Source organism: Streptomyces sp. NPDC007875, assembly GCF_042868035.1.
GTDB lineage: Bacteria > Actinomycetota > Actinomycetes > Streptomycetales > Streptomycetaceae > Streptomyces > Streptomyces antimycoticus.
In genome coordinates this window covers 57,672-172,011 of the sequence record NZ_JBIADZ010000019.1, presented here as the reverse complement: position 1 = coordinate 172,011, position 114,340 = coordinate 57,672, and the positions used below count along the sequence as shown (strand labels likewise).

Here is a 114,340-nt window from a genome sequence, read left to right as displayed (position 1 = left end):
CAGTCGACGGGGACGCCCGCGCAGTGCAGCGCGGCCAGATGGGTCCGGAAGGTGGCCGGCTCGTCCTCCTCACGGCGGAGGGTGGGCAGGACGACGGGGTCCTCCACCAGACCGGCAAGACCGCGCAGGACGGGGTGGGTGATGACCGGGTGGGGGGATATCTCGACGTACACCAGGTGGCGGTCGGCCGCGGCGGCGGCGACGGCCGCGGAGAACCGGACCGGGTGGCGCAGATTGGCGCACCAGTAGTCGGCGTCGAAGGCGGGCGGGGTGTGCGGATCGTCGAGGACGGTGGTGTAGAAGGGCACGTCCGGGCGGCGGGGGGTGAGGTCGGCGAGGGCGGTGCGCAGACCGGCCAGGAGCGGGTCCACCTGGGGTGAGTGCGAGGCGACGTCCACGGCGATCAGCGCGGCGGGCACGGAGCGGGCCTGCCAGCCGGCCACGAGCCGTTCGACCTGGGCGGTGTCCCCGGCCACCACGGTGGAGCCGGGTGCGGCCATGACGGCGACGGTGACCGCTGCCGCGGCGCCGCCGGTGTCGAGTTCGGCCTGCACCTCGTCGGCGCCGAGGCCCACCGTGGCCATGGCGCCGCTCCCGGCGACGCGGGTGAGCAGCCTGGAGCGGCGGCAGACCACCTTGGCCCCGTCGGCCGGGGAGAGCGCCCCGGCCACCACGGCGGCGGCGACCTCGCCCATGGAGTGGCCGATGACCCCGGCGGGCTCCACGCCGTGGGCGCGCCAGGTGGCGGCGAGCGCGGTCTGCAGGGCGAACAGCACGGGCTGCACCCGGTCGCAGCCGGTCACCGGAGCGCCGGAGCGGATGATGTCGAGCACCGAGAATCCGGACTCGGCGGCGATGAGGGCGTCGGCTTCGGCGAGCGCCTCGGCGAAGGCCGGTTCGCTCTCCAGCAGCCGCCGTCCCATGCCGGGCCACTGGGAACCCTGTCCGGAGAACACCCAGATCGGCCGGCGGGAGACCTCGGCGCCCACGGCGCCGGTGACCACGGCGGGGTGGGCCTGACCGGTGGCGAACGCCCGCAGGGCGCCGACGAGTTCGGCGCGGGAGGCGGTGGTGACGCCGAGCCGTCCGCGGCCGGCGCCGCGGCGCATCGCCAGGGTGTGGGCGATGTCGCGCAGCGGGGTGTCCGCGCCGTCGCCCTCCAGCCAGTCCGCCATCCGCCGCGCGGCGCCGGGCAGCGCGGCCGGGGAGCCGGCGGGGACGAGGAACACCTGCGGTACGGCGCGGGTGGCGGGCCGGGTGCGCGGTGCGGTGCGGGAGGCGGGTGCGGGGGCGGCGGGGGGTTGTTCCAGCACCACATGGGCGTTGGTCCCGGAGAAGCCGAAGGAGGACACGGCGGCCAGCCGCGGGCCGGTGCGCACCGGCCAGGGGGTGAGTTCGCGGGGGATGAAGAGGCGGGTGCCGTCGGCGTCGATGGTGGGATTCCACCGGGTGAAGTGCAAATTGGGCGGGATGAGTCCACGGCCCAGGCACAGCACGGCCTTGATCAGGCCGGTGACCCCGGCTGCGGGCTCCAGATGGCCCAGGTTGGTCTTGACCGAGGCGAGGGCGCAGCGGTCGCGGCCGGTTCCGTAGACCTGGGCGAGGCTGGCGAATTCGACCGGGTCGCCGACGGGGGTGCCGGTGCCGTGGGCCTCGACCATCCCGACGTCGGCGGGGTCGACCCCGGCGCGGCCGAGCGCCTCCTCGTACAGGGCGCGCTGGGCGGTGGCCGAGGGCGCGGCGAGCCCGTCGGAGTGGCCGTCCTGGTTGACGGCCGAGCCACGCAGCACGGCCAGGATCCGGTCCCCGTCGCGCACGGCGTCGGTGAGGCGTTTGAGGACGACGATGCCGCAGCCCTCGCCGCGGACGAATCCGTCGGCGGCGGCGTCGAAGGCGTGGCAGTGGCCGGTGTGCGAGAGCATGCCCATCCGGTCGAAGGAGCGGGTGATCCGCGGCTCGAACATCAGGGTGACCCCGCCGGCCAGGGCCAGATCGCATTCCCCGGCGCGCAGCGCCTGGACCGCCAGGTGGACGGCGACCAGGGAGGACGAGCACGCGGTGTCCAGGGCCATGGAGGGGCCGTGGAGGCCGAGGAGGTAGGAGATCCGGCCGGTGGCGACGCAGTGCCCGTTGGCGAGGGCTGAGCCCTCCAGCTCGCGGGGGTGCCGGTCGAGCCGGTTCATGTAGTCGTTGTAGCTGAGCCCGGCGAAGACGCCGGTGGCGGTGGAGCCGAGCCGGTCGGGCGGCATTCCGGCATGTTCCAGGGCCTCCCAGGCCACTTCGAGCAGTAACCGGTGCTGGGGGTCTAGGATGTCGGCCTCGCGTCCGGAGACGCCGAAGAAGTCGGCGTCGAAACCGGACACATCGCGCAGGTATCCGCCGCGGACGGGCGGCGCGGACTCGGGCCGGGCGGTCGTGATGGGGTCGGCCGCCCAGAGCGCGGCGCGCTCGGCGGGCGGTTCGGCGACGGCGTCGCGTCCCTCGGCCAGCAGCCGCCACAGGGCGGCGGGCGAGTCGATGTCACCGGGAAGCCGGCAGCCCATGCCGACGATGGCGATGCGGCCGGGGGAACGGCTGGGAGCGGGGGTGTGCTGACTCATCGGGGTCTCCGTGGGTGGTGCTCGGCCCGGGGTGGGGGCCGTGGGGGGCCGTGGGGTGGAGATCGCCGCGGGGGTGTACGGACTCAGGTGGCGTCCGGGCCGCCCAGCAGCATCGCGTGCTTCACGCCACCGATCTGGTAGTTGAAGCTGAGCGCGTGGTCGAAGTCGAGGGGACGGGTGCGGGTGCCGGGGACGGGGTCGAACGAGAGCCCGTCCGCGGGCTGTTCGCAGTTGGCCGTGGGGCACACCTCGCCGAACTCCATCATCATCAGGGTCAGGCCGAGGCCCACGCAGCCGGAGGCCGCTCCGTGGTGGCCGAAGCAACCTTCCTGGGAGGACAGCAGCACGGTGGAGTCGGGGCCGTACAGCTCGCGGACGGCGTTGGCCTCCATGGCGGTGACGACCGCGTCGCCGTCACTCGAGCCGTTGATGTACGGCACCTGCCCGATCCGCCAGCGGTCACCCAGGCACAGGCGGACGGCCCTGACCAGCTGGGCACCGGAGTCGTCGGCCGAGAGCGGGTTGGCCAGGCCGTCGCGGGTCATGGCGGCGGCGAGCACCTGGCCGTAGAGGTGGGCGCCGCGCCGTTCGGCGTGTTCCCGGCTCTCCAGGATCACGGTGGCGGATCCCTCACCGTGGTTGATGCAGTCCGCACGCCGGTCGTAAGGGCGCATCAGGGAGTCGAAGGACGGCATCGGTTCGGGCATTCCTACGGCGCCCATCGCTTCGTAGGCGTGCTTGGCGCCGTGCAGCAGCCGCTGGCCCTTTTCGATCAGGCCGACGTTGAAGACATCAACGCCGGTCACCACCGCGAGGTCGGTCTCGCCGGACGCGATGAGCCGACGGGCGTTGCCGATCTGCACGGCGCCGGACGAGCAGCCGCAGGAGACGGTGAAGCAGGGGCCGACGGTCCGGGTCAGCGCGCCCTGGACGACGGCGACATCGGAGGGTGACGCGGCCTGTTCGGCCGCGACGAGCATCTCCAGGATGTCGATGGGGTCGGCGGAGTCGGGGTCGACGCCGAGCAGGGCGATATAGCTGTCCACATTGGCGTCCACGCTGCCACGGCCGACGAGCACGGCTGCCTCGCCCAGATCACCGGCGGCCACGTCCAGGTCGGCGTCGGCGCACGCCTCGACGAGGGAGACCAGACCGAACCGATGGGCGTTGGTGTAGTGGCGGGAGAAGAACTCGGGGATGCCGGGGAGGCGTTCCTCGAACCGCTCGGCACCGAGGTGGACCGCGCCGAAGTGGACGCCGTGCCGGCCGAGGACGGTGCGGCCCTGGGAGGCGATGTCCCACACCTGGGCCGCGGTGAAGACGGGTTCGGCGCCGCCCGGAAGGCAGAAGCCGAGGCCCGTGACGACGGCGTCCCGGGCGTTCCCGGTGCCGCCCGGAGCCGGGCGGGAGGGGTGGCGGCGGGGGCTCACGACGCCCTGCCGGATCTGGAAAGAGTCATGACGGTGGTCCCTTTCGCTCACACCGGAGTACGGACCCGCCGGTACGGCGCGTCGCCGAAAGCGCGGTGGCGCCGTCGGTGGGCCGGAATCGGTTCACCGGCGAATTCGGAGCGTACGGCGCGGCGTTTGGGCGTACTCGAAGCCTTTCCCCGTTGGATGGTGAGTCGTCTCCGTTCGGGAGTCGCTCATCTTTCGGAAAGGACGGGTGGAATAGATGACGGTACGCCCGCAGGGACATGGGCCGGTAGGTGGTATCCGCATCACCGAGGTGGATTCGGCAGGTCCGGCGCACCGCTGTTGTACCCCCGGAGCCCGTGCCGCGCGACCCCTGGAAAGAAGGGGCTCGCGCCCCGGTTCACGCCCCCCTGTTGTGGAATCTTTCTGAAAGAGCGTACAGAAAAAGGCGCCTCAGGCATTCATGAGTATGGGGCGGTTTGAAAGCACGGAAGAGCCCTTTACCTATGGGGCAAAAACCGTAAAGGACGACAAAAGATGACGTACCCGTCCCCACTGTTCGACGATCTGGACCGCAAGATCGTCGCGGCACTGGTCGACAACGCCAGGACCAGCTTCACCGAGATCGGCGCCGCGATCGGGCTCTCCGCCTCGGCGGTCAAACGCCGGGTCGACCGGATGCGCGAGACCGATGTGATCACCGGCTTCACCACCACCGTGCGCCCGGCCGCCCTCGGCTGGCGGACCGAGGCGTATGTCGAGGTGTACTGCGACAGCGCCGCACCACCCCGGCGCCTCGCGGAGGTCGTGCGCAACTATCCGGAGATCATCGCGGCCATGACGGTGACCGGCGGCGCGGACGCCCTGCTGCATGTCATGGCCACCGACGTGGAGCACTTCGAGGAGGTGCTGGAGCGCATCCGGGCCGAACCGTTCGTCCGCCAGACGATCAGCTACATGGTGCTGTCCCACCTGCTCACAGGCAGTCCGGAGGCCGGTTCGGCGCCTCCCGCGACCGCGACGCAATGAACCGCCGCCAGACGGCCTCAGCACGCAGCATCGGTGCGCCTACACGCAGTTTTCCTTTCTTGTCTCCCCTCTCCTCCGTTTTCTACCGTTGATTCATCCCCCCGGTCGCCCGCGGAAGCGAGAGGAATCCTCCGTGTCCCTTACGCGTGTGCCGCGCCCCAGGCGCTTCTTGACCTGTGCCCCCAGATTTTTCGATGTGCGGTATGCCATCAATCCCTGGATGCGTGAGGACACCGAGGTCGATACCGATCTCGCCCGGGCGCAATGGGAGACGCTGATCCGCGCCTACCGCGACCACGGCCATCGGGTCGAATTCATCGAGCCGGTGGCGGGGCTGCCGGACATGGTGTTCGCGGCGAACTCGGCCCTCGTCCTGGAGGGCCGGGTCTTCGGCTCGCGATTCCACGCACCGCAGCGCCGACCGGAACAGCTGGCCTACGAACGGTGGTTCAAGGCCAACGGTTTTGACGTCCATCCGCCGGAGTCGGTGTGCGAGGGCGAGGGCGACCTGGTGCCGACCGGGCCCTTCGTCCTGGCGGGCACGGGCTTTCGCACCACCCGGGCGGCCCACCAGGAGGTGCAGGAGTTCTTCGGGGTGCCGACCATCAGCCTGCTGCTGGTGGACCCGTACTTCTACCACCTGGACACGGCGCTGTTCGTCCTCGACGACCAGAACATCGCCTACTACCCGGAGGCGTTCTCCCCCGGCAGCCGGGAGGTGCTGGAGCGGCTCTACCCCGACGCGCTGATCGCCACCCGCGACGACGCCATGGCCTTCGGGCTCAACTCCGTCTCCGACGGCCGCCATGTCTTCGTCGCGCCCCGGGCCACCGGCCTCATCGACCAGCTCACCGACCGCGGTTACGTCCCCGTCCCCGTCGACCTGTCGGAACTGCACAAGGCCGGCGGGGGCATCAAGTGCTGCACACAGGAGATCCGCTGATGACCGCCACCACCCCCACCGCCTCCGGTTCCCCCGCCGCCGCGGCGGACGGTGCCCGCGCCGCCCGCTCGTCGCGGGAGCTGATCCGCGCCGAGGAGTCCTCGCTCGCGCACAACTACCATCCGCTGCCCGTGGTCGTCGCCCGCGCCGAGGGCACCTGGGTCTGGGACGTCGAGGGGCGCCGCTATCTGGACATGCTGGCCGGCTACTCGGCGCTCAACTTCGGCCATCGACACCCGGCCCTCATCGAGGCGGCCCACCGCCAGCTCGACCAGCTCACGCTGACCTCGCGGGCCTTCCACAACGACCGGCTGGCCGGGTTCGCCGAGGGGGTGGCCGAGCTCACCGGACTCTCCATGGTGCTGCCGATGAACACCGGCGCGGAGGCGGTGGAGAGCGGCATCAAGGTCGCCCGCAAGTGGGCGTACGAGGTGAAGGGCGTCGCCCCTGACCAGGCCACCATCGTGGTGGCGGCCGACAACTTCCACGGCCGTACGACGACGATCGTCGGCTTCTCCAGCGACCCCGTCGCCCGCGACGGCTTCGGCCCGTTCGCCCCGGGCTTCCGCGTGGTGCCGTACAACGACCTCGCGGCGCTGGAGGCCGCCGTCGACGAGACCACGGCGGCGGTCCTCATCGAGCCCATCCAGGGCGAGGCGGGCGTCGTCATCCCCGACGACGGCTATCTGCGGGGGGTGCGCGAGCTGACCCGGCGCACCGGGACCCTGTTCATCGCCGATGAGATCCAGTCCGGTCTGGGCCGCACCGGCACCACCCTGGCCGTCGAGCACGAGTCGGTGACGCCGGATGTGCTGCTGCTCGGCAAGGCGCTGGGCGGCGGCATCGTGCCGGTGTCGGCGGTCGTGGCCGACCGCGCGGTGCTCGGAGTGCTGGGCCCCGGCGAGCACGGCTCCACCTTCGGCGGCAATCCGCTGGCCGCGGCGGTCGGCTCGGCCGTGGTCGACCTGCTGCGCACCGGCGAATTCCAGCGCCGCGCCACCGAGTTGGGCGAGGTGCTGCGGGCCGGGCTGGCCACGCTGACCGGCAAGGGCGTCGTGGGCTACCGCTGTCGCGGGCTGTGGGCGGGCGTCGATGTGGACCCCGCCCTCGGTACCGGGCGCGAGGTGAGCGAGCGGCTGATGGCCGAGGGGATCCTGGTCAAGGACACCCATGGGTCGACGATCCGGCTGGCACCGCCGCTGACCATCACCCGTGAGGAGCTGGAGGGGGCGCTGGCGGCACTGGAGAAGGTCCTCGGCTGAGCGAGTGATCGAAAGCGACGAGGAGCGCCGGGCCGCATTACGTTTCATACGGCCCGGCGCTTCGTCATGTTCAATCCGCGCACAGATTGTTTTTCAGCGCCCCTGTCGCATGCCGCGAGAACGTCGGATCGCAGATAACGCCCAGGTCACGGCGGACTTTTCGAGTTTTTATGTACGTTGTTGAGCATTCCACTGTTCCTGATCGCACGGTGTGGAACACTTCGTGTCGTCTCGCCGGGTGGACCTGACGGGAAGTTGGCAGTTCTCGCAGGTCGGCGCGGTGGAGAAGGCAAACGTCATGGTGCGGAAAGGAGTTGCGGCTGGAGTGGACGGTGAGCCGGTCACGGTGACTGCCGCATACCGGGTGGACCCCGGCCGCGAAAGCGAGTTCTATGCCTGGGCGATCGAGATGCTCAATGCCGCGGCAAGTCTTCCGGGATATCTCGGAGGCGGGGTCATGGGATCCGGTTCGGCCTCCTCGGAGTGGCATGTCCTCTACCGGTTCGAGGCGGAATGCCCGGCACGGGCATGGGATTCCTCGCTGGAACGTGCGCGATTGGCATCCCGGACCGGGCCCTTCGTCCAGGAAAAGGGAACACAGCGCACCTCGGGACTGGAGAACTGGTTCAAGGGGCCGGTGCGGCCGCTGCCGCCACCGCCCAAATGGAAGCTGTGGCTGGTGAATCTGAGCGCGGTCTTCCCTCCGGTCCTCATCTTCAATGTGCTGGTGATCCCGTTCATCAAGGACACCAATTTCCTGCTGCGGACCCTGGCTCTGTGCCTTGGGGTGACCGCGATGGTGACCTGGCTGGTCATGCCACGGCTGCAGCGGATTCTGAAGAAGTGGCTCTACCCGCCGCTTCAGTCGATACGAGGACGTCACAGGCGGATGGCGGCCGACGGTCCGCGCGCTCGCCGGTAGGTGAGCGACGCGCCGCGGCCCGACGACCGGGGCGGGTGATCCCCGGCCGGTTTTCTCATCGCAAGGAGGCAAATCCGGATGGAATCGCTGAGGACACTCCTCGTCGATCATCACGACTCGTACACGTACAACCTCTTTCATCTGCTGACCGAGGTCAACGGCGAGGAACCGGAGGTGCTTCTCCATGACGCGCCGGAATGCGCGGACATCGATCTGACCGCGTTCGACAACATCGTGCTCTCCCCCGGCCCCGGGCATCCGGCCGATCCGCGGGACTTCGGCGCCACCGCCCGGCTGATCGAGCGGTCGACCATTCCGGTGCTGGGGGTGTGCCTGGGGTACCAGGGGATCGCGCTCGGCGCCCAGGCGCGGGTGGTGCCCGCGCCCGAACCGAAGCACGGGCATCTGTCCCGGATCAAACACGGCGGGCGCGGGCTGTTCCGGGGTCTGCCGCAGGACTTCACGGCCGTTCGCTATCACTCGCTGTGCGTGGCCGAGCCGCTGCCGCTGGGGCTGCAGGGCATCGCGTGGTCCGAGGACGGTGTGCTGATGGGGGTGCGGCACCGGGCCCGTCCGCTGTGGGGCGTCCAGTTCCACCCGGAGTCGGTGCTGACCGGATACGGCCACCGGATGCTCAGCAACTTCCGCGATCTGACCGTCGAGCACGCCAACGGCGAGTCGGTGACCTCGACCGTGACCCCCGCCTCCGCCGAGGAGCCGCGCCGCACCCGTACCGCCGCCGAACCGGCCGCGGGGCCTTCCGGCTCCCCGCAGGCCCCTCGGGCCCCCGAGGCGGACCCCCGGGCGGAACTGGCGCGGCTCGACCCCGAGGACGGCGCCCCGGCGCAGTCGCCCCCGGAAGGGCCCGCCTACCGGCTGCACGCCCGGTGGCTGGCCGATGCCACCGACACCGAGGCGGCCTTCACCCGGCTGTACGCGAAGGCGCCGCACGCGTTCTGGCTCGACAGCTCGCGCGCCGAGTCCGGCGAGGCGCGCTTCTCCTTCCTCGGGGACGGCACGGGTCCGCTCGCCGAGTTCGTCCGCTACGACACCGACACGGGCGTCTGCGAGGTCGAGCGGACGGGACGGCCCGCCGTCCGGATCGAGGGCAGCGTCTTCGACTACCTCAAACGGGAGCTGGTCCGCCGCCGGGTGACCGCCCCCGGTCTCCCCTTCGACTTCACCGGCGGCTATGTGGGCTACTTCGGCTACGAGCTCAAGGCCGACTGCGGCTCCCCGGGCCGTCACCGGTCCGCCACCCCGGACGCCTGCTGGCTCTTCGCCGACCGGTTCGTCGCGGTCGACCACCAGGAGGGCGTCACCTACATCTGCTGCCTCACCGAGGACACCCCCGACGGCCACCGGGAGGCGAAGGACTGGCTGGACACCACCGTGACCGTGCTCAGCGGGGTGCCGACGCTCACCGGCCCCGCCCCGCAGCCGTCCGCCCTCGCCACCACGGCCGCCGTGGAGCCCTGGCTGGTGCGGGACCGGGAGCGGTATCTGGCATCGATCGAGGCGTGTCTGCGGGAGCTGCGCGCCGGGGTGAGCTATGAGATCTGCCTGACCAACGCCGCCTGGCTGCCCGCCCCGAGCGACAGCTACGCCTTCTACCGGGCCCTGCGGCGGTTCAACCCGGCGCCGTACGCCGCCTATCTGCGGTTCGGCGGCACCGATGTGGCCTGTGCCTCGCCCGAGCGCTTTCTGCGCATCACCCCCGACGGCACCGCCGAGGCCAAGCCGATCAAGGGCACCGCCCCGCGCGGCAAGGACCCGGAACAGGACGCGCGGGCACTCGCCGCCCTCGCCTCCAGCCCCAAGGCCCGCGCCGAGAACCTGATGATCGTGGACCTGCTCCGCAACGATCTGGGGCGGGCGTGCGCACCGGGCAGCGTGTATGTGCCGCGCCTGATGAACACCGAGACCTACGCCACCGTCCACCAGCTGGTCTCCACCGTGCGCGGCCGGCTGCGCCAGGAGACGACCGCCGTCGACTGCGTCCGGGCCTGCTTCCCCGGCGGCTCCATGACCGGCGCCCCCAAGCTGCGCACGCTGGAGATCATCGACTCGCTGGAGACCGAGGCCCGCGGTGTCTACTCCGGGGCGCTCGGCTACCTCAGCTGCAACGGCGCGGCCGACCTCAACATCGTCATCCGTACGGCCGTGTTCACCGGCGGCCGGATGCACATCGGCGCGGGCGGGGCCATCGTGCTCGATTCCGATCCGGCCGAGGAGTACGAGGAAATGCTGCTGAAGACCGCTGCCACCATGCGTGCCTACGAGGCCGTGGAGCCCGTGCCCGGCAGGGAGCCCGCCGGGGAGATCGACGAACTGCTCGTGGCCGCCGCCACGGCGCCACCGGCCCCGGCGGCGAAGGAGCCCGGCCGGTGACCGCCCTGTCGGTGTTCGCCGTTTCGGTGTCCGCCCCGCCCATGCCCACCGGGCCCACGGTCTCCGCCAATGTGGCCGCGCATCTCGCGGCGCTCGCCGACCGCCGCGGCTGGTCCGGCCGGGCCGCCTTCTTCGAGGGCCACCGGGCCTGGACCCACGGCGAGGTCCACGACCGCGCCGAGCGCGCCGCCACCGTGCTGGCGGGCCGGGGCGTGGCGGCCGGTGACCGGGTGCTGCTGGCGTTACCCGACGGCATCATGTGGGTGACCACGTTTCTGGCCGCCGCCCGGCTGGGCGCGACGGCGGTGCTGGTCAATCCCGCGCTCACCGCCGACGACCACCGCTTCATGGCCGAGGACTCGCGCGCCGCGCTGGCCGTCTCGGGCCCCGATCTCCAGGACCACTTCGACGGCGTGTCCTGGCTCGGCGCCGACCAGCTGTCGGCCCTGACCGGTCCGCCCGCCACCCTGGGCGCGGCGGCTCCGGCCCCGGCGGCGGAACCGGTGACGGCCACCACCCCGCTGTACATCCAGTACACCTCCGGGACCACCGGCCGCCCCAAGGCGGTGACCCACAGCCACGGCGATGTGGCCGCCTATCACGATCTGGTCGGGCAGGAGGTGCTCGACATCGGCCCGGCGGACGTGTCGTTCTCGGTGTCCAAGCTGTTCTACGCCTACGGCTTCGGGAACGCCTTCGTCTTCCCCCTCTTCTCGGGGTCGGCGGCGGTGCTGACCGCGGACCGCCCCGGACCGGCCCTCGTCGACGACCTCGTGGCCCGGCACCGGGTGACCCTGCTGTACTCGGTGCCGTCCTCGTACGCCGCCCTGGTGGACGAGCGCGGCACCGGCCATACGGCCTGCTTCGCCTCCGTCCGCGCGGCGGTCAGCGCGGGCGAGGGGCTGCCGCCCGCCCTGGGCGAGCGGGTCGGTGAGCTGCTCGGCGCGCCGGTGCTGGAGCAGATCGGCTCCACCGAGGCGGGCCACGCCTTCTGCGCCAACACGGTGTGGGACAACGTGCCCGGCACCCTCGGCCGTCCGGTGCCCCGCTTCGAGCTGGAGTTACGGGACCCCGAGGGCGCCGTGGTGACGGACGGGACCGACGGCACAGCCGAGGGCGAGCTGTGGGTGCGGGGCCCGACGGTGGCCACCGGCCGCCCGGGGGACGGCGGTTGGCTCGCCACCCGGGACCGGGCCCGGCGCGAGCGCGACGGGACCTATCGCCATCTGGACCGGGTCGACGACCTGGAGATGGTCGGCGGGATCACCGTGTCGCCGCTGGAGGTCGAGGAGGTGCTGCGGCAGCACCCGGCGGTGCGGGAGGTGGCGGTGGCGGCCGTCCCCGACGAGCGGGGCGCGACCCGGCTGCGCGCCTATGTCGTACCGGCGGCCGACCCGGGCGGCCGGGCGGCCGACGAGGAGGCGCTGACGGCCGATCTGATCGCGCTGGCCCGGCGGCGACTCGCCGCCTACAAGGCACCGCGCACCGTGCGCCTGGTGGCCTCGCTGCCGCGCACCCCGACGGGAAAGCTGCGGCGCCATGTCGTCCGCACGGGCCGCTGGTGACGCGCCGCGGGCCCAACAGCCGCGCCCGAGCGCACGGCCTCCCGACCGACTTCGAACGATGAGGACCTCGATATGTTGCAGCGGCTGATCCCCGAGCGCGGGTTCTATCTGGGGCTGATGTTCCAGGAGGCCGCGGCCCGCCACGGCAGGGTCAGGGTGACCCTGGACCGGCCATTGGACGTCGCCCCCGACGCCGGAACCGACCTCGGGTACACCGAACTGGCCGATCTGGTCGACGACCTGGCCGCCCGCCTGTGGTCGGCGGGGGTCCGCCCGAGCGAGCATGTGGCGATCCTCAAGGGCGACAACGTCGACATCGTGTTGCTCACCTGTGCGGTCTCCCGGATCGGCGCGGTCCCGGCGCTGCTGTCGCCCTCGCTGGACGGACAGGTGGCCGCGGTGCTGCTGGACCGGCTGCACGCCCCCTGGCTGATCACCGACCGGGCGACGCTGGGGTCCACGCTCAGCACGGTGGACACCACCCTGGCCCGGGGCGTGCTGACGGTGGACGAGGCGCCCGGGCACACCACCGCGCTGCCCGCGCTCGCCGGAGTGCCGCGCCGCCCGGCCATCCGGCTCCATCCCGGTGAGCCCTCGCTGATCACCCACAGCTCGGGGACCACCGGCATCCCGAAGCTGGCCGTGCACTGCCCGCACACCATGTGGAACCGGCTGGTGCCCCAGCAGGCGCTGGGCCGGGCCACCCGCCGTGAACCGGCCGCTCTCCACATGTCGTTCGCGCACTCCCGCTTCTACCATCTGCTGGGCGTGCTGATGCACTTCGGCAGCCCGCTGCTGCTGCTCGTCGACCCCGACCCGGCCCACGCCGGCCCGCTGCTGGCCGCGCACCGCCCCGGCATCGTCGAGACGCATCCCAACACCTATGTGCTGTGGGAGGACCTGGCCGACGCGCCGGACGGACCGCTGTCCAACGTCCGGGCGTACGGCTCCACCTTCGACGCCATCCACCCCCGTACGGTGCGGCGGCTGCTCGCCGCCTCCCGGCGCCGCGACCCCCGGCTGATGCAGTTGTACGGGCAGAGCGAGACCGGGCCCATCGCCTTCTGCTGGTACACCCGGCGGGGCGCGGACCGGGTGCAGGCACGGCGGATGGGCACCGGCATCCCCGGCTTCACCCGGATCCGGGTGGTGGACGAGCGGGGCCGCACCTGCCCGCCGGGGGCGACGGGGGCCATCGAGGCCCGCACCCGCGGCCGGATCCTCACCTACCTCGGCGCGCCGGAGAGTTACGCCCGGCAGGTGGACCGCGGCTGGTGGCGAATGGGCGACATGGGCTACCGCGACCGGTGGGGCGCGCTGTATCTGCTGGACCGCGAGGTGGACCAGATCTCCACCGTGGACAGCAATCTGGAGGTGGAGGACGAGCTGCTGTCGCGGATCGCCGACCTCCGGGAAGTGGTCATCGTCCACGGTCCGGAGCGGGAGCCGGTGCCGGTGGTGTGCACCCGGGGGGACCAGCCGCTGGACCCCGCCCGCTGGCGGCAAGCGACCGGGGATCTTCCGGCGCTGGCCGAGCCGGTGCAGTGCCGCTTCGAGGATCTGCCGCGCACCGGCACCTGGAAGATCAAGCGGCTGGAGATCGCCCGGCTGCTCGCCGCGGGTGAGCTGCCCACCCTGTCCACCGCACCGGTCGGTGGCTGACATGGCGGCGCGGAAGGAGAGCGGGCGGGTTCTGGTGGTGGGCGCCGGTCCGGTCGGGATGACGGCGGCGCTCACCCTGCGCGCCGCCGGGCTGCCGGTCACGGTGCTGGAGGCCGGGGCACGGGACCGGGTGCGGGCCGGGAGCCGCGCGCTGTTCGTCCACCGCCGGTCACTGCGGCTGCTGGAGCGGGCCCGCCCGGGGCTGGGCGCGCGGATCGCGGCGTACGGGACGACCTGGCACACCCGGCGCACCCTCTACCGCGGCCGTGAGGTGTTCGCGCGGACCCTTCCGCGGGTCGCCGGAGACGGGGGCCGCGGAGACGGGATTTCCTCAGACGGGGTGTCCGGAGACGCGTCCGCGGCACTGCCCGCGTTCACCAGCCTGCGTCAGGTGGACACCGAGCGGTTCCTCTTCGAGGCGTGCACGGAGGCGGGCGTTAAGTTCCGCTTCGACGCCGAGGTGCGCGGGGTGCGCTCGGGAGGCGATGAGGTGACGGTGACCGCGAAGGGCGGCGCGAGCTGGACGGCCGGCCATGTGATCGCTGCCGACGGGGCCCGATCGGGGGTGCGCGGGGCGCTCGACATCCCGCTGGAGGGCACCCGGTCCGAGGGGTACCACGTGGTCGTGGACGTGGCGGATCCGGCCGGCGGGGACCTGCCGGCCGAGCGGGTCTTCCACTACGAGCACCCCGGTACCGGCGGCCGCACCGTGCTGCGGGTGCCGTTCACCGGGGGCTTCCAGATCGATCTGCAGTGCCGCGCGGACGATCCGCCGGAGTCCTTCGGCACCGAGAAGGCGGTCCGCCGCTGGCTGCCCCGGCTGGTGGGCGAGGACTGCGCCCACCGGGTGCTGTGGGTGTCGCGCTACCACTTCCTGCGCAAGGTCGCCGCGTCGTTCGCCGATCCGTCGGGCCGGGTGCTGCTGGCCGGTGAGGCCGCGCATCTGTTCCCGCCCTTCGGCGCCCGCGGGATGAACAGCGGCATCGCGGACGCCGTCGCGGCGGCCGAGGCGGTGTCGGCGGCATGCTCCGAGCCGTCGCGGGGACCCGCGGCGGTGGCCGGGTACGCCGCCGCCCGCCGAAGCGCCGCCCTGCACAACAGCGAGGCCGCCGGGGCGGCCCTGGACCATCTGCGGCCCCGGCCGTGGAGGCGGGCGGCCCAGCGGGCGGCGGCGGCTCTGGCCCCCGTGGTCCCCCGCTGCGGGGAGTGGCTGGAACGCGCTCCTTACGGCCCCCGGGGCGGCCCGGCGCGCGGCTATTGACCGGCAATCCAGCGAGCGCGGCTAGGAATCCGGCCGGACATCCGCACACCGGACACCGGGCCAGGCACAGGCAACCCGGGGCAGCACGCATCGGACATCGGAAACACCGGAAGCTTCGGACAAATCGGGACGGAGACGTGGAAGCGGACATGGTCGCTGCACAGAACATCGGTCACGCCGACGCGTCGGACCAGAAGCAGTGGACGCTGATGTGGCGCGAGGACGGCGGGCTGATGCCCTCCCGGGCGGTGCCGGACGCCGCCTTGCTGGCCGCCGATTCCTGGCTGGTCGACGACGGGCGGGTGCGGGGGTTGGACCACCACCGCCGCCGGTTCGTCGCCGCGTGCGTCGAGGCGTCCGGCGACTCCCCCGCCCGGATCGAGAGCTTCTGGAGCGAGGCGATCGCCGCCCTGCCCCGTACCGAGCGCTGGTTCCCACGGGTCGAGCTGGCCGGTCCGGAGCCGGCCCGGCTGTTTCTGCGGATACGCCCGGCGCCGCCGCGGACGGTCAATGTGAACGTATGTCTGACCGAGGAGTTCGATCCGCGGTCGCATCCTCGCCGTAAGGGCCCCGACCTCCCCCTTCTGGCGCATCTGCGCGAGCGGGCCGCCGCCCGGGGCGCGCAGGAACTGATGCTCACCACCCCCTCCGGGCTGGTGCTGGAGGGGACGACGGCGAGCGTTCTGTGGTGGGAGGACGACGTCCTGTGTCTGCCGCCCCCGGGGCTTCCGCTGCTGGCGGGCGTGACCTCGGCGCTGATCCAGGACCGGGCGGCCGAGCTGGGTGTCCGCACCGAGCACCGCAACCGCACCGTGCAGGAGCTGGACGGCCGTGAGGTGTGGCTGGTCAACGCGGTGCACGGAATCCGTCCGGTGACCGCGTGGCTGGGCCGCCCGCTGCGGGCGGGCCCGGCGCTGCGCGCCGCCTCCTGGCAGTCCTGGCTCGACGGCGCTGCCGATCCCCTGGTTTCGACGAACGGAGTTCACCGATGACGGCGACCACCCCGGCCCGCACCACCGCCCGGCTGGATCTGAAGGGCCTCGCTCCCGAGGTCTCCGCCGCGATGGGCGAGCTGCACCGGGCGGCGGTGCGGGCGGGCCAGGCGGCGGGGGTCGAGCCCGAGCTGCTGGAGCTGGTGCGCATCCGCGCCTCGCAGCTCAACGGCTGCGCCTTCTGCCTGGACATGCACACCAAGGACGCCCGCGCCCAGGGCGAGACCGAGCAGCGGATCCACACCCTCGGCGCCTGGCGGGAGACCCCGTTCTTCACCGAGCGGGAGCGGGCCGCGCTCGCGCTGGCCGAGGCGGTGACCTCGCTCCAGGACGGCCAGGTGCCGGACGAGGTCTACGCGGCGGTCCGCGAGGTGTTCGACGAACCGCAGGTGACAGCGGTGATCTGGGCCGCCGTCGTGATCAACGCCTACAACCGCACGGCGATCAGCGCACGGATGGTGCCCGGCGCCTATCAGCCCGCCCCGCGCTCCTGACCCCGACGCCGGCGCGAGAGCACGCCGGCGTCAGCACTCGCTGGAGGCCAGACCATGAACACCCACGGACCGCGACGCGTCTTCCGCCCGCGTCCGCCCCTGCCCGGGCGTCCGGCCAGGGGTCCCAATCCGCTGCGCCGCCGGACGGACCGGATCCAGACCTGGTGCACCGTGCTGTTCGTGCTGATCCTCGCGGTCGGGCTGCCGGCCGCCGCGATCAGCGCGGGGTACGCGGCGCACGCCTCCCAGATGCGCGTCGTGGCCGCCGAGACCTCGGCGCGGCACCAGATCACCGCGCGGCTCGCCGAGCCCCCGCCCGGGCCGGACCACACCGATGTGCGGGAGCCGCGGCAGGCGCGGGTGCGCTGGGTCGCCGATGACGGTGAGCGCCATACGGGCACCGCCACGGTGTCGGGCGGCGGCTCGGGGGGCGAGGTACGGGTCTGGGTGAACCGCGAGGGCGCCCTGGCGCAGGCGCCCTCCTCCCCGGCGACCGCACGGACCATGGGCTGGTTCACCGGCTGTGTCACCGCCGCGGCGGTGGCCGCGGTCGCGTTCACGGGGCGGTCCCGGGTCCGGCGGGCCCTGGACCGCAGGCGGTACGCGCGATGGGAGGCAGAGTGGAAGGTGGTGGAACCCGCGTGGTCCGGCAGGAACCGTCGCTGAGCGGCTCCGGCCGCCTGCGCGGGGTCCGCGGCCGCCGGAAAGCAGCCACAGCCACCAGAGGCGGCCGCCAGAAGATGAGGAGCAGGCCATGTCGCACACAGTGGAGTGGAGGGTCCATCTCTACCTCTCCGAGGACGAGGGGCGGACCACGGCGCGCGTCGAGCTGGACACCGGGGCCGCGGCGCTCACCGGCCGGGGACTGGCCCGGTGCAACCCGGACGACGAGGACGTGCCCGTGATCGGCGATGAGCTCGCCGCCGCGCGGGCGCTCAGCGACCTGGGGCAGCAGCTCGTGCACGCCGCCGAGCGGGACCTGGAGAGCGTGGGCGCGCCCCCGGCCTCGCGCAGGCCGCGGCCCGGCTACGGCTGGATCGCCTGAGGAGCCGGACACGACCGTAGTACGGACCTCAAGGGGCGAGGTCCGGCAGGCGCTGACGGCCTCAGCGCCGGGCGGGTCCCGGTTCCGGATGGCGCGCCATGGGGTTTTCTCCTCGTGGGAAGGCTGGAGAGACAGGGCGGAAATCCCACCGCACCAGCGCTGGCCATTATTTATGAATACATCTTGACAGCCCGTTTGGTGCCCCCGGACGATGAACCGGTCTCTCAACGCCGAGCCGCCGACCGCGGGGAGCCCCCTTGACGCTGTCGCCGCATCTGCCGGACAAACTGACCATCTCGCTGTGGGACTTCAGCTGGTACACCCGCACCGGCCCGGGCGAGCCCTTCGCCGACCTCGACCGCGCCTTCGAGGACGCCGTGGCGCGCGGTTACAACACCGTGCGCATCTGTGCCATGCCGTTCCTGCTCTTCGGCTCCCGGCTCGACACGAGCAAGCTGCGGCTGTCAGGGCTGGGCGGCGCGTACGGGCAGCGGATGCGCTGGTACGACGTGGGCGGCGGGGGCGAGATCGACGGACGGGCCTGGCTGCGCGAGCTCTTCGCGGCGGCCCTGCGCCATGACTGCTTCGTCATCCTCTCCAGCTGGGAGTACCAGCAGAGCCCGTCGTTCGGCGAGGACCGCGCCTGGTTCGACGCGCTGATGGCCGTCGATCCCGAGCGCCGCCCCGAGGCGCTCGCGGACGCGCTGGCCGATCTGATCGACTTCCTGGTGATCCACGGTCTGGACGACCGGATCGCCTTCACCGAGCTGCACAACGAGGTCCAGGGCAGCCGGCTCACCGAGGGGCTGGCGGGCCAGGACAAGGTCGTCGCCCTGCGGCCGCGGCTGGAGCGGGGCATCGCGCGCTTCAAGGAGCGCCACCCCAACCGTCCCGTCACGGTCAACTACGCCAAGGTGCCGATCGGTTCGCTGCGCGGGGTCCCCCGCGAGGTGGATGTGGCGGTCTTCCACCCCTACGTCTACGGGGTGCTGGACGAGCTCCTGGCCACCTTCGCCATCCGCGACCGGGGCCGCCCCTTCGCCCAGGAGCAGGTCCGCCGGGAGCTGCTGCGCCCCGGCGCCCCCGACCTGGCCGACTGGGCTCCTCCGCCCGGCGATCTCTGGCGGCTGGAGGCCACCACGGTCGGCCGCCGGGAGATCTACGTCCACGACTGGTGCGACCCCGACCGCTGGGACGCCTGGCTGTACGACCGCTATGCCATGCACCGTCTGGCGATGGAGCAGCGGCTGGTCACCTGGATCGAGGCGGCCGCGGACTGGGCGGCCGGGAGCGGGGTCCCGCTGGTCTTCGGCGAGGGCTGGATCGGCTACACCCCGCTGCACGGGACCTTCGAGGAGGGCCCGGTGGGGGCCGCGTTCTGCCGCCGCGCCGTCGAGGAGTCGGCGCGGGTGGGCGCGTGGGGCGCGGTGGTGTGCTCCAACGCGGCGCCCCAGCACCCGATGTGGCAGGACATCGCGCTGCAGCGGGAGTGCAACGCGCTGCTGCGCGGCTGACGGGCCCGGCCGTCGGCGGCTCCGGTGACGATGACGCACTTCACGGGGGCAGGCGTTCAGCCAGGCACTCGCGCGCCACTGGAGCCGCGCTCGCACCGGTAACCGCCGTCCCCAACGGGTACGCACATCACGTTCCCCTTGGCGGTGACGGCGAAAGGGCCCGAATGTGACGACGTCCCCAGCGGATCCCAGAGAGCGTGCCGCCGGGCGGGCCCCGCGCCGTGCGCTGGTGGCCGGTTCGGTCGGCAACTTCATCGAGTGGTACGAATTCGGTGTCTACGGCTTCTTCGCGACGATCATCGCGGCGAACTTCTTCACCCCGCACGGCGGCACCGAGCTCGAGGGCCTGGTCAAGACCTATGCCTCCTTCGGGATCGCGTTCTTCTTCCGCCCCATCGGCGCCGCCGTCTTCGGCCGGGTCGGCGACCGGATCGGCCGAAGGCCCACGCTGATCCTGGTGCTGCTGCTGATGACCGGCGCCACGACGCTCATCGGAGTGCTGCCCACGTACGACACGCTGGGCGCGGCCGCGCCCTGGCTGCTCACCCTGTTGCGGATCCTCCAGGGGCTGTCCGCGGGCGGGGAGTTCGGCGGTGCGGTGTCGATCATGACGGAGTTCGCGCCACCGGGCCGGCGCGGGCTCTACGGGGCATGGCAGTCGTTCACCGTGGCGCTGGGGCTGCTGGCCGGGGCCGGTGTGGCGGCGCTGCTGGCCACGGTGATGAGCGAGGAGTCGCTGGGCGACTGGGGATGGCGGTTGCCGTTCCTGGCGACCCTGCCGATCGGGCTGGTCGCCCTGTGGCTGCGGCTGAGGCTGGAGGAGACCCCGTTCTTCCGCGCGGCGGCGGACGGGGAGACCGGCACCGCGCCGGGCCCCGGCGCGCCGTCCGCCGGACCGGAGCGGGTGGCGGACCCTCGTGAGATGGCCGGGGCCATCGTCATGGGGGCCGCGCGCATCATGGGCTGGGCCGCGGCCGGTTACACCTTCCTGGTCGTCATGCCGTCGTATCTGCAGGCCACCTTGAACGCCACCTTCCAGCAGGCGCTGGTCGCCACCGTGGTGGCCAACGCGGGCTTCGCGCTCTCCATCCTGCCGGCGGGCCTGCTCAGCGACCGGATCGGGCGGCGGCCGGTGATGCTGACCGGGGCCGCGCTGGTGGCGGTGCTGGCCTTCCCGCTGCTCAATGTGTTGCAGGAGCCGGACAGTTCGGCATGGGTCCAGGGAGCGGCGGTCTTCGTCGCGGGCGTGGTGGTGGGCCTGATGGCGGGGCCGGGCCCGGCCATGCTCGCCGAGATGTTCCCGACCCGGGTCCGCTACACGGGCCTTGGGCTGGCCTACGCGCTGTCCAACGCGGTGTTCTCCGGATGCGCGGGCCTCATCATCACCGAGGTGATCAAGCGCACCGGCGAAGTCGACATCCCGGCCTACTACGTGACGGTGACCTGCGCCATCAGCGTGCTCGCGCTGTTCACCCTGCGCGGGGAGGACCACCGCGGCGCACTGCCCGAGATGGCGCGGGCGGGGAAGGCCGCCGAGACGGAGGAGGAGACACCATGCGCGTGATCGGCCTGATGTCGGGCACGTCCCATGACGCGGTCGACGCCGCGGCAGCCGATCTGGTGCTCGACGGCGACACCGTGGTGCTGGCCCCGCTGGGGCTGGTCGGCGAGGCGTATCCGCAGGCGCTGCGGTCGGCGCTGAGCGCCGCGCTGCCCCCGGCGGCCACCACCATGAAGGAGGTGTGCGCGCTCGACACCCGTATCGGCCAGGCGTTCGCCGCGCTCGCGGCCCGCGCCGACCGGGAGCTGTGCGAGGGCCGCGCGGACCTCATCGGCTCCCACGGTCAGACGGTGTACCACTGGGCCGAGGGCGGGCGGGTGCACGGAACGCTGCAGCTCGGCCAGCCCGCCTGGATCGCCGAGGCCACCGGCTGCCCGGTCGTCTCCGATCTGCGCACCCGCGATGTGGCCGCGGGCGGCCAGGGCGCTCCCCTGGTCAGCCTGGTGGACGCCCTGTGGCTGCGCGGGCGGCCCGGTGTGTGCGCCGCCCTGAACCTGGGCGGGATCGCCAACATCACGGTGGTGTCGAGCGCCGGCGATCCGCTGGCCTTCGACACCGGCCCGGCGAACGCGCTCATCGACGCGGCGGTCGGCGATCTGACGGACGGCCGCCTCGACCATGACGCGGACGGCGCCATGGCGGCGCGCGGCACCGTCCACGAGCCGCTGCTGGAGCGGCTGCTGGCCGAGCCGTACTATGCGCTGCCCGCGCCCAAGACGACCGGCAAGGAGCTGTTCCACGGGTCCTATCTGCGGGCGGCGCTGGCCGCCGCGGGCCCGGTGCCCGACGATGACGTGGTCGCCACCGTCACCGAGCTGACGGCCCGTACCGTCGCCGACGCGGTGCGGTCGGTGCACGCCACCGAGGTGATCGCCTCGGGCGGCGGCACCCGCAACCCCACCCTGATGGGGGCGTTGCGCCGGGCGCTGGGCACGATCGCGCTGCGGACCTCCGATGAACTCGGCCTTCCGGCGGCGGCGAAGGAGGCGTACGCCTTCGCCGTGCTCGCCTTTCTGACCGCCCACGGGCTGGCCGGTACGGCACCGAGCTGCACCGGCGCCCGCCATGCCAGCGTGCTGGGGTCGATCACCCCGGGGAGCCGCGGCCTCACCCTGCCCGCACCGGGCCGGCCGGCGCCCACCCGGCTGGAGATCTTCCGCCGCTGAGCGGACGGCGCCGCGTGGCCGGTAAAGGGGATGTCGGCATCGGCCGTACCCGGGGTACGTTGGGAGCGGTCGGCTATAGAAGGGGCGAACGTGGGTAAAGACCCCCCGAGTTGCCGACGGGGGACCGACGGGGGGACGGGGGCACGTGGCGGAATCCGGAATGGGTGTGGGCTTAAGAGGCCGCAGCGGGATCATCAGTCTGGTCGGAGAATGTCTCAGGCTGGGGCCCACGGACGAGCGGCCGGTGATCATGCTGCTCGGGCCGCGCGGCAGCGGGGCCAGCGAGTCCCATGGCGCGCTGATGGAGAAGTTCGGGCCCGAGACACCGTTCGCGTATATCAATCTCGGCGGTGAGCAGTCCCTGCTGCCGCGGTACGCGCTGGCGCTGCTCGCCCGCCAGCTGGAGCGCAAGCTTCCGCGCTACCGCCGCTCCCACTTCCCGCGGCTCACCCTCGGTCTGCTCGCCTCGGACCACCAGCTGCGGATGACGAGCCTGGCGGAGGGGCGGCGCAACATCCGGCGGGAGCTGGACGCGTTCCAGGAGCGGGCGGAGGCACGCTACGGCGACTATCTCGCCGCTTTCTTCGAGGTGGCCGGAGGCGCCGTGGGCGCCCCCGACGGCGCCTCCACGGCGGCGCTCACGCTGCTGCGGGACGCGCTCCGGCGCGGCCGGAGGCGGCTGCCGGGCCGCAAGTTCACCAGCAGCGCCGCCTGGTACGGCGGCCATCCGCTGCTGCAGAGCCGGGATCCGTGGGAGGCGCTGGTCGAGCTCAACCTGTGGCGCCACGACGGGGACGAGGACGATCAGGAGCGGCTGGACCGGGTGCTGTTCTCGGCCCTGCTGGAGGACATGCGCGGCAATGTACGCCACTCGTTCATGCCCCGCTCCTATCTGCTGCTGCTCGACAACTCCCACACGGAGTACGGCCGTCGCTTCCTCGATCTGCTGATCCGGGCCCGCCATGACGACGCCGTGGTGGCGGGCACCGACTGCGATCCGCTCACCGTCGTGGCCAGCTCCAACCGGTGGCTGCCCCGCTGGGGCCCGGCCACCGGCGATCAGTGGCCCTGGCGGCTGCGCGGCCCGGACCGGGCCTCCCTCACGGACTGGACGGAGCACCGCCCGGGCCGGGACAGCGATGACACCTGGTGGTATCCGCTGCGGCTGCGCGATCTCAATCTGGACGAGGTGCGCATCCGGATCGAGCTGGAGCTGCGCCACCATCCCGACCTCGCGCCGTTCGCCCGGCTCGCGCCCTTCATCCACCGGCTGACCGCGGGGCTCCCCCGGGCGGTCAGCCAGGTCCTGGAGCTGTTCCGGCATTCGACCGTGCCCACCGAGGACGGCGCCGAGCAGGACCGCTGGCTGCGCACCCTGCCGGACCGTACGCCGCGGGAGGGCGAGGACACCCGGACGCTGGCGGAGGCCGCCCTGGACCATCTGCTGCGCGGTTTCGACCCCATGCAGCGGGCGGCGCTGGAGGAGTGCGCGGCGGCGCGCGATCTGTCCATCGGCACCCGGCTGCTGGGCTCGGGCGACTCGCTGTTCGGCGAGGTCCGCGGCCGCTGGCTGCTGCACAGCCCAGGCACGGTGACCCCGGCCCTCCACCCCTGGCCGCGGCGGCTGCTGCTGTGGCGGCTGGCCGCGCGTCCGGACGACTGGGACGCGGTGCACGAGCTGCTGGCCGAGCACTTCAGGTCCGAGGGCCGCACCGTCCAGGAGATGTACCACCGGCTCGCGGCGGAGCGGATCGACGAGGTGACCGGGTATCTGGTGGCGCGCTTCCCGGCGGTGCCCGCGGCGCAGTGGATCAGCGAGTTCAACACGATCACGGCCGCCCCCAACCGGCTGGGCCAGGCCGGCGGACCGCTGGAGCTGCTCGCCGGCCTCGCCCCGGAGGAGCCCCCGGAGGCGGTCACCACCGCCTCGGTGATCCGGGAGCTGATCACGGTGCGCTGGGTGTGGAGCGATCCGCTGGCCGACCCCGGGATGCGGCTCAACGACATGATCGCCGACGGGTTCAACCAGCTCTCACGACTGCGGAGGAACGACATCGTGGCCCTGTTCAACGAGGCGGAGCGGTACCGCCACTGGCGCCATCCGCTGACGTCCACGAGCGAGGGGTGAGCCCGGTGCCGAGACTGGAATGGCCACTGCACATCGTGCGCCGGGTGGTGATCGGCGTGATCGCCGTCGCCCTGCTCGCGGTGGCGGTCCCCCTCACCGTGAACTGGATCGAGGAGAAGCGGGCACGGTGCGGCGACGGCGTCGTCAAGATGGGCGACGACCGCGAGTGCGTGGGCGTCACCGACGGCTCGTACACCTTCGCCGACCATCTGGAGCCCGTGGAGAAGAGGATCAAGGCGGAGAACGACCAGGTGGACAAGGACGGTGACAAGTACGTCAGCGTCGCCTATATGACCTCGTTCACGCTGACCGAAGACGACAGCAACTCCGAGGAATCGGTCCGGCATGAGCTCGAGGGCGCGTATCTGGCGCAGTACCGGCACAACCGCGGCGATCTCTCCTCCTCCCCCAAGATCAAGCTGTTGATCGCCAATATGGGCAGCAGTGCGGCCCACTGGGAGCGCACCGTCGATGAGCTGATCGACCGCAAGACCTCCGACGACAAGCTGGTCGCGGTCACCGGGCTCGGCCCCAGCGACAGCCAGAACCTCGACGCGCTGAGGCGGCTGTCCGACAACGGTCTCGCCCTGGTCGCCAGCACCATGACGGCCACCAACATAGAGGGCATCAAGGGGCTCGTCCGGGTCTCCCCGACCAATGTGGACGAGGCGTACGCCGCCGCCGCGTATCTCAAGAAGGAGAAGGTCCACCGCGCGGTGGTGGTCCAGGACGACGCGCGGGACAACTACTACGCCAAGACGCTGGGTGACGCCTTCACCAAGGTCTTCCAGGAGATCAAGGGCGCCCAGCTGGTGGCGGACAGGATGACCTATGACTCCTCGGTGCGCGGCGCCTGGGAGAACGAGCTGCGCTATATGCCCGGGCAGTTGTGCGACCAGAAGCCGGAGGCGGTCTTCTTCGCGGGCCGCGGCAAGCACCTCACCCGGTTTCTGGACGCGATCGCCAACCGTCCGTGCCAGGATCGGGAGTTCATGGTGATCACCGGCGACGACACGACCAACCTCACCGCCGATGACCTGGCCCACGCCGCCGAGAGCAAGGTGCGGGTGCTCTACACGGGCCTGGCGCACCCCGATATGTGGAAGGAGGACCCCCAATCCGTCTCCCGTCCATCGGCCCGCCACTTCCAGCCGGGCGGGGCACTGGCCAAGTGGTTCCCCGACGACCAGCACCAGGACGGCCAGGCGATCATGGCGCATGACGCGGTGCTCACCGCCGCCCAGGGCGTCCAGATGGCGGCGCTGGGCGATGTGACCGGGGAGTCGGTGGCGCGGATGTTCCACCAGATGAACAGCCGTCAGCAGGTACCGGGGGCGAGTGGGTTCATCTCGTTCCAGAACGATGGCAATCCACGGAACAAGGCCATCCCGATCCTGCATCTCAACGCGAAGGGGCGCTCGGAGCTCGTGGAGGTATCGGCACGACGGGGTGAGCCGGCCAGGAAGCAGTGACGCTCGGGCCGCGGGTGAGGCGATGGCGGCCGGCCGCCGAGGAGGCGGTGCCGGTCAGCCCGTGCCTCCCTTGGGCTCGTCCCCGGTCTTCTCGTCGTCGATGATCTCCGCGTCCACGACCTCCTCGTCGGACGCGTGGGCCCGGCCCCCGCCGTCACCGGAGGAGCCGGCCGCCGAGCCGCTCGCTCCGCCGTCGGACGGGGCGGACTGCTGGGCCTGGGCGTAGAGGGCGGTGCCGATCTTCTGTCCGACGGTGGCGGTCCGCTCGGTGGCCTCGCGGATCGCGTTGGTGTCCTCGCCCTCGAGCGTCCCCTTCAGCTCCGCGACCGCCGCCTCGGCCTCCTGCCGGACGTCCTGCGGCACCTTGTCGGCCTGGTCCCGCAGCAGCTTCTCGGTCTGGTAGACCAGCGCCTCGGCCTGGTTGCGGGTCTCGGCGGCCTCGCGGCGCTTGTGGTCCTCCTCCGCGTAGCTCTCGGCCTCCCGCATCATGCGGTCGATGTCGTCCTTCGGCAGCGCGGAGCCACCGGTGACGGTCATCCGCTGCTCCCGCCCGGTGCCGAGGTCCTTGGCGGAGACGTGCATGATGCCGTTGGCGTCGATGTCGAAGGCGACCTCGATCTGCGGCACCCCGCGCGGGGCCGGCGGAAGACCGGTCAGCTCGAACATCCCGAGCTTCTTGTTGTACGCGGCCATCTCGCGCTCGCCCTGGAAGACCTGGATCTGCACCGACGGCTGGTTGTCCTCGGCCGTGGTGAAGACCTCCGAGCGCTTGGTCGGAATGGTCGTGTTGCGCTCGATCAGCTTGGTCATGATGCCGCCCTTGGTCTCGATACCGAGGGACAGCGGGGTGACGTCCAGCAGCAGGACGTCCTTGACCTCGCCCTTGAGGACACCGGCCTGCAGGGAGGCTCCGATCGCCACGACCTCGTCGGGGTTGACGCCCTTGTGCGGCTCCTTGCCTGTCAGCTCCTTGACCAGGCCGGTCACGGCGGGCATCCGGGTGGAGCCGCCGACCAGGATCACATGGTCGATATCGGAGGTCTTGATCCCGGTGTCCTTGATCGCCTGGTGGAAGGGGGCCTTGCAGCGCTCCAGGAGGTCCTCGGTCAGCTGCTGGAACTGCGAGCGGGTGAGCTTCTCGTCCAGATGCAGCGGACCCGCGTCGGACGCGGTGATGTACGGCAGGTTGATCGTGGTCTCACTGGCCGCGGAGAGCTCGATCTTGGCCTTCTCGGACGCCTCGCGCAGCCGCTGGACCGCCATCTTGTCCTTGGCCAGATCGACGCCATAGCCGCCTTTGAAGCGGGTCACCAGGTGGTCCACGATCCGCTGGTCCCAGTCGTCGCCGCCGAGGTGGGTGTCGCCGTTGGTGGCCTTGACCTCCACCACCCCCTCGCCGATCTCCAGCAGCGAGACATCGAAGGTGCCGCCGCCGAGGTCGAAGACCAGGATGGTCTGGTCGTTCTCCTTGTCCAGCCCGTACGCCAGGGCGGCGGCCGTCGGCTCGTTGATGATCCGCAGTACCGTCAGCCCGGCGATCTCGCCCGCCTCCTTGGTGGCGGTGCGCTGGGAGTCGTTGAAATACGCGGGGACGGTGATCACGGCGTCCGTGACGTCCTCGCCGAGATACGCCTCGGCGTCGCGCTTGAGCTTCTGCAGCACCCGCGCGGAGATCTCCTGCGCGGTGTAGCGCTTGCCGTCGACGTCGCCGGTGGCCGGGAACCGCCACCGGTCCTCGCCCATGTGGCGCTTGACCGATCGCGCGGTGCGCTCGACGTTCGTCACCGCCTGGCGCTTGGCGACCTCGCCCACCAGCACTTCGCCGTTCTTGGCGAAGGCCACCACCGAGGGGGTGGTCCGGGTCCCCTCGGTGTTGGTGATGACGGTCGGCTCGCCGCCCTCCAGGACGGATACGACCGAGTTCGTCGTACCCAGGTCAATACCGACTGCGCGGGTCATCTGAGCCCTCCTCCCGATCTGCCTCCCAGTATCCCAAAAAGGGATATTCGGGGCGGCGCGGAGGCGGGCCGGGGCTCAGTCCCGCAGGTGGTCGATCTCGCGCATCTTGTTCGTGGCGTCGAGCGCGGCGACCTTGTACGACTCGGCGAAGGTCGGATAGTTGAACACAGCGTCCACCAGATAGTCGACGGTGCCGCCGCAGCCCATCACGGCCTGCCCGATATGGATCAGCTCGGTGGCGCCGGTGCCGAAGCAGTGCACCCCGAGCAGCCGCCGGTCCTCCGGGGAGACCAGCAGCTTCAGCATGCCGTGCGCATCGCCGACGATCTGGCCCCGGGCCAGCTCGCGATAGCGCGACACCCCGACCTCGAAGGGCACCTTCTCGTCCGTGAGCTGGTCCTCGGTGCGGCCGATGAAGCTGATCTCCGGGATGCTGTAGATCCCGATCGGCTGCAGATGGTGGATCGGGTTCACCGGCTCCTCGCAGGCGTGGTACGCCGCGCTGCGCCCCTGTTCCATGGAGGTCGCGGCAAGAGCCGGGAAGCCGATGACATCACCGACCGCGTAGATGTGCGGTACGGCGGTGCGGTAGTGCTCGTCCACCGCTATCCGGCCCCGCCGGTCGGCAGTGAGCCCCGCCTTGCCGAGGTCCAGCCCATCGGTGAGCCCCTGGCGCCCCGCGGAGTACATCACCGCGTCGGCGGGGATCTTCTTACCGCTCTCCAGGACGGCCAGGGCACCCCGCGCATGGCGCTCGACGGCCGCCACGGTCTCGCCGAAGCGGAAGGTGACGGCCAGGTCGCGCAGCCGGTACTTCAGCGCCTCGACGATCTCGACATCGCAGAAGTCCAGCATCCCCTGGCGCTGCTCGACCACGGTGACCTTGCTGCCCAGGGCGGCGAACATCGAGGCGTACTCGATGCCGATCACCCCGGCGCCCACGATGACCATGGAGCGCGGCACCCGCTCCATGTTGAGGACCCCGTCGGAGTCCATGATCGTCCGCTCGTCGAACTCCACGCTCGCGGGGCGAGCCGGGCGGGTGCCGGTGGCGATCACGATATGCCGCGCGGTCAGCAGCTCTTCCTGGCCGGTCGCGTCCGTGACGGCCACGGTGTGGTCGTCCACGAACCGCCCGGTGCCCGGGAACATCGCGACCCGGTTGCGGGACAGCTGGTTGCGGACGACGTCCATCTCACGGCCGACCACATGCTGGGTCCGGGCCGTCAGGTCGGCGACGGTGATGTCCTCCTTGAGCCGGTAGCTCTGGCCGTACAGATCCCGCTGGGTCAGTCCGGTGAGATAGAGCACCGCCTCGCGCAGGGTCTTCGACGGAACGGTTCCGGTGTGCAGGGAGACCCCGCCCACCATCTCCTTCCGGTCGACGACGGCCACCCGGCGACCGAGTTTGGCGGCTGCGATGGCAGCTTTCTGGCCGCCCGGTCCGGACCCAATCACAAGCATGTCAAAGTCGGTCACGGACCGAGTCTGGCATCGGATGACGCCCCGCTGGAAGAGCGAATCGACGGTCAACCGCCCCGGGCGTCACCAGACTTGGGGCGCCCTATCCGGCGTGCGGCCACAGACGGCCATCGGCGTCCCGGGCCAGAGAGGTCAGGGAGGCCAGCAGCACGAGGGCGACCAGCCCGGTCGGCAGGGCGGGCGCGGCCCGCGCGGCATGCGCCACCAGCAGCCCGCCCGCCGCGGCACCCACCACCAGGGCCCCCAGCAGCGCCATGCTGAGCCGGCCCACCCTTCCGCTGCGCGCCGCGTCGACCAGCAGCCCGGTCAGGACGCCGGTGAGATAGGTGGTGGAGAAGCCGGGCGGCCCGACGGCCCGCACCAGACCGCTCTGCCCTCCCATGGCGAGCGCGGCCACGGCCAGCAGCCCCAGCTGCCGGCCGCCGGAGGGGTGGCCGCCGGCGGCCGCCCACACCGCCCAGAGCCCGCCGAGCGCGAGCAGTTCGACACTGAGCGCGCAGCGGGCGCGCCAGGCGGGCCGGGGGCCGCGGACGATCCGGCCGCTGAGCAGCGCACCCACGATGTATCCGGCCATGGCGACCGCGGTGTCCCGGGCCAGCGTCGCGTCCAGGGCGGCGGTCGACATGCCGAGCAGGGAGAGGTTGGCGGTCATGACGCTGGTGAAGACCCCGCCCAGCGCCAGAAAGCTGATCGCGTCCATCGCCCCGGTGGCCACGGTCAGCACGACGGCGGCCGCCACTCCCCCGGAACCGGCGGCCCGGCCCTGGCGCCGCCGCTTCGGCGCGGGGTCGGTGTCGCTCTCATCGGCCATCGGCACTCCTCCGGCCACCTCGGGTGCCCCGGGCGGCGCACCGGAAACAACGGCCCTGGGGAGCGCCGGGGCGTCAGGAGCGGGCCGGGGCGGCCGCTGCCCGCCGCTCGCGGTGTTTCGCGGCCTTGGCACTGTTGCCGCACAGCCGCATGGAGCACCACCGGCGCCTTCCGCCCGGTGTGTGGTCGAGGTAGACCATGGTGCACAGCGAGGCGTCGCACGCCCGCAGCGCCCCGCGCCGCTCCGGGTCGCCGAGCACCGCGATGAGGTCGCGGACGACGACCGACTGCAGCTCCCGCCCGGACAGGGGGCGATCGGCGCCGTCGACCCCGACGCCGGTGCCGGTGGCTATCAGCAGCGGCTGCGGCGGGGCGGGGCGCGCCCGGTCATTGAGCAGCGCCACGGACACGTCCGACGGGGGCCGGCCGTGGACGACCGCCGCCACCGCGTCGTACGCCGCCTCGCGCAGCGTCCACAGCTCGGTGAGGAGCTCATCGGTGACGGCCTCGTCGTGGAGCCGCAGCCCGACGCCGTCGCACCACTCCCGCAGCCGGTCGAGGGTGCCGAGGCGCTCGATCGGGGTGCTGCCGCGCCGCCCGAGGGTCGCGACGAGATTCAGGGCGAGGCTGCCGGCGTCGAAGCGCAGGGCCCGCAGCCGGGCGGTCACCCGTGGCCGCGGGGCTGGCTCCGTCGAGGAATCCATCCGCATATAGTAACCGCCTGAAGGGTTACCAAGCGGCTGGGGATGAGGACACACCATGCGGATCGCGGTCATCGGCGCGGGTGGCGTCGGCGGATACTTCGGCGCGCGGCTCGCCGCCGCGGGTGACGATGTCACCTTCGTGGCACGGGGCCGCCATCTCGCGGCGATCCAGGAGAAGGGGCTGACGGTGCGCAGCCCGCTGGGCGAGCTGCGGGTGCCGTCCGAGGCGGTGGTGCCGGCCATCTCCGACCTCGAGGCCCCGGACCTCGTCGTGGTGGCGGTGAAGCTGTGGGACACCGAGGACGTCGCCCGGCAGCTGGCACCCCTCGCCGAAGGCGGCGCCGCCGTCGTGTCGTTCCAGAACGGGGTCCAGAAGGACACGGTGCTGCGCCGCCATCTGCCGGCCGGGTCCGTCCTCGGCGGGGTCGGCTATATCTCGGCGTTCATCGAGGAGCCCGGGGTGGTGGTGCACAACGGCACGCTGCAGCGGCTGGTGTTCGGGGAGTACGACCGTGAGGAGTCCCCGCGCGCCCGCGATTTCCTCGACCGGGCTGTGGCGGCCGGTATCGACGCGGAGATCAGCGCCGACATCGAGCGCACCATCTGGGAGAAGTTCGTCTTCCTGGTGGGCCTTTCCGGGACGACGTCGGCGGTGCGGCAGCCGATCGGGGTGGTCCGCGGGGACCCCGGGTCGCGGGCCCTGCTGCATGAGGTGATGCACGAGGTGGTCGCCGTAGGACGGGCCAAGGGGGTGGCCCTGGACCCCGGTTTCGCCGACGACCGGCTCGCCTTCTGCGACACGCTGCCCGCCGCGATGACGTCCTCCATGCACAACGACCTGCTGCACGGCAACCGTCTCGAACTCGGCTGGCTCAGCGGGGCGGTGGCCGACCTCGGCGCCGAGCTGGGCGTCGCGACCCCGCGCAACCGGGTCATCGCCGACATCCTCTCCCCGTACGCCCTGGGCGATCCGGCCGCGACCGGCGGCGCGCGGGTCAGCGCAGCAGGGGCAGCTTCCCGATGAGCTTGCTCACCTTGTTCCGCGGGCCGACGAGGCTGAGCGCGAGATAGTCGAGGTCCTCGGTCTTGGTGCCGGCCAGGCTGTCGAGGTACTCGTCGTAGACCCGTGAGGTCTGGGCCTGCCCGGGCATGTCGACGAGGTACAGGTCGTCCTTCCCGGCGGCCTTCGCGCGCAGCTCGCGCAGCGCCTCCGGGCCGGCGGCCAGGATCGAGCAGCCGGCCCACGGCAGCCCCGGGTGGCCGGCGCCGGACCCGTCCGTGCCGTCCGGCCCCAGCAGCTCCGGCATCGCCCGGCCGACGGCGGCGGCCATGCAGGCGGCGGCGTTCACCGCCCGGCCCGCCGGCAGTTCCTCGTCCACGACGATCACCCACTTCAGCTTCGCCTGCCGGGTGGACTGATCGGTGCGGACATCGTCGTCGGTCAGCTGGGGAACGGACACGAGCGGCACTCCTTGTCGATGGCTAATGTGGTGGATGAGGTGGACGGTACCCATCCATCCGTGCTGTGGCACGGCCCGCCGAATTTCCTCAGGCAAGGGAGCGCTTTTGTGGAACTTGATGCACTGGACCGCGCTCTTCTGCGGGAGCTGCAGAACGATGCACGCCAGACCAATCGCGAGCTGGCCCTGCGGACCGGGGTCTCGCCGTCGACCTCCCTGGAGCGGGTCCGGGCGCTGCGGGAGCGCGGCATCATCAGCGGCTATCACGCCGCCGTCGACCTGGAGGCGGTCGGCCGCCCCGTCCAGGCGCTGATCTCGGTGCGGATCCGCCCGCCGTCCCGGCCGGTCATCGAGGGTTTCCGGGAATGGGCCGCCCAGCTGCCGGAGACCATCGGCCTGTTCGTCACCTCCGGCGCCCATGACTTCCTCATCCATGTGGCGGTGCCGGACACCAATGGGCTGTACGCGTTCGTCATCGACCGCCTCACCGAGCGCCGTGAGGTGGCGGATGTGCAGAGCACGATGGTCTACGAACACGCCCAGTCGCGCTGTATCGACCCCGCACCCGCTGAGCGCCCCGCACCCTCCCGCCGGAGGCGGTAGCGGGTCGGGGCAGGGACGGGACGGGTCAGTGGTGCGGGGTGTCGCCGAAGGCCGTCACCGTCAGGAACCGAATGGGCAGGGTGATCAGCTTCTCCGGGCCGTGCGGCGCCTCGCCGTCGAACTGGAGGGCGTCACCGGCCCCCAGTGTGTAGCTGGACTTGCCGTGGCCGTAGACCATGACGCCCTCGAGCATGTAGATCAGCTCGGTGCCGCCGTGCTGGAAGAGCGGGAACACCTCGCTGGACTCGGTGAGGGTGACCTCCAGCGCCTCCATCCGCTTATTGCTGCCGCGCAGGGCGCCGAGCAGGGCGTACTCATGGCCGATCCGGGTGCCGCGGCGCACGATGCGGGCGCCGTGGCCGGCCGGGACGAAGACCGCCTCGCGCTCGTCGTCCATCCCGCGGAAGAGCGCGGTGACGGGCACGCCCAGGCCGCGCGCGAGCCGGGAGAGTGTGGTGAGGCTGCAGGCGGTCTGGGCGTTCTCGATCTTGGACAGCATGGCCTTGGAGATGCCCACCCGCTGGGCCATCCCACCGACCGACACCCCGGCCGCCTGCCGGTACTCCCGCGCCCGGACCGCGATGATCCGCTCCAGCGCCTTGTCGTCGTCCCCCGCGTCTCCCGCCATCCCCCGCATCCTAGGCCCTGTCCGGCGGATCTTCGCGGGCCCGCGACGCCTGGCACGACACCTCGCCGCGTTGTCGGGATCATCCGGGTACGGCCCGGTACGAGGACGACTCTCCGTCTTGCGATGCTCCCCCAGCTACCGCTGGGAGGTACCCCCTGTACCAGACGCCGCGGGCCCCGCGGCGGCAGCCGCTGATGCCACAGGCGCGAAGATCCACCGGACAGGGCCTAGTGCCGGGTGAGGGCCCCACCTCGGCGGCGGGCGGCGCCGTCACGACGCCGCCCGCCCCGGGCCGTTGACTGCCGGGAGGTCAGGAGCCCGCCACCGCCGCCGTCTTCTCCGGCTGCGGCCCGGGCGTGGCGGGGGCATCCCGCGTCCACAGCGGCCGCAGCCGGTAGGTCAGCAGATAGAGCACCGCGGCGGCGGCCGCCGCGACGAACATGCTCAGATCGCCCGCGTGCGGATACGTCGCGGCGAACGCCCCGGTGTAGAGGTCGGATTGCCAGAACGGCACCGAGGCCACCACCCCGCCGGCCCAGGCGACGAAGCCCCAGGAGAGCACCCGTCCGCGGTCGTACAGCTCGGCGATCCGACTGGGGTCGGAGCGGCCGCCCAGGTGGTAGTCGAGCAGCAGCACGGTGGCGAACGGCGCGATGAAGTACGCGGTGAGGTTGAGGAACACCGAGAACTTGTCCTCGATACCCGAGTGTCCCCACAGGCTGATCCCGTACGCCAGCGCGCAGATGAGGGTGACGGCCTGGGTCCGGGTGACCGGCACCTTCAGCGTCTGGACGGAGATCGCGCCGCCGTAGACGTTGAGGAAGTTCTGCGCGAGCGCCGACAGGCCGATGGCGATCAGGGCGGGGATGGCGAACGGCCCGGTCAGCTGGTGCAGGGCGGTGATGGAGTCGGTGCTGGTGGCGTTGGAGCCGAGGAGCACGCCGAGGATGCCGAGCCAGCAGATGGTGACGAAGTTGCCGAGCCCGGTGTACCAGGCGGTGCGGCTCACCACGCGTGGCGAGTCGGGCAGATAGCGCGAGTAGTCCGAGGCGAACGGAGCCCAGGCGACGAGGAAGGAGAGGAACCAGCCGCCGAAGGTGATCCAGCCGCCGGTGGAGCCCACGTAGTCCGGCGCCTTCGGATCGGCGCCGAAGGTACCCGCGCCCCGCACCAGGGCCACCACCGTGATCATGACGAACAGCGGGGTGAGCACATAGGTCAGCACCCGCTGCAGGAAATTGATCATGTTGTAGCCGTAGATGGACACCACCAGCTCGACCAGGGTGAGCGCCAACCCACAGACCCAGAAGGGCAGATGGGTCAGCTCGGCGATGGCCTTGCCGCCGAGGATCACGGTGACGGCGGCCCAGCCGACCCCGGCGAACACATTGATGTACGCCACCGGCAGGAAGTTGCCGAAGAAGCCGAGCGGGCCACGCGCCTGGATCTGCTGGGGCACCCCCAGCCGTACGCCCATCCGGGACATCACGGCCATCAGCAGTGAGCCGAGACCCGCGCCGGCCACGATCGCGGCGACGGCGGCGCCGAAGCTGAGACCGAGCCCGACCGCGCTGAACCCGAGCAGGATGATGGGGAAGTTGAGACCGGCGGCGAACCAGACGAAGAACTGCGAACTGGGCTTGCCGTGCCGCTCGTTGTCGGGGATGTGGTCGACCCCGAAGGGCTCCACCTTGGTGACCGCGCTGCCGTACACCGGCGCCGTGTCGTCGTGGGTCATGGGCGTGCTCCTGAGACGGGAGGAGTGGACGTCAGGGGGAACCGGTGGGCGTACGGATCCGGGCGGCGGCGTCTCACCACGGCAGCGGCGCGGTGTGCGAGATGTCGAAGAAACCGCCGCCGCTGTAGACCAGCGGGGCCAGCTCCTCATGGCGGGCGGAGACCACCCGGCCGGTGAAGACGGTGTGGCTGCCGGCCTCCAGCCGCTCGCCGATCTCCACCTCGAGCTGGGCGCAGGACCCGTCGATCAGCGGGGCGCCGAACTCTCCGGGGGTCCAGGCCAGCCCGGCGAACTTGTCGTCCGCCTTGGAGGCGAAGGTCTTGGCCACATCGAGCTGGCCGGCGGCGAGGATGTTGATCCCCAGATGGCCGGCCCGGTGCAGCGCGTGGTGGGTCGTGGAGGTGCGCTGCACGCAGACCAGCACCATCGGCGGATCCAGCGAGATGCTGGCGAACGCGTTCACCGCGAGACCCCGGGGCCTGCCGTCGTCCTGGCAGGTCACGACGGTGACACCGGTGATGAACTTACGGTGCACCCCACGGACCAGATCGGCGTCGACGGCCGCTCGCTGGGTGGTGGTGATGATCCCGAGCGCCTCCAGCAGCTGGCGGGGATCCCAGGTCACCCACTCCTCGCTGACCACACCGTGGTCGAAGCGGGTGAAGGTGGCGCCGGAGACCTCGACCGGCCTGCCGGTGGCCGGCACGCCGAGGAAGTCGCCGGTGTGACTGCCGGTGCTGCGCCAGCGGATCGCCAGCGATTCGCCCTCCTCGACGATCTCCTCGATCTCGGTACGGAGATCGGGAAAGGCCCGGCGGATGGCGCGGACGGACTCCTTGAACTGCTCTCGGTCCTGGGGTGCCGCGGCCGGGCCGCGGCGGCGCACATAGGCGGGGCTGAGCAGTTGGTCGAGCGCGTCGACCTGACCCCGGTCCCAGACGGCCTGCCAGGTGGAGCGGATGCGGGCGGTGCGGTCAAGAGTGTGCGTCATGACGTCTTCCCTCACTCAGCTCTTGTATGGCAGAGGACCGTAGAAAGGGCCATCAGTCGCTGTCAACACCCAGGGACGAAAGAAGCGGAAAAGGGCCTGCAAGACCCGGTCGAACAGCAAAGACACAGGTCAATAGTTGTTGTCTCGGCCGTGGCCCTTGACGGGGCCAGAACCGGACTCCTAGCCTCCCTGCCATGGCACAGCGTGAGCCGGAAGAACAGGACGGACGCTGCATGCGCTTCTCGATATTCCACAATCTCGGCGCCCCGGGCCGTCTCGGCGAGTACGCCGACGTCATGGCAGAGGCCCGGGAGTTCGCGGTCACCGCGGACCGGGCGGGCTTCTGGTCCACCTGGTACACCGAGCACCACTTCGGGCACGAGGCGATCGAGATCACCCCGAACCCCGTGCTGATGGGCGCGGACATCGCCGCCCGTACGACAGATATCCGGATCGGCCAGGCGGCCTCCATCGCCACCTTCTGGCATCCGCTGCGGCTCGCCGAGGACATCGCGATGCTCGACCAGCTCTCGGGGGGCCGGGTCGAGGTCGGTCTCGGCCGGGGGCTGTACGGCCGCGAGGCGCTCAACCTCAACGCCCTGGCCGATCCGCGCGACCAGGAGCAGAACCGCGCGCTGTACGACGAGACCGTGGAGGTCCTGCGCAAGGCGTGGAGCGGCGAGTTCTTCTCGCACCAGGGCCGCTTCTACGAGTTCCCCGCCCCCGGGGTGAAGTGGAACCACCCCCTCTCCCCCGCCACCCCGGAGTACACCGAGGCCGGTGTCATCACGAAGATGCAGGTCACGCCGTTTCCGCTGCAGCGGCCGCATCCTCCGCTGTGGCAGGTCATCGACAGCCCCCGGTCGATCAAGGCCGCGGCGGCGGACGGCGTCCAGGGGCTCTTCTGGCTGCCTCCGGTCTCCGCGCTCAAGGAGCGGTTCGAGCTCTACCGGGACACCGCGAGCCAGGCGGCGGGGCGCGAGTACGCGCTGGGCGAGGGCATCGGTCTGGTGCGCGATGTGTATGTCGCCGACACCATGGAGCAGGCGCGCGCCGAATTCGAAGAGGCGCTGATGACCACCTACCGGTGGATCATGCACTGGCGGGGGCTGGGCAACCTCATGGAGGCGGGCGAGGAACTCACCGACGCCCATGAGCTGTCCTTCGACTTCCTCCAGCGGCGCAATCTGCTGGTCGGCACCCCCGAGTACGTCTCGGAGAAGATCGCCGAGCTGCGCGACGAGGTGGGGTGTGAGCATCTGCTGCTGTGGACCACCCACCCCGGTCTGCCGCACCGCAACGCGATGCGCAGCCTGGAGTTGTTCGCCGGGAAGGTCATGCCGCAGTTCACCACCGGCGGCGGTCATGGCTGAGGCGCTGCTGCGCAAGGTCGTCACCGTCGCCGATGAGCTGCTGCTGGAGCTCGGCCGCCCGGTCGCGGTGCCGGTGCGCCGGGTCGCGGCGGCCGCGGTGATCCACAACCCCTGGGCCGGCGACGGCCTCGTCGCCGATCTGGGGCCCGAGGTCGAGCGGATCGCACCGGGGCTGGCCCGGCTGCTCACCGGCCGGATCAGCGAGGCGCTGGGCGGGGTCGACCGGATCGAGTCCTTCGGCAAAGCCGCGATCGTGGGGCTCGACGGGGAGATCGAGCACGGCGGCGCGCTGATCCACACCCCCTTCTTCGGCAATGTCTTCCGCGAGCTGACCGAGGGCACCTCGATCATCGTCTTCAGCGACGACCGGCTTCCGGCCGGTGAACCGCTGACCGTGCCGCTGTGGCACAAGACCGCGGCCGCGACCCGCTCGCACTACCAGACCTGCCAGATCCGCATCCCCGACGCGCCCCGCCCGGACGAGATCGTCGTCATCGCGGCCGGGGCGTCCGGGCCCCGCCCGAACGCCCGGATCGGGGACCGCGCCACCGACCCCCTCATCCGCCTCGCCGATCTGGACGACCTGGAGACCGTGACGTGAACATCCGCAAGATCATCACCTTCACCGAGGACATCCACAGCGAGGGCGGCCGCCCGGTGGACCCGCCGGCCCGTACGGCGGTGGTGCTCGCCGTCATCGAGAACCCCTGGGCCGGTCAGGGCTTCGTGGCGGATCTGCTGCCCGGGATCGACGAGGCGGCGCCGAAGCTGGGCGCGTTGCTGGCGCCCCGTGTGGTCGAGGCGCTGGACGCGCCGGTGGAGGCGTACGGAAAGGCCGCGATCGTGGGGCTCGACGGGGAGGTCGAGCACGGCTCCGCGCTGATCCACACTCTGAAGTTCGGTGACCACTTCCGCCGGGCGGCGAACGCGACCACCCTGCTGCCGGCCGTGGAGAAGCGGGCCGCCGCGGGGACGGTCTTCGACATTCCGCTCAAGCACATCACCGACGCCACCATCCGCTCGCACCACCAGAGCATTGAGGTCCGGGTGGCGGACGGGCCGCGCGCCGACGAGATCGTCATCGGGCTCGCGGCGGCCGCCCAGGGCCGCCCCCAGGCCCGGCTGGCCCCGCTGTCGACGGAGCGGTGAGCGGCATGGACGCGGTGCGAGCGCCGGGGGCGGGCGCTCCCGGCCGGCCGGCCCCGGCGGGGGCCCGGCCGCCGGTGGCGCTCGCCCATGAGTCCCATGGCACGGGAGCGCCCATGGTGCTGCTGCACGGCGTGGGCCTCGACCGCCGCATGTGGGACCGCTGCCTGCCCGCGCTGGCCGCCCGACACCGCGTGACGCTGGTCGATCTGCGCGGCCACGGCGCCTCCCCGGCCGCGGCGGCCGGGGTGTCTCTCGCCGAGCTGGCCGCGGACGTCGGGGCGCTGCTGAACGGCCCCACGCATGTCGTCGGCTTCTCGCTCGGGGCCCTGGTCGCCCAGCGGCTGGGGCTGGACCGGCCGGACCTCACCGCCTCGCTCACCCTGGTCAGCTCGGTCGCGGGCCGTTCGGAGGAGGAGCGGGCGGCGGTGGCCCGCCGCCAGGAGCTGGCCGCCGAGGACTTCGGGGCGTCCGCCTGGGCGGCGGTCGACCGCTGGTTCTCGCCCGCCTGGCGGGCCCAGGACCCCGGTCTGGCGCAGCGGGTGCTCGACACCCTGCTGGCCAACGAACGGGCCTCCTACCTCGCGTGTTACCGGGTCTTCGCGACGGCCGACACCGGGCTGTGGCGGTGGCTGCCCCGGATCGCCGCCCCCACCGTGGCGGTGACCGGCGAGCGGGACCCCGGCTCGACCCCGGCCATGTCGCACCGGCTGGCGGGGCGGATCCCGGGCGGCCGGGCGGTGATCGTGCCCGGCGCCCGCCATCTGCTGCCGCTGGAGTGCCCCCAGGAACTCGCCGACGTGATCCTCACCCACACCGGAGCCCACCCCGGAAGCCATACCGGAACCGACACCGGAGCCCACCCCGGAGCCCACACCGGACAGGAGTCCCACCGCTCATGAACCCTCTGCCGCGCCATGACCACTACATCGCGGACCAGTGGACCGCCCCCGCCGACGGCGGCTACTTCACCAGCGTCAACCCGGCCACCGCCGAGCCCTGGTACGAGGCGGCGCGCGGCACCGCCGCCGATGTGGACCGTGCGGTGGGCGCCGCCCGCACCGCCTTCGAGGATCCGCGCTGGCGTGATCTGAGCCAGACCCGGCGCGGTCGGCTGCTGCGGAACCTGGGCGATCTGATCGGTGAGCACGCGGAGCGGCTGGCCCGTACCGAGACCCTCGACAACGGCAAGCTGCTGCGGGAGATGCGGGCCCAACTCGCCGGACTGCCCGAGTACTTCTACTACTACGCGGGACTCGCCGACAAGATCCAGGGCGAGGTGATCCCCGGGGCCGGCCGCGAGCTGCTCAACTACACCCTCCGCGAACCGGTGGGCGTGGTCGGCGCCATCACCCCCTGGAACTCCCCGCTGCTGCTCACCGCCACCAAGCTGGCCCCGGCCCTGGCCGCCGGGAACACGGTGGTGGTCAAGCCCTCGGAACACACGTCGGCCTCGCTGCTGGCGCTCGCGCCGCTCTTCGCGGAGGCGGGGTTCCCGCCGGGGGTGGTCAATGTGGTCACCGGGTACGGCCCGGAGGCGGGCGCACCGCTGACCGAGCACGAGGCCGTGGCCAAGGTGACCTTCACCGGCTCCAGCGGAACCGGCCGCCGGATCGCCCGTACCTGCGCCGACCGGCTGATCGGCTGCACCCTGGAGCTGGGCGGGAAGTCGCCCAACATCATCTTCCCGGACGCCGATCTGGGGTCGGCCGCCATGGGGGTGATCGCGGGCATCTTCGCGGCCGCCGGACAGACCTGTGTGGCGGGGAGCCGGGTGCTGGTGCACCGGGAGGCGTACGACGAGGTCCTGGAGCGGGTGACGGCGCGGGCGGCCACGATCCGCGTCGGCGATCCGCTGGAGGAGACCACCGAACTCGGCCCGCTCGCCCTCGCCGAGCAGTTGGAGAAGGTCGAGTCGTATGTCGAGCTGGGGCAGGCCGAGGGCGGAAAGGTGGTCTGCGGTGGCAGGCGGCCGGAAACGGGCCTCGACGGGTACTTCTACTCCCCCACCGTCTTCACCGGCACCGACAACGGGATGCGGATCTGCCAGGAGGAGATCTTCGGGCCGGTCGCGACCGTCATGCCCTTCGGCTCCGAGGAGGAGGCCCTGGCGATCGCCAACGACTCCGCGTACGGCCTGGCGGCGGGTGTGTGGACCCGGGATGTGAACCGGGTGCACCGGATGGCCGCCCGGCTGGAGGCCGGGACGGTGTGGGCCAACACCTATCGCGCGATGTCGCCGATGTCGCCCCGGGCCGGGTTCAAGACCAGTGGGATGGGGACCGAGCACGGCACGGAGGTGATCCGGGAGTACACCCGGCTGAAGAGCGTCTGGATCAACACCAGTGAGGAGCCCGCCGGGGACCCCTTCATCCTGAGGTCCTGAGGTTCTGAGGTTCTGAGCCGATCTTGGGCCGGTCTTGGACCGAGGGAAGGGTTCTTGTATGGCACAACACCCGAGCACATCTCCGGTTGGGCTCTCCGTTGGCCCCTCGGTTGACGAGGAGCGACGGCCGCCTCTAGGGTCACGTGCCATGCAACAACCCACCGGAAAGCGGCTTCAGCAGACCAGCATGCAGGCGAGGGTCGCCGAAGAACTGCGGCAGATGATCATCAGTGGTGAACTGCCGCCCCGCTCCAGCCTCTCCGAGATGGCGCTGTCCGAGACCTTCGGCGTCAGCCGGACGCCCATCCGCGAGGCCCTCAAGCAGCTCCAGATCGAGGGACTGGTCGAGGTGCGGCCACGGGTCGGAACGTTTGTCGCCGTACCGTCCCGGCGCGAGCTGACCGAGCTGTTCCAGATGAAGGAGCTGCTGGAGGGCGCCGCCGCCCGGCTGCTCGCCTTCCGTGGGAACGTACCGGAAGTGGAGCGGCTGGAGGCCAATATGAAGGCGGCCGACGCGGCCGTCCGGGACGGTGACGCCGAGCAATACGCGGCACTGGTCCACGAGTTCCACGATCTGATCGTGGTGGGCGCGGACAACAGCAAGCTGGAGGCGCACTACCGCACCCTGATGAACCAGCTGGCCTACGCCCGGCTGGTGCGCACCTCGCTGTCCCGGCCCGGCCGGCTGGACGAGTCCGACGACGAGCACCATCGCGTCCTCAACCTGATCCAGGCCAAGGACGGCGACGGCGCGGAGCGGGTGATGCGGGAGCATGTGCGGATGAGCCACCAGGCCCTGATGGCGGGCATGGACGAGCGCCGGGCCTGACGCGGGCCGCGGCGCCCTTGGCCGACGCGATGGCGATGTCCCTCCGATGTCCCCGATGTCCCTCCGGGGAAGGGCGGTTCACCCCTGGTCGGCCGCCGCGCGTGCGGAGCGCAGCGCGGAGCGGAGCCGGTTCCTGGCGCCGCGGAGGTGTTCGCGCAGGGCGGTGGCGGCGTGCTCGACATCGCCGGCGCGCACGGTCGCCAGCAAGTCGGCATGGGCCTCGGCGGAGGGGCGCAGATCGACGTTCTGGGCGTTGGTGACGTCGAGGACGACCCCGAAGGTGGGGCGGTACTGCTCCCAGACCGCCAGCAGCCGACGGTGCCCGGAGAGCACATAGAACTGCGAGTGGAACTCCAGGTCGGCGAGGGCGAAGTCACCGGCCGCGGCGCGGTCCGCGGCGTCGCGCATGTCCCGCACGAAGCGCTCGGCGGGCTCCCAGCCACCGGGCCCCGCCCTGCCGATGGCGAGCGTGAGGGCGAGCGTCTCCAGGGACTCCCGCAGGGTGTAGAGCTCGTCGACGTCGTCCTCGGTCAGCCCGGTGACGAAGACCCCGCGACGGCGCGCCTCGACCAGCCCCTCGGCCTCCAGCCGACGCAGCGCGTCCCGCACCGGGCCGCGGCTGACGTCGTACTGTTCGGCGAGGGTGCCTTCGACAAGATGGGTGCCGGGGCGCAGCCGTCCTGAAACGATGAGGACACGCAGCTCATGCGCGACCAGATCGCCGAGGGACTGCTGCTGCAGCGAGGTGATGGGCACCGACGGGCTCCTTCTGGCGGATGGACCGGCGCTGGTCAACGGTTAACCGTCGACCTCAGTATCGCCCGCCCGCCGGCGCCCGCCCGGAACACCGGACGTACCGGGAGCCCGGACGCCGATCCTGTCGTACGTTGGCAGAAGACCCACGGCAAAGGTGGCGGGCCCGCATCCCGCACAGGGTCGTGACCAGCATGGTCTTGAGGAACTCGGACTCGGGGACAACAGATCGCCGAAGGCCAGGACGAAGACCATGAATGATGTGCGCAGACGTACGGTGCTCGCCGCGGCCGGAGGGACGGCCATCGCGGGCAAGGCCGCGACCGCCCGTGCCCAGGCCCCGCCCGCCCCCTCCTCCGACGCGCCCCGGCCGGGGACGGAATCCGGCCCGTACGAGACCAGGATCCGGGCCCTGATGGCGCGGATGACCATTGACGAGAAGCTCGGCCAGCTGCAGCAGTTCGCCTGGACCGGCGACACCGGACCCGGCGGCGGGCAGACCGCCGCCGCGGAGAAGGCGGCCCGCGGGGGCAGGCTCGGCTCCGTGCTCAACATCTACGGGGCCCGCACCACCAACACTCTGCAGCGGATGGCCGTCGAGAAGTCCCGGCTGGGCATTCCGCTGATCTTCGGCCTCGATGTCATCCATGGCATGTGGACCACCTTCCCCATCCCCCTCGCCCAGGCCGCCGCCTTCGACCCGGCGGTGGCCGAGTGGGACGCGGAGGTGTCGGCGAGGGAGGCCCGCTCCAACGGTGTGCACTGGGCGTTCTCCCCAATGATGGACGTCACCCATGAACCGCGCTGGGGGCGGATCGCCGAGGGCGACGGCGAGGACCCGTATCTGGCGGCGGCGCTCGCGTCCGCCAAGACCCGCGGCTACCAGGGCGACGACCTCCGCTCCCGGCACCGCCTCGCGGCCTGCGCCAAGCACATGATCGCCTACGGGGGCGTCGAGGGCGGCCGCGACTACAACACGGTGGACGTCTCCGAGGCCCGGCTGCGCAACTTCTACCTTCCCCCGTTCAGGGCGGCCCTGGACGCCGGGGTGGCCACCGTCATGGCGAGTTTCAACACCGTCAGCGGGGTCCCCGCGCACGGCTACCGGCATGCGCTGACCGAGATCCTCAAGGACGAGTGGGCCTTCCGCGGCTTTGTCGTCAGCGACTACAACGGCGTCCAGGAAATGATCGTCCACGGCTATGCCGCCGACCGCTCCGACGCGGCCCGGCTGGCCTTCAACGCCGGGATCGACATGGAGATGGCCAGCACCACCATCAACGAGTACGGCAGGCGGCTGCTGCGCAGCGGGCAGATCACCACCGAGCGGCTGGACGACGCGGTGGCCCGCATCCTGCGCCTGAAGTTCCGGCTCGGGCTCTTCGAGCACCCCTACGCGGACGAGGACACGGCGATCGCCGGGCCCACGAAGGCGTCCCGGGCGGCGGCACGCGAGGCGGCCGGGCGCACCATGGTGCTGCTCAAGAACGAGAAGTCCACGCTCCCCCTGGACCGATCGGGCTCCATCGCCGTCGTCGGGCCCTTCGCCGACTCCACCGACCTGCGCGGCTCCTGGGCCGGGACCTGGGCCGACGCGTTCCGCCCGGTCACCGTCCTGGACGCGGTCAAGGACGCGGCGCCGAAGGCCAGTGTCAGCCATGTCGAAGGCGTGGACGCGTCCGGCCGGAGCACCCGGGGCATCGCCCGGGCGGCCTCGGCGGCCAGGGCGACCGATGTGACCGTGGTGGTGGTCGGGGAGGCGGCGACGCTCAGCGGAGAGGCATCCGTACGCAGCGACCTCGGCCTGCCCGGCCGGCAGGAGCGGCTGATCACCGCGATCGCGGACACCGGCGCGCCGTTCGTGGTGGTGCTGCTCAGCGGACGTCCGCTGACGATGGGCGGCTGGCTGGACCGCACCCCCGCCGTGCTGCAGGCATGGCATCCGGGGATCGAGGGCGGCAACGCCATCGCGGACGTGCTCTTCGGCACCGTGAACCCCGGTGGCAAACTCCCGGTGACCTTCCCGCGCACGGTCGGGCAGATCCCCATCTACTACAACCACGAGAGCACCGGACGCCCCTACGACCGGGCCAACCACTACACCTCCAAGTATCTGGACCTGGCCTACGGACCCCAGTTCCCCTTCGGCCACGGCCTCAGCTACACCACCTTCGACATCGGCGAACCCCGGCTCAGCGTCAGCCGCGTCCGGGCCGAGGCACTGCGCAAGGGCGACACCGTCGAGGTCGCGGTCGCGGTGCGCAACACCGGGCGTCGCAAGGGCGATGAGGTGGTGCAGCTGTACATCCGCGATCCGGTGGCGAGCATCGTGCAACCGGTGCGCAGGCTCAGCGGTTTCCGCCGGGTCAGCCTCGGCGCCGGGAAGGCCGCCACCGTCCGCTTCCGGCTGAGCGCTGAGGAACTGGGCTTCTGGACCCAGGATCCGCACGGCGGATTCCTGCTGCAGAAGGGCGAGATCCGGGTCTTCGCGGGCAACAGCTCCCTGGCGAAGGGGGGACGCACCCTCACCATCACCTGACTCCTGACCAGCGGCCTGTAACCGACTTCACCAGCGCCGCGGCCGACATTACTTGTAGGGTGCATGCTGACCGCTACGCACCCGGAAGACGCCCTTGATGACCGCCGCGCCCTGGCCCTCGACCACCACGACGAGCGGACGAGACCCCGCGGCACGCCGCACCGGACGCTCCGGCCACGGTGGGGTGGAGGCCCAGTGGGCGGTGTGATCACCGGCTTCGGCGTCATCGCGTCGATCATCGTCGCCGGCTATGTCCTCGGGCGCCGCCGCTCCCTGGGCGAGCACGGCAGGGAGGTGCTCACCAAGCTCTCGTTCGATGTGGCCTCCCCCGCGCTACTGTTCACCACGCTCTCCAAGGCAGACCTCTCCGCCATCATCTCCACCCCGCTGCTGGTGACCGCCCTGAGCACCTTCGTGGTGGCGGGCACGTTCGTCGCCGTCGGCGCCGTCCGGCGGTGGAGCGTGGGCCGGACGACGATCGGCGCACTGTGCGCGAGCTATGTGAACGCGGGCAACCTCGGCATCCCCATCGCGATGTACGTCCTCGGCGACGCGAGCCTGATCGCCCCGGTGCTGCTCTTCCAGCAACTCGTCATGACCCCGATCGCCCTGACGGTCATCGATCTCAGCCGCCCCGGCCGGCGGCCCTCGCTGATCCGCAGGCTGACCACGCCGTTCCGCAATCCCATCGTGATCGGCTCGCTGTCCGGCGTCCTCGTGTCCGCCACGGGCTGGCGGATCCCCGGGCCCGTCACCGAACCGCTTTCGCTGCTGGGCGGCATGGCCGTGCCCGCCGTCCTGCTGGCGTTCGGGATCTCGCTGCCGGGCACTCAACTCCCCGGGCGCGGCGCGGAACGCGGGCCGGTGCTGCTGTCGGTGGCGTTGAAGTCCTTCGCCCAGCCGGTGGTGGCCTGGGCCATCGCGGCGGGTGTGTTCGGGCTGGGCGGCCCGGCGCTCTTCGCCGCCGTCGTCACCTCCGCGCTACCGGCGGCTCAGAACCTGTTCACCTATGCCTCGCGGTATGAGACCGCCACGATCCTGGCCCGCGAGTCGATCCTGCTGTCCACGCTGCTCGCGCCACCGGTGCTGATGACGGTCGCCGCGCTGTTGGGCTGAGCCCGGGCCCCACGGCGGCCGCCCGGTCCAGGTGTTCGCACCGGTGTGCCGCCGCGCGGACCCGTCCGGAAGAACTTTGTTTGCCCCCGGGGGCCCAGGGCAGGCGGATATTCGTGCTTCGGACCGTAGGCACGCACCGCGGGAGCAGTCTGTATTGCTCCACACCGCGGCGGCGCGCCGGTCAGCACGTCCCCGCGAACCTCCCGCGATGCACCCCCGGTCCCAGGTGACCCGTCAGCCCATCGCAGGAGGTGTGTTCCGTGACGACCGCGACGCAGGACATGGCACGGCCCCAGACCGGCCCCACGAAGCACCCGCATGACGACGCGCCCGACACCAGCGCCGAGTTCGCGGAAATGGCCCGGCTTCCCGACGGGCCGAAGAAGGAGGCATTGCGCCGTCAGGTGGTGGAGGCGTGGATGCCGATGGCCGAACGGCTGGCGCGGCAGTACCGCAACCGCGGCGAATCCCTGGAGGACCTGCAGCAGGTGGCCGCGCTCGGTCTGGTGAAGGCCGTCAAGCGGTACGACCCGGAACACGGCACCGCCTTCGCCGGGTTCGCGGTGCCCACCATCGTCGGCGAGATCAAGCGCCACTTCCGGGACCATCTGTGGGTGCTGCACGTCCCCCGCCGGGTCCAGGACCTGCGCAACCGGGTGCGGGCCGCCCACCGCGAGCTGTCCCATTCGGCGGACGACCGGCCGCCGCGGACCCAGGACATCGCCGAGCGCACCGGGCTGACCGAGAAGGAAGTGCGGGCCGGTATGGAGGCCATGGGCAGCTTCACCCCGCTCTCCCTGGACGCCCAGCTGACCGGCTCCGACGACGGCTACTCCCTGGCCGACACGCTCGGTGCCCAGGAGGCCGCGTACGACCGGGTGGTGGACCGCGAGGCCGTGCGCCCCGGTCTGAGCCGGCTCCCCGACCGGGAGCGGCAGATCCTCTACATGCGCTTCTTCTGCGATATGACACAGAGCCGGATCGCCGAGCAGCTGGGCATATCGCAGATGCACGTCTCGCGGCTCATCAACCGCACCTGCTCGACACTGCGCGACCAGGCGCTGGCCGAGGCCCGCTGAGCGGGGGCCGACCGGGCCGGGGCGCGCGTTGCGCCGCTGGAACGATGTGCATCGCCTTAGTGGGTGACCGTGGCGCCGTGGGGAGCGGCGGCTCCCCCCGCGGACTGCGAGGGTCGGTGCGGCGGGTGACGGACGCCCAAGCGAAGGAGACGAAAGCCAGTGAACACCAATCCCGAGCGTCCTCCTCCGGTGCACGTCCCGGAACTCCTCAAGGGGCAGAAGGCCCTGGTGACCGGGGCGAACTCGGGGATCGGAAAGGCGACCGCGATCGCTCTGGGACGGGCCGGCGCGGATGTGGTGGTCAACTACGCCAGTGACCGGCCCGCCGCCGAGGCCGTCGTCACCGAGATCCAGAGCCACGGTGTGCACTCCTACGCCCATCAGGCGGATGTGTCCCAGGAGGACCAGGTCATCGACCTGGTGTCCACGGTGGTCGACCGCCTGGGCACGATCGACATCCTCGTCGCCAACGCGGGGCTGCAGCGGGACGCCCCCACGGTCGAGATGACACTGGAGCAGTGGGAGAAGGTCATCTCCGTCAACCTCACCGGCCAGTTCCTGTGCGCCAGGGAGGCGATCAAGGAGTTCCTGCGGCGTGGCGTGGTCCCGGAGGTGTCGCGGGCGGCCGGGAAAATCATCTGTATGAGCTCGGTCCACCAGATCATCCCGTGGGCGGGCCATGTGAACTACGCGTCGTCCAAGGGCGGCGTGGCGATGCTGGCACAGACCCTGGCCCAGGAGTTCGCGCCCCAGAAGATCAGGGTGAACGCGATCGCGCCGGGCGCCATCAAGACCCCGATCAACCGCAGTGCCTGGCAGACCCCCGAGGCGCGGACCGCCCTCCTGGAGCTCATCCCGTACGGCCGGATCGGCGACCCCCTGGACATCGCCAACGCCGCCGTGGTCCTGGCCTCCGACCTGTGCGACTACGTAGTGGGCACCACCATCTACGTCGACGGCGGGATGACCCTCTTCCCGGGCTTCGCCACCGGCGGCTGACCGGAGGCCACGGCGCGGCGGGCGGATTTCGGGAAGACTGGCGCACATGTCCGAGGCCCCTGTTTCCCTCACCCATCCCGTCCCCTATTACGCCCAGTGGGAGTCGGCCGCCCTGGTGCCCGACATCATCGCGGGCACCCTGTCGGCGGCCGACGACCCGCTGTGGCAGAAGTCCGGGGCCGCGAGCCGGGAAGAGTACGCGTTCTGGTCGTGGCGACTGTGCGGGATGGCGTGTCTGCGCATGGCCCTGGAGCACTGGTGTGGCACCGCGCCGCCCGCGGTGACGCTCGCCGAGGAGTGTGTCGAGGCGGGGGCCTATGTGCGCCATCCGGACCGGGTGGACGGGCTCATCTACGCTCCGTTCGCCGCCTACGCACGGCGGCGCTGGGGGCTGTTCGCCGAGTCCCGGCCGCGGCTGCCGGCCGAGGAGCTGCCGGAACATCTCGCGGCCGGGCGGCTCGCGATGCTGTCCGTCCACCCCTCGCTGCGCACCCTGGACCCGCGGCCGCCGCACCGGGGCGGCCACCTGGTGCTGACCGTCGGCGCCACCCCGGACCATCTCCTCGTACACAACCCGTCGGGCTTCCCGGAGGGCTCGCAGCGCTTCGCCGAGGTCCCCTGGGCCGACCTCGGACGGTTCTACGCGGAGCGGGGTGTCCTGCTCGGCCCGGGTGAACGCCGGTCGTAGGGCCGCGGGCTCGCGCCGGAGGTAAGGCCGGGCGCTCCCGCAGGTCGCAAGGCTCGCGCCGCCCCGAGGTCCTGGTGGCGGGCACGCCGTGTCACTCGTGCGCACCGTTGCGGTTTCCGCCGGGCCGGGTACCCATGTGGTTCCCGTAGATCATCGACGCACCTTCCCAGGGAGCCGCAGTGAAAATCGGCGTATCCACGTTCGTCACCGACCAGGGCATCCGGCCCGCCCCGCTGGGGCGGGCCCTGGAGGAGCGCGGTTTCGAATCGCTCTTCATCGCGGAGCACAGCCATATCCCGGTCGAGCGCCGCACCCCCTATCCGGGTGGCGGAGACCTTCCGGAGGTGTACTACCGCACCCTCGACCCCTTCGTGACGCTGGCCGCGATCGCCACGGTCACCGAGCGCCTGCTGCTGGGGACCGGAATCCTCCTGGTGGTGCAACGGGACCCGATCACCACCGCCAACGAAGTGGCCTCCCTCGACCTGGTCTCCGACGGAAGAGCCGTCTTCGGGGTCGGCGCCGGCTGGAACCGTGAGGAGATGGAGAACCACGGGACGGATCCCTCCACCCGGGGGCGGCTGATGGACGAGCGGCTGCGGGCCATCCGTGAGCTGTGGACGAAGGAGAAGGCCGAATTCCACGGGGAGTTCGTGAACTTCGACCCCGTCTTCCAGTGGCCCAAGCCCGTCCAGCGGCCGCATCCGCCGATCTATGTGGGTGGTGGCGGCGACGCCGCGTTCCGGCGGATCGCGGACCTCGGCGATGCCTGGCTGGCCAACAGCGGATCCCCCGAGGAGCTGGGCCCGCAGATCGAGCGGATGCGCGAGGTGGCCGGCCGTGAGGTGCCGGTGACGGTGTACGCGGTGCCCGAGGACGCCGACGTGGTCGAGGGGTATCAGCGCGTCGGTGTGGAGCGGGTGCTGTTCTATCTGCCGACGATGCCGGAGGCGGAGACGCTCGCACGGCTGGACGCGATGTCCCAGATCGCCGCCCGGTTCCGGTGAGCCGCCGGGGGCCGCGATGCCGGAACTGACGAGCGCGCAGGCGCGCGAGCGTTTCGCGCGGGCCAGGCTGGCCCGGCTGGCGACCGTCGGCGCCGGGGACCGCCCGCATCTGGTGCCGGTGGTCTTCGCGCTGACCGGCGACACGGTGGTGACGGCCGTCGACCACAAGCCGAAGCGGACGATGCGGCTGAGGCGCCTGGACAACATCCGCGCCCACCCCGCCGTATGTCTCCTGGTGGACGACTACGACGAGAACTGGGACCACCTGTGGTGGGCGCGGGGCGACGGCACGGCCCGCGTCCTGCCCCCCGCCGACGAGTCGGCGCTGTCCTCGGATTATGTCCGGCTGCTCGTGGACACCTACCCGGTCCAGTACGGGGACCGGCCGCCGCGCGGGCCGGTCGTGGAGATCACCGTCGGGCGGTGGAGCGGCTGGCGGGCCGGATGAGCCGCGTCGCCCGTGAGCGGGTCAGCGCGCGGACTCCGCCAACCTCGCGAACTCGCTGCCCAGCTGGGACATGGCGTGGTCGTACTCCTCGGCGGAGACGGCCTCCCGGAGCGTGGCGAGGACCGCCCGGACACCTCGGTCGGCCTCCGGCTCCGACAGCCCGGTGCGTTCATGCACCCTGCGGATCGACTCGTCGGGGTCGAAGATCTCCATGTCCCCCTCCCCGCGCTGAAGGGACTCCCGGAGGTGTTCGGGCAGCTCCCGGGCGAGATCGCGGGCCTCGCCCGCACTGAGGCGGGCCGCCACGGTCTCGAGCGTGGCGCGGGTGACATCGGCCGCTTCCTGCCGTGAGAGCTGGGTGCGGTCCGCCACTGTCCGGAAGAACTCCCTGTCGTCCATGCGGGCCTCCCTACGACGCGCCCAGGACACGGCTTCATCACCACCTTGCCATGCGTGACCGCAGCCCGCGAGGCACTACTCGATGTCATCAGGCGCGGGGACGGGCGCGGGGGGACGATGGTTAGGTGGGGCTACGGCCATCCTGTTCCCCCAGGAGGTGGACGACCATGACTTACTCCTCCGACAGTCCGCACGGCGCCGAGCAGCCGAGAAGGGAACCCTCCGGCCGGCCCGGAGAGCGGCCCTTCGGCGAGGGCACGCCGTACGCCACGCTGCAGAACATGCTGTCCGACACCGCCTGGCAGGTCCTGGTGGCCGCGGGTGTGGTGGCGATCGCGCTGGGCATCATGGTGCTGGTGTGGCCGGGGGCCACGCTGGTGGTGGTCGGCGCCCTGTTCGGCGCCTATCTGCTGATCAGCGGGATCTTTCAGCTGGTCGGGGCTTTCGGTGCGCATATACCGAGGCATCTGCGGGTGCTGAGTTTCGTCACCGGGGCGCTGAGCGTGCTGCTCGGACTGCTCTGCTTCCGGGGTCCGGCCCAGTCGATCCTGCTGCTCGCGCTGTGGATCGGCTTCGCCTGGCTGCTCCGGGGCGTGATGCAGACCGCCACGGCGATCTCCGGTGAGGACATGCCCGCCCGGGGCTGGCATCTGTTCCTCGGTGTGCTCACCATCCTGGGCGGAATCATCCTGATCGTGGCCCCCTTCGGCTCGATCACGGCACTGACCGTGGTGGCCGGCATCTGGCTGCTCGCCCTGGGCATCATCGAGATCATGCACGGCATCCAGTTGCGCACGCATCTCGGCGGCGGTGCTCCCCGCGCGGAGCACCGGGGTCTGCACTTCCCCCGCTTCCGCTCACAGCCGCATCCGCAGGCGTAGCCGGGCCGTCGCGACGGCCGCTCACGGCCGCCGCGACGGTGCGGGACGGTCAGGGGCTCCGGCTCGGGACGAGGTGGCGGGGCGGGTCAGCGGGTCTGCACCCACCACGCCATCAGGCCGATGGCCGCGGTGCCGCAGGCATACGACGCGCCGCGGACGAAGTTGGCGGCCGCGAGTCGGCCGTATCGACGCCATCTGCTGGTGGAACGGCTGGGTACCGGTGGGCGAACCTCCATGGTGTGCATATGGAGCCCCTTTCGTGAACGTACGGACAGTGACTGTCCGACACGGGGGAACGACGCGCTGGAGAAAGCATACAAAAGTGTGAACTTGCTCCATGCATCGGACTCGCCGAAAAAAATTCCTTTCGACACGATTTCAGGGCGGGGCCGATCAGCGGGATTTGGCGGCCGCGGGGACGGTGCGGGTAGCGGTGTTCCAGCCCGAGATCCGGACCGAGGGGGCCGAACCGCCCAGGTCCGCCGTGCGATAGGTGGCGGTGAGCGTCACCGACTCCCCCGGCCACAGGCTCACCTCGTTGTCCGACCAGCGCACGGGCAGGACGGGCGTGTCCGAGCCGTTCACCAGATGGGCGTCCACGAGCAGCGCCGGTGTGCCTCGGCTGGCGGTGTTGCGCAGGGTAACGGTCGTGGTGGCGGTGGAGTCCGGCCCGCCGGTCGTGGTGGCGGTGGCGGACACGGGCGCCTCGGCCATGTCGTCGAGCCCGGTCAGATCCGCGTAGGAGGTGGTGGGGGTGTAGTACCAGTCGGTGTTGTCCCAGTCGAGCACGTCCTGCTCCGTGGAGAGCCAGTACACATTGCGGCCGATCTCCTTGCCCGCGCCATCGGTGAGCTGGAGCTTGGCCAGATAGGCGCCGGACACTCCGCTCACGTTGGCCGGGACGGTGAGCGCGGTGGCCTTGCCGCCGTCGCCCGGCACCCGAAGACCGGTGGCGCTCTTGTCGAACTTCCGGGTGCCGTCGGGGGTGTAGAGGCTGACCCGGGCGGTGAGTCCGGTGGCGGCGGTGTGCCGGCTGTTGACCACGACCACCGAGCGGGAGTCGTACGAATACTGGATGTGCAGCGGCTCATTGGCCTTCTTGGCGCCGTAGTAGGCCCCGCCCTGGTCCAGATAGCGGTCGAAGAGCTGCCAGTGGAGTGAGGTCCAGCCGCTGTTCAGCATCCAGTGGACGACACCGGTGGCGGGCCGGGAGGCGTCGGAGAAGTTGCGCGCGTACGCCTCGAACTGGGCGCGCACCGCCTCGTACCGCGCGAGCCGCGCCTTGCGCACATAGTCCGCGAGCCCGGTCGGCGGTCCGTAGCGGCCGATCAGCGCGTTGTCGAACAGCCTGAGGTCACCGAAGGTGTCCGACGGGGACCGGTGGTACTGCTTGGCCGACGGGTCCCGCCACAGGGTCTCCAGTTCGCTGGGGGACATCATGCGCCGGAGCGTGTCCAGGGTGGGGATATCCGGCCCGGCGCTGGTCTCGGAGTTGAAGCCGGTGGCCCCGCCCTCTCGCTTGGCGTACCAGTAGTCCGGCGGGACCCAGTCGTAGGGGCCCGTCATCTTCATGCCGGACTTTCCGAGCTTCGGGGAGGACTTGGCGGAGGCGGCGGGGATCACCGGGTTCGGCCAGTCCGCTGCCTCGAGCGCGTCGAGGTAGTTCTTCTCGATGGTGGCGTCGGGGGCGAAGTCACTGCCGATGAGGAAGGAGATGACGCTGGGGTGGTCGCGCAGCCGCGCGGCCTCGGCGGCCATCGAGTCCTTGGCGACCGGGTAGTCGGCGGCGGTCCACTTCTCCCCCGTCTCATCGCCGTTGACCTGGCCCTCCCACTTGTCACAGCACTCCCAGCCGGGGAGGGTCAGGATGCCGTAGCGGTCGGTGAGGTCGAAGAACTCGTCCGGCTCGATATGGCCTTCGAGGCGGACGGTGTTCAGCCCCAGGTCGAGGGTGTACTTCAGCCGGTCCTCCACCGAGCGGGCGTCCCAGCGCAGAAACACATCGGGCGACCAGCCGCCCGCCTTGATCAGCAGCGGGCGTCCGTTGATGCGGTACTGGCGGGCGCCGTCGGCGTTCAGCGGCGCCTTGACGTCGCGGATGCCGAAGCTGTGGTGAGCGGTGTCGGAGGGGGTGCCCGAGACGGTGGCGGTCAGGTCGAGGTCGTACAGCGGCTGATCGCCCATCCCGGCGGGCCACCACACCTTGGGCCGGTCCAGTCGCAGTCCCGGAACGTCGTCGGGGGTGAAGGTGACGGTCTTGGTCTGGTGCGGGGCGAGCGACACCGTGCGGCCGATGGCCGCGGGGCCGGCCGTACCGGAGACCGTGGCGGTGACCGTGGCGCCGGAGTCGTTACGGACCTGGGCCTTGACGGTGAGTTCGGCGGAGGCGAGCGAGTCGGTGTCCAGCCGGGTCGTCACATGCGCGTCGCGCAGGGCCACCGGGCCACCGCGGCGGATCAGAACATCGCGGACGATGCCCATGTTCTCGTCGGGCGGGGGCTGCAGCCAGTCGATCCAGCCCATCGTGAGGTTCTTGCGCGGATCGTTGGGCTGGACGCGGAACGCCACGGTGTTGGTGCCCGCCTTGACCTGGTCGGTGACGTCCAGCTCATGCTGGGTGTACGCGCCGGCGATCCGCTCCTTGGTGGCGACCTGGGCACCGTTGACATACACATCGGCGGCGGACACCACACCACTGACGTCCAGATAGGTGCGGCGGGAGGGGTCGGCCACGGTGAAGTCGCTTCGGTACCACCACGGGACGGCGAAGTCGGCGGCCGGGATCTTCTTGAGGTTGGTCGAGTAGAACGGATCCGGGTACGTGCCGGCGTTGAGCAGCCCGGAGAGCACCGTCGACCGGGGCCCCACCGGGTGCCAGCCGGATGTGGGGTAGCCGGGCGTGGAGATGGCCGCGGGGGTGTCCGACACCTTGGCCGAGGACTGCGTGGCGAAGCCCGCGAGCGGAGTCGCGGTGCCCGGGGCCCCGCCCACCCGGGTCACCGGGGCCGCGGCGCCCGCCGCCGTACCGGGGCGCGGGGGCGCGGCGCCGGTGGTCAGGGAGATGGTGAGGAGGAGGCCGCCGACGGCGAGCGAGGCGGTCAGGGCGCGTCGGACGCGGGCTCGCGCCCGCCGCCGGGATGGTGCCGGACGGAGGACCACGGATGTCTCCCTGAGGGCAGGCAGAGCATTGGTTAAGTAGGTTTCCTAACAATCTAGGGACGGTAGAGATCTGAGGGAGGCATGTCAACCAGGCCCGCCGAGAATGCCCCTTCCGGCGGATAGCGCGGTGGGGTGCGGAGCCGCGGTGATGCGCGGCGGTCACGCGCGGCACGGTGATGCGCGGCCAGCGCCCGGCACGGCCAGACCGCCAGGCGCGGAGTAGCCGGCGCGGCGCGGTCGTCACGGTCACCACGGCACGGCCGACGGGCTGTGCCCCGGCCAGGCGCAGAGCAGCCGACACGGCGCGGCCGAGCGCGGCGCGATCGTCCGTCACGGCCCGCGGAGCGCTGACGCTCCGTGCCTGGCCCCCGCGCCCTCGTTCAAGCGTGCCAGCGCAGCACCGCGCCCAGGCCCCCGGCCGGTCCCTGAAGTCCCTCGGGCACCACCAGCACCTCGGTGTCGGCCACCGCCGCGGACCGCATCAGCGCGTCGTCCGCGCGGGCGGCCTCGGGTGTTCTGACACCCATGGCACGCGCCTGGGAGCGCTGCACGGCCACCTGATCGGCGTCCGGGCCGATCCACACCTCATGACGCATATCGCCCCCCGCGGTGCCCAGCAGCAGCGTGGCCGCCTGATGGCTGCGCATGGCCGCCACGACCGCCGGCACCCCCTCCGCCGCGCCGCTGCTCGGCGGTCCGTCGCCGTCGTGCCCACCCGGGCCCGGCCCGCCGGGGCGGCCCCGCCCGGCGCGGAAGAGATCGAGGACCGACTCCAGATGGGCGCGGGCGTACTCCGCCCGGACATGGTCGATCTCCGAGTTCAGCAGCTCGGAGCATCCTGAGGCCCTGCTGCCGTGGCGCATCTCCTCCGTCGTGGCGCGCAGCGGCTCGGGCAGCCGGTCGCGTACTGCCCGGCGCTCGCGCGGATCACCGGCCAGGATCAGCAGTTCGGCATCGCCGTCCGACCACTGCCGCACCAGCTCGTCGGCCACGCGATCGGCGGTCAGCTCCCAGGTGTTCCCGACCCGGTTGCGGTAGTGCCACTCGTGGCGGTCGGCGGGCACCGACCGGTGGCCCCGGCCATGCGCTCTCCTCCCCGCGCGGCCCGCCGGGCGGCTGCCGGTGTCGTCCCGCAGCTCCAGATCGGCGCCCGCCTGGTCGACGAAGGCCACCAGACAGGCCGGCCACTCGCCACGGAACGCGGCCAGTGGCGCCACCCGCGGCAGCATCGACCAGGACGTCACCACATCGATCGGGGACGTGGCCAGCGGCAGGTCGAGCACCACCTCGCCATCCGTCGCGAACAGCGCCCGCCCCGCGGACGCCCTGGCCACCTGCTCACCTGCCAGCCGCTCGATCACCGCGTCACAGGTGGCGCGGTCGGCGCCCTGCTCGGCCAGCTGATCCGCCACGAACCGCTCCCGCAGCGTGCGCCGCCTGGGCGCGTCCTCCGTGCTGCGGGAGGTGTCCATGTACACACCCGCCCATGGACCGGGGCGATCGAACAACGGCTTCAGGAATCCAACGTCCATGACCTCCCCCAAACCCGGGGACACACACGGCAGAAACCGGCCGACCCGAATTCCGCGGATCGCCGTTTCGCTCCTGACACCAGGATCCCTCCACCTCACCGGGTTCGCCAGAGACGACTAGAATCGCTGGCATGGCTCGCTCCAACGAGGAGGTCGAAGCCCTCCTGCGCGAGTACGCCGATCTCCTCCTGATCACGGGCGGGGACGCGTACCGGGCGCGTGCGTATGAGAAGGCCGCCCGGGCGATCGGTGGCCATGCGGCCGACATCTCGCAGTTCGACGCGAAGACGCTGCGGGACATCCCCAATGTGGGCCGGTCGATCGCCGACAAGGTGGTCGAGTATCTGCGCACCGGGACCATGCCCGCCGTCGAGGAGGCGCGCGCCGCGATCCCGGCCGGGGTGCGGGAGCTGACCGCCATCCCAGCGCTGGGGCCGAAGAAGGCCATGATCCTCTACGAGGAGCTGCAGATCTCCTCGATCGACCAGCTGGCCCAGGCGATCGAGGAGCACCGGCTGCGGGATCTCAAGGGCTTCGGGCCGAAGTCGGAAGAGAACATCCTGCACGGCATCGCACTGATGCGCGCCGCGGGCGACCGCATCCCGCTCGACGAGGCCATGGACGTGGCCGATGACATCATCGCCGCCCTGTCCAAGGTGCGCGGCTGCCGGCGGTGTGCGTACGCCGGGTCGTTGCGCCGGATGAGGGAAACCGTGGGCGATGTGGACATCCTGGTCGCGGCGGAGGATTCCGGCCCGTTCATGGAGGCGTTCACCGGGCTTCCGCTCACTGCCGAGGTGATCGCACACGGCCAGAAGAAGACATCGATCCGCACCACGAAGGGGCTGCAGGTGGATCTGCGGGTCCTGCCGCTGGACTCATGGGGCGCGGGACTGCTCTATTTCACCGGCTCGAAGGCGCACAACATCCGCGTCCGCGCGATCGCGGTGCGCCATGGCCTCAAGCTCTCCGAGTACGGCCTCTTCGAGACCAAGAGCGGCAAGAGCATCGCCTCACGCAGCGAGGAGGACGTCTACGCCCGGCTGGGCATGGACTGGATCCCGCCGACGCTGCGCGAGGACCGGGGCGAGGTCAAGGCCGCCCTCGAAGGCCAACTCCCCAAGCTGGTCACGGAGTCGGACCTACGGGGCGATCTGCACACCCACACCAACCTCACCGATGGGCTGGAACCGCTGGAGGACATGATCACCAAGGCGGAGCGGCGCGGATACGCGTACTACGCCATCACCGATCACGCGCCCAAGCTGTATATGCAGCAGATGACCGAGGAGAAGATGCTGGCCCAGCGGGAGCGGGTGCGCGAACTCGACCGGGGGCGCGGACGCGGGCACACCCGGCTGCTGCACGGTGTGGAGCTCAACATCGACACCGACGGAGACGTGGACTGGCCGCCTGAGTTCCTTGAGGACTTCGACGTGTGCGTGGCCTCGGTGCACACCCAGTTCGGCCTGGACCGCAAGGCCATGACCCGGCGGCTGGTGAGGGCCTGCGAGAACCCGTACGTCCATGTCATCGGCCATCCGACGACCCGGCTGATCGGCAAACGGCCCGGTATCGACGCCGACTTGGACGAGGTGTTCGCCGCCTGCGCCCGCACCGGCACCGCGCTGGAGATCAACGCACATCCGGACCGGCTCGATCTGTCGGACGAGCACATCCTGCGGGCGAAGTCGTACGGAGTGGTGTTCGCCCTGGACAGCGACGCCCACTCGACCCGGGATCTGGACAACATGCGGTACGGGGTGGGCGTGGCGCAGCGGGGCTGGCTCACCCCGGACGACATCATCAACACCTGGCCGCTGACCCGATTGCGGCGTTTTCTGCGCAAGGACAAGGGGCAGCAGCCTTCTACATGACCACTTCCGAACCCGCGCGCTCCTACCCCGCCCGTCGGGCCCCCGACGCCGAAACCCTCGCCGAGCTGGACGGACGGCTCATCGACTGCCGTGCCTGCCCCCGGCTGGTCGAGTGGCGGGAGGAGACCGCACGCACCAAGCGCCGGGCCTACGCCGACTGGGACTACTGGGGGCGGCCGGTGCCCGGTTTCGGACCACCGGACGCCTCGGTGGCGATCGTGGGCCTCGCGCCGGCCGCTCACGGTGGAAATCGCACCGGTCGGATGTTCACCGGCGACCGCGCCGGCGACTTCCTGTACTCGGCGCTGTACGACCTGGGGCTGGCCAGCCGGCGCACCGCCACCCACCGCGGCGACGGTCTGGAGCTGCGGGGGGTCAGGATCACCTCGCCGGTGCACTGCGCCCCGCCCGCCAACCGCCCCACTCCCGGGGAGCGGGACACCTGCCGCCCGTGGCTGGCCCGGGAGCTGCGGCTGCTGCGGCCGACCGTACGGTCCGCCGTGGTGCTCGGCGCGTTCGGCTGGCAGGCCGTGATGCCCGCGCTGGAGGCGGCCGGATGGTCCGTGCCCCGGCCGCGGCCCGTGTTCGGGCACGGCGGGCGGAGCACACTGCCGGCGGCCGATGGCGGGGCGCCGCTCACGCTCTTCGGCTGCTACCACGTGAGCCAGCAGAACACCTTCACCGGACGGCTCACCCCGGCCATGCTGCGCGAGGTGCTCGGCGCCGCGGCGGAGGCGGCCGGGCTTCCGGTCTCCGGCCCGGATCCGTCCTGACCACCGCGGGATTCCGTCGGGCGGGATTCCATCAGGGGCCATCAGCGGGCGGAGGGAAGGGGAGGCCCCGGGCACTGGGGCAGGAGGGCGCCCGGGGCCTCCGATCATGGGGTGGGCCGGATCAGTTGAGACCCTGGCCCGCATCGCTGCCGGTGTCACCGGCCCCGGCGGCGGCACCTGGGTCACCGGGGCCGCTAGCGTCCCCGGCACCACCGGCGCCTTGGTCCCCGCCACCGCCCACCGCGCTCGCATCACCGGCACCGCCAGCCGCGTCGCCAGCACCACCCGCCGCGTCGCCAGCACCACCCGCCGCATCACCGGCGCCACCGGCCGCATCACCAGCGCCGCCCGCCGCGTCGCCGCCACCGGCGCCGCCGTCGCCTGCGCCGATGACCGCGCCGGTGGCTTCCAGCGCACCGGTCACCGGCTGGAAGAACGTCTCGCCGCCCTGGGTGCAGTCGCCACTGCCGCCGGACGTCAGCCCGACCGCCGCGTCCTCGGCGAACATCGCACCGCCGCTGTCACCGGGCTCGGCGCACACATCGGTCTGGATGAGGCCGTTGACGATGTCGCCGTTGCCGTAGTTCACCGTGGCGTTGAGGCCGGTGACCGTACCGTCGGTGACTCCGGTCGTGGAGCCGGAGCGCTGCACCTTCAGGCCCACGCTCGCCTCGACGGCACGCCCGATCTCCTGGGTGCTGCCGTCCTGGAGGTCGACCGTGCTGGACGCCTGGGTGGTGGCGTCGTCGTACATCACCAGTGCGAAGTCGCTCGCGGGGAACTGGGAGTCCTGCACGGTGCCCACCTGCTGGGCGCCGGCCTCGTCCGAGGTCCAGGTCTGGGATGCGTTGCCACAGTGGCCGGCGGTCAGGAAGCCCGGCGCGCCGTCGACGCTGACGTTGAAGCCGAGCGAACAGCGGGCGCCACCGCCGAAGATGGCATCGCCGCCGTCGAGCCCTCCGGCCGCGGCGTCACCGCCGCCACCGGCGTCACCAGCACCACCCGCGCCCTGCTCCCCGCCGGCGGCGCCTCCGGCACCGGCATCACCGGCCCCGCCCGCGCCCGCGTCGCCCGCACCGCCCGCGCCCGCATCATCAGCACCGCCCGCCGCACCCGCGTCACCCGCGGCGTCCCCGGCACCCGCGCCGCCGTTGTCGCCGGGCTGGGCCGCCTCCTCGCCGTCGAACTTCTTGAACTCGCCCTGGCTGCGCTTGACGCTGACCGTGCCCTCCATCTGGTCCGTGGCCTTGGTCAGCATGGCCCACTTGGCGCCGGTCACCGTCCGGTCGGCGGTCACCTGGACCTTGTTGGTGACCGGGTCGATGGACCAGGCGGTGCCGGGCACCGACGCGTCGCTGCTCAGCGTCTTGGTGGCGGCCTTCAGGTCTTCCATGCTGTTGGACACGACCTTCGCCACGGCGCCCTTGGCCCGGACGCCCTCGGCGGAGTCCTCGTCCATCACATTCATGACCAGTTGGCGGTTGGCGTTGTCGTAGTACCAGCCCGCACCGTTGTCACCGAGGTCCGCGGCGAGGCTCCTCGCGAGCTTCACCGCAACCGGGGACGAGAAGGTCTTGGCGCCCGACGTCTCGTCCGGGTTCGCATTCGCGTTGGGCAGCAGAATGGCCGCTGCTCCGAGCGCGGCGACGGCGGCTCCGGAAATGGCGAGGGTCCGCTTGTTCACACGTCGGTGGCTCAACTCACTGACCTCCAGTCGGGGATGCGCGGCAGGCGTGTGCGGAGCGCTTGCCGCGCTCCGCCACGCCCCCGCGCGGGGCCACCACGTCGTACGCGGACGCGTTCGCCCCGTTCTCACCCGTACTCAAGGTCTGATGAATGGCTGCGCCGAGCGATCCCGATGGGTAGGCTCCGCCGGTTCGGCCGGTCGTTCCCGCCTACGGAGTGTCCGGCGGACCACGCGGCGGAGCCGCATATCGATGCTGCCGGCGGAGCCGCATATCGATGCCGCAGGAAGGGGCGGGGAGGGGAACAGCCCACCGCAGGCGTCACGATCCGCCGGACACCTCCTATCAGCGGCCCTCGGCGGCCTCGGCCTGGGCGCCCAGCTCCCACACCTCGCCGAGCGCCATCCGCTCCGCCTCGGCGGGGGAACCGCCGGTGTCCTCGAAGTGGTCGACATAGGCGCCGATGAACTCCTGCCAGCGCTGGTTGGCCGGATCCTTGTCCAGCGCCGCCATCGCGGCCGCGAAGTCCTCGCAGTCCACGAGGTGGAAGAGATGGCGTCCACTGCGCCAGATCCGCCAATTGGTGATCCCGGCCCGTCGCAGCGCCTCCAGCAGGTCCTCCGGGACCGTGGCGTGCACCTGCTCATAACCGGACTCCTGGCCCTCCTTGAGAACCGAGTGCAACGCCACTCGCATGGGACGCTCCTCCTTCTTCCGCTGCCGCTTCCGTTGACGGGCGGCCACGGTGGCCGCCCGTCGACGTCCCATGATGCAGCGCTCAGCCCTTCTGTTCGACGCGCACCCAGTCCACCTCCGCCTGCACTCCCCCCGCCGCGATCCGGTCGACACTGGACTGCGGCAGGCCCCAGTAGGGGGTGGTGACCTTGTTCCACCCGGCCGGATACGCCCCGCCCAGGGCGAGGTTGAGGATGACGTACTGGTTGTGGCCGAAGACCCACTGGCCACGGGTGGATTCGAGCTTGTTGCGGGTCGTCTCCTGGACCACCCGGTCGTCGACGAGGAAGCGCATCACGGTGGGTGTCCACTCCACCGCGTAGGTGTGCCACTGGTCGGCGCGGCCGCCGCCCTCGTAGATCTGGCGGGCGCCGATGTTGCCGTCCGCCGAATAGCCGGGGCCGTGCAGGGCGGTGCTGGTCCAGTCCGCGTAGCCGATGTTCTCCATGATGTCGGTCTCACCGGAGGACGGCCAGGAGACCGACGGATCGTCCACATCGCTGCCCAGCAGCCAGAACGCGGGCCAGAACCCGTCGCCGACCGGCAGCTTCATCCGGGCGCTGACCCGCCCGTAGGTGAAGTCCATTTTGGTGTGGGTGTCAATGCGCCCGGAGGTGAAGTCGTAGGTACCGCCGCCCGCCTGGGTGCAGCCCTTGCAGTACTTCGCCCTGAGGACGAGATTGCCGTTCTCGGTGCGGATGGTGTCGGAGGAGTCGACATACGCCTGCGACTCGCCGTTGACCGAGCCCATCTCCTGGCCGGTCCGCACCACACGCCACTTGGAGCGGTCGAGGGTGGCGCCGGTGAAGTCGTCGAGGAACGTCGTCCGGTAGGCACCGGACTGCTCACCGGGGAGGGCCGGGTAGGCGGCGGAGGCACTCCCGCCGGTGCCCCAGACCTGGAACTCGTAGAGGGAGTAGCCGAACTGGGCCGTGGCTGGTGCCGGGTTGTAGAAGGAGCGGCGCTCCTTGCCGAGCATCCGCACATAGCGGCCGGTGGCGGGCTGCGACAGCTTCACGGTGTCATGGCGGCCCACCGCATCGGCGGGCGACTTGACGTCCGCGCGACGGGCGGCCACCTCGGCGGCGGAGGGCTGATACACCGTGCGCCAGGTGCGGTTGTCGTCGGACACCTGCACCTGATAGTCGACGGCGTAGGCCGCCTCCCAGTAGAGGTCGACGGTGTCGATCGTGGAGGTCGCGCCGAGGTCCACCGAGACCCAGCGGTCGGCGTTCCAGTCGCTGGACCAGCGGGTCTGGTCGTCCTTGAGGTTGGCGGGCCAGCCGCCGTCGGTGAGGAAGGCGGGTGAATTGCCCGCGTGCTGGTAGTAGTTGGAGTAGGCGGGGTGATTCAGGGCGAGGTTGGCGCGGGTCGTCGACGCCGGGGCGGGCTCTCCGCCGTAGACCTTGAACGAGTACAGCGAATAGCCGTAGGGCGTGCCACGCTCGATGCCACGCATCCGTACGTAGCGGCCGGTGACGTCCTGCGGATAGGTGTGGGCGGTGAGGGATCCTCCGGTGCCGGCGTTCTCGGTGTAGAAGGGGGTCCAGTCGGTGCCGTTCTTCGACACCTCCAGGACGTATCTCTTGCCGTAGGCGGCCTCCCAGTCCAGGACGACCCGGTCGATGCGGATGGTGGCGCCGAGGTCGACGCGTATCCATGCGTCGTTGCTGAACGGACTGGCCCAGCGGGTCGACCCGTTGCCGTCGAAGGCCAGGCCCGGCGCGGTGCCGTCGTTCTCGCTGCCGGACGCGCTGACGGCGTTGTGATTGGCGGCGTACGCGGCCGCCGCGCGGTCGGTGTCCCACGTCGCCTCGGCGGCGGCCTTGGTGGAGTGGGACGCGGGCGTGGCGAGGGCCGGGCCCGTGGACAGCAGCGCGACCGTGGCCAGGGTGGCGAGGGCGCTCAGCAGGGTGCGGTGGCGGTGGGTACGGGATGGCATGCGGCTCTCCTCGAGGAGGTCGTGGGGGTACACGTGTGGTGCCGAAGTGCGGTGGTGCTGAAGTGCCTTCGTGCCGTGTGCCGATGTGCCGTAGTGCCGATGTGCCGTAGTGCCGATGTGCTTTCCGTCGTGGCCTGCGTGCTGTGGTGCGCGTAGTGCCGTCTGTGCGGGCCCTGGAGGCGTCCGGCGGGTCTTTCCCCTCCCCGCCCCTTCCCGATACCAGGGGCTCCGCCCCTGGACCCCCGGCGTCCGGGGCAGAGCCCTGCCACGCGGCGGAGCCGTACATCGATGCCGCGGAAGGCGCGGGGAGGCGAACAGCCTCCCCGGCCGTTCCCGCTACCCGGGCTCCGCCCCTGGACCCCGGGGTCTGAGGCGAAGCCCTACCACGCGGCGGAGCCGCACATCCCCTACGCCGCGCGGCGGGCCCGGCCGCGGTGGTCGCGGATGATCTCCGCGTAGCGGTGGCCGGAGCCCTTGATGGTGCGGACCTGCGTGCCGTAGTCGACGTGGACGAGGCCGAAGCGCTTGTCGTATCCGTAGGCCCACTCGAAGTTGTCGAGCAGCGACCATGCGAAGTAGCCGGCCAGCGGGGCGCCCTTGCGGGCCGCCGAGGCGCAGGCCGCGAGATGCTGGACGAGGTAGTCCTGGCGCTCGGGGTCGTCGATGGTCCCGTCCGGGCGTACGACGTCGGGGTAGGCGCAGCCGTTCTCGGTGACGTACAGCTTGCGGGCGCCGTATTCGCCGGTCAGGCGCAGCAGGAGGGTTTCGATACCGGTGGCGTCGATCTCCCAGTCCATGCCCGTGCGGGGTACGTCCGGGCGGCGGACGGCGCGGGCGTGGGGGGCCGGGCCGGTGGGGTCGTCGGTGACGGTGGCCGGGAAGTAGTAGTTCAGGCCCAGCCAGTCCAGGGGTGCGGCGATGGTCTCCAGGTCGCCGGGGTGCTCCGGCAGTTCGACGCCGTACACCTCGCGCATGTCCGCGGGGAAGCCACGGCCGTGGACCGGGTCCAGCCACCAGCGGTTGGTGTGGCCGTCCATGCGCCGGGCGGCCGCCAGGTCCTCCGGCCGGTCGCTCGCGGCCACGACGGTGTTGAGGTTGTTGACGATGCCGATCTCGGCGCCCGGTGCGGCGGCCCGGATCGCCTGAGCGGCGAGGCCGTGGCCGAGCAGCAGATGGTACGAGGCGCGGACCGCCGCGGTCAGATCGGTGAGCCCCGGCGCCATCACACCTTCGAGGTGGCCGATCCAGGCCGAGCACAGCGGTTCGTTGAGGGTGGTCCAGTGGTGCACCCGGTCGCCGAGGCGGTCGGCCACCACCGAGGCGTAGGCGGCGAAGTGTTCCGCGGTGTCGCGCACGGGCCAGCCGCCCCGGTCCTGGAGCACCTGCGGCAGGTCCCAGTGGTAGAGGGTGACGGACGGGGTGATGCCCGCCTCCAGCAGACCGTCGATCAGCTCGTCGTAGAAGGCCAGGCCCTTGGCGTTGACCGGCCCGTCGCCGCCCGGCACCACCCGTGGCCACGCGATGGAGAGCCGGTAGGCGTTGGTGCCCAGCCGCTTCATCAGCCCGATGTCGGCGGGCCAGCGGTGGTAGTGGTCGCAGGCCACATCGCCGTGGTCGTCGCCCGCGACTCTGCCGGGGGTGTGCGAGAAGGTGTCCCAGATCGAGGGCGACCGTCCGTCCTCGGCAACGGCTCCCTCGATCTGGTAGGCCGAGGTGGCCGTGCCCCACAGGAAGTCGTGCGGGAAGGCTGTGAGGTCCAGGAGTTCGGACACGTACGTCCTTTCAGAGGTGGGAAGGCCGGTCACTTCACGGCTCCGGCGGTGAGTCCGGCGACGAGATAGCGCTGGAGGAGCAGGAAGCCCGCGACCACGGGAACACTGACGACGAGCGAGGCGGCCATGACCTGGTTCCAGTACACCTCGGTCTGGGTGGCGTACCCCTGGAGGCCGACGGCGAGGGTGCGGGTGGTGTCGTTGGTCATCACGGACGCGAAGAGCACCTCGCCCCAGGCGGTCATGAACGCGTAGACGGCGACGGCGACGATGCCGGGGATCGCGGCCGGGACGACGACCCGGAACAGCGCGCCGAGCGGTCCGCAGCCGTCCACCAGCGCCGCCTCGTCCAGATCGCGCGGCACCGAGTCGAAGTACCCGATGAGCATCCAGATCGAGAACGGCAGCGAGAAGGTGAGATAGGTGAGGATGAGGCCGCCGCGGGAGCCGAAGAGGGCGATGCCGGTGGCGTTGCCGATGTTGACGTAGATGAGGAACAGCGGCAGCAGGAAGAGGATCCCGGGGAACATCTGGGTGGACAGCACGGTGACCGTGAACACCCGCTTGCCCCGGAAGCGGTACCGGCTGACCGCGTACGCGGCGAAGACGGCGATCACCACCGAGCAGACGGTCGCGGCGCCCGCCACGATGACCGAGTTCACGAAGTAGTCGGCGAGCGGGACCGTCGACCAGATGTCGATGTAGGGGCGGATGGTCAGCCCGCTCGGCAGCCAGCGGAACGTCCCGGAGACGTCCTGCAGTGGCTTCAGGGAGCTGGAGACCATGACGTACACCGGCAGCAGGACGAAGCCGGTGAGCAGGGTGAGGAAGATCCGGCGGGCCCAGAGGAAGGACCGGGGGGCGGCCATCGGTGAGCGGGGCGGCGCCGGGGCGGTGCTAGACATCGGCCGTCTTCCTTCGTCGGGAGGTCAGCAGGAGGTACAGGCCCGTCACCACGAGCAGGAAGAGCAGCAGCAGAACGGACATGGCGGAGCCGGTGCCGAAGTTCCAGGTGGCGAATGTCGTCTGGTAGACGTGGATCGAGATGAGGTCCGCTGCCTCCGGCGCTGCCTTGCCGAACAGCACGTAGGGGGTGTTGAAGTCGTTGAACGTCCACAGGAACAGCACCAGCACCAGCACCTGGTTGACCGGGCGCAGCGAGGGCAGGGTGATGCGGCGGATCTGCTGCCACATCCCGGCGCCATCGAGGGCGGCCGCCTCGTAGAGTTCCTTGGGGATGTTCTGCAGACCGGCCATGACGACGAGGAACGCGAACGGCCAGCCCTTCCACACCGACACGGTCAGCAGCGCGATGAAGCTGTTGTCGCCGATCAGCCAGAACGAGGGCTTGTCGGTGAGGCCCAGCTGGTCGTGGAGGACGTGGTTCACCAGGCCGTTGTCGTGCTGGAACATGAAGGCCCAGGTGATGACGGCCGTGTAGACGGGCAGCGCGTACGGGACCAGGAACAGGGTGCGCAGCAGCCCCCGGCCGCGGAAGGTGTCCTGCAGGAAGATGGCGGCGGCGGTGCCCAGCAGCCAGCACAGCCCGACCGACAGCACGGTGAAGCCGCAGGTGACCCAGAACGAGTGGAGCAGCGCCTCCCCGGCCGGGGCATTGATGTCCACCGAGATCTTGTAGTTGTCCAATCCGGACCAGGGCGCGGCGCCCCAGTCCCGGATGGAGAACCGGGTGAGCGCCTTGAAGCTCATCAGGATGCCGATCACCATCGGCACCAGATGGACCAGGAGCTCGAGTACGAGGGCGGGCAGGAGCAGCAGGTACGGCAGTCCGATGCGGCGGATCCGCCCGGGGCGGCGCGGGCCTCGCGCCGCCCCGGGGGTGCTCCCCGCCGACTCCGTCCGCCCGTCTGCCTTGGCGGTAGCGGTCGTGGTGGTCATGAGGTGTCCGCACTCACTTCGCCGGCATCTGCTGCTGGGCCTTCTCCAGCTTGGCCTTCACCGACTCGGTGGTCACCGGGCGTCCGCCGGCGGCGTCCGCGAGCAGTTCCTTGACGGCCGTGCCGACGGAGGTCTCGAACTGCGACTCGTCGGCCACCTGCGGCAGCGCCGCGGCGCTCTTGGCGAGGGTGTCCCGCAGGGCGGCCGTCGCCTTGGTGTTGAAGGCGGGGTCGGACTGGGCGGCCTTGACCGGCGGGATGGAGCCGTACGCCTTGTTGAGGATCTTCTGCTCGGCGTCGCTGGTCATGAACTTCACGAACTTCAGGGCACCGTCGTGGTTGTCGGTGTTCTTGAAGACGGCCAGGTTGATGCCGGCGACCATCGAGTTGACGGCGGTGCCGGGGCCGGGGGTGCCGGAGCGGACGGGCGCCGGGGCCACGCCCCACTCGTCGTCCTTCATGCCCAGTGAGGCGAGGGTGGCGGAGGCGGTCTGCCACAGGACCATCGCCGTCTTCCCCTTGGCGAAGTCGCTGAGGGACTGGTTCTGCGCGTACTCGGCGTTGCCCGGGGCGATGATCTTGTCCTTGGCCATCAGGTCGACGTACTGCTTGATGGCGGTGACCGCGCCCTCGGAGGTGAAGTCGGGCTTGCCGTCGGCGGTGAAGAAGTCCGCGCCGTGCTGCTTGGCGAAGACGAAGACCTGGTGGATGTTCTCCGAGAGGTTCGCGCCCTCGGCGCCGAGGCCCCACTTGCCGTCCTTGGAGAGCTTCTTGCCGTCGGCGACCAGCTCGTCCCAGGTGGCGGGCGGTTTGGAGATGCCCGCGGCGGCGAACATCTTCTTGTTGTAGTAGAGCGCGTACGCCATCGAGTACAGCGGCACCGCGGCCGGGTCCTCACCCCGCGCACCGGTCGAGCCGAGGGCAGAGGCCACGAAGCGGTCCTTGCCGCCGATGCTGCCGAAGTTCTTGGTGTCCCACGGCAGCAGCGCCCCGGACGCCTGCAGCGAGGCGCTCCAGGTGTTGCCGATGTTCAGGACGTCGGGGCCCTGGCCGGAGGTGGTCGCGGTGAGGATCCGGTTGAGCAGCTCGGACCAGGGAATGACCTCCAGCTTCACTCTGATCCCGGTCTGCTTCTCGAACTTGTCGAGTTCGGGCTTCAGGACCTTCTTGTCCACCGTGATGCTGGCGCCCTGGTTGGAAGCCCAGTACGTGAGCGTCTTCGGCGAGTCGTTGGAGCCGCCGCCGTCCGTCGAGGAACCACCTCCGCACGCCGAGGCGGCAAGGGCGAGTGACAAGGTGACGGCGCCTATGGCCGCGGCTCGGATCCTGCGCATGGCTCCAGGTGTCCCTTCCGGGAGTGGTGAATGCCAAGAAGGGCCCGGGCACGCCAACCGCGTTCAACTCCCGAAGCCGCTCACGGCTTAATTTAGGACGTGAGTTAAACCTCAAGAGAAGGTCGCGTCAAGAGATCCGGCGGAGGTATCTTGCGGCGCGGAGCCGGGACTTGAGGAGGCCAGGTGGCAGCGCACAACGGGCGTAACGTTCGTGACCTGCGGCGGGAGAACCGCGCCGCCGTGCTGCGTCGGTTGTATTTCGACGGGCCGATGAGCCGCTTCTCGCTGGCCCCCGCGACCGGGCTGAGTTCAGGTTCCATCAGCAATGTGGTCGCCGAACTGCTCACCGAGGAGCTGGTGGAGGAGGCCGGAAGCATCGACTCCGACGGCGGCCGCCCTCGCACCCTGCTGCGGATCACGCCGCACAGCGGCCACATGATCGGGGTGGATGTCGGCGAGACCCGGGTCCGCGTCGAGCTGTTCGATCTCTCGCTGGCCGAACGAGCCCGCGCCGACCGGCCGTTGCCCACCCGCGGCGCCGGGCGCCGGGTGCGCTACGACAGCGAACTGATCGCGGGCCACATCCGCGACGGCATCGCGGAGGTCCTGGAGGCGGCCGGGCGCGACCCCGCCCGGCTCCTCGGCGTCGGCATCGGAGTCCCCGGCATCGTCGAACACTCCGGGGAGGACGGAGCGGTGGTGCACGGCCAGCCGATCGGCTGGGAGGCGGTGCCGCTGGAGCGGATGCTGCGCGGATCGGGCCATCTTCCCGACGAGGTCCCGTACTTCATCGAGAACGGCGCCAAGACGCTGGGGCAGGCCGAGATGTGGTTCGGCGCCGGGCGCGGTGCGCGCAACGCAGTGGTCGTGCTCTTCGGATCGGGCGTCGGCGCCTGCGTCGTCACCGACGACGTCGAGCACGGCCGGGCGGTGGAGTGGGGCCATCTCACCGTGCGGGTGCGGGGCCGCCGGTGCCGCTGCGGGGCGCTGGGCTGTCTGGAGGCGTACGCGGGCGCGGAGGCGCTGCTGGAACGCTGGCAGGAGGCGGGCGGGCAGCCGCCACCCGACACCGACGAGGAGACCGCCCTGACGGCGATGCTGGCCGCCGCCTACCCCGCGGACGGTGGCGCCCCGGACCCGGTGGCGGCCGCCGTCCTCGCCGAGACCGCGGAGTACCTGGGCGCCGGGCTGTCCGACCTGATCAACCTCTTCCAGCCCGAGCGCATCCTCGTCGGCGGCTGGGCCGGTCTCCAGCTCGGCGCGCGTTTCCTGGATTCGGTGCGCGGCCACGCGGTGTCCTACGCGCTGCCGTACCCGTCCGGGCGGGTCGGCATCGACTTGGGCGCGCTGGGGCCGGACGCGGTGACGGTCGGCGCCGCGATCCTCCCCCTCGCCGCGTTCTTCGCCCGCGGTGGGCGCCGTCTGCCGCCCACTCCCTCGCCGGAGCCGTCCCCCGCGTGGCGCGCCACTCTGGGCTCTCGGCTGGCGTAGGGGCTACGTGTGCGTCCGGGCGGGGGCTACGGGCACGTCCGGGCGCGGGGGCTACGTGTGCGTCCGGGCGCAGGGGCCACGCGCACGTCCCGCGCAGGGCTACGGACACGTCCGGGCGCAGGGCTACGCACACGTCCGGGCGCAGGGGCCACGCGCACGTCCCGCGCAGGGCTACGCACACGTACGGGCGCAGGGCTACGCACACGTACGGGCGCAGGGGCTACGCCGACTCCCGTACCACCAGCTCCGGTTCGAAGAGGACCGCGGCCGGCTCGGTGCGCAGGCCCCGGACATGCTCGTCGAGCAGCCGGGCCATCGCCGCCGCCATGTCCTCCACCGGCTGGCGCACCGAGGTCAGCGGCGGCCGGCAGGTGGCGGCCACGCTGGAGTCGTCGAAGCCGACGACCGCGACATCGTCGGGCACGCGCCGGCCGCGCTCCCTCAGCACCTGGCAGACCCCCTGGGCCATCAGGTCGTTGGCGGCGAACACCCCCTCCACGTCGGGGTGGTCGGCCAGCAGCCCGGTCATCGCCGCCACCCCGCTGTCCAGCGTGAAGCCCCCCTCGGCCACCGGCACATACGGATGTCCGCCGCGGGCCATGGTGTCGCGGAACCCGGCGAGCCGCTCCTGGCTCGCCGCCACGGCCCACGGCCCCGACACGGTGGCCACCTTCCGGCATCCCCGGGCCAGCAGACGCTCGGCCGCGAGGCGGCCACCGTCCCAGTGCGCCAGGTCGACGTGGCTCAGCGCGACCGGCCGCACGGGCCGGGCGAAGAGCACGGCGGGCAGTCCGGCCTCGGCCAGCAGCGCGGGCAGCGGATCGTCGGGGTGGGTGGACACCACGAGCGCCCCGTCCGCGTTTCCCTGTCGCAGATACCTCAGCACCTCCTGCCTTGCCTCGGGGGACTCGGCGAACATCAGCACCGGGTGCGTCGAGCGCGGCCGCAGGAACCCCACCACCCCGCCGACCACCCGGCCGAAGAACGGATCGGCGAACACCCGAGCGGCGAAGGCGTTCTGCTCCTCCTCCGAGGTGTCCCCGGTCCCGTCCCCGGCCCCGGAGACGACGAGCGCCACGGTGCCGGTGCGCCGGGTCACCAGCGATCTGGCCGCCCGGTTGGGCGCATAGCCGGTGCGCTCGATCGCGACGCGGACCAGGTCCTGGATGGCCGGATCCACGTTGCGGACGCCATTGACGACCCGGGACACCGTCGCCCGGGAGACACCGGCCTCCCGGGCGACATCCTCCAAGGTCGGGGCGTGTCGGTTCATGTCCGCACCCTAGTGGCAGCGCGCCCCGAGGGCATAGAGCGCTCTCCCGCCACCGCCGGGGACGCGTCACCACCGGCCATGGATCAGTGGTAGACGCCGAACTCGTAGAGCGAGTAACCGTAGCCGGTGCCGCGCGCCGTGCCATGGACGCGGACGTAGCGGCCGGTGCCGGAGACGTCGAAGTCGTCCACACCGCCGTTGCCGTCGGTCACCTCACGGATGGTGCGCCAGCTCTGGCCGTCGTCGGAGGTCTGGAGGGTGTAGGCCTTGGCGTAGGCGGTCTCCCAGACCAGCTGGACATGGGTGAGGGGGGTGGATGTGCCGAGGTCCACCTGGAGCCACTGCGGATCGCTCCAGTCGGCCGCCCAGCGGGTGTCCGTCTTGCCGTCCACGGCGTTGGCGGGGGTGCAAGGACAGTCGCCGCCGCCCGTCTGGTACGAGGAGGCGGTGGCCGGCTTGCCAAGCGCCACATTGGTGCCGTTCACGGCGGGCGGGACGACCCGTACGGAACGGGTCTCGATGCCCACGTTGCCCTTGCCGTCGGTGGCCTTGACGTAGATCTTCCACACGCCGGGGCGGTCCGGCGCGGTGACCCTCAGCCGGCCGCCGCCGAGGTCGGTGGCGGGCAGCGGGACAAGCTTCTTGTCCTTGTCGAGGTACATGCTGCTGCCCAGCACCTGATAGGAGAGCGCGTCGCCGTCGGGGTCGGTGGCCTTGGCCGTGAGCGTCAGATCGCGGCCCGCCTCCACCTTGGCGGGGTCGCCGTCCACGGCTAGTGAGGAGATGACCGGCGGGGTGTTGTCATGCGAGGTGTCCGCGCCGTACGCCTTCTTCACCGCGTAGTACGACAACCGCTTCTGGCCGGCGGGCAGCAGGTTGAACCAGACGCCGCCGAAGTCGTCCTCGGTGCCGTAGTGGAACATCGTGGCACCGAGCGCGACGCCCTGGTGGCCGGTGACGCAGTTCCACGCCTTGGTGTAGCCCGCGGCCTTGGCCTGGTCGGTGGGCTCCTCCGGCACACCGTTGGCGTCGTCGGGGACCTCCCACTCCCCCGCGGGGCCGGTCTCGGTGACGATGTACGGCTTGGTGTAACCGCCCTGTTCCCAGGTGGCCTTGATGTCGCAGACGGCGTTGTAGGAGTTGACGGCGTACAGGTCCAGGTCGGGGGCGTTCCTCTGGTAGTACGGCCAGGCGCCGGTCCATGCGTCGGTGGAGGTGACCGGGTGGTCGGGGTCGACACCATGGATCTTCTTGGCGATGTCGTTGACGAACGTGGTGTAGGCGTCGCGCTGCCGCTCCAGCTCGTCGCCGCTGTAGCAGTTCTGCAGCCCGAGCACCGACTCGTTGCCGACGTTCCACATCAGCACGCCCGGGTGGTCCTTGTACGTGGCGACCCACTTGGGGAACTCGGCGAGCATCTGGTCCTTGTAGGCGGTGTCCGTCAGGTAGTTCACACAGCCGCCGCTGCCCGGGCCGCCACCGGGCTGCAGCCAGAAACCGGCGATCACCTTGATGCCGTGGGCGGCCGCGGCGTCGAAGAGGGGTTTGCTGGTGGCGTCGGTGCCCCAGGTGCGGAGGGTGTTGACGCCCATCGACCGCAGATCGGGCAGATAGCGATCGGCGTCCGCGATGGCGGGGCCCCAGGTCAGGCCCTTGATCTGATACGGCTGGCCGTCCACGGTCAGCCGCCAGTCGCCCTGGGTGCCGGTGACCTTGACGACGCTTCCGGCGGCGCGTGCCGGCTGACCGGGCAGCGCGAGGGCGCCGGCGGCCAGCAGACCGGCGGTGAGGGGCGCCGCGATACGGCGTGGAGCGGTACGGGTCCGGGTCATGGTGGTGTCTTTCGGTGTGTCGGGGGGAAGTGGAGTGCGGCGGCCCGGCCGCGGTGGTGTCCGCACCGGCGGCCGGGCCGTGGTTCACGGCAGCTCGTAGTTCTCGTCCAGGGCCGCTCCGGCCTCGGGGTGGGTCTGGTCGTAGCCGCGGGCGTCGCACTGCAGCGCCCCGACGACGCAGTGCTCGACGAGCGCCTTCAGCGTGGGCGCGTCCCAGGCGTTGAAGAAGTCGTAGTGGAACGACCAGCTCGGGCCGCTGGCCAGCCTCGCGTGCGAGAGGTCACCGTTGACCGGGAAGGCCATCTTGAACTCGACCATCGGCAGCGCCACCGGGTGGTCGGCCGGGCACACGTTGTTGTTCGTCCCGGGGTTCACCACGGGGTAGGCCATATGGCTGCGGTGGTCGGGCGTGTCCAGGTACTTGCCGTCCCAGCAACTGGGCGCCTGGAAACGGATGTTGAGCTGGACGTCGGGCCGGCTCGGGCAGTCCTTGGGGAACTCGACGTTGAAGAAGCTGTCGCCGCACTCCCAGCCCTCCACGAAGCCGGGGTGGTGGCGGAACTCCTCGGCGGTCTGCATCGGGTCGCCCACCACGAAACGCAGCCCCTTGGGGAACGGCCGCACACTGGTGTAGTCGGTGACGCCCGCCTTGTAGTAGATGGTCTGCGGGCCGATGGGCAGCACCGGCCGGTCGGCGTTGAACAGGGTGGGCATCCAGTAACCCGACTTGTCCCCCGGCGCCTTGCAGGTGGGCCGGCCGGCGTCGAGGGAGGCCGTGGTACTGGCCGCGTCGGTCGTGGTGTTGCCCATGAAGGTGTGGTCATGGGACGCGCCCGGCTGCTGCGGGTACACGATGGGGTCGTCCGGCCTGGTGTGGCTCACCGAGCAGTTGGCCTGGAACTCGTGGAAGTAGCGGTGCGGCGGCTCCTTCGTGGACGGTGTGACGCCGGTGACCGGCGGGTTCGCCGGAATGTAGCCGTCGCCGTCCGGGTCCTCGGGCGAGGAGGACGACGGCGCCGCCATGACGTGCCCCGCGTGGGCGGCCGCGACGCCGCCGCCCACGGGATTGGCCGCGGGCGCTTCGGCGCTCATCGCGATACCACCGAGCCCGAGCGAGGTCAGCAGTAACGCGCCTGCGATCAGGGTTCCTGAAACGATCTTCGATCTCCGTGCCATGGAGACTCCTGCCACGTGGAGAGAGGGTGAAGGTGGCCAGGCGGCCGTACACGACGAGGACTCGCGGCGCCGTGGGTACGGGCCGGGCCGCCCGTATGACGGGCCGTCACAGGCCCGCGACAATAGTGGGAGAGCGCTCTCCAAGACGGGAGTGTCCGGGCGGGGACGCAAAGGTGTCAAGGCGTCGAGCGGAAAGGATCAGACGTCGGCTCCGCTTACCTCTTGAACACAACATCCATAGACACGGGCGGTCGCGAATCCGTCCCGAGTGCGCCCGAACTACCGAATTTTCCAGGCCAGTTGATGTTCAAAAGGCAACAACACCCACAGACTGCGGTCACAACTCTTGACGAGTCGTTCACATGGATGAAGCATGCGACGGCAAGAGAGCGCTCCCTCACCTCCATCCCGTTCATTTACTGAACCAGGAGAGACGCCCCCATGACGCCTTCCCCCACGCCTTCTTCCTCCGGCCGCTCCCCGGTCGGCCGCCGGGCGGTGCTCGGCGCCGCGGCCGCCGTCGCATCGGTCCCCGCCCTCGCCGGCCTGGCCACTCCCGCGTCCGCCACCCCCGCGGGCCGGAGAAAGAGCCCGCGGGCGCTGCCGGGCGGCGGCGACCTCGGCCCGAACGTCATCGTCTTCGACCCGTCCACGCCCGGCATCCAGGCCAAGCTGGACGAGGTGTTCAAGAAGCAGGAGTCGGCGCAGTTCGGCACCGGGCGCTACGCCCTGCTGTTCAAGCCCGGCTCCTACAGCGGGCTCAACGCCCAGATCGGCTTCTACACCTCCATCGCCGGACTGGGACTGTCCCCCGACGACACGACCATCAACGGCGATATCACGGTCGACGCCGGGTGGTTCAACGGCAATGCCACCCAGAACTTCTGGCGATCGGCGGAGAACCTCGCGGTCGTCCCCGTCAACGGCACCAACCGCTGGGCGGTGGCGCAGGCCGCGCCCTTCCGGCGGATGCACGTCCGCGGCGGGCTCAACCTCTCCCCCGACGGCTACGGCTGGGCGAGCGGCGGCTACATCGCGGACAGCCGCATCGACGGCCAGGTCGGACCGTACTCCCAGCAGCAGTGGTACACCCGCGACAGCGCAATCGGCAGCTGGCTCAACGGCGTGTGGAACATGGTGTTCTCCGGTGTGGAGGGCGCGCCCGGGCAGAGCTTCCCGAACCCGCCGTACACCACGCTCGACACCACCCCCGTCTCCCGGGAGAAGCCGTTCCTGTACCTCGACGGCAGCGAGTACCGGGTCTTCCTGCCCGAGAAGCGGACCAACGCCCGCGGGGTCACCTGGGGCAACGGCACCCCCAGAGGCACCTCGCTGCCGCTGTCGCAGTTCTACGTGGCCAAGCCCGGCGTCTCCGCGGCCACCCTCAACGAGGCGCTCACCCAGGGGCTCCAGCTGCTGCTCACCCCGGGGATCTACCACCTCGACCAGCCGATCCAGGTGAACCGGGCGAACACCGTCGTCCTCGGGCTCGGCTACGCCACGCTCATCCCCGACAACGGCGCCACCGCGGTGAAGGTCGCCGATGTGGACGGGGTGCGGCTGGCCGGTTTCCTCATCGACGCCGGACCGGTCAACTCCGCCACCCTGCTGGAGGTCGGCCCGGCGGGAGCCTCGGCCGACCACTCCGCCAACCCCACCACCGTCCAGGACGTGTTCATCCGCATCGGTGGCGCGGGCCCCGGCAAGGCCACCACCAGCATGGTGATCAACAGCCGTCACACCATCGTCGACCACACCTGGGTCTGGCGCGCCGACCACGGTGACGGGGTCGGCTGGGAGACCAACCGCGCCGACTACGGAGTCCGGGTCAACGGCGACGACGTCCTCGCCACGGGGCTGTTCGTGGAGCACTTCAACAAGTACGACGTGCAGTGGTACGGGCAGCGGGGCCGCACCATCTTCTTCCAGAACGAGAAGGCGTACGACGCCCCGAATCAGGCGGCCATCCAGAACGGCTCCATCAAGGGCTACGCGGCCTACAAGGTGGCCGACTCGGTGACCACCCACGAGGGATGGGGGCTCGGCAGCTACTGCTACTACAACGTCGACCCGAGCATCGTGCAGCACCACGGCTTCGCCGCCCCGAACGCGTCGGGGGTGAAGTTCCACAATCTGCTGGTCGTCTCGCTCGGCGGCCAGGGCCAGTACGAACGCGTCATCAATGACACCGGATCTCCCACGTCGGGCACCTCCACCGTGCCGTCGACCGTGGTGTCATATCCCTGATCTACGATGCGTCGCGGGCCGGTGTCCCCGGTGAACCGCCCTCGATGTACCGACCGCCCAGGAAGGACCACCACGCCATGGCGACCACCCCCGTGCGCGACCGTTCCACGATCATGGTCCTGAACGGGCCGAATCTCAATCTCCTGGGCCGCCGGCAACCCGAGATCTACGGCACGGACACTCTGGCCGACATCGAGAAGCTGGTCGCCGTGACAGCCGCCCCGCACGGTCTGACGACCGACTGCCGGCAGAGCAACCACGAGGGGCAGCTGATCGACTGGGTCCATGAGGCGCGTGAGCACCACGCGGCGGTCATCATCAACCCCGCGGGCTACTCCCACACCTCCGTCGCGCTGCGCGACGCCCTGGCGACCTGCGACGGTCTGCCGATCGTGGAGGTGCACATCTCCAACATCCACCAGCGGGAGGCATTCCGGCACCACTCCTATGTCTCCGCGCTGGCCAACGGGGTGATCGCCGGATGCGGTGTCCAGGGCTACGCGTTCGCCGTCGAGCGGGTGGCCGCCCTGCTGGCCGCCGCCAAGGCGTAGACGTCCGGCGCTTCGGACCCGTCCGGCACTCCGGGCTCGTCCGGTGCGTCAGGCCCGCCCGGCACACCAGGCGCGTCCGGCGTGTCCGGCACGCCAGGCGCGTCCGGCGCGTCAGGCGCGTCAGGCGCGTCAGGCGCGTCAGGCGCGTCAGGCGCGTCAGGCCCTGATCACCTGGACACCGGCCTCGGTGTACGGAGCGACCAGCTCCGCACCGGCGCCGGTGTCCGTGATCAGCACATCGATCTCCTCCAGTGCGCAGATCCGGGCGAACGCCCGGCGGCCCAGCTTGGAACTGTCCGCCACGACCACCACCCGGGCCGCCCGGCCGGCCATGAGGTGGTTGATGCTGGCCTCCCCCTCATGGTGCGCGGTCGCGCCCTGGACCGTGTCCAGCGCGTCGACGCCGAGGATCGCCAGATCCAGCGACACCTGGCCCAGCACCCCGGTGGCCAGCGGCCCCATCAGTTCGAAGGACTGCGGACGGGCGACCCCGCCGGTGAGCACGATCTTGACCTGGGGGCGCACCGCCAGCTCACTGGCGATGTTCAGGGCGTTGGTGACGACCGTGACGGCCGGGCCGCCGCCCGGGGCGGACAGGTCGCCGCGCAGGGAGATGGCGCGGGCGACCTCGGTGGTGGTCGTCCCGCCGTTGAGACCCACGATCGAGCCCGGTTCGGCCAGGCGGGCCGCGGCCGCGGCGATCCGCTGCTTCTCCGAGGCGCGCCGGGCGGTCTTGTAACGCAGCGGAAGGTCGTACGAGAGGTTCTGCGCGACCGCGCCGCCCCGGGTACGGGTCAGCATCTGCTGCTGAGCGAGCTCATCCAGGTCGCGCCGGATGGTCGCGGCGGACACCGCCAGCTCGGCGGCCGCCTCCTCCACATCGATCCTGCCGTCCCTGGTCAGCAGATCCAGCAGGGCGTTCCAGCGCTCGGGCCGTTTCACGTCGGTCACCCTACCCCGTGCACATCGGCTCTGGACTTTCATGCGTGATACTGCGCATTATCTGCTCGCATGAAACAACTCCGCGCATGACAAGTGCTCGGGTCATCCGTGCGACGAGGGGAGTCCCATGAGCCACACCGAGGCCGAGATCGCGAGCCAGCCCGACTGCTGGCGGCGCGCCATCGCCCTGGCCCGGGATCCGGAGGGGCCCGTACCGGCGGCGCTGCCCCGGGCGGGTGAGCGGGTCGCCGTCGTCGGCTGCGGCACCTCGTGGTTCATCGCCCAGTCGTACGCGGCGCTGCGCGAGGCGGCGGGCCAGGGCGAGACCGACGCGTTCGCGGCGTCCGAGATGCCGGCCGGCCGCGCCTACGACCGGGTGGTGGCCCTGTCCCGGTCCGGGACCACCACGGAGGTGCTGGAGCTGCTCGGCGCGGTGCGCGGCCGGGTGCCCACCACCGTCATCACGGCGGTCCCCGACTCCCCGGTCGTGGGCGCCGCGGACGCCGCGGTCGTGCTCGACTTCGCCGATGAGCGGTCGGTGGTGCAGACCCGCTGGGCCACCAGCGAACTCGCCCTGCTCCGCGCCCACTTGGGCGCACCACTGGAGCACCTGGAGGCGGACGGCGAGGCGGCGCTCGCCGAGCCGCTGCCCGGGGCGCTCGTGGACGCCGGGCAGTTCACCTTCCTCGGGCGGGGCTGGACCTACGGGGTCGCCCAGGAGGCCGCGCTCAAGATGCGGGAGGCGGCGGGGGCGTGGACCGAGGCATATCCGGCCAAGGAGTACCGGCACGGCCCCATCAGCGTGACCGGCCCGCGGAGCGTGGTGTGGTGGCTGGGCGAGGGGGCATCGGATGTGGCGGACCAGGAGATCACCCGCACCGGCGGCCGGGTCGCCGGCTTCGGCCGCGACCCGCTGGCCGAACTGGTGGTGGTACAGCGGCTCGCGGTCGCGATCGCGGCGACGCGCGGGCTCGACCCCGACGAGCCGCGCCATCTCACCCGCTCGGTGATCCTCGGCTGAGCCGGGACCGACGAAGCACGCGAACTGAACGAACATGGAAACGGGCGGAAGGAGCCGGTAGATGCCGCTGGTGGCCACCGGGGAGATCGTCGGGACGGCCGCACGCGCCGGGCTCGGCGCGGGCGCGTTCAATGTCATCCAGATCGAGCACGCCCAGGCGATCGTGGCCGGGGCGGAGGCGGCGGGCGCGCCGGTGATCCTGCAGATCAGCGAGAACGCGGTGCGGTATCACGGCGCCCTGGCCGCGATCGGCCGGGCGACCGTGGAGGTGGCCCGCGCGGCCCGGGTGCCGGTGGCCGTGCATCTGGACCACGCCACCGGGCCGGAGCTGGTGCGGGAGGCGGTGGACCTCGGCTTCGGCTCGGTGATGTTCGACGCCTCGGCCCTGGAGTACGACGGCAATGTGGCGGCCACCGCCGAGGTGGCGGCCGATTGCCATGCCCACGGGGTGTGGGTGGAGGCCGAGTTGGGCGAGGTGGGCGGCAAGGACGGCGTCCACGCACCGGGCGCCAGGACCGATCCGGCCGAGGCCGCCGCCTATGTGGCGGCGACGGGTGTGGACGCGCTCGCGGTCGCGGTGGGCACCTCGCACGCCATGGTGGTCAAAGCCGCGGTGGTGGATCTGCCGCTGGTCGCGGCGCTGCGCGCGGCCGTGCCCGTACCGCTGGTGCTGCACGGCTCCTCCGGGGTGCCCGAGGCGGATCTGACCCGGGCCGTGGAGGCGGGGCTGACGAAGGTGAACATCGCCACCCATCTGAACGTGGCCTTCACCCGGGCGATCCGCGACCATCTCGCCGGCCACCCCGAGGTGGTCGACCCGCGCCGGTATGTGGCGGCCGCGCGTGACGCGGTGGCACGCGAGGTGACCCGGCTGCTGAAGCTGGTGCGGGCCACGCACTGAGAGCGCCTGCCGGAAGGCGTTCTGCGCATGCCGGAAGCTGTTCTGAACGCGCTTGATTCACGCGATATCACGCAACGGCTTCCGTGGACGGGTGTATTGACATGAGCTTATCAACTCGCCAGGATGCCCGACGAGGTTAGGAAAGGTTCCTAACAAAGGGGTGTCCTATGCGCAAGCGTTTCGCTTTCGTACTCGCCGCGGCCGGACTGCTGGCCGGCTCCGTCACCGCCGGCGCCAATGCCACCACCCGGGGCCCCGCACCGGCCCCCGCGTCCACCAAGGAGGGCACGGTCACCGCCGCGCAGCTGCTCGCCAAGGTGCAGGGCTGTTCACAGATATCCAGTGGCAAGTACCGCACCGACGACGAGACATCGGCCAACATCCCGGTCTGCGGTGCCAATGGGGCGGTCTTCTGGAAGGCCGACATGGACATCGACTGCGACGGCCAGGTGACCTCCCGGTGCAATGGCGACACCGACCCGTGGTTCCAGGACGACACCGCCTTCCACCAGTCGGACGGCAAGCCCCTCATCGCCGACAAGCTGCCCTATGTCGTGGTGCCGAGCCCGAGTTCCACCTGGGACTACACCAAGTCCGGCATCAAGGGCGGCGGTGTGGTCGCGGTCATCTACAACAACAAGGTGCAGTACGCGGTGGTGGGCGACACCGGGCCGACGAACATCATCGGTGAGGCGTCCTACGCCACGGCCAACGCGCTCGGCATCGACCCCGACCCGGAGACCGGCGGCGCCGAATCGGGGGTGACGTACATCGTCTTCAAGAACTCCTCCGTCTCCCCCATCGAGAACCACGACAAGGCCGTGTCGGTCGGCGACGGTCTGGCGAAGCAGTTCATCCAGAACAACTGACCCCGCCACCCCGGCGGCGAACGGACTGTGGTGCACGGCCCCTGACGGCCGTGCACCACTGTTGTGCGTGCGCGAAGCGGCGGCATCGCGGGGCGGCGGCCGGAGGGGCGCGGCCGATGACTTTTCCTCAGCCGGGCGGTCTTCACCGGTGAACACCATGACAGGAGGTGGACGTTGGCCCGTCCCGAGCCCGAGAAGCCGCCCACGCCGCCCCCGGCCCCGCCGTCCCCGGCCGTGCTGGTCCTGGGCCGGCCGGTCACCCGCGCCGAGGTGGAACGACTGTGCGAACGGCTGTCCGCGCTGGCGCGCCGGGCCGGTCCGGGCCCGGTCACCGTGGACGTGGGCGGGGTGGGCCGGCCGGACCTGGCCGTGGTCGAGGCCCTGGCCCGGCTGCGGCTGACCGCCGGCCGGCTGGGGCGCGGGATCCAGCTCCGCAACGCCTGCGGCGAACTACGGCGGCTGCTCGCCTGGACGGGGCTGGACGAGGCTCTGACGGCCCCCGCGGCGTCAGGCCACGCCCTGGGGCTCGAGCCGGGTGGGGAGGCCGAACAGCGGGAAGAGGCGCTCGGTGTCCAGGAAGGAGTTGAGCCCGGTGATCCGGCCCCCTGATATCTCGAGGACCTGAAGCGCCCAGGCCTCATGGCCGCCGCCGGCGCCGCTCGGACGGTACTGGCCGAAGGCGGGCAGGCCGTTGGCCACGGTCGGGACCAGACGTGAGCCGCGGCAGCCGATGCCATGGCCCAGCAGCCACTGGCGGATGTCCTCGTGGCCGCGCAGCCACAGCTCGTACGGCGGCATGGAGAGCGTGGCGTCCTCGTGCAGCAGGGCGGTGAGGGAGTCCAGGTCATAGCGCTCGAAGGCGTCCACATAGCGGGCCAGCAGGGCGCGCTGCTCCTCGTCCAGCGGCTTGACCGGATCGGAGTCGCTGATCTCGCTCGCGGCGAGGGTGGCCCGGGCGCGCTGCAACGCGCTGTTGACGGACGCGACGGTGGTGCCCAGCAGCTCGGCGACCTCGCTCGCCTTCCACGCCAGCACCTCGCGCAGGATCAGCACCGCCCGCTGGCGGGGCGCCAGATGCTGCAGCGCGGCGATGAACGCGAGCCGCACCGCGTCCCGCTGGGCCGCCACCTCGGCGGGGTCTCCCCCGTCCGGCAGCACCTGGCCGTCCGGGACCGGTCCGATCCAGGTGGCCTCCGGCTGCTCGGCGAGTGCGGCCGGGAACGGGGTGGCCGCGGAGGTCAGATCCATGGGCCGGGCCCGGCGCTTGCTCCCATTGAGCATGTCCAGGCAGACATTGGTGGCGATGCGGTAGAGCCAGGACCGCAGCGCGGAGCGGCCCTCGAAGCGGTCCAGGCCCCGCCAGGCGCGCACCATGGTCTCCTGGACGGCGTCCTCGGCCTCGAAGGCAGAGCCCAGCATCCGATAGCAGTAACCGGTCAGCTGCGTGCGGTACGGCTCCAGCTGGAGCTCGACACCGGTCGCGCCGTCCACCGCCGCCACATCACTCATCGCCGCACCTCATCGCTCCTCGGACTCCCATGGGGCAAACGTAGCGGGCACCACTGACAACGGCGCCGACCTGCGGAGACGACAGACGCATCGGGCACCGGACGGGTGATTCAGGCCACCGGGCGGGCGCTGACCGCGGCGGCGTGCACCTGATGGCCGCCGCTGGCGATCATCCGCACCTCGTCACGGTCGCTGATCTCCGCCCGCACGATGCCGGTGTCGTCCGCGTACACGGGGTGCCCGCCCGGCCCACTGCTGTCCGTACGGTGCACCACCACGACGTCCTCGGTGCCCGGGACGGTCGCATTCACAAAGATCAGCTCATACCTCTCTCGGCTGCGCATCACACCCTCCTCAGCACCGACCCTCCCCCGCTATCTCAAACCGGGACATTCAACACTATCGCTCGGTCCGGGTGGCGCAAGAGGTTCGGTGGTCACCGCGATGCGGCGGTCACCTCCGCCCCGTCGGCGGCGTCCGCGCCCTCGGCCACACCCTCCGCTTGATCCGCTTCAAGGGGCGTTGTCTCCAGCCGCAGCAGCGGCGCCAGGATGGGGCCGAAGAGGGTGGCCGCGGTGATGGACCCCAGGGTGATGGCCCAGGCGACCGGGCCGAGCGGGGTGCAGTCGAAGAACTGGCTGACGCCCGGGGTCTGGATGATGGCGGCGAGCACCGCGGCGGAGCCCAGGCCGGCGACCAGGACGTGCCGGTCCAGGCCGCCCGTGGTCAGGGTCTGCGCCAGCTGGGTGCCGACCAGGGCGGCGAGCGCCACCGTGCCGGCCCGGCGGCTTCTGCCGGTGACCCGGGCGCCGGTCCACGCCAGTCCGGCCCCGACGGCCGTGATGACGCCCCGCAGCAGCATCTCCTTGGTCAGCGCCGCGCCCAGGGACCGGCTCGGGCCCTCCTTGAGCAGCCGTTCGCCGGTGTGCCCGGTCGGCTCGCGCACCGCGATGGCGAGCGCGGGCGCGAGGTCGGTCAGCAGGTTGACCAGCATGATCTGACGGGCGCTCAGGGGTGTGGTGCCGGTCAGGGCGGAGGTGGCCACGCTGAAGGTGACCTCGCCGAAGTTGCCGCCGATGAGGATGGCGAGGGCCGCCCGCACCGAGGCCCACATGGCGCGCCCCTCCATCAGGGCGGAGACGATCGTCTCCAGGCGGTCGTCGGTGACGACCAGGTCCGCCGCGGCGGTCGCGGCCGGGGTGCCGCGCCGCCCCAGGGCGATCCCGACGTCCGCGAGCCGGATCGCGGGGGCGTCGTTGGCGCCGTCCCCGGTCATCGCCACCACCCGGCCGAGGCGCTGATACGCCTGGACGATGCGGACCTTGTGGTGCGGGCTGCACCGGGCGATCACGTCCACCGTCGGCAGCAGCTCGTCCAGCTCCGCGTCGTCCATCTCGTCCAGCTCCGGACCGGTGCACACCTTCGGCTCGGGGAGGTCCATGATGGGGGCCGCGATGGCGTCCGCGGTGGCGGGGTGGTCGCCGGTGAGCATCATGGTCTGCACACCCGACTCGCGCAGCGCCGCCAGGGCGGGGGCGGCGCTGGTGCGCACGGGGTCGGCGATGGCGATGAAGCCGAGGAAGTCCAGGTCCCGTACGGCCTCGTCGGACAGCTCCTCACCCTCCCGCATCCGCCGCTCGGCCACCGCCAGCACCCGGCGCCCGGCGCCGGCCAGCTCCTCCGCGGTCTCGCCCAGCTTCCTGATGCCCTCCGCGTCCAGTTCGGTGGCCTGGCCGGTGCCCGAGGTGCGCCGCCGGGCGACGCGGTCCAGGACGCCCTCGGGCGCGCCCTTGACGCTGAGCAGCGGACCGTGCACGGTGCGCCCGGTGGTGGCGTGGTAGGCGCGGGAGGGTTCGAAGGGCAGCGCGTCGGTACGGCGCCAGCGGGGCGCTCCGCGCCGCACCCCGACCCCGGCCCGGCGCGCCCCGACGCTCACCGCGCGGTCGGTCTGGTGCGCCATGGGCTCGGCCTGGCGGGCCGGCGGGGTCGCGCGCAGGGCGGCGGCGAGCACCGCCTTACGGGGCGCGTCGAGCCGGTCGGCGGGGAGCGCGCCACCGCTGTCGCTGACGGCCGCGAGCTGGAGGTTGCCCTCGGTGAGCGTTCCGGTCTTGTCGAAGCACAGCACGTCGGCGCGGCCGAGCGCCTCGATGGTGCGGGGGTTGCGGACCAGGGCACCGAGGTCGGCCAGCCGGCGGGCGGCGGCCAGCTGGGCCGCGTTGACCAGGAACGGAAGCCCTTCGGGGACGGACGCGACGGCGAGGTTCACGGCGGAGGCGAGGTTCTCGGTGATCGGGAGGCCGTGCAGCAGTCCGGCACCGGCGACCGCGGCGGCGGACCCGAGCGCGATGGGCACGCTGGACCGGGTGAGCGAGGTCAGCCGCGCCTCGACACCGGTGACGGGGGCGGCCTGGCGGGCGGTGGCCAGGCTCCGGCCGACCTCGGTTGCCGGTCCGGTGGCCACGACGACGGCCACGGCGCGCCCCGCGGAGACGGTGGTGCCCTCGTAGAGCATCGACCGGCGCTGGGTGATGTGCGCGCCGACGACCGGCGCCGGATCCTTGCTCACGGGGAGCGATTCGCCGGTCAGCGAGGACTCGTCGACCTCGAGCCCCTCGCCCTCCAGCAGCCGGCAGTCGGCGGGCACCACGTCCTCGGGGCCCAGCATGACGATGTCGCCGGGGACGAGATCCCCGGCGGTCACGAGCCGTTCCGTACCGCCCCGGCGGACCCGGGCGCCGATCGCCGACCGGGCGAACAGCTCGGACAGCGCCCGCTCGGTCCTGACCCGCTGGAATCCGCCGACGAGGGCGGAGATGCCGGTGATGGCGGCCACCAGCGCGGCGTCGGTGCGCGAGCCCACGGCGGCGGCCAGGGCGGCCCCGGCGGCGAGGACCGGGGTCAGGGGGTTGGCCAGCTCCTCGACGAACGCGGCGGGCAGCGTGGTGCGGGTGGGCTCGCCGCGGCGCGGCCCCAGCGCGATGCGGGCGGTCGCCTCCTCCGGCGTGAGGCCGTCGTGGTCGGCCTCCAGGCGCTCCAGCACCCGGGGAACGGGCATCAGATGCCAGGGGGTGGTGGTCACTGGCGGGTCCATGGGGCGGGCGAGGAGCTGGCGCGCCCGCCAGTGGCCCAGGGCGAAGGCCAGGGTCCCCGCGGTGGTGCCCGCCGCCGCGGCGCGGGCGGTGGCCTGGTCCGGGGCCGCCTGGAGGGCGGCCACCGCGCCGACGGCGCTGCCGCCGGCCGACAGCAGGGCGCTCTCCCGGTCGACTCGCGCGGCCACGCCCACGGCGTCCACGATGAGCCCGGCCGACTCCAGGTCGGCGCCGACGAGCAGATGGGCACCCCAGGCCGGGGGCTCGCCGTCGCGGTGCACGCCGACGCCGCAGTCGGCGGCTCCCAGGGCCCGGCGGTTGCCGGAGAGCAGCAGCACCACGGCACCGTCGGCCTGCAGGGAGCGTACGGAGGCCACGAGGCGGCGGCCGGAGGGCAGCACGGCGTCGGCGAAGGTGAAGCCCGTGGGATGGGGCCGGTCGGTGGCCAGGACGATGCGCGATCCCGCCCGGCGGGCGGCGGCCGCCACGGCCTCGGCGCCCGGCACGGTCTGCGGAGCGAGGCCCACCACCGCCTGGAGCCTGTGCCCCCGGGCCAGGCCGAGCACCCGCTCGCTGCCCCTGCGGCGGAGCCGCGCCGCGGTCTGCTGGCCGGTGCGGCCCGTCAGCTCCAGCCGGTCCAGGGAGCCGAGCACCCATCCGTTGTCGTGGCGGGTCTCCAGGGGCTCATCGGGCTCGAAGAGGTCGAAGAGCCGCTCGGCGGTCCGCTCGGGGTCGGCGCCGCCGAGGAGTTCCAGGTCGATGGGCTCGTAGCGGTCGCCGCGCAGCGCCGCCTCGTCCAGCACCACGGTGTCGACCCGGCCCAGCCGCCGCAGACTGCTGCGGTCCATGGCGAGAACGCCGCGCAGGGCGAGAAACTGGCCGAGGCTGGTCGCGAACCCCTCCCGGCCGGCCCCCGGCGCCTTGGGCACGGACGAGAACGCGACCGCGAATCCGCGGCGCGGACCGGCGAACGGGGCCGCGAGGACACCGGCCGCGGCCCCGGCGGCCATGGAGCGCTCCGCGAAGCGCTCCACGGTGTCCTGAGGGGGCTTTCCGGGCCGCTCGACCACGATCGGCTCGGCCACCACGTCCTGGGGTCCGTGCACCAGTTGTGGCTCCATCGCCGCCCAGGCCCGGCCCTCCGCCTCCGCCTCCCGCCACAGGGCCATCCGCTCGATGAGGTCGAGCGCGAGCCCTCCGCCCCGGGTGGCCACGCCCTGGGTCAGCGCGGTCAGCACCGGCAGTGCCGCCTCGGTGGGCTGCCCTCGGGTGATGGCCAGGGCCAGCCGCCGCAGGCGGGGGTGGTTCTGGATGATGGACAGGGTCGCGGCCGCCTCGGTGGGCAGTTTGAGCCACGGGGTGAGGCGCAGGGCGGTGGCCACGCTCAGCCCCACGACGTCCGCCGCCACGACGGCCAGCGACTGGGCCTCCTTCCCGCCGCCGGAGGGATGGCGCGGCTCCGGGGCCCACTCGTCGAACTCCTCGGCGGGCGCGACGGGCTGCTGGACCTCCGCGCGCTCGATCCGTGCGATCAGGTCCTGGTCGGACGGGGGCGGCTTGCCCACGGCCACCACGACCCGCTCGGAGGGCGCGTTGACCCGTGCCCACTGCACCCGCGGATGCTCCTCGAGGGCCCGTTCCACCCGGCGGGCCACCTGCTCGCCTCCGATGCCGTGCACCCCGCGGACCTCGATGTAGTACCGCCCCGGGTAGGACCAGATCCCGCGCTGGGAGGGCCGGACCAGTCGCCCGACGGCTCCGGCGGCATCCCGCACACCCGCGGCCACACCGGCCTTGATGGGCGCGAGGAGCTGCAGGGGCGGCAGGGGCAGGTTCAGCGGTGACAGCGGTGACATCGAGGGAACCTCCGCTCTCCGGGCGGCCTGCCCGGTTCATCCCTATTACCCTTAAAAGGGAAGAAGATTCAATCCGCCATCACCGTGTGGACGTGAGACCAGTGACCACTCCCGCTACTTCACGCAAGCGCAGCTCCTCGACAGCCGCGAAGAAGACGGCACCGGGGCGCGGCGGCGGCAAGTCGACGAAGTCCCAGGCCGCGGCAACCACGTCGGCCACGTCGAAGTCTTCGCAGACGAAGAAGGCGACGAAGACCACCAGGCCATCGAAGACCACACAGCGGCAGCGGACGGCGAAGGCCGCCAAGGGCGCCATGGAGACGTCGCGCAGCAACGGTCGGCGCAGCCTGACCCTCACGGTGCCCACATTCGACACCATGGGCCACGCGACGAAGGAGACGCTCGACACCGTCGGGCACGCCACCCGGGGCACCCTCGACACCGTGGGTCACGCCACGAAGGAGACCTTCGACACGGTCGGCCACGCCACCACCCGTGCGACCGGGGGCGCGGCCAGGGTGGCACTGAAGCCGGTCGAGGTGGCCCGCCGGGTGCTGCCCGCCAAGGGCGGACTCCCGCTGTACGTGGGGCTCGGCGCGCTGGGTGCCGTGGAGGTCATCGAATGGCCGGTGGCCGTCGGCATCGGGGTAGGTTATGCGGTGCTGCGCAAGGGCGGCATCATGGCCCCGCCGGCCGAGAAGGGCGCCGAAGGCCGCGGTGCGGGCCGTTCGAAGAGCAGCCGCTCCGGAAGCCGTGCCAAGACGCGCAAGTCGGCCAAGGCCGCGGCGTAGCGCTCCTACCAGCAACTCCCGCCTCCCGCCGGTTCCGTCCGCAAAACGGGCAGAAAGCGGGCACGACTCTGTTGGAAACGGGCACCCCACAGTCACTGTAGCGTTGGTATACACCAGGAAGCGGATCTAACACCCGTCACTGAATTCCCCCTGGGGTCCGGCGCATTGCGTGGCCCGCGGTGCGCCGACCCTCCGTCACCTGGGGGTTCACCCGAGACGGACTGACCACTCCGTCACGAACCGACTGAAAGCGGTGACTCCTCTTGGCCCTCCCCCACAGCGCTCAGAGTGCCCCTCGAGTGCCCGGACAGGCAGTGCCCGCCGCCGCCTCGCGGCACGCCACCGGAATGGCCACGCTCGCCCCCGACCTCCATGTGGTGGCCGGGGACGAGGACTTCTGCCGACATTTCGGCGCATCCTCTGCTGAGTTGTGCGGCCGTAGCCTGTTCGACCTGCTGCACCCCAGCACCTCCCCCGTCCTGCGGGAACACTTCTCGCGGCTGCACGACGGACGGCGCACCCGCTTCACCGAGCGCGTCCTCGGCTGCCACTCACGCGGCCAGGTGTTCTCGGGCAAGCTGACCGGAACGGCCATCCAGGGCCGCTCCGACCGGCTCTCGGCCATCGTCGTGATGGTCAAACCGGATGACGAACGACCCGAGGAGGCACCCGCCCGCACCAGCCAGAAGCTGCTCTCGCCTTTGGAGGCCCGGATACTCGAGGGAGTGGCCACCGGCGCGTCGACCGTGCAGATGGCCGCCAAGCTCTACTTGAGCAGACAGGGCGTCGAATACCACGTGGGATCGATGCTGCGGAAGATGAAGGCACCCAACCGGGCCGCCTTGGTCTCGCGCGCCTACGCGGCAGGCATGCTGACCGTGGGCACTTGGCCGGCCCGGGTGCGTCCGGAATTCGTCAAATGAGGCCGATCATGTGACGCCACGTCACTCCGAGCAGGCCCGGGGCAGCACCGCCCCGGGCCTGTCGCCTTCGGCAGCCCCGCCCCTACCGGCCGGTACTCCACGGGCCCGGCGTTGGACGCGTCCGCCGCTCAGTAGTCTGGGACGGCCATGCGTTCACTCCCCCACGCGTCGCGCACCGCGCGACAACGCCCCTGCCCTCGGCTGCCACGCGGCCTTCTGTCCGCCGTGGCGGCCGCGTGCGCCATCGTGACCGCCGCGGGGTGCGCGGCCCAGTCCGGGGTGCGGGACGACGGCGCGGCGCCCTCGCTGTCGGCACCGGCCAGCGCGGTTCCGCTGTGGCCCCAGTACACTCCCTCGGCCGCGTCGTCGCCCCGTCAGAAGCCGGACTTCGACCGCTATCTGCCCGTGAACAAACTCCGGCTGCCCTCGGGCGGACTGACCGCCGTCTCCGCGCAGGACCTGCTGCTCAACGACCCCAATGTGCCGGCGCTGGTGCAGAAGGAGATCTCCGTGTGCCCGGGCAGTGGCGACTGCCCGCTGCGGGGCGCCGTCCACCGCGATCTGACCGGCGACGGCAAGGACGAACAGGTGGTGGCGGTCGATCTGCCGAGACTCGATCGGACGCTGCTTCAGGTCTACACGGCTTCGGGCCGCACGGTCCGCCCCGTGCTGATCTACTGGGGCCCGCCAGGGCTCACCGGCGAAACCTTCGGCCGCGATCTGCTGATCAGCGCGACCGGCGAGGACGGCCGGGTCACCACGCGCTTCCGCTGGAACGGCCGCGTCATGGCGGCCGTGACGCCCGAGGACGGCGCGGGCGCCCGGGTGAAGGAGCCGGGGGCCGGCCCGGGTGTCGTACCGGAACCAGTGCCGGGCGGCGCCGCCACGGCGGACCCGGGCACCAGTACGGAGACGAGGACGACGCGATGACCACCGGCTTCCTCCCGCCCGGCGCCCCGGGCACCGGCTCCCCGACCGAGGCACATCTGCTGCTCGTCGAGGACGACGAGGTGATCCGCAATACGGTGCGGATGGCCTTGGAGCGGTACGGCTTCACGGTGTCCACCGCGGGCGACGGTCTGACCGGGCTGGAGATCTTCCGTGAGAAGCAGCCCGATCTGCTCCTCCTGGATGTGATGCTGCCCGAGCTGGACGGCATCGGGCTGTGCCGCAGGGTCCGCGAGTTCAGCCTCGCGCCGATCCTGATGATGTCCGCGCGCGGGGATGCCCTCGACGTCGTCTCCGGTCTCGAGGCGGGTGCCGACGACTATGTGATCAAGCCGTGCGAGAGCGCGGTCCTGGTGGCCCGTATCCGCTCGCTGCTGCGCCGCGCCTCCTTCACCCCCGCGGCCCGCGCCCCGCACGCCGGGGCGCGGAACGGGGCCGCGGAGCCGGACGGCGCGGCCGGGCCGGACATCCTCGTCTTCGGCGATCTGACCATCGACACCCTCGGCATGGAGGTGCGCCGCGCGGGGGAGCCGCTCGCCCTGACCCCCACCGAGCTGCGGATGCTGCTGGAGTTCGCCGGCTCACCCGGTGTGGTGCTGGAGCGCCGTACGCTGCTCAGCCGGGTCTGGGACCACGCGTGGCAGGGCGACACCCGGGTGGTCGACCTCCATGTGCAGCGGCTGCGGGCGAAGATAGGCGCCGAACGGATCGAGACGGTCCGCGGCTTCGGATACAAGCTGCGGCGCTGATATGACGCTGAGATGGCGGATCGTGGCCCTGGTGGCGGCGGCGACCTGTGCCGCGGCGGCCGCGGTGGGGGTGCTGGTGCACCATGCCTCACGCGACCGCGAACTGTCCCAGGCGCGTGACGGGGCGCGGACCACGCTCGACCGTGCCGCGCTCAGCTACGCCCGCACCGGCGGCGTCCAGGGCTCCGGTGCGGTGATGGACGCACCCGGGCTGCCCCAGGGACTGCGGCGGCTGGTGAAGAAGGGGCATCAGGGCACCGAGTTCACCACCGGCCCGGACGGGCCCGCGATGTGGGCGGCCCGGCCCGCCGACGGCCAGATCCTGTCCGTACGCGTCGACATGAGCACCGCGATGCGCAACATCGGCGCGCTGGACACCAACATCATCCTGGCCGGACTGATGACCACCGCCGTGGTGCTGCCGCTGGGCGTGCTGACCGCCGAGCGGATGAGCCGGCGGCTACGCCTCGCGGCGGCCACCGCGCGGCGGATCGCGGCCGGGGACCTGGACGCCCGGATCTCCGCCGCCGCCCGCCCGCACGACGAGATCGCCGAGATCTCCGGGGCCGTGGACTCGATGGCCGCCGCGCTGCAGGAGCGGCTGCTCGACGAGCAGCGGTTCACCGCCGATGTGGCACATGAGCTGCGCACTCCGCTGATGGGCCTGGTCACCGCCGCCGAACTGCTCCCGCCCGGGGAGGCGGCCGGGTATGTGCGCGACCGGGTGCGGGTGTTGAGCACACTGGTCGAGGATCTGCTGGAGATCTCCCGGCTGGACGCGGGCGCCGAGGAGGCCGACCTGTCCCCCTGCCCCCTGGGGCCCGTGCTCGACGAGGCCATCGCCGGCACCGGGCTGACGGCACACCTGCGCACCAGCGGGGCGAAGGACGGCGAGCCGCAGGACCCCGAGGACGGCCCGAAGGTGTGGACGGACCCCCGCCGACTGACCCGCATCGTCACCAATCTCGTGGTCAACGCCCATCGCCACGGCCGCGAACCGGTCGAGGTGACGGTGGCGGCGGACGGCCGGACCGTGACCGTCCGCGACCATGGAACCGGCTATCCGGACGATCTGCTGGAGAAGGGCCCGCAGCGGTTCCGCACCGGGGTCCGGGAGCGGGGCCGGGGCCACGGTCTCGGGCTGACCATCGCGGCGGGACAGGCTCAGGTCATCGGCGCCACGCTGCACTTCGGCAACGCACCGGACGGCGGCGCGGTCGCCACGCTGCACCTGCCCGAGCGGCCCGAGCCCGGACCGATACACGGCTGATACACCGTCGAGCGGAAGTCGAGAAGCGGCCGAGCCCCGGCCGAGATCGCCCGTTGCCGTTCCGAAGATCTTCGCTGAGGAGGATGGCGCCGACCCCCGCGAATCCTCGCGGCCGGGATCGATGGAGGAGCAATCGGCATGGCAGGTCCCCTCACGGCACTACGCGAACGGTTCACCCCGGACTCGGAGCAGGCGCCGCGGGACACCAGACCCCCGGGCCGGCAGCGCGGCGCGAAGAGACACGGAAGGCCGAAGCGGTCCGGCATCCGGCGGTTCTTCACCTGGCGGAAGCTCATCGCCTATGTGGCCTTCCTGTGCGCCCTGCTGATCGGGGCGTTCACCGTGCTCTACTACTCCATCGACGTTCCCAAGGCCAACGCCCAGGCGAAGGCGCAGAGCAACGTCTACAAGTACAGCGACGGCACGATCCTCGCCCGCACCGGTGAGATCAACCGCGAGATGGTCACCCTCGACCGGATCCCCACGGGCGTGCAGCACGCGTTCGTCGCGGCGGAGAACAAGTCGTTCTACAAGGACTCGGGCGTGGACCCGATGGGCATCCTGCGGGGACTGGTCAACACCGTGGCCGGCAAGGGCACCCAGGGCGGGTCGACCATCACCCAGCAGTACGTCAAGAACTACTACCTGAGCCAGGAACAGACCGCCAGCCGCAAGATCAAGGAGTTGGTGATCTCCCTCAAGGTCGATCAGCGCAACTCCAAGGAGGACATCCTCGCGGGGTATCTGAACACCAGCTACTTCGGCCGCGTCGCCTACGGCATCCAGGCCGCCGCCCGCGCGTACTACGACAAGGACGTCGACGACCTCACGGTCGAGGAGGGCGCGTATCTGGCGGCGCTGGTGCAGGCCCCCAGCCAGTACGACTGGGCCGTCGCGAGCCCCAAGGCGAAGCGTCTGGTCACCCGGCGCTGGAACTACGTGCTGGACAACATGGTCGACATGCAGTGGCTGGACCCCGCGCAGCGGAAGCACATGCGCTTCCCCGTGCCGGTCGACCCCAAGCCCGCCCCCGGTCTCGGCGGCCAGGCCGGCTATCTCGTGGACGCGGCCCGCAATGAGCTGATCGCCTCGGGCGTCAGCGAACAGGAACTCGCCGCGGGCGGCTGGACCATCACCCTCAACATCGATCCGGCCAAACAGCGGGCGCTGGAGAAGACGATGCGGCAGGGCCTCGACGGCTCCGCCAAGGGGAAGCCCCGGGCGGACGGCTCCGCCGAGGAGAAGCAGGCCCGTGCGGACGCCGCCGCCACCCAGGGCGGCGCGGTCTCGCTGGACCCGAAGAACGGGCGGATCCTCGCGCTCTACGGCGGGCGGGACTACACCCGGCACTATCTGTCCAACGCGAGCCGCGGCGACTACCAGGTGGGCTCCGTCTTCCAGCCGGTCGCCGAAGCCGCGTCCCTGGACGCCAAGATGCGCAACGGGGCCGCCGCCGGCGGACTGCCGGACATCAAGCGCACCGCCGGGGCCCTCGGCATGGACACCGACGGCGGCTTCGACACCAAGGAGTCGGCCGGACTGGGGCTGATGGGCTCGAGCCCGCTGAAGATGGCCGGTGTCTACGCCTCGTTCAACCACCAGGGCAAGCGGGTCACCCCGAGCATCGTGAAGTCCGCACGGCGCGGCGACGAGACGGCCGGACTGCCGAAGGCCGTGGGCAATCAGGCGATCGCCCCCGCGGCGGCCCAGCTGGTCACCCGGAGTCTCGCCACGGACGGCGGTAAGGACACGGTACGCGCCGTCAAACGGCCCGCGGCGGGCAAGGGCGGGGTCTCCGACGACAAGAGGGCCGCCTGGTACGTCGGTTACACCCCGGACCTGGTCACCGCGGTCGCCCTCTTCGGCGAGGACGCCGAGAAGCGCAAGCAGAACCCCCTGAGGAACGCCAGTGCCCAGCGGGTCGCCGACCTCTGGAGCGGCTACACCGACCAGGCGCTGCGCGGTGCGCCCGCGGCCTGGTTCGACTTCGGCCCCGAGGCGGGGGCGATTCCGAACCCGGCCCAGACGGCGCCTACCGAACGGTGAGGGCGGCGGCGAAGCCGCCGGCGAGGGCCGCGGCCCCGAGGAGGCAGACCAGGAGCAGCCGGCGCCGCAGCGTGCGGTAGACCTCCTGGTACTCCGCCCGCAGCTCCTCGCAGCGCCGCACCACCTTGCGCAGGGTCTGCTCGGTGACGGCCAGCTGGTCCTGGATGTAGAGCCGCTCGACCTCCGCCCGCTGGGCGGAGGTCAGCCAGTCGAGCCGCGCGGTGAGGCGGCGGGCCCGCTCCCGGGCCGCGTCCCGCTCCGTCTGCAGCAGCAGATAGCCCTCGATCTGGTTGATTCCGGCGGCGATACCGGGGGGCTCGGCGGCTCTGGCCATACTCACGCCACACTCTCCTTCTGGCCGACATCGGGATGGTGCAGGTCGAACGCGGGGGATTCGGAACGGATCTTCGGCAGGCTGACGAAGTTATGGCGCGGCGGCGGGCAGGAGGTCGCCCATTCCAGGGAACGGCCATATCCCCAGGGGTCGTCGGTGACGACCTTCTCGCCGTACTTGGCAGTCTTCCAGACGTTGTAGAGGAACGGCAGGAACGACAGGCCGAGGACGAAGGAGCTGATCGTCGAGATGGTGTTCAGGGTGGTGAAGCCGTCGGCCGCCAGGTAGTCGGGAATTCTGCGGAGCATTCCCTCGGCACCCAGCCAGTGCTGCACCAGGAACGTGCCGTGGAAGCCGAGGAAGAGGGTCCAGAAGGTGATCTTTCCCAGCCGCTCGTCGAGCATCTTGCCGGTGAACTTGGGCCACCAGAAGTGGAATCCGGCGAACATCGCGAAGACCACGGTCCCGAAGATGACGTAGTGGAAGTGGGCCACCACGAAGTAGGTGTCCGAGACATGGAAGTCCATCGGCGGCGACGCCAGGATCACGCCGGTCAGGCCGCCGAAGACGAAGGTGATGAGGAATCCGATCGCCCAGAGCATCGGGGTCTCGAAGCTCAGCGACCCCTTCCACATCGTGCCGATCCAGTTGAAGAACTTGATACCGGTCGGCACCGCGATCAGGAACGTCATGAAGGAGAAGAACGGCAGCAGCACACCGCCGGTGACATACATGTGGTGCGCCCAGACGGTGACCGAAAGGCCCGCGATGGAAATCGTCGCCGCGATGAGCGATATATAGCCGAACATCGGCTTCCGGGAGAAGACCGGAATGACCTCGGAGATGATACCGAAGAACGGCAGGGCGATGATATAGACCTCCGGATGGCCGAAGAACCAGAAGAGATGCTGCCAGAGCAGCGCACCGCCATTGGCCGCGTCGAAGACATGCGCCCCGAATTGGCGGTCCGCCTCCAGGGCGAACAGCGCGGCCGCGAGCACCGGGAAGGCGAGCAGCACCAGCACGCCGGTCAGCAGCACGTTCCAGGTGAAGATCGGCATGCGGAACATCGTCATGCCCGGAGCGCGCATGCAGATGATCGTGGTGATGAAGTTGACCGAGCCGAGGATGGTGCCGAAGCCGGAGAGGGCCAGACCCATAATCCACATGTCCGCGCCCGCCCCCGGTGAGCGCACGGCGTCCGACAGCGGGGAGTAGGCGAACCAGCCGAAGTCGGCGGCGCCCTGCGGGGTCAGGAAACCGCCCACCGCGATCAGCGAGCCGAAGAGATACAGCCAGTACGCGAACATGTTCAGCCGCGGGAACGCCACATCGGGCGCACCGATCTGCAGCGGCATGATCCAGTTGGCGAACCCCGCGAACAGCGGGGTGGCGAACATCAGCAGCATGATCGTGCCATGCATGGTGAACGCCTGGTTGAACTGCTCGTTCGACATGATCTGCAAACCCGGCCGCGCCAGTTCGGCGCGCATCAGCAGCGCCATCACCCCGCCGATGCAGAAGAAGGCGAACGAGGTGATCAGGTAGAGCGTCCCGATCGTCTTGTGATCGGTGGTGGTCAGCCATCTGACGGCCGTGGCCCCTGGGCCGGGGCGGCGCGACGGCGGGGCGGCCGGCGCCGCCGCGACAACGGTGTTGTTCCTCATGACCGCTAGGTGTCCGGCGCCCCTCGAACCGTCACCCCGAGAGCTGTTGCCTATTTCTCGCTCCGGGGTGTGATGATCCGAGGCATGCCGGACACCTTCGGATCATGAGCACCGACGACGCCTTCGACGCCGCCTACCGTGAGCATTACTGGGCGGTCAGCCGTTTTGTGGCACGGCGGCTGGACGACCAGGCATGGGAGGTCGAGGAGGTGGTCGCCGAGGTCTTCGCGGTGGCCTGGCGGCGCCGGGCCGAACTGCCCGAGTCACCGCTGCCGTGGCTGTACGGGGTGGCCCGGCACTGTCTGGCCAACACCGTGCGTGGCAAGGGCCGTTACCGCAGGCTGCTGGTCAAGCTGGGCCATCACGAGGTGACGCGCGGTGGGCGCACCGTGGCGAGCCCGGACGCGGAGCGGCCGGGCTCCTGGGTGCTGGAGGCGCTGTCCCGGCTCGCCGAGGCCGACCAGGAGGTGCTGCGGCTGACGACATGGGAGGAGCTGACCGTCGAGGAGCTCAGCACCGTGCTGGGGTGCGGCCGGTCCGCCGCGGCGATGCGGCTGCACCGGGCACGGCAGCGGCTGCGGGAGCAGATAGAGACCCTGCGCCGGGACGACCGGGTCTCGCTGGGGTGCACGAGCGGCAAGAGCGACATGGCCGACTGGGCTGACAGGGCCGACAAGGCCCACAAGGGTGGACACGCATGACCGACGAACTGGATCTGCTCCGCGAGGCCGACCCCGTGTCCGCCGACACCGGCCCCTGGCGGGACCGGCCGCTGGACGCGCGCGCCGAGCTGCTGCTGCGGCGGCTGCCGTCCCGGGACCGGGGGCACCGTACCGTCCGGCGCGCGGTCTGGAGCCTGGAGGCCATGGCGGCCGCGACGATCCTCGCCCTCGCGCTGACCGTCTCGGGCACCGGCTCCTCCCCCGCCGTGGCCGCGCCCAGGCCACTGGTGGCACATGCCTCCCGTGCGGATGTGCCGCTCACCGAGATCCTCCGGCGGGCGCGGGCCGCGGCCGAGGGCTCCGCCGAGAAGAGCCGGCGGGGCAGCCATCTGCGGACCTGGTCGCTGAGCATGGAGTCGGGGAAGGACGCGGTGACTCTTCCGCAGGAGTCCCTGACCCGCTGGAACGCGGACGGCAGCGGTTCGCTCCTGGAAGTGGCCATCGATCCGCGCCACCCGGACCGCCCGGTGATCGCCGACGGTACGCCGCCACGTGCGGTCCACGACGGCAAGGTGCTGCGCGAGGAGAAGTATCCGGCCGGTATCAACGGCGCCAACGAAAGCTACTTCGAAGATCCTCCGGCCGGGGCCTCGGCGCTGCGCGCCTACCTCGCCGTCTGGTCCCCGGGCGCGGACGACGACCCGGCGGAGCTGATCTCGGCCGTCGAGTCGTTTCTCGCCGTGTGGACTCCCGGTCCACGCCAGAGGGCGGACATCGTCACCCTGCTGTCCGGGATCGAGGGGCTGCGCCCGGCGGGCAAGGTCACCGACCGGCTCGGCCGGGAGGGGCAGGCGTTCCGGTTCACCCCCGCATCCTCCGGGATGCGGTACCTGATCGTCCTCGATCCGGACGACGGCAGCGTCCTGGACGTCGAGGAGACCGTCACCCGGGACGATCCGGAGTACAAGCTGAAGGCGGGCGACGTGATGTCGTACAAGGCGTGGGTGTCCTGATCGGGCGGACGCGAGGGGGCCGAGCGGGCCACGGGTCGCCCCGGGCGGGCGTCAGTCGCCGTCCCGCTGGCAGTGGGGGCACCACAGGCTGGTCCGTCCCGCGATCCGGCCGCGGCGCAGCGGATGGCCGCAGCGGGGGCAGTGCGGGTCCGGGTCGTCGCGCTGTCCGGTGAGCCAGTCCGGGTCGTCCGGCACCCGCCCCGCCCGCACCGAGGCGCGCAGCACCTCGCGTATGGCGGTGTGGAGCCGTTCGTGTTCGTCGTCGGTCAGCGCATTGGCCGGCCGCTGCGGATGGATCCGGGCCCGCCAAAGGATCTCGTCGCCGAGCAGGTTGCCGAGCCCGGCGATCACGGCCTGGTCGGTCAGGGTGGCCTTGAGGCGTCCGCGCCGCCCCGCCAGCAGCCGGTCGAGATCGGCCCGGCTCAGGGAGAGCGCGTCCGGGCCCTGATCGCCGAGGATCCGGTCGACGTCGGCGTCGGTGGCGGCGAGCCAGATGCCCTGGAGTTTGCGCTGGTCCTCGTAGCCGAGGCGGTGGCCGTCGTCGAGGTCGAAGGCGACGCGCTCGAACCGGCCGGCCGGTTCGGAGTCCGCCGCGCAGACCAGCCGCCCGGTCATGCCGAAGTGCAGCACGACCGTGGGCCCGTCGGTGGGGGCGATCAGCCACTTGCCGTGGCGGCGCGGTGCGGCGAAGCGGCGGCCCTTGAGATCGCGCTTCAGCCGCTGCGCGGTCACCCCGTGCAGCACACCCGCATCGGCCACCTCCGCCCGCTCGACGCGGTGGCCCTGGGCGCAGGAGGCGAGCGTTCGCCGGAACCCCTCGACATCCGGTAGCTCGGGCATAGCGTCAGGCTACGCCCGGGGGCTCCGTCGCGCGTCAAGGAGAACCACTCCTTGGGCGGCTTTCATCAGATAAAGTCCAAATTATGCGATTCATACGCTTCGCCCCGGGGGCGAGCGGTCGCAGCCATAGGCTGTTCGCGGTCACACGGTGTCTGCCGTTCCTGGTCCTGGCGGCGGTGCTCAGCATCGAGCTCTCCCCCGCGCACACCCTCTACACCGGCCCCCTGCTCTCCCCGGCGCCGGCGCTGGCGGCGGTGACCATGGGGCCGTTCGGCACCGGCGGGGTGGCGCTGCTGGCCATGGCGGTCAGCGCGATCACCGCCACCCGCAACGCCGCCTGGGGCACCGAGATGGTGTACGCGAATCTGCTGGCCCTGCTGGTGGTGGCGCTCGCGAGCGTGGCGACCAGCGCGGTGCGGGTGCGCCGGGACCGGGAGCTGGCCCATATCCGCCGGATCGCCGAGGTGTCCCAGAACGTGGTGCTGCGGCCGCTGCCCGCCCGGATCGGTGCCGTGAACACCGCCAGCGTCTATATGGCGGCCGAGCGCGGAGCGCAGATCGGCGGGGACCTCTACGAGGCGATGTGCACCCGCTACGGAGTGCGGCTGATCGTCGGCGATGTGCGGGGAAAGGGGCTGGCCGCCGTGCGGTCCGCCGCGGCCGTGGTGGGCGCCTTCCGGGAGGCGGTGCACTACGAGCAGGACCTGGCCGAGGTGATGCACCGCTGTGCGGCCGCGCTGGCGCGCGAGTACGAACTGCTGGACCGCTCCCAGCTCCAGGACCCGCAGGAGCTGGAGGAGCAGTTCGTCACCGTCCTCCTCGCCCAGGTGTCGGACGAGTCGCTGGTCGAGCTGATCAACCGCGGCCATCCGCCGCCGCTGGTGATGCGCGAGCGCAAGGTGCGCTCCCTGGACCCGGCGCGCCCGCTGCCGCCGCTCGGCCTGGAGGAGTTCCTCAGCCCTCCCCCGATCCGCGTCGAGACCTTTCCGTTCCTGCCCGGTGACCGGCTGTTGCTGCACACCGACGGCGTGGTCGAGGCCCGCAACCACTACAACGAGTTCTTTCCGCTGCACCGGACCATGGAGACGCTGGACGGCGCCACCCCGGGCGAGTATCTGGACCGGCTGCGTCACGCCCTGGTCCGGCATGCCGAGGGACGACTGGCGGACGACGCGGCCATGGTCCTCATCGAGCGGGCCATCGGCGGCGCGCGGCGGCCGTTCCTCTGAGCGGCATCCACCGTGCCGTCGGCCCGCGTTGGCCACTTCGGCATGGGTTGACGCCCTCGCGGAGCGCGACGACACTGTCAGGGACGGTCACGATTGTCAGCGCCCACCGTGCGGAATCCCCGCTCGGGTGGGTCATCGGCCCCGGCTCGCTGACAGGCAACCCTTGTCCCGCGACGGGGTGCCCCCGGGTGACGACCAGGTTCCGTCGGCGTGGACGGGACAAGCGCGGTCTCGCTGCCTCGCGAGCCCCCGATGATGGGATCGGTGAGATGCCCAGGACCGACAGCGACGGGGGCGGCGCCCGTCGGCGTCCCCGGCCGTGGTCCCCGCTCCGCCGTCTCCACCTCCTGACCAGACGTCTGCACATCGACCTGCTGCGCATCTGCAGCGCCGCCAGTCCAGCCGTCTGAATCGACGCGGTCACCGAGCGCGGCCCAGCGTGCCGGGGTCGGGTGTGTCCCGGCACCGTCCCGGCGAACGCCCCGCGCGGGCTTCCCTTCCGTTGCGCCATCGGCGCCGCCCAGACCGGCGGGCCGGGGCTCCGTCCTTGCCTTGGAGAGCCATGTCCGAGACGTTTCCGGTCAGTTCAGGTCCTGCCGCTCTTCTCGACCCCGACCCCTGCTCACCCCGCCCCCGGATCGCCTCGCCGGCCGCGCCGCACCGGTTCCGCAGCCGCATCGGCGTCGACCTCGCCGGTGGCTTCTATCCGGTGCCGCATCGCTATCGGCTCTATCTCTCCGCGAGCTGTCCGCTCTCGCTGCGCGTCTCCATCACCCTCGAACTGCTCGGGCTGCGGGACACCGTCGCCACCGCCCTCGTCGGCCTCCCGGACGACACTCCCGAGGCGTTCGCCGCGCTGCGCGGGGCCTACGAGGCCACCTGGCACCGCTACGGCGGACCGGTGGACGCGCCCGCGCTGTGTGACGGCTGGACCGGACGTGTCGTCAGCAATCACACGCCCGACATCCTGCGCGACCTCGCCGGCCATCTGAGCGACCACGGCGGAACCGGACGTCCCCGGCTGCGCCCGGCGCCCCGCGCCGCGGACATCGACGCCCTCCGGGAACTCCTCGACGACGACATCACCCACGCCGCACGGCAGGCCGGGACGGCGCACGAGGCGCAGTGCCGGGAGGCGGCGCTGGAGCGGCTGCTGACCGCCCTCGGCCGGCTCGACCGCAGGCTGGCGGCCGCGCCGTACGCGCTGGGCGACGAGCTGACCGCCGCCGATGTGGACCTGTGGGTGGCCCTCGTCCAGCTCGACACCGAGCACCGGCTCCGCCTGGACGCCGACGCGGCCCAGCGGGTCTCCCGCCATGGGCAGCTACGCGCCTATGTGCGGCGGCTGCACGCCCATCCGGCCTTCCACACCACGATTCCGGAGGCCCTCCAGGACGACGTGTCCTGAGCTCGGGTCCAGGACCAGGCGCCCTGTCCGGCGGCTCGGCTCAGGACAGGGCGGCTGGGGCGTCGCCGAACTCGCCCATCGCCCCGGCCACGATGGCCTCCAGCCGGGCGTGGTGGGCGCCGCGCCAGTAGACCCGCTCGCAGACCGTGCAGCGGGCGAAGACCTCGTACGTGCGCCGGGTGCCGTGCTGGAGCAGCTCCCGGACCGACTCCTTGTCGGCGTCCTCCAGCGGGCCGTTGCACGCGGTGCAGCGGGTCCAGGGCGCCAGGCTCGGGGTGAACCGGCCGAGGACATCCCGCAGTTGCTCATCGGGGCGGTCGCTGTAGACATACGCCCCGGCCCACAGCTCACGGCGGCGCAGCAGTCCCCGGTCGCGGGAGAGCAGCACCCGGCGCTGGGCGGCGGAGCGTGCGGCCAGCTCGGGGTCGCCGATGTCCTCGCTCTCGTACGCGGCGTCCACGCCCAGCAACCGCAGCCGGCGCGCGAGCGTGCCCAGGTGCACATCGAGCAGAAAGCGCAGCGGCGCGCCCGGCACCCGCTGGGGGCGGACGACCGGATGGACCTCCACGGTCTCCCCCGCGCTCGGCACATGCGAGACGGCGGTCTCCTCGCCGTTCACCACCAGTCGGCCGACCTCGGTGAGCGGGACCCCGAGCGACTCGACGACATGGCCGAGGGTGGAGGCGCCGTCGGTGACCACGGCCGTCCAGGGGCGGCGCCGCTCCGGGACGGCGAAGAACCGCAGTTCAGGGGCGAGGCTGAGGTGGATCTCGGGTCCGTTCACACCGCCAGCATGCCAGCCGAGCCCGGCCTGGGGCGACGGCGTTTCGGGTCCGGCCCCGGGCCTGACGATCATGGAAGCGGCCGCCGGCGGGAACGCGTCGCATCATGGTCGCGGCCGCGCCCGCATGACCGTCGGCCGGTGTGTCAGTCCGCCGGTGGGGCCGCCTTGGCCCGGTCGCGCCGCCGCTTGCGGCGCCAGGCCACCATCCGCAGATACTCCTCGTACAGCACCCGGCCCAGCAGCGCGCCGCCGAAGACCACGTATCCGACGCCGACCAGCCAGGACTGGACGACCAGGACGGTGCCGACCGGACCGTAGGAGACGGCGTTGGAGGCGATCAGCGGGGAGAACACCAGCTGGGAGAAGACCCGCAGCCCCAGCAGCCCGACGCCGGTGGCCAGCGCGCCGGGCAGCAGGGCGCCCCAGCTGATCCGCCCGCCCAGCAGCAGCCGCTGCGACCACCAGAAGAACAGCACCGTGCCCAGCACCGCCACCAGCACCCGCGAGATGCCGGGCTCCAGATGGGCGGAGAGCAGCAGATAGCAGATCAGCACCACGAACCACACCAGATGGCGCCAGGCGGTGTGCCAGCGGCCGGCCGGAAGCTCCCACACCTTCTCGTAGCCGACCTGCAGCACCGCGCCGAAGCGCAGGCTGAAGACGGCCAGCGTGGCCAGACCGAAGGCGGTGGTGGACTCCAGCGCCTGCTTGGGCGGGGCGAACAGCTCCTGCACCTCGTCCCGCGAGGTCGAGGAGAGCCCGAGGCCCTCGGCCAGCCACTGGGCGAATCCGAGCCGGTCCACCGGATCAGCCGCGGCGACCACGATCAGCAGGGGTACCAGGGTGAGAAAGCCCAGCGCGGCGAAGCCCATCGCACGGTGCAGCAGCTCGAAATCACTGCCCCGCCGCCATCCGCGTCCGATCGCGGACCGGTGGAACGCGTCCTCCAGCCGCCGCCACCACCTGGGCCCCCGGGAGCCGGACGCGGACCGATGCTCGGACATACACCCACTCCCCTACCGGCGCCACCGGCTCAGCCCCCGGCAGGCGGGAACGCGCGCCGGGCGGCGCGCGCGCCACGGGCCCCCTTCGGCAGGGGTGTCGGTCAGTACGGGTGTCGGTCGGGCTTGTCCATCCATGCCTTGTACGCCTCGGCACCCATCGGCGCTGGACGCCCCGCGGATCGATCGTTTTGTCCAGGAAGTTTTCGTTTGATCCAGATTACCCGCCGAGCGCCGGCCTCTCACGCCGTGGCCATGACCGGGGCCCCGCTGTCCGCGTCGATGACGCTGACCCGGACGGCGGGCTCGCGCACCGTGTCCAGGCTGGCCGCGGCGTCCACCGCGAAGAGCACCAGAACGGGCCTCGCGGCCGCGCCGCCGCCGTGCACCCCGGCGAACTGGAGGATGCGCCAGCCGCCGTCGTCCCAGTGGTCCAGCAGCGCGGAGCGCACCACGCGGGAGGCGCTCTGCCAGGCGCGCGAGCGCTCCAGCAGTTCGACGGTCGCGGCGACCGGGACCGCCGCCGGGACTCCGGTCGCGGTGAGCGGATGTCCGGCGTCGGCGAGCGGATGTCCGGCGTCGGCGAGCGGATGTCCGGTCGCGGCGAGCGGGTGCGCGGTCGCGGCGAGCGGGTGCCCGGTGATCCGCAGTCGCAGCCGGCGCAGCGGCATCCGCCAGCGGCGGTCCGGATCGGCGGAGAGGGCCGTCAGAACCGCCGCCGCGGCCAGGACCAGACACAGCGCCGCGGCCGGACGGCGGGCCGCCGCGGTCCACCAGGGCTGCTGGGCCAGGGCCGCCGCGACCCCGCCCGCGAGAACCGCGGCGGCGCGGGCGAAGGCGCGCCAGGTGAGGGGGGCGTCCTGCCGTGCCGTACAGCCGCAGGAGGCGCCGGGGGCGGCGGTGCGGGCGTAGCCGAGATAGCCGAGGAAGCCCGCGCCGAGGACGGCGGCCGCCGCTCCCGGGAGCGCGGTGGCGGGTGACGCCAGCAGCGCGGCGGCGACGAAGAGTTCGCCCGCGCCGAGGACGCGGAGGACGAGCGCGGCCCGGCCGCCGTCGCGCAGCAGCCGTGCGAGCGCGGTACGGGGCGCCTGCCGGGCGGCGCCCCGGCCGAACAGCTTGCCCGCCCCGGCCGGTCCGAGCACCCCGGCGAGCAGCAGCGGGGCGAGGGCGCAGACCAGGGCGCTCACCGCCGCCTCCCCGCACCGGGCGCGACCGCGACCCGCACGAGGTCCACGGAGCCGTCGGACGGCCGCCACGCGCCCAGGACCTGAGCGCTCTGCCCGATGGTGAGCCGGGACAGATCGGCGGTGGGCGAGGCATCGCCGTACGAGGCGCTGGTGGTCTGCGCCATGAGGTTGCCGACGATCTCGTGCTGCCCGTGGGCGAGATGCAGCCGGGTCTTCTCGATACCGCGGATGGTGGCGTGGAGGTTCACGATGTTGACCCACACCGCGTCGGCGGCGAGGGTGCCGTCGGGCAGGGGAAGGCCGCGGGCATAGAGCCCGTCGCCGGTCTCGATGTCGGCCGCGGTGGTGGCCCGGGCCTTCCAGACGCTGGTGGCGTTCGTGACCCGCACCCGGGAGTGGTCCCCGTAGGAGCCCGCGACCTCCAGGACGTCGTGGTTGATCGCGGTGATCCGCCCCTCGGCGAAGGCGCTCTCGGCGACCGCGGGGTCCAGGGGGCGTATGGGTGCGGCGAAGGCGGCGTCGGCGTCCACGGCGCCCAGGGCGGTCGCCCCGATGACTCCGGTGCCGAGGGCTCCCGCGCTCAGGGCCCCCGTGCCGATGACGGTGGCGCCGCGGAGGGCGGCGGCGGTGAGGAAGCGACGGCGGTCGAGGGGGTCGCCGGTTCGGTACGCGCTCATGGCCGGGCCCGCCTCATTCGAAGATGGAGACCGGCAGGGTGCCGGAGCTCAGGCTGCCGATGGCGGAGAAGGCGGCGGGGGTGAGGTCGATGACGCGGTTGGTGCGGCAGACCCCGTCGCAGCAGGTGGACTCGGAGCAGAAGCTGCGGGTGCGCGGGCCGCAGTCGCTGACGGTGACACAGACGCTCGCGCCCGAGCAGTCATGGCGCACCTTCATCACGGAGCCGCAGCCGCGCCGGGGTATGTCCTCGCCGCACAGGTCCGGCCGGGTGATGTCCCAGCACGCCTTGGAGGCGTTGGGCCAGGCCGCCTGCAGAGCGCTGGAGCGGCAGGTGCCGCACGCGCCACCGCCCGCCGAGGCGCACGGACCCCAGGCGTTGCCACAACAGAACCAGGTGGCCTCGCCGTTCCAGAGCTTGGTCGATCCGCACGCCATGCCACTGTCCTCCCGGCTTCGGTCCGGCCCTCGGAGCAGCACCATCATCCGTGGGGCCGGACGCGGCCGCCACGGGAAGGCGTCCGGTCGGAGTCCTCGTCAGCGGCCGGGGCCCCCAGTGCCGCTCGACGATCGTGACGTCGGCCTGACCGCCTCCCTCGCACATCGACCCCCACCTCCACGGCCCCCTCGCACCGCTCGGCCCGGGGGCCTCACGGGCTTCGGGTGCCTGCGCCGGGCTCCGTCCGCCGAGCCGGTGGCCAGGGTTCTTACAGCCGCTCGACGATGGTGACGTTGGCCTGGCCGCCTCCCTCGCACATCGTCTGCAGCCCGTAGCGGCCGCCGGTGCGCTCCAGTTCGTGCAGGAGCGTCGTCATCAGCTTGGCGCCGGTGGCGCCGAGCGGGTGGCCCAGGGCGATGGCACCGCCGTTGACGTTGACCCGTTCGGGGTCGGCGCCGGTCTCCTTCAGCCAGGCCAGTACGACGGGGGCGAAGGCCTCGTTGATCTCGACCAGGTCGATGTCGCCGATGGTCAAGCCGGTCCTCTTCAGGGCGTGCGCGGTCGCCGGGATGGGCGCGGACAGCATCCGGATCGGGTCCTCGCCGCGCACCGACAGATGGTGCACCCGGGCGCGCGGCGTCAAGCCGTGCTCCCGTACGGCCTGTTCGGAGGCGACCAGCAGGGCCGCGGCGCCATCGGAGACCTGCGAGGAGAGCGCGGCGGTGACCCGGCCGCCCTCCATGAGCGGCTTGAGGGCGGCCATCTTCTCCAGGCTGGTGTCCCGGCGCGGCCCCTCGTCCATCTGGACGTCCCCGAACGGGACGATCTCGCGGTCGAAGCGGCCCTCGTCCCTCGCGCGCAGCGCCCGCCGGTGCGAGCCCAGGGCGAACTCCTCCATGGCCTCGCGGGTGATGCCCCACTTCTCGGCTATCAGCTCGGCTGCGTAGAACTGGCTGACCGGCCGGTCGCCGTAACGTGCCCGCCACCCCTCCGAGCCCGCGAAGGGGCCTTCGGTCAGCCCCAGGGGCTCGGTGGCCGGGCGGCCGGCGAAGCCGATGGGCACCATCGACATGTTCTGCACCCCACCCGCGACCACCAGGTCCTGGGTGCCGGAGAGCACCGCCTGCGCGGCGAAGTGCAGGGCCTGCTGCGAGGAGCCGCACTGCCGGTCGACGGTCACGCCCGGGACCTCCTCCGGGAGCCCGGCGGCCAGCCAGCAGGTGCGCGCGATGTCCCCGGCCTGCGGGCCCACGGTGTCCAGACAGCCGAAGACGACGTCCTCGACGGCGGCCGGATCGGCGCCCGAGCGCTCCATCAGCGCGCGCAGGACGTGCGCGCCGAGGTCGGCGGGGTGGACGGAGGCGAGCCCGCCCTTCCGCCGACCCACCGGTGTCCTCACCGCTTCGACGATGTATGCCTCGGACATGTCAGCTCCTTGAATTCCCCCAGGTCATGACGGCCTTAGGGTCGCTCTCGTTGCTCTCGCCGTTCTCGGGGAGTGATGCGGTCCAGGACCATCGACAGGTACTGGCGGGCGATCTCCTGGGGGCTGTGCTGTCCGCCCGGCCGGTACCACGAGGCGGCGACCCATACGGTGTCGCGCAGAAAGCGGTACGCCAGCCGGATGTCGAGGTCGGCGCGGAAGACCCCCTCGGCCACTCCGCGCTCCAGCGCGCCCAGCCACGCCCGCTCGAACCTCCGCTGCGACTCGGCGAGATAGCCGAAGCGCGGCTGGGCGGACAGGTGCTTGGACTCCTTCTGGTAGATCGCGACGGCGGCGCGGTGCCGGTCGATCTCCCGGAAGGACTCGGTGACGAGTGCCTCGACGGTCTCCCGGGGGCCGAGTCCGGCGCCGAGCACCGCCTCGTATCCGGCCCAGAGCTCGTCCAGGAAGGTGGAGAGGATCTCGTCGACCATCGACTCCTTGGAGTCGAAGTGGTAGTAGAGGCTGCCCGCGAGCATCCCCGCCTCGTCCGCGATCCGGCGGACGGTGGTCGCGTTGTACCCCTGGGCGGCGAAGACCTCCGCCGCGGTCGAGAGCAGTTCGCGCCGTCGCTCGGGGGACGGGCTCACGGTCGTCTTCTTCTCGCTCTTCTTCGCACTGTTTCCGGTGGAAGCGCGGGTGGTCCTGGTGGAATTCGGCACGTTCTCATTCTCGCCTGATGCGTGCCGGCTGCTCACGGATACCGTCTCGCCGGTCAGGTACGACGAATAGCCGCTGGCCAGGCTCGGCGAGACCGCGTTGACCCGCACCCGGTACGCGGCGGCCTCGACCGCGGCGCAGCGCGGCGCGGGTGCAGCGGACGGTGCCGTTCAGGGTGACGTCGATGACCTTGCCCCGCTGCTCGTCGGTCATCTCGGTCAGCAGGGCGGTACCGCCGAGCCCGGCGTTGTCGACCACGGATGCCCAGATGAGGTTCATGCTCGGTGGGGCGCAGACGGACTCCGGCCGCGCCGTGGACCACAGCGGCGCGCACCGCCCTCCAACTGCACGGCGCGCTCGGCCACACCAACCAGTACGACCTCTCGCTGTGGATCCGTAAGGCCCGCGCCCTGCGCCCCGCCTGGGGCTCTCCGTCGATCTGCCGTGCCCGCGTTCTCGCGCCCTGACCGGTCTTGATCCATGCTGTACCGACCATCAGTGAGCACACAGCGAGGTATGCGCGGATGCACCGTCCCCGGCCCACTCTGGAGAGCGTGGCGCGGCGCGCGGGAGTCTCGCGCGCCACCGTCTCCCGTGTCGTCAACGGCTCCACCAAGGTCGCCGAGGAGAGCCGAGAGGCGGTGCTGGACGCGATCCAGGAGCTGGGCTACATCCCCAACCAGGCGGCTCGCAGCCTGGTCACCCAGCGCACCGACTCCTTCGCGCTGGTGCTCCCCGAGGAGCCGGGCCGGGTCTTCTCCGACGACCGCTTCTTCCCGGGCGTGGTGCGCGGGGTGAGCCAGGAACTGGAGTCCGCCGACAAGCAGCTGGTGCTGATGATGGCCCGCTCCCCCGCCAGCCGTGACCGCATCGAGCGCTTCGCCCTGGCCCGCCATGTCGACGGGGTCATGGTCGCGTCGATGCACGGCGCCGATCCGCTCCCGGCCGCGCTGGCCCGCATGGGCATCCCGGTGGTCTGCAACGAGCGGGTGCTGAGCCCGGCCTCGCCGCCGTACGTAGGCGTGGACAACGCGGCGGGCGCGGTGCTGGCCGTGGAGCACCTGATCCGCTCCGGGCGCACCCGTATCGCCACGGTCGCGGGCCCCCAGGACATGGTCGCCGGGATCGACCGGCTCTCGGGCTACCGGACGGCGCTGGCCGGGGCGCGGCTGGAGGCGTACGTCGCGGCCGGGGACTTCACCCAGGAGTCCGGGGCGGTCGCGATACGGGAGCTGCTGGACCGGGAGCCACGGCTGGACGGGGTGTTCGTGGCCTCCGACCTGATGGCGATCGGGGTGCTGCGGGCGCTGCGCCGGACCGGCCGACGGGTGCCGGACGACGTGGCGGTGGTCGGCTTCGACGACATCGAGCCCGCGCGCTACACCGAACCCCCGCTGACCACCGTCCGCCAGCCGATCGGCGGAATCGGCCGCCGGCTGGCCCGCCAGCTGCTGCGCCTGACGGCCGGGGAGACGATCGAACCGGCGCTGGTGTTGCCCACGGAGTTGGTGATCCGCGAGTCGGCGTAGCCGAAGGAGCGATGCGGAAAGGCGCGACGGGGTCGCCCTTGGGGCTGCCCCGGCCCCCATCCGGACCGTATCCGCCGTGGGCTGGTCGGCTCGGTTGGGTGCGGGGTTTCTCCGTTGCGCCGAAGGCGCGAGACGAAACCCGCCCCCAACCGAGCCGACCAGCCCGAACCGCCCCCACACGCCCCGACGGGCACGCCGCCGCGGCTCAGCCGCCACCCGCATACCGCGGCAGCCACGCCCGAAAGTCCCGTTCGAACCCGTCATAGCGACGCCGTAGCTCGGCACCGGGCCAGTCCTCCGGCAGCAGCCGCGCGGGGAGGACGGGGTCGGCGAGGAGGTGCCGGAGGGCCGCGGCCGCGACGGTGAACCGCTCGGCCGGTTCCTCCGCGTCGTCCAGCGCCGCGCCGAGCAGCCTGGCCTGGCGGGCCCAGCCGTCCAGGTCCCATAGGCGCGCGGCGAGCTCGGCCGGATCGCCCTCCGGCGCGCCGGTGAACCAGCCGCACTGCTCGGCGGCGACGTCCGGGCGCGGATGGACGAGATTGGCGGGGCGCATCCAGGTGCCCTCGCGCAGTTCGGCCAGGCGCAGGGCGGCCATGGCCTGGCGGAGGGCGGCGCGCTCGGCCGCCTCGCGCCGGTCGGAGGTGACGATCGCGATCTCCCAGCCGCCGTCCCAGCGCCGGGTGCGCGGGGCGCGGCTGTCGTCCTGCCGCGCCTGGCGGGCCAGCAGGCGGTCGGTGAGCCGGTAGGTGCCGTCGCTCTGCTCCAGGTCACCGGCCGCGACCATACGGGTGAGCGCGACCCGGATGGTGCCCTCGGCGGTGCCGAAGAGGGCGCCGACGCGCACCAGCGCGCGAGCGGGCAGCTGGGGCGGGTGATGGCCCAGCAGGGTGCTGAGCACGATCGAGCGCGCGGTCAGCGGCCGCAGAGTGAGCGTTCCGGTGTCGGTGTCGTCCATGGTTACGCGAAACCCTATCCATTACAGTTCTGAATCGCGCATGATGGAAGTGTAAGGCCGCCCGCCCCACCGGCCGCCCGCCCCGGGAGACCGCCGCGAACGAGGAGATGTCCGCCATGAGCGCTACGCACGAGGTCCTCAACCAGGCCCCGCCGCTCGTCGGCTTCAGCACGGCGGACGACCCCGCCCTGCTGGAGGCCCTGCGGCGGGACGGCGCCGGCTGGGGCGAGCCGGAGGTGCGGGACCTCGGCGCGCGGGCCGGTTCCGCCGAGGTCCAGGACTGGGCGCGGATGGCCGAGGAGCACTCCCCGGTGCTGCACACCCATGACCGTTACGGCCATCGCATCGACGAGGTCGAGTACCACCCCGCCTACCACCAGCTGATGGACGTCGCCGTGGCGAGCGGCCAGCACGCGGCCGCGTGGAGCGAGAGCCGCCCCGGCGCCCATCTGGTACGCGCGGCCAAGTTCTACGCCTTCGCGCAGGCCGAGCCCGGCCATGGCTGCCCGATCTCCATGACGTACGCCGCGGTCCCGGCGCTGCGCGCGGAACCGGAGCTCGCCGCCGTGTACGAACCGCTGCTGGCCGCCCGCACCTACGACTTCGGGCTGCGGCCGCCGCTCGCCAAGCGGGGCCTGATCGCGGGCATGTCGATGACGGAGAAGCAAGGCGGTTCGGACGTCCGCGCCAACACCACCCAGGCCGTACCGGACGGTGCCGGCGGCTACGTCCTCACCGGCCACAAGTGGTTCACCTCCGCGCCGATGAGCGATGTCTTCCTGACGCTGGCCCAGACGGAAGAGGGGCTCACCTGCTTCCTGGTGCCCCGGGTGCTGCCGGACGGCAGCCGCAACCCGCTGCGGCTGATGCGGCTCAAGAACAAGCTGGGCAACCGCTCGAACGCGTCGGCCGAGATCGAGTACGAGTCCGCCATGGCCTGGCGGGTCGGCGAACCGGGCCGCGGGGTGCGGACCATCGTGGAGATGGTCAACGTCACCCGGCTGGACTGTGTCATCGGCTCGGCGGCGGGCATGCGGGCCGGGCTGCGGCAGGCACTGCACCACGCCGAGCACCGCCGGGCGTTCGGTGCCGAACTGGTCGACCAGCCGCTGATGCGCAATGTGCTCGCCGATCTGGCGGTCGAGTCGGAGGCGGCCACGACGCTCGCGATGCGGCTCGCGACCGCCCTGGACCGCGCGGAAGCCGGGGACGAGGGCGAGGCGGCGCTGCGCAGGCTGGGGCTCGCGGTGAGCAAGTACTGGGTGTGCAAGCGCGGCTCCACCCACGCCGCCGAGGCCCTGGAGTGCCTGGGCGGCAACGGCTATGTGGAGGAGTCCGGCATGCCGCGCCTGTATCGCGAGGCGCCCCTGCTGTCGATCTGGGAGGGCTCGGGGAATGTCGCGGCACTCGATGTGCTGCGCGCGCTGAGCCGGGAGTCGGGTTCGCTGGAGGCGTTCCTGGCCGAGGTCGACGCCGCGGCCGGGGCCGACGCGCGGCTGGACGCGGCCGTGGACCGGCTGCGCGGGCTGCTGCCGCAGCTCGGCGACCCCGAGCGGGCGCAGCTGCTGGCGCGCCGGCTGGCCGAGCAGATGACGCTGGTGCTGCAGGGCAGCCTGCTGGTGCGGTACAGCCATCCGGCGGTCGCCGACGCGTTCTGCGCCTCGCGGCTCGACGGGGACTGGGGGCATGCCTTCGGCACCCTGCCGCCCGGTACGGACACCGGCCCGATCCTGGAGCGCGCCCGCCCGAAGGACGCGCGGTGACGCCCACGGACGGCGCGGCGGACGCAGGGGAAGCGACGGAAGCCGTGGACGCGGCCGGTGCGCCCCTTACGGTTCGCACGGAACGGGAGGGCCCGGTCACCACGGTCGTGCTCTCCCGCCCCGAGGTGCGCAACGCCGTCGACGGCGTGACCGCCACGGCGCTGGCCGACGCCTTCCGCGCCTTCGACGCCGACCCAAAGGCGCGGGTGGCGGTGCTGTGGGGCGAGGGCGGCACCTTCTGCTCCGGCGCCGATCTGAAGGCGGTCGGCACCGCGCGCGGCAATCGGGTGGCCGAGGACGGTGACGGCCCGATGGGACCCACCCGGCTGCGGCTGTCCAAGCCGGTGATCGCGGCGATCAGCGGCCACGCCGTGGCGGGCGGGCTGGAGTTGGCGCTCTGGTGCGATCTGCGCGTCGCCGAGGAGGACGCGGTCTTCGGGGTGTTCTGCCGCCGCTGGGGCGTCCCGCTGATCGACGGCGGAACGGTACGGCTGCCACGGCTGATCGGCGCGAGCCGGGCGATGGACCTGGTGCTGACGGGGCGGCCGGTGCCGGCCGAGGAGGCGTACGCCATCGGGCTCGCCAACCGCCTCGTAACGCCGGGGCGGGCGCGCGCGGAGGCGGAGCGGCTGGCGGCCCAGATCGCCGGCTTTCCGCAGACGTGTCTGCGCTCGGACCGGGCCTCGCTGCGGGAGCAGGAGGGACTGCCGGAGGACGAGGCCATGACACGGGAGCTGCGCCACGGTCAGGCCACGCTGGCCGAGGGGCTGGACGGCGCGGCGCGGTTCGCGGCGGGCGCGGGTCGGCATGGGAGCTTCGGCGAGCTGTGACCAGGGGGCGAGGCCACCGCGGGGAGAGCTGAACGCCATGAGGTGAATGTCCTCCGGTAAACCTCCATGCGCCAATGTCCGGGGCCATTCCCCTATTCGGGGGAATCCCGGTGTTCACACGGCTGGCGGGCGCCCGTTCGGCGGAACATCTCCTCGTGAAGCGATGGCAGCGCGTATGGCGTGCGGGGGTCCTGACCACTGCCCTTGTCCTCGCCTCGGCGGGGGCGACAGCCCTGGCCGACCAGGACGGTGACGGCCCGGCGGCCGCGTCCGCCTCCCCCCGGCCGACGGCCGGTGCCCGGCCCGGGGCCGGGGGCCCGGGCCACGGACCGCATGTCTGGGTGAAGATCCGGATCGGTCCGGGCCTGTGCGTCTGCTTCGCCGCCTCGGCGGGCCCGGTCGGCTTCTTCGCCCACTACGGCTGGTGTCCCAAGCCGACACCCACGCCGACCCCCACACCTACGCCGACCCCGACGCCCACGCCTACGCCGACTCCCACGCCCACCCCGACGCCGACCCCGACCCCGACCCCGACGCCCACCCCCAGCCCGTCCGCCACGCCGACCCCTACGCCCACGCCCACCCGGACGCCGCGGGCCCCCTCCCCCACGCCCTCTCCGCGGCTCCCGCGGCTTCCCACGCCGGGGCCCACACCCGAGCCCGTGTTTCCGCTGCCGCCCCCGCCCCCGCGTACCAAGCCTCCGGCCTCACCCCCCACGCCGGTTCCCACACCGACCAGGACCCGTGCCGTCGAGGTGCACGCGTATCAGAAGCCCACGCGCCAAAAGCCCGACAACGGCACCTCCCTGGTCACCTTCACCCTGCTGCTCACCGCGCCCGCGGTCCTCGCGGCCGCCGCACTCCGTCCGCGTTCGCGCTCCGCCGGGCGCGGCGGGCGGCGCGGCTGACGGCTCACTGTCGAACCGCTTGGGAGGTTATGCATGCCCGAATGGCTGATTATGGTCCTGGTGATGGCCGGGACCTGCGCGGTCGTGGTCACCGGGGCGGTCCTCAACGCCCGCCGGCTCGGGGACGAGGACGATCCGGACGAGACTCCCGATGTCCTCGACTACATGATCATGATGATCGGCGTGGTCTACGCGATCGTGCTGGGCCTGGCGATCGCCGGTGTCTGGGAGGCCCGCTCCGCCGCGCAGGACGGGGTCCGTACGGAGGCGCAGGCGCTGCACGAGGTGGCCGAGCGGGCGAGCGTCTACCCCAGCCCGGTGGCCGACCGCATCCGCGACGACGTGGACGCGTATGTGCGCCATGTGGTGCACACGGAGTTCAAGGTGATGATCGACAAGGGCGAGCTCACCGACCGCGGCGGCGAGCTGCTGAAGACCCTGCGCCGCGACGTCACCTTCGCGACACCGCACAGCGATCTCCAGTCGCAGGCGTATCAGCCGATGGTGGATCAGGTGGCCGCCGTGGACGACGCGCGGAACGCCCGGCAGCAGAGCGCGGGGCCCACGATGCCCCATCTGGTCTGGTTCGGCCTGGTGCTGGGCGCGGCGCTGGTGGTCGGGCTGGTCTTCACCCTGCAGATCCGCCGCTCGCCCCGGGAGCTGATGCTCGCGGTGATGTTCACCGCGCTCATCGTCTTCCTGCTCTTCCTGGTCTGGGACTTCGACGCACCCTTCGGGCGGTCGGTCGGCGACTCGACCACGGCCTTCACCGATCTGTTCCCCAGCGCACGGGGAGGGTCTTGAGCCCGTTCTGGAAGTTGGAGGTGAGCCGCACCGGCTCACCCGCCCGGCGCAGCCCCGGCAGCCGGTCCAGGGCGGCGCGCAGCATGGCCCGCATCTGGACGCGGGCCAGATGCGCGCCCAGGCAGACATGTGGTCCGAAGCCGAAGCTCAGATGGTCGTTGGGGGCGCGCGTGATGTCGAATCGGTCGGGGTCGGTGAAGACCGTCTCGTCGCGGTTGGCCGAGGCGTGGAAGACGACGACCTTCTCACCGCGCCGGATGAGCTGTCCGCCCAGTTCCACATCGCGGGTGGCGGTGCGCCGGAAGTCGATGACGGGCGGCCAGAAGCGCAGCATCTCCTCCACCGCGGGGCCGGTCAGCTCGGGCCGGTCGCGCAGCAGCCGCAGGCTCTCGGGGTGGTCGAGCAGGGTGAGCAGCCCGCCGGGGATGCCGTTGCGCAGGGTCTCGTTGCCCGCCACGGCGAAGAGGAAGAACATGTTCTCGAACTCGTCCCGGCTCAGCCCGCCCTCCCGCATCCGCGCCATCACACTGCCCGGACG

99 protein-coding genes, 2 pseudogenes and 1 riboswitch (2 of these 102 only partly in view) are annotated in these 114,340 nt (G+C 71.7%); of the genes and pseudogenes, 58 read left to right on the top strand and 43 right to left on the bottom strand.

The genetic code is table 11. The features are described from left to right. Both ACFYOY_RS32770 and ACFYOY_RS32765 read right to left on the bottom strand, forming a co-directional pair. Positions 1-2,600, bottom strand: the 5' end (the start) of a protein-coding gene (locus tag ACFYOY_RS32770) for an SDR family NAD(P)-dependent oxidoreductase (RefSeq protein ID WP_388591112.1). The gene continues 3,781 nt to the left of window position 1, outside the view; only the first 2,600 of its 6,381 coding nucleotides appear in the window; its start codon is at positions 2,598-2,600; its stop codon lies beyond the left edge, outside the window. An 83-nt stretch (positions 2,601-2,683) separates the two neighbouring features. After that, complete coding sequence (locus ACFYOY_RS32765; protein ID WP_388591110.1) at positions 2,684-4,030, bottom strand: beta-ketoacyl synthase N-terminal-like domain-containing protein; 1,347 nt, start codon at positions 4,028-4,030, stop codon at positions 2,684-2,686. A 522-nt stretch (positions 4,031-4,552) separates the two neighbouring features. Between ACFYOY_RS32765 and ACFYOY_RS32760 the strand changes: the two genes are divergently transcribed. The 17 genes from ACFYOY_RS32760 to ACFYOY_RS32680 all read left to right on the top strand — a co-directional run bounded on the left by ACFYOY_RS32760 (position 4,553) and on the right by ACFYOY_RS32680 (position 25,422). Further along, positions 4,553-5,044 carry an Lrp/AsnC family transcriptional regulator gene (locus ACFYOY_RS32760; RefSeq protein ID WP_388591108.1) on the top strand — a complete coding sequence of 164 codons (492 nt, stop codon included), beginning with the start codon at positions 4,553-4,555 and terminating at the stop codon, positions 5,042-5,044. A gap of 133 nt (positions 5,045-5,177) precedes the next feature. Next, entirely contained in the window at positions 5,178-5,987 is an 810-nt protein-coding gene (ddaH, locus tag ACFYOY_RS32755) for a dimethylargininase (RefSeq protein ID WP_351892552.1), read from the top strand. Continuing rightward, a complete protein-coding gene (rocD, locus tag ACFYOY_RS32750) occupies positions 5,987-7,249 on the top strand; it encodes an ornithine--oxo-acid transaminase (RefSeq protein ID WP_388591105.1) in 1,263 nt (420 codons plus the stop codon). The genes ddaH and rocD overlap by 1 nt, the downstream gene beginning before the upstream one ends. A gap of 325 nt (positions 7,250-7,574) precedes the next feature. Continuing rightward, entirely contained in the window at positions 7,575-8,171 is a 597-nt protein-coding gene (locus ACFYOY_RS32745; protein WP_388591155.1) for a hypothetical protein, read from the top strand. 78 nt (positions 8,172-8,249) lie between these two features. Then, a complete protein-coding gene (gene pabB / locus ACFYOY_RS32740; protein WP_388591103.1) occupies positions 8,250-10,562 on the top strand; it encodes an aminodeoxychorismate synthase component I in 2,313 nt (770 codons plus the stop codon). Positions 10,563-10,603: 41 nt separating this feature from the next. Then, a complete protein-coding gene (locus ACFYOY_RS32735; protein WP_351892762.1) occupies positions 10,604-12,127 on the top strand; it encodes an AMP-binding protein in 1,524 nt (507 codons plus the stop codon). A 72-nt stretch (positions 12,128-12,199) separates the two neighbouring features. Then, positions 12,200-13,789, top strand: a complete 1,590-nt coding sequence (locus ACFYOY_RS32730; protein WP_351892534.1) for an AMP-binding protein — start codon at positions 12,200-12,202, stop codon at positions 13,787-13,789. 1 nt (position 13,790) lies between these two features. Beyond that, positions 13,791-15,050 (top strand): FAD-dependent oxidoreductase, encoded by a 1,260-nt coding sequence (locus ACFYOY_RS32725; protein WP_388591100.1) that lies wholly within the window; start codon positions 13,791-13,793, stop codon positions 15,048-15,050. 149 nt (positions 15,051-15,199) lie between these two features. Next, positions 15,200-16,042, top strand: a complete 843-nt coding sequence (locus ACFYOY_RS32720; RefSeq protein WP_388591098.1) for an aminotransferase class IV — start codon at positions 15,200-15,202, stop codon at positions 16,040-16,042. Continuing rightward, a complete protein-coding gene (locus ACFYOY_RS32715) occupies positions 16,039-16,536 on the top strand; it encodes a carboxymuconolactone decarboxylase family protein (protein ID WP_351892518.1) in 498 nt (165 codons plus the stop codon). The genes ACFYOY_RS32720 and ACFYOY_RS32715 overlap by 4 nt, the downstream gene beginning before the upstream one ends. 54 nt (positions 16,537-16,590) lie before the next feature. Continuing rightward, positions 16,591-17,202, top strand: a complete 612-nt coding sequence (locus ACFYOY_RS32710) for a hypothetical protein (RefSeq protein WP_351892515.1) — start codon at positions 16,591-16,593, stop codon at positions 17,200-17,202. An 88-nt stretch (positions 17,203-17,290) separates the two neighbouring features. Further along, positions 17,291-17,581 (top strand): DUF1876 domain-containing protein, encoded by a 291-nt coding sequence (locus ACFYOY_RS32705; RefSeq protein ID WP_059144632.1) that lies wholly within the window; start codon positions 17,291-17,293, stop codon positions 17,579-17,581. A 257-nt stretch (positions 17,582-17,838) separates the two neighbouring features. Further along, positions 17,839-19,095: a cellulase-like family protein gene (locus ACFYOY_RS32700; protein ID WP_388591095.1), complete on the top strand. Its 1,257-nt coding sequence runs from the start codon at positions 17,839-17,841 to the stop codon at positions 19,093-19,095. Positions 19,096-19,261: 166 nt separating this feature from the next. Then, a complete protein-coding gene (locus ACFYOY_RS32695; protein WP_351892506.1) occupies positions 19,262-20,659 on the top strand; it encodes an MFS transporter in 1,398 nt (465 codons plus the stop codon). Further along, entirely contained in the window at positions 20,650-21,822 is a 1,173-nt protein-coding gene (locus tag ACFYOY_RS32690; RefSeq protein ID WP_351892501.1) for an anhydro-N-acetylmuramic acid kinase, read from the top strand. The genes ACFYOY_RS32695 and ACFYOY_RS32690 overlap by 10 nt, the downstream gene beginning before the upstream one ends. A 250-nt stretch (positions 21,823-22,072) precedes the next feature. Then, on the top strand, positions 22,073-23,950 hold the full coding sequence (locus ACFYOY_RS32685; RefSeq protein ID WP_388591153.1) for a hypothetical protein: 1,878 nt from the start codon (positions 22,073-22,075) through the stop codon (positions 23,948-23,950). A 5-nt stretch (positions 23,951-23,955) separates the two neighbouring features. Beyond that, positions 23,956-25,422: a branched-chain amino acid ABC transporter substrate-binding protein gene (locus tag ACFYOY_RS32680; RefSeq protein ID WP_351892496.1), complete on the top strand. Its 1,467-nt coding sequence runs from the start codon at positions 23,956-23,958 to the stop codon at positions 25,420-25,422. Between the two features lie 54 nt (positions 25,423-25,476). Here the strand turns inward: ACFYOY_RS32680 and dnaK are convergent, their stop codons facing one another. The 4 genes from dnaK to ACFYOY_RS32660 form a co-directional block, all read right to left on the bottom strand. Further along, positions 25,477-27,381 (bottom strand): molecular chaperone DnaK, encoded by a 1,905-nt coding sequence (dnaK, locus tag ACFYOY_RS32675; protein WP_351892472.1) that lies wholly within the window; start codon positions 27,379-27,381, stop codon positions 25,477-25,479. A 75-nt stretch (positions 27,382-27,456) separates the two neighbouring features. After that, complete coding sequence (gene sthA / locus ACFYOY_RS32670) at positions 27,457-28,860, bottom strand: Si-specific NAD(P)(+) transhydrogenase (protein ID WP_351892466.1); 1,404 nt, start codon at positions 28,858-28,860, stop codon at positions 27,457-27,459. 85 nt (positions 28,861-28,945) lie between these two features. Further along, on the bottom strand, positions 28,946-29,674 hold the full coding sequence (locus ACFYOY_RS32665) for a YoaK family protein (protein ID WP_351892460.1): 729 nt from the start codon (positions 29,672-29,674) through the stop codon (positions 28,946-28,948). A gap of 73 nt (positions 29,675-29,747) precedes the next feature. Next, positions 29,748-30,377 (bottom strand): CGNR zinc finger domain-containing protein, encoded by a 630-nt coding sequence (locus ACFYOY_RS32660; RefSeq protein ID WP_351892453.1) that lies wholly within the window; start codon positions 30,375-30,377, stop codon positions 29,748-29,750. Positions 30,378-30,432: 55 nt separating this feature from the next. On the opposite strand from ACFYOY_RS32660, the gene ACFYOY_RS32655 reads away from it, so the two are divergent. Continuing rightward, the gene (locus ACFYOY_RS32655; RefSeq protein ID WP_388591091.1) at positions 30,433-31,401 is read left to right on the top strand and encodes a ketopantoate reductase family protein; all 969 of its coding nucleotides are present in this window, start codon (positions 30,433-30,435) and stop codon (positions 31,399-31,401) included. Here the strand turns inward: ACFYOY_RS32655 and ACFYOY_RS32650 are convergent. After that, entirely contained in the window at positions 31,373-31,837 is a 465-nt protein-coding gene (locus tag ACFYOY_RS32650) for a DUF2000 domain-containing protein (RefSeq protein ID WP_388591089.1), read from the bottom strand. The genes ACFYOY_RS32655 and ACFYOY_RS32650 overlap by 29 nt on opposite strands. Before the next feature lie 108 nt (positions 31,838-31,945). Between ACFYOY_RS32650 and ACFYOY_RS32645 the strand changes: the two genes are divergently transcribed. After that, positions 31,946-32,440: an Lrp/AsnC family transcriptional regulator gene (locus ACFYOY_RS32645; RefSeq protein ID WP_059144620.1), complete on the top strand. Its 495-nt coding sequence runs from the start codon at positions 31,946-31,948 to the stop codon at positions 32,438-32,440. A 25-nt stretch (positions 32,441-32,465) separates the two neighbouring features. Here ACFYOY_RS32645 and ACFYOY_RS32640 read toward each other — a convergent pair whose 3' ends face one another. The 3 genes from ACFYOY_RS32640 to ACFYOY_RS32630 form a co-directional block, all read right to left on the bottom strand. Further along, on the bottom strand, positions 32,466-33,068 hold the full coding sequence (locus ACFYOY_RS32640; protein ID WP_351892430.1) for an XRE family transcriptional regulator: 603 nt from the start codon (positions 33,066-33,068) through the stop codon (positions 32,466-32,468). 310 nt (positions 33,069-33,378) lie between these two features. Then, a complete protein-coding gene (locus ACFYOY_RS32635; RefSeq protein ID WP_351892424.1) occupies positions 33,379-34,806 on the bottom strand; it encodes a cytosine permease in 1,428 nt (475 codons plus the stop codon). A 73-nt stretch (positions 34,807-34,879) separates the two neighbouring features. Beyond that, positions 34,880-35,797 (bottom strand): flavin reductase, encoded by a 918-nt coding sequence (locus tag ACFYOY_RS32630; protein ID WP_351892419.1) that lies wholly within the window; start codon positions 35,795-35,797, stop codon positions 34,880-34,882. Positions 35,798-35,991: 194 nt separating this feature from the next. On the opposite strand from ACFYOY_RS32630, the gene ACFYOY_RS32625 reads away from it, so the two are divergent. The 6 genes from ACFYOY_RS32625 (at position 35,992) to ACFYOY_RS32600 (ending at position 41,531) form a co-directional block, all read left to right on the top strand. After that, the gene (locus ACFYOY_RS32625; protein ID WP_351892413.1) at positions 35,992-37,170 is read left to right on the top strand and encodes an LLM class flavin-dependent oxidoreductase; all 1,179 of its coding nucleotides are present in this window, start codon (positions 35,992-35,994) and stop codon (positions 37,168-37,170) included. Further along, positions 37,163-37,771, top strand: a complete 609-nt coding sequence (locus ACFYOY_RS32620) for an amino acid synthesis family protein (protein ID WP_351892408.1) — start codon at positions 37,163-37,165, stop codon at positions 37,769-37,771. Before ACFYOY_RS32625 ends, ACFYOY_RS32620 begins: the two co-directional genes overlap by 8 nt. Continuing rightward, positions 37,768-38,319: an amino acid synthesis family protein gene (locus ACFYOY_RS32615; protein WP_211121960.1), complete on the top strand. Its 552-nt coding sequence runs from the start codon at positions 37,768-37,770 to the stop codon at positions 38,317-38,319. Before ACFYOY_RS32620 ends, ACFYOY_RS32615 begins: the two co-directional genes overlap by 4 nt. Before the next feature lie 5 nt (positions 38,320-38,324). Beyond that, entirely contained in the window at positions 38,325-39,218 is an 894-nt protein-coding gene (locus tag ACFYOY_RS32610) for an alpha/beta fold hydrolase (RefSeq protein WP_388591085.1), read from the top strand. Then, complete coding sequence (locus ACFYOY_RS32605) at positions 39,215-40,702, top strand: aldehyde dehydrogenase (protein ID WP_351892394.1); 1,488 nt, start codon at positions 39,215-39,217, stop codon at positions 40,700-40,702. Before ACFYOY_RS32610 ends, ACFYOY_RS32605 begins: the two co-directional genes overlap by 4 nt. A 148-nt stretch (positions 40,703-40,850) precedes the next feature. After that, positions 40,851-41,531: a GntR family transcriptional regulator gene (locus ACFYOY_RS32600; RefSeq protein ID WP_078638992.1), complete on the top strand. Its 681-nt coding sequence runs from the start codon at positions 40,851-40,853 to the stop codon at positions 41,529-41,531. A 78-nt stretch (positions 41,532-41,609) separates the two neighbouring features. Here the strand turns inward: ACFYOY_RS32600 and ACFYOY_RS32595 are convergent, their stop codons facing one another. Further along, positions 41,610-42,287 carry a GntR family transcriptional regulator gene (locus tag ACFYOY_RS32595; RefSeq protein ID WP_351892384.1) on the bottom strand — a complete coding sequence of 226 codons (678 nt, stop codon included), beginning with the start codon at positions 42,285-42,287 and terminating at the stop codon, positions 41,610-41,612. Between the two features lie 250 nt (positions 42,288-42,537). Here ACFYOY_RS32595 and bglX point away from each other — a divergent pair, with 250 nt between their 5' ends. From bglX to ACFYOY_RS32560, 7 genes are all read left to right on the top strand, one after another. Further along, positions 42,538-44,823, top strand: coding sequence for a beta-glucosidase BglX (gene bglX, locus ACFYOY_RS32590; RefSeq protein WP_351892378.1), 2,286 nt, complete (start codon positions 42,538-42,540; stop codon positions 44,821-44,823). Between the two features lie 195 nt (positions 44,824-45,018). Next, on the top strand, positions 45,019-45,939 hold the full coding sequence (locus tag ACFYOY_RS32585) for an AEC family transporter (protein WP_351892372.1): 921 nt from the start codon (positions 45,019-45,021) through the stop codon (positions 45,937-45,939). 260 nt (positions 45,940-46,199) lie between these two features. Continuing rightward, complete coding sequence (locus ACFYOY_RS32580) at positions 46,200-47,018, top strand: SigB/SigF/SigG family RNA polymerase sigma factor (RefSeq protein ID WP_388591082.1); 819 nt, start codon at positions 46,200-46,202, stop codon at positions 47,016-47,018. A 159-nt stretch (positions 47,019-47,177) separates the two neighbouring features. Continuing rightward, positions 47,178-48,017, top strand: coding sequence for an SDR family oxidoreductase (locus ACFYOY_RS32575; RefSeq protein WP_351892367.1), 840 nt, complete (start codon positions 47,178-47,180; stop codon positions 48,015-48,017). A gap of 46 nt (positions 48,018-48,063) precedes the next feature. Continuing rightward, complete coding sequence (locus ACFYOY_RS32570) at positions 48,064-48,705, top strand: C39 family peptidase (RefSeq protein ID WP_351892360.1); 642 nt, start codon at positions 48,064-48,066, stop codon at positions 48,703-48,705. Between the two features lie 179 nt (positions 48,706-48,884). Beyond that, complete coding sequence (locus ACFYOY_RS32565) at positions 48,885-49,712, top strand: LLM class F420-dependent oxidoreductase (RefSeq protein ID WP_351892354.1); 828 nt, start codon at positions 48,885-48,887, stop codon at positions 49,710-49,712. Positions 49,713-49,728: 16 nt separating this feature from the next. Continuing rightward, positions 49,729-50,160: a TIGR03668 family PPOX class F420-dependent oxidoreductase gene (locus tag ACFYOY_RS32560; RefSeq protein WP_351892347.1), complete on the top strand. Its 432-nt coding sequence runs from the start codon at positions 49,729-49,731 to the stop codon at positions 50,158-50,160. Between the two features lie 21 nt (positions 50,161-50,181). Here the strand turns inward: ACFYOY_RS32560 and ACFYOY_RS32555 are convergent, their stop codons facing one another. Beyond that, positions 50,182-50,559 (bottom strand): DUF2267 domain-containing protein, encoded by a 378-nt coding sequence (locus ACFYOY_RS32555; RefSeq protein WP_351892343.1) that lies wholly within the window; start codon positions 50,557-50,559, stop codon positions 50,182-50,184. A gap of 167 nt (positions 50,560-50,726) precedes the next feature. Between ACFYOY_RS32555 and ACFYOY_RS32550 the strand changes: the two genes are divergently transcribed. Continuing rightward, on the top strand, positions 50,727-51,440 hold the full coding sequence (locus ACFYOY_RS32550; RefSeq protein WP_351892338.1) for an HdeD family acid-resistance protein: 714 nt from the start codon (positions 50,727-50,729) through the stop codon (positions 51,438-51,440). Between the two features lie 86 nt (positions 51,441-51,526). On the opposite strand, the gene ACFYOY_RS32545 is transcribed toward ACFYOY_RS32550, so the two are convergent. From ACFYOY_RS32545 to ACFYOY_RS32535, 3 genes are all read right to left on the bottom strand, one after another. Next, positions 51,527-51,685, bottom strand: a complete 159-nt coding sequence (locus tag ACFYOY_RS32545; RefSeq protein WP_014057037.1) for a hypothetical protein — start codon at positions 51,683-51,685, stop codon at positions 51,527-51,529. A 148-nt stretch (positions 51,686-51,833) separates the two neighbouring features. Next, the gene (locus tag ACFYOY_RS32540; RefSeq protein WP_388591079.1) at positions 51,834-54,599 is read right to left on the bottom strand and encodes an exo-beta-D-glucosaminidase; all 2,766 of its coding nucleotides are present in this window, start codon (positions 54,597-54,599) and stop codon (positions 51,834-51,836) included. Positions 54,600-54,979: 380 nt separating this feature from the next. After that, entirely contained in the window at positions 54,980-56,131 is a 1,152-nt protein-coding gene (locus ACFYOY_RS32535) for a hypothetical protein (protein ID WP_351892326.1), read from the bottom strand. 131 nt (positions 56,132-56,262) lie between these two features. Between ACFYOY_RS32535 and polX the strand changes: the two genes are divergently transcribed. Both polX and ACFYOY_RS32525 read left to right on the top strand, forming a co-directional pair. Further along, positions 56,263-58,008: a DNA polymerase/3'-5' exonuclease PolX gene (gene polX / locus ACFYOY_RS32530; RefSeq protein ID WP_351892320.1), complete on the top strand. Its 1,746-nt coding sequence runs from the start codon at positions 56,263-56,265 to the stop codon at positions 58,006-58,008. Continuing rightward, the gene (locus ACFYOY_RS32525) at positions 58,005-58,781 is read left to right on the top strand and encodes a uracil-DNA glycosylase (protein WP_351892314.1); all 777 of its coding nucleotides are present in this window, start codon (positions 58,005-58,007) and stop codon (positions 58,779-58,781) included. Before polX ends, ACFYOY_RS32525 begins: the two co-directional genes overlap by 4 nt. A 121-nt stretch (positions 58,782-58,902) precedes the next feature. On the opposite strand, the gene ACFYOY_RS32520 is transcribed toward ACFYOY_RS32525, so the two are convergent. From ACFYOY_RS32520 to ACFYOY_RS32490, 7 genes are all read right to left on the bottom strand, one after another. Next, positions 58,903-60,465, bottom strand: coding sequence for a S1 family peptidase (locus tag ACFYOY_RS32520; protein ID WP_388591077.1), 1,563 nt, complete (start codon positions 60,463-60,465; stop codon positions 58,903-58,905). A gap of 346 nt (positions 60,466-60,811) precedes the next feature. Then, entirely contained in the window at positions 60,812-61,162 is a 351-nt protein-coding gene (locus tag ACFYOY_RS32515; protein WP_351892301.1) for an L-rhamnose mutarotase, read from the bottom strand. Between the two features lie 82 nt (positions 61,163-61,244). Continuing rightward, the gene (locus ACFYOY_RS32510) at positions 61,245-63,143 is read right to left on the bottom strand and encodes a discoidin domain-containing protein (protein WP_351892294.1); all 1,899 of its coding nucleotides are present in this window, start codon (positions 63,141-63,143) and stop codon (positions 61,245-61,247) included. A gap of 407 nt (positions 63,144-63,550) precedes the next feature. Further along, positions 63,551-64,915, bottom strand: coding sequence for a GH1 family beta-glucosidase (locus ACFYOY_RS32505; RefSeq protein WP_351892289.1), 1,365 nt, complete (start codon positions 64,913-64,915; stop codon positions 63,551-63,553). Between the two features lie 29 nt (positions 64,916-64,944). Next, positions 64,945-65,820 carry a carbohydrate ABC transporter permease gene (locus tag ACFYOY_RS32500; RefSeq protein ID WP_351892283.1) on the bottom strand — a complete coding sequence of 292 codons (876 nt, stop codon included), beginning with the start codon at positions 65,818-65,820 and terminating at the stop codon, positions 64,945-64,947. After that, positions 65,813-66,814, bottom strand: a complete 1,002-nt coding sequence (locus tag ACFYOY_RS32495) for a sugar ABC transporter permease (RefSeq protein WP_351892278.1) — start codon at positions 66,812-66,814, stop codon at positions 65,813-65,815. Before ACFYOY_RS32495 ends, ACFYOY_RS32500 begins: the two co-directional genes overlap by 8 nt. Positions 66,815-66,827: 13 nt before the next feature. Beyond that, the gene (locus tag ACFYOY_RS32490; protein WP_388591073.1) at positions 66,828-68,147 is read right to left on the bottom strand and encodes an ABC transporter substrate-binding protein; all 1,320 of its coding nucleotides are present in this window, start codon (positions 68,145-68,147) and stop codon (positions 66,828-66,830) included. Between the two features lie 183 nt (positions 68,148-68,330). On the opposite strand from ACFYOY_RS32490, the gene ACFYOY_RS32485 reads away from it, so the two are divergent. Further along, a complete protein-coding gene (locus ACFYOY_RS32485) occupies positions 68,331-69,638 on the top strand; it encodes an ROK family protein (protein ID WP_388591071.1) in 1,308 nt (435 codons plus the stop codon). Positions 69,639-69,858: 220 nt separating this feature from the next. Here the strand turns inward: ACFYOY_RS32485 and ACFYOY_RS32480 are convergent, their stop codons facing one another. From ACFYOY_RS32480 to ACFYOY_RS32470, 3 genes are all read right to left on the bottom strand, one after another. Further along, positions 69,859-70,911, bottom strand: coding sequence for a LacI family DNA-binding transcriptional regulator (locus tag ACFYOY_RS32480; RefSeq protein WP_351892257.1), 1,053 nt, complete (start codon positions 70,909-70,911; stop codon positions 69,859-69,861). Between the two features lie 83 nt (positions 70,912-70,994). Beyond that, positions 70,995-72,743, bottom strand: a complete 1,749-nt coding sequence (locus tag ACFYOY_RS32475; protein WP_351892251.1) for a discoidin domain-containing protein — start codon at positions 72,741-72,743, stop codon at positions 70,995-70,997. A gap of 84 nt (positions 72,744-72,827) precedes the next feature. Beyond that, positions 72,828-73,919: a DUF1996 domain-containing protein gene (locus tag ACFYOY_RS32470; RefSeq protein WP_388591068.1), complete on the bottom strand. Its 1,092-nt coding sequence runs from the start codon at positions 73,917-73,919 to the stop codon at positions 72,828-72,830. 441 nt (positions 73,920-74,360) lie between these two features. Here ACFYOY_RS32470 and ACFYOY_RS32465 point away from each other — a divergent pair, with 441 nt between their 5' ends. Beyond that, positions 74,361-76,166, top strand: a complete 1,806-nt coding sequence (locus ACFYOY_RS32465) for a coagulation factor 5/8 type domain-containing protein (protein ID WP_351892239.1) — start codon at positions 74,361-74,363, stop codon at positions 76,164-76,166. 77 nt (positions 76,167-76,243) lie between these two features. Then, the gene (aroQ, locus tag ACFYOY_RS32460; protein WP_078639016.1) at positions 76,244-76,717 is read left to right on the top strand and encodes a type II 3-dehydroquinate dehydratase; all 474 of its coding nucleotides are present in this window, start codon (positions 76,244-76,246) and stop codon (positions 76,715-76,717) included. Positions 76,718-76,873: 156 nt separating this feature from the next. Here aroQ and ACFYOY_RS32455 read toward each other — a convergent pair whose 3' ends face one another. Next, positions 76,874-77,659: a DeoR/GlpR family DNA-binding transcription regulator gene (locus tag ACFYOY_RS32455; protein WP_059144674.1), complete on the bottom strand. Its 786-nt coding sequence runs from the start codon at positions 77,657-77,659 to the stop codon at positions 76,874-76,876. Positions 77,660-77,786: 127 nt separating this feature from the next. On the opposite strand from ACFYOY_RS32455, the gene ACFYOY_RS32450 reads away from it, so the two are divergent. The 4 genes from ACFYOY_RS32450 (at position 77,787) to ACFYOY_RS32435 (ending at position 81,059) form a co-directional block, all read left to right on the top strand. Continuing rightward, positions 77,787-78,680, top strand: coding sequence for an SIS domain-containing protein (locus tag ACFYOY_RS32450; RefSeq protein ID WP_351892226.1), 894 nt, complete (start codon positions 77,787-77,789; stop codon positions 78,678-78,680). Between the two features lie 61 nt (positions 78,681-78,741). Further along, positions 78,742-79,581, top strand: coding sequence for a class II fructose-bisphosphate aldolase (locus tag ACFYOY_RS32445; protein WP_059144588.1), 840 nt, complete (start codon positions 78,742-78,744; stop codon positions 79,579-79,581). A 167-nt stretch (positions 79,582-79,748) separates the two neighbouring features. Then, complete coding sequence (locus tag ACFYOY_RS32440; RefSeq protein WP_388591065.1) at positions 79,749-80,450, top strand: glycoside hydrolase family 75 protein; 702 nt, start codon at positions 79,749-79,751, stop codon at positions 80,448-80,450. Between the two features lie 174 nt (positions 80,451-80,624). Further along, complete coding sequence (locus tag ACFYOY_RS32435; protein WP_351892210.1) at positions 80,625-81,059, top strand: STAS domain-containing protein; 435 nt, start codon at positions 80,625-80,627, stop codon at positions 81,057-81,059. Here the strand turns inward: ACFYOY_RS32435 and ACFYOY_RS32430 are convergent. The 4 genes from ACFYOY_RS32430 to ACFYOY_RS32415 form a co-directional block, all read right to left on the bottom strand. After that, complete coding sequence (locus ACFYOY_RS32430; RefSeq protein ID WP_351892204.1) at positions 80,958-81,959, bottom strand: sigma-70 family RNA polymerase sigma factor; 1,002 nt, start codon at positions 81,957-81,959, stop codon at positions 80,958-80,960. The two genes, ACFYOY_RS32435 and ACFYOY_RS32430, sit on opposite strands and share 102 nt — an antisense overlap. A 110-nt stretch (positions 81,960-82,069) precedes the next feature. Next, positions 82,070-82,303: a DUF6296 family protein gene (locus ACFYOY_RS32425; protein ID WP_351892200.1), complete on the bottom strand. Its 234-nt coding sequence runs from the start codon at positions 82,301-82,303 to the stop codon at positions 82,070-82,072. Between the two features lie 92 nt (positions 82,304-82,395). Beyond that, complete coding sequence (locus tag ACFYOY_RS32420; protein WP_388591062.1) at positions 82,396-86,904, bottom strand: HAD-IC family P-type ATPase; 4,509 nt, start codon at positions 86,902-86,904, stop codon at positions 82,396-82,398. Between the two features lie 79 nt (positions 86,905-86,983). Further along, positions 86,984-87,271: a hypothetical protein gene (locus tag ACFYOY_RS32415; protein ID WP_351892189.1), complete on the bottom strand. Its 288-nt coding sequence runs from the start codon at positions 87,269-87,271 to the stop codon at positions 86,984-86,986. 10 nt (positions 87,272-87,281) lie between these two features. On the opposite strand from ACFYOY_RS32415, the gene ACFYOY_RS32410 reads away from it, so the two are divergent. The 6 genes from ACFYOY_RS32410 (at position 87,282) to ACFYOY_RS32385 (ending at position 93,631) form a co-directional block, all read left to right on the top strand. Continuing rightward, positions 87,282-87,695 carry a hypothetical protein gene (locus ACFYOY_RS32410; RefSeq protein WP_351892185.1) on the top strand — a complete coding sequence of 138 codons (414 nt, stop codon included), beginning with the start codon at positions 87,282-87,284 and terminating at the stop codon, positions 87,693-87,695. Between the two features lie 299 nt (positions 87,696-87,994). Further along, complete coding sequence (locus tag ACFYOY_RS32405) at positions 87,995-88,618, top strand: LuxR C-terminal-related transcriptional regulator (protein WP_351892182.1); 624 nt, start codon at positions 87,995-87,997, stop codon at positions 88,616-88,618. Positions 88,619-88,843: 225 nt separating this feature from the next. Continuing rightward, positions 88,844-89,548: a hypothetical protein gene (locus ACFYOY_RS32400; RefSeq protein ID WP_351892179.1), complete on the top strand. Its 705-nt coding sequence runs from the start codon at positions 88,844-88,846 to the stop codon at positions 89,546-89,548. Next, positions 89,545-90,315, top strand: coding sequence for a two-component system response regulator CseB (gene cseB / locus ACFYOY_RS32395; protein WP_351892172.1), 771 nt, complete (start codon positions 89,545-89,547; stop codon positions 90,313-90,315). Before ACFYOY_RS32400 ends, cseB begins: the two co-directional genes overlap by 4 nt. A gap of 1 nt (position 90,316) precedes the next feature. Continuing rightward, positions 90,317-91,585 carry a HAMP domain-containing sensor histidine kinase gene (locus ACFYOY_RS32390; protein WP_351892166.1) on the top strand — a complete coding sequence of 423 codons (1,269 nt, stop codon included), beginning with the start codon at positions 90,317-90,319 and terminating at the stop codon, positions 91,583-91,585. 138 nt (positions 91,586-91,723) lie between these two features. Further along, positions 91,724-93,631, top strand: coding sequence for a transglycosylase domain-containing protein (locus ACFYOY_RS32385; RefSeq protein ID WP_388591058.1), 1,908 nt, complete (start codon positions 91,724-91,726; stop codon positions 93,629-93,631). On the opposite strand, the gene ACFYOY_RS32380 is transcribed toward ACFYOY_RS32385, so the two are convergent. Next, positions 93,618-93,965 (bottom strand): hypothetical protein, encoded by a 348-nt coding sequence (locus ACFYOY_RS32380; protein WP_351892745.1) that lies wholly within the window; start codon positions 93,963-93,965, stop codon positions 93,618-93,620. The genes ACFYOY_RS32385 and ACFYOY_RS32380 overlap by 14 nt on opposite strands. A gap of 2 nt (positions 93,966-93,967) precedes the next feature. Further along, positions 93,968-95,632: a cytochrome c oxidase subunit I gene (ctaD, locus tag ACFYOY_RS32375; protein WP_351892154.1), complete on the bottom strand. Its 1,665-nt coding sequence runs from the start codon at positions 95,630-95,632 to the stop codon at positions 93,968-93,970. 104 nt (positions 95,633-95,736) lie between these two features. On the opposite strand from ctaD, the gene ACFYOY_RS32370 reads away from it, so the two are divergent. Then, entirely contained in the window at positions 95,737-96,333 is a 597-nt protein-coding gene (locus ACFYOY_RS32370) for a sigma-70 family RNA polymerase sigma factor (protein ID WP_351892148.1), read from the top strand. Beyond that, the gene (locus ACFYOY_RS32365) at positions 96,330-97,307 is read left to right on the top strand and encodes a CU044_5270 family protein (RefSeq protein ID WP_388591055.1); all 978 of its coding nucleotides are present in this window, start codon (positions 96,330-96,332) and stop codon (positions 97,305-97,307) included. The genes ACFYOY_RS32370 and ACFYOY_RS32365 overlap by 4 nt, the downstream gene beginning before the upstream one ends. Before the next feature lie 51 nt (positions 97,308-97,358). Here the strand turns inward: ACFYOY_RS32365 and ACFYOY_RS32360 are convergent, their stop codons facing one another. Further along, on the bottom strand, positions 97,359-98,147 hold the full coding sequence (locus tag ACFYOY_RS32360) for an Fpg/Nei family DNA glycosylase (RefSeq protein WP_388591053.1): 789 nt from the start codon (positions 98,145-98,147) through the stop codon (positions 97,359-97,361). Between the two features lie 83 nt (positions 98,148-98,230). On the opposite strand from ACFYOY_RS32360, the gene ACFYOY_RS32355 reads away from it, so the two are divergent. Both ACFYOY_RS32355 and ACFYOY_RS32350 read left to right on the top strand, forming a co-directional pair. Continuing rightward, a complete protein-coding gene (locus tag ACFYOY_RS32355) occupies positions 98,231-99,376 on the top strand; it encodes a PP2C family protein-serine/threonine phosphatase (RefSeq protein ID WP_388591051.1) in 1,146 nt (381 codons plus the stop codon). 85 nt (positions 99,377-99,461) lie between these two features. Beyond that, positions 99,462-99,608, top strand: a riboswitch (SAM riboswitch). Positions 99,609-99,938: 330 nt separating this feature from the next. Beyond that, positions 99,939-100,784 carry a glutathione S-transferase C-terminal domain-containing protein gene (locus ACFYOY_RS32350; RefSeq protein WP_388591049.1) on the top strand — a complete coding sequence of 282 codons (846 nt, stop codon included), beginning with the start codon at positions 99,939-99,941 and terminating at the stop codon, positions 100,782-100,784. 40 nt (positions 100,785-100,824) lie between these two features. Here ACFYOY_RS32350 and ACFYOY_RS32345 read toward each other — a convergent pair whose 3' ends face one another. The 8 genes and pseudogenes from ACFYOY_RS32345 to ACFYOY_RS32310 all read right to left on the bottom strand — a co-directional run. After that, positions 100,825-101,568 (bottom strand): Mut7-C RNAse domain-containing protein, encoded by a 744-nt coding sequence (locus tag ACFYOY_RS32345; RefSeq protein ID WP_351892119.1) that lies wholly within the window; start codon positions 101,566-101,568, stop codon positions 100,825-100,827. Between the two features lie 143 nt (positions 101,569-101,711). Beyond that, complete coding sequence (locus ACFYOY_RS32340; protein ID WP_351892112.1) at positions 101,712-102,572, bottom strand: ribonuclease BN; 861 nt, start codon at positions 102,570-102,572, stop codon at positions 101,712-101,714. Positions 102,573-102,811: 239 nt separating this feature from the next. Then, the gene (locus ACFYOY_RS32335; protein ID WP_388591046.1) at positions 102,812-103,756 is read right to left on the bottom strand and encodes a MauE/DoxX family redox-associated membrane protein; all 945 of its coding nucleotides are present in this window, start codon (positions 103,754-103,756) and stop codon (positions 102,812-102,814) included. Next, complete coding sequence (locus tag ACFYOY_RS32330; protein ID WP_351892098.1) at positions 103,753-104,433, bottom strand: cell wall protein; 681 nt, start codon at positions 104,431-104,433, stop codon at positions 103,753-103,755. Before ACFYOY_RS32330 ends, ACFYOY_RS32335 begins: the two co-directional genes overlap by 4 nt. A gap of 13 nt (positions 104,434-104,446) precedes the next feature. Continuing rightward, positions 104,447-104,869, bottom strand: coding sequence for a septal ring lytic transglycosylase RlpA family protein (locus tag ACFYOY_RS32325; RefSeq protein ID WP_059144671.1), 423 nt, complete (start codon positions 104,867-104,869; stop codon positions 104,447-104,449). Positions 104,870-105,138: 269 nt separating this feature from the next. After that, positions 105,139-106,296, bottom strand: a complete 1,158-nt coding sequence (locus ACFYOY_RS32320; RefSeq protein WP_388591043.1) for an acetyl-CoA C-acetyltransferase — start codon at positions 106,294-106,296, stop codon at positions 105,139-105,141. Between the two features lie 35 nt (positions 106,297-106,331). Beyond that, the gene (locus ACFYOY_RS32315) at positions 106,332-107,015 is read right to left on the bottom strand and encodes a TetR/AcrR family transcriptional regulator (protein WP_388591151.1); all 684 of its coding nucleotides are present in this window, start codon (positions 107,013-107,015) and stop codon (positions 106,332-106,334) included. 18 nt (positions 107,016-107,033) lie between these two features. Beyond that, a pseudogene (locus ACFYOY_RS32310) lies at positions 107,034-107,271 on the bottom strand (short chain dehydrogenase); the annotation flags it as partial. A 65-nt stretch (positions 107,272-107,336) separates the two neighbouring features. Between ACFYOY_RS32310 and ACFYOY_RS32305 the strand changes: the two are divergent. Next, positions 107,337-107,480, top strand: a pseudogene (locus ACFYOY_RS32305) (acyl-CoA dehydrogenase family protein); the annotation flags it as partial. A gap of 57 nt (positions 107,481-107,537) precedes the next feature. Continuing rightward, positions 107,538-108,542 (top strand): LacI family DNA-binding transcriptional regulator, encoded by a 1,005-nt coding sequence (locus ACFYOY_RS32300; RefSeq protein ID WP_351892079.1) that lies wholly within the window; start codon positions 107,538-107,540, stop codon positions 108,540-108,542. A gap of 205 nt (positions 108,543-108,747) precedes the next feature. Here the strand turns inward: ACFYOY_RS32300 and ACFYOY_RS32295 are convergent, their stop codons facing one another. Next, positions 108,748-109,497, bottom strand: coding sequence for a PaaX family transcriptional regulator C-terminal domain-containing protein (locus ACFYOY_RS32295; RefSeq protein WP_388591040.1), 750 nt, complete (start codon positions 109,495-109,497; stop codon positions 108,748-108,750). Between the two features lie 116 nt (positions 109,498-109,613). On the opposite strand from ACFYOY_RS32295, the gene ACFYOY_RS32290 reads away from it, so the two are divergent. The 4 genes from ACFYOY_RS32290 (at position 109,614) to ACFYOY_RS32275 (ending at position 113,802) form a co-directional block, all read left to right on the top strand. Then, positions 109,614-111,260: an acyl-CoA dehydrogenase family protein gene (locus tag ACFYOY_RS32290; protein ID WP_351892068.1), complete on the top strand. Its 1,647-nt coding sequence runs from the start codon at positions 109,614-109,616 to the stop codon at positions 111,258-111,260. Positions 111,261-111,304: 44 nt separating this feature from the next. After that, positions 111,305-112,090, top strand: a complete 786-nt coding sequence (locus tag ACFYOY_RS32285) for a crotonase/enoyl-CoA hydratase family protein (RefSeq protein WP_351892739.1) — start codon at positions 111,305-111,307, stop codon at positions 112,088-112,090. Between the two features lie 155 nt (positions 112,091-112,245). After that, positions 112,246-112,998 carry a hypothetical protein gene (locus ACFYOY_RS32280; RefSeq protein WP_388591038.1) on the top strand — a complete coding sequence of 251 codons (753 nt, stop codon included), beginning with the start codon at positions 112,246-112,248 and terminating at the stop codon, positions 112,996-112,998. Positions 112,999-113,031: 33 nt separating this feature from the next. Then, a complete protein-coding gene (locus tag ACFYOY_RS32275) occupies positions 113,032-113,802 on the top strand; it encodes a hypothetical protein (RefSeq protein ID WP_388591036.1) in 771 nt (256 codons plus the stop codon). Here the strand turns inward: ACFYOY_RS32275 and ACFYOY_RS32270 are convergent. Further along, positions 113,765-114,340: the 3' end of a cytochrome P450 gene (locus ACFYOY_RS32270; RefSeq protein WP_351892050.1), read on the bottom strand. It continues 717 nt past the right edge of the window; 576 of the gene's 1,293 nt are visible here — the last part of the coding sequence; its start codon lies off the right edge, out of view — the gene reads right to left on this strand; its stop codon occupies positions 113,765-113,767. The two genes, ACFYOY_RS32275 and ACFYOY_RS32270, sit on opposite strands and share 38 nt — an antisense overlap.

What these genes read in the sequence shown, in the direction of transcription:
- ACFYOY_RS32625 (WP_351892413.1), top strand. Translation starts at nt 35,992, where the DNA reads ATGGCACAGCGTGAGCCGGAAGAACAGGACGGACGCTGCATGCGCTTC.
- ACFYOY_RS32760 (WP_388591108.1), top strand. Translation starts at nt 4,553, where the DNA reads ATGACGTACCCGTCCCCACTGTTCGACGATCTGGACCGCAAGATCGTC.
- ACFYOY_RS32710 (WP_351892515.1), top strand. Translation starts at nt 16,591, where the DNA reads ATGAACACCCACGGACCGCGACGCGTCTTCCGCCCGCGTCCGCCCCTG.
- ACFYOY_RS32475 (WP_351892251.1), bottom strand. Translation starts at nt 72,743, where the DNA reads ATGACCCGGACCCGTACCGCTCCACGCCGTATCGCGGCGCCCCTCACC.
- ACFYOY_RS32555 (WP_351892343.1), bottom strand. Translation starts at nt 50,559, where the DNA reads ATGGACGACAGGGAGTTCTTCCGGACAGTGGCGGACCGCACCCAGCTC.
- ACFYOY_RS32355 (WP_388591051.1), top strand. Translation starts at nt 98,231, where the DNA reads ATGCGATTCATACGCTTCGCCCCGGGGGCGAGCGGTCGCAGCCATAGG.
- ACFYOY_RS32495 (WP_351892278.1), bottom strand. Translation starts at nt 66,814, where the DNA reads ATGACCACCACGACCGCTACCGCCAAGGCAGACGGGCGGACGGAGTCG.
- ACFYOY_RS32500 (WP_351892283.1), bottom strand. Translation starts at nt 65,820, where the DNA reads ATGTCTAGCACCGCCCCGGCGCCGCCCCGCTCACCGATGGCCGCCCCC.
- ACFYOY_RS32365 (WP_388591055.1), top strand. Translation starts at nt 96,330, where the DNA reads ATGACCGACGAACTGGATCTGCTCCGCGAGGCCGACCCCGTGTCCGCC.
- dnaK (WP_351892472.1), bottom strand. Translation starts at nt 27,381, where the DNA reads ATGACCCGCGCAGTCGGTATTGACCTGGGTACGACGAACTCGGTCGTA.
- ACFYOY_RS32480 (WP_351892257.1), bottom strand. Translation starts at nt 70,911, where the DNA reads ATGAACCGACACGCCCCGACCTTGGAGGATGTCGCCCGGGAGGCCGGT.
- rocD (WP_388591105.1), top strand. Translation starts at nt 5,987, where the DNA reads ATGACCGCCACCACCCCCACCGCCTCCGGTTCCCCCGCCGCCGCGGCG.
- ACFYOY_RS32685 (WP_388591153.1), top strand. Translation starts at nt 22,073, where the DNA reads ATGCTGCTCGGGCCGCGCGGCAGCGGGGCCAGCGAGTCCCATGGCGCG.
- ACFYOY_RS32410 (WP_351892185.1), top strand. Translation starts at nt 87,282, where the DNA reads ATGGGCCACGCGACGAAGGAGACGCTCGACACCGTCGGGCACGCCACC.
- ACFYOY_RS32560 (WP_351892347.1), top strand. Translation starts at nt 49,729, where the DNA reads ATGCCGGAACTGACGAGCGCGCAGGCGCGCGAGCGTTTCGCGCGGGCC.
- ACFYOY_RS32730 (WP_351892534.1), top strand. Translation starts at nt 12,200, where the DNA reads ATGTTGCAGCGGCTGATCCCCGAGCGCGGGTTCTATCTGGGGCTGATG.
- ACFYOY_RS32420 (WP_388591062.1), bottom strand. Translation starts at nt 86,904, where the DNA reads ATGTCACCGCTGTCACCGCTGAACCTGCCCCTGCCGCCCCTGCAGCTC.
- ACFYOY_RS32440 (WP_388591065.1), top strand. Translation starts at nt 79,749, where the DNA reads ATGCGCAAGCGTTTCGCTTTCGTACTCGCCGCGGCCGGACTGCTGGCC.
- pabB (WP_388591103.1), top strand. Translation starts at nt 8,250, where the DNA reads ATGGAATCGCTGAGGACACTCCTCGTCGATCATCACGACTCGTACACG.
- ACFYOY_RS32640 (WP_351892430.1), bottom strand. Translation starts at nt 33,068, where the DNA reads ATGGCGGGAGACGCGGGGGACGACGACAAGGCGCTGGAGCGGATCATC.
- ACFYOY_RS32300 (WP_351892079.1), top strand. Translation starts at nt 107,538, where the DNA reads ATGCACCGTCCCCGGCCCACTCTGGAGAGCGTGGCGCGGCGCGCGGGA.
- ACFYOY_RS32510 (WP_351892294.1), bottom strand. Translation starts at nt 63,143, where the DNA reads ATGCCATCCCGTACCCACCGCCACCGCACCCTGCTGAGCGCCCTCGCC.
- ACFYOY_RS32550 (WP_351892338.1), top strand. Translation starts at nt 50,727, where the DNA reads ATGACTTACTCCTCCGACAGTCCGCACGGCGCCGAGCAGCCGAGAAGG.
- ACFYOY_RS32425 (WP_351892200.1), bottom strand. Translation starts at nt 82,303, where the DNA reads ATGCGCAGCCGAGAGAGGTATGAGCTGATCTTTGTGAATGCGACCGTC.
- ACFYOY_RS32535 (WP_351892326.1), bottom strand. Translation starts at nt 56,131, where the DNA reads ATGGACGTTGGATTCCTGAAGCCGTTGTTCGATCGCCCCGGTCCATGG.
- ACFYOY_RS32465 (WP_351892239.1), top strand. Translation starts at nt 74,361, where the DNA reads ATGACGCCTTCCCCCACGCCTTCTTCCTCCGGCCGCTCCCCGGTCGGC.
- ACFYOY_RS32665 (WP_351892460.1), bottom strand. Translation starts at nt 29,674, where the DNA reads ATGGCCGATGAGAGCGACACCGACCCCGCGCCGAAGCGGCGGCGCCAG.
- ACFYOY_RS32450 (WP_351892226.1), top strand. Translation starts at nt 77,787, where the DNA reads ATGAGCCACACCGAGGCCGAGATCGCGAGCCAGCCCGACTGCTGGCGG.
- bglX (WP_351892378.1), top strand. Translation starts at nt 42,538, where the DNA reads ATGAATGATGTGCGCAGACGTACGGTGCTCGCCGCGGCCGGAGGGACG.
- ACFYOY_RS32635 (WP_351892424.1), bottom strand. Translation starts at nt 34,806, where the DNA reads ATGACCCACGACGACACGGCGCCGGTGTACGGCAGCGCGGTCACCAAG.
- ACFYOY_RS32445 (WP_059144588.1), top strand. Translation starts at nt 78,742, where the DNA reads ATGCCGCTGGTGGCCACCGGGGAGATCGTCGGGACGGCCGCACGCGCC.
- ACFYOY_RS32725 (WP_388591100.1), top strand. Translation starts at nt 13,791, where the DNA reads ATGGCGGCGCGGAAGGAGAGCGGGCGGGTTCTGGTGGTGGGCGCCGGT.
- ACFYOY_RS32605 (WP_351892394.1), top strand. Translation starts at nt 39,215, where the DNA reads ATGAACCCTCTGCCGCGCCATGACCACTACATCGCGGACCAGTGGACC.
- ACFYOY_RS32715 (WP_351892518.1), top strand. Translation starts at nt 16,039, where the DNA reads ATGACGGCGACCACCCCGGCCCGCACCACCGCCCGGCTGGATCTGAAG.
- ACFYOY_RS32330 (WP_351892098.1), bottom strand. Translation starts at nt 104,433, where the DNA reads ATGAGCGCGTACCGAACCGGCGACCCCCTCGACCGCCGTCGCTTCCTC.
- ACFYOY_RS32360 (WP_388591053.1), bottom strand. Translation starts at nt 98,147, where the DNA reads ATGCCCGAGCTACCGGATGTCGAGGGGTTCCGGCGAACGCTCGCCTCC.
- ACFYOY_RS32350 (WP_388591049.1), top strand. Translation starts at nt 99,939, where the DNA reads ATGTCCGAGACGTTTCCGGTCAGTTCAGGTCCTGCCGCTCTTCTCGAC.
- ACFYOY_RS32735 (WP_351892762.1), top strand. Translation starts at nt 10,604, where the DNA reads ATGCCCACCGGGCCCACGGTCTCCGCCAATGTGGCCGCGCATCTCGCG.
- ACFYOY_RS32490 (WP_388591073.1), bottom strand. Translation starts at nt 68,147, where the DNA reads ATGCGCAGGATCCGAGCCGCGGCCATAGGCGCCGTCACCTTGTCACTC.
- ACFYOY_RS32290 (WP_351892068.1), top strand. Translation starts at nt 109,614, where the DNA reads ATGAGCGCTACGCACGAGGTCCTCAACCAGGCCCCGCCGCTCGTCGGC.
- ACFYOY_RS32325 (WP_059144671.1), bottom strand. Translation starts at nt 104,869, where the DNA reads ATGGCGTGCGGATCGACCAAGCTCTGGAACGGCGAGGCCACCTGGTTC.
- ACFYOY_RS32470 (WP_388591068.1), bottom strand. Translation starts at nt 73,919, where the DNA reads ATGGCACGGAGATCGAAGATCGTTTCAGGAACCCTGATCGCAGGCGCG.
- ACFYOY_RS32380 (WP_351892745.1), bottom strand. Translation starts at nt 93,965, where the DNA reads ATGGCCAGAGCCGCCGAGCCCCCCGGTATCGCCGCCGGAATCAACCAG.
- ACFYOY_RS32275 (WP_388591036.1), top strand. Translation starts at nt 113,032, where the DNA reads ATGCCCGAATGGCTGATTATGGTCCTGGTGATGGCCGGGACCTGCGCG.
- ACFYOY_RS32690 (WP_351892501.1), top strand. Translation starts at nt 20,650, where the DNA reads ATGCGCGTGATCGGCCTGATGTCGGGCACGTCCCATGACGCGGTCGAC.
- ACFYOY_RS32515 (WP_351892301.1), bottom strand. Translation starts at nt 61,162, where the DNA reads ATGCGAGTGGCGTTGCACTCGGTTCTCAAGGAGGGCCAGGAGTCCGGT.
- ACFYOY_RS32600 (WP_078638992.1), top strand. Translation starts at nt 40,851, where the DNA reads ATGCAACAACCCACCGGAAAGCGGCTTCAGCAGACCAGCATGCAGGCG.
- ACFYOY_RS32705 (WP_059144632.1), top strand. Translation starts at nt 17,291, where the DNA reads ATGTCGCACACAGTGGAGTGGAGGGTCCATCTCTACCTCTCCGAGGAC.
- ACFYOY_RS32295 (WP_388591040.1), bottom strand. Translation starts at nt 109,497, where the DNA reads ATGGACGACACCGACACCGGAACGCTCACTCTGCGGCCGCTGACCGCG.
- ACFYOY_RS32390 (WP_351892166.1), top strand. Translation starts at nt 90,317, where the DNA reads ATGACGCTGAGATGGCGGATCGTGGCCCTGGTGGCGGCGGCGACCTGT.
- ACFYOY_RS32660 (WP_351892453.1), bottom strand. Translation starts at nt 30,377, where the DNA reads ATGGATTCCTCGACGGAGCCAGCCCCGCGGCCACGGGTGACCGCCCGG.
- ACFYOY_RS32720 (WP_388591098.1), top strand. Translation starts at nt 15,200, where the DNA reads ATGGTCGCTGCACAGAACATCGGTCACGCCGACGCGTCGGACCAGAAG.
- ACFYOY_RS32340 (WP_351892112.1), bottom strand. Translation starts at nt 102,572, where the DNA reads ATGTCCGAGCATCGGTCCGCGTCCGGCTCCCGGGGGCCCAGGTGGTGG.
- ACFYOY_RS32430 (WP_351892204.1), bottom strand. Translation starts at nt 81,959, where the DNA reads ATGAGTGATGTGGCGGCGGTGGACGGCGCGACCGGTGTCGAGCTCCAG.
- ACFYOY_RS32545 (WP_014057037.1), bottom strand. Translation starts at nt 51,685, where the DNA reads ATGCACACCATGGAGGTTCGCCCACCGGTACCCAGCCGTTCCACCAGC.
- ACFYOY_RS32320 (WP_388591043.1), bottom strand. Translation starts at nt 106,296, where the DNA reads ATGTCCGAGGCATACATCGTCGAAGCGGTGAGGACACCGGTGGGTCGG.
- ACFYOY_RS32525 (WP_351892314.1), top strand. Translation starts at nt 58,005, where the DNA reads ATGACCACTTCCGAACCCGCGCGCTCCTACCCCGCCCGTCGGGCCCCC.
- ACFYOY_RS32620 (WP_351892408.1), top strand. Translation starts at nt 37,163, where the DNA reads ATGGCTGAGGCGCTGCTGCGCAAGGTCGTCACCGTCGCCGATGAGCTG.
- polX (WP_351892320.1), top strand. Translation starts at nt 56,263, where the DNA reads ATGGCTCGCTCCAACGAGGAGGTCGAAGCCCTCCTGCGCGAGTACGCC.
- ACFYOY_RS32370 (WP_351892148.1), top strand. Translation starts at nt 95,737, where the DNA reads ATGAGCACCGACGACGCCTTCGACGCCGCCTACCGTGAGCATTACTGG.
- ACFYOY_RS32630 (WP_351892419.1), bottom strand. Translation starts at nt 35,797, where the DNA reads ATGACGCACACTCTTGACCGCACCGCCCGCATCCGCTCCACCTGGCAG.
- ACFYOY_RS32610 (WP_388591085.1), top strand. Translation starts at nt 38,325, where the DNA reads ATGGACGCGGTGCGAGCGCCGGGGGCGGGCGCTCCCGGCCGGCCGGCC.
- aroQ (WP_078639016.1), top strand. Translation starts at nt 76,244, where the DNA reads ATGGCGACCACCCCCGTGCGCGACCGTTCCACGATCATGGTCCTGAAC.
- cseB (WP_351892172.1), top strand. Translation starts at nt 89,545, where the DNA reads ATGACCACCGGCTTCCTCCCGCCCGGCGCCCCGGGCACCGGCTCCCCG.
- ACFYOY_RS32655 (WP_388591091.1), top strand. Translation starts at nt 30,433, where the DNA reads ATGCGGATCGCGGTCATCGGCGCGGGTGGCGTCGGCGGATACTTCGGC.
- ACFYOY_RS32570 (WP_351892360.1), top strand. Translation starts at nt 48,064, where the DNA reads ATGTCCGAGGCCCCTGTTTCCCTCACCCATCCCGTCCCCTATTACGCC.
- ctaD (WP_351892154.1), bottom strand. Translation starts at nt 95,632, where the DNA reads ATGAGGAACAACACCGTTGTCGCGGCGGCGCCGGCCGCCCCGCCGTCG.
- ACFYOY_RS32385 (WP_388591058.1), top strand. Translation starts at nt 91,724, where the DNA reads ATGGCAGGTCCCCTCACGGCACTACGCGAACGGTTCACCCCGGACTCG.